This is a genomic window from Staphylococcus debuckii (assembly GCF_003718735.1).
In the GTDB taxonomy this organism is placed as follows: Bacteria; Bacillota; Bacilli; order Staphylococcales; family Staphylococcaceae; genus Staphylococcus; species Staphylococcus debuckii.
Window position 1 is genome coordinate 1,614,802 of the sequence record NZ_CP033460.1, and the last position, 115,343, is coordinate 1,730,144.

The window sequence follows — 115,343 nt, forward strand, 5'->3', positions numbered from 1 at the left end:
TTAAATAATCAGACATAATTATCACTCAATCTTATTGATTTAAATTACTAAGAACACCATTGATAAAACGATAATGGTCGTCATCACTGTATTGCTTTGCTAATTCAACTGCTTCGTTGATAATAACTTTTGGAGGTGTATCGCTATTTGCAAGTTCAAATGCCGCCATACGTAAAATAATGCGGTCTGTCTTGAGCAAACGAGAAATTTTCCAATCCTTTAAATTTTGTTGGATTTTTTCATCTAAAACAGGTTGATGGTCTTTGACTCCAGAAACTAACCAATGAATAAAATCAAACTCTAAATCGGGATGATCATCTTTTATAAAGTTAATTGCTTCATCGATAGATAAATCTGTATTTTCCATTTCAAGTTGGAATAATGCTTGAAATGCTTGGCTTCTTGATTCTTTAAGACTCATGGGAGTTACTCCTTTATTTCTTATTTCTTAGTGTTTTCAACTTCGATATGTGTAATATGAATGTTGATTTGTTTAGGAACTATTGTAGTCATTGTACTTAAAGAGTTGTAAATTGTTTCTTGAATTTTTGTAGCTGTTTTAGAAATATTAATGCCATATTTGAATTCACAGAATACATCTATATAAATACCATCATCTTTTGTTTCTAATTTAATTCCTCTTGTTAAATTTTTGCGGTTCAACTTTTCAGGAGAAGCATTTTTAAGTTCAGCAAAATGGCCATATAAGCCATCGATTTCTGAAGTTGCAATACTTGCAATTGAAATGAGAACTTCTGGGGAAATTTCAACTTTGCCTAAATCTTTATGGTTGTTATCTAAGACCTTTACCATATATATTCCTCCTTTTTAAGCTCTTATTCTAAGCTATTCTTCGTCATTCATAATGTTGTTTTGTTCTAAGAACTTAGTACTATATTCTCCGCCTCTGAAGATATCATTTTGTAAAAGACGTATATGGAAAGGAATAGTAGTATCAATACCAAGTACCAAGTATTCACTTAAAGCACGCATACCCGCCATGATTGCTTCTTCTCTGTTTGGCTCATGCACAATAAGTTTAGCCACCATAGAGTCATAATATGGTGGAATTGAGTAATTAGTATAACAAGCAGACTCTACTCTCACTCCATAGCCCCCTGGTGCAAGATATTGTGTGATTTTTCCTGGAGAAGGCATAAAGTTTTTGTATGGATTTTCTGCATTGATACGAAATTCCATAGCGTGACCGTTGATTTTAATATCCTCTTGAGTAAATGGTAATGGTTCTCCCATGGCTACTAGGAGTTGTAATTTAACTAAATCTACACCAGTGACCATTTCAGTGACTGGATGTTCTACTTGAATTCTGGTATTCATTTCCATAAAGTAAAAATCATCCGTATCTAAATCGTAGATATATTCAATTGTACCTGCATTTTCGTAATTAACGGCTTTGGCAGCTCGAATAGATGCAGCCCCCATTTCAGCTCTCTTTTCAGCTGTAAGTATAGGAGATGGTGCTTCTTCCACAAGCTTTTGCATTCTTCTTTGAATGGTACAATCACGCTCACCTAGTTGAATGACATTACCGAATTGATCTCCAATAATTTGAAATTCAATATGTCTGAAATTCTCAATGAATTTTTCCAGATATAATCCGCCATTGCCGAATGCAGTTTCAGCTTCTTGTTGTGTCATTTTATATCCGTTTTCCAATTCTTTTTCATCTCTGGCCACACGAATACCTTTACCGCCGCCTCCTGCTGTAGCTTTGATGATTACTGGATAACCAATGTCTTTTGCAGTTTTTTTAGCGGCAGCGATTGATTCGACTAATCCGTCACTACCTGGCACTACAGGCACATCAGCATTAATCATTTCTTCTTTCGCTACGTCTTTGATTCCTATTTTTTGAATAGATTCATAGCTAGGACCAATAAATTTTAATTGACAGGCTTCACATAACTCTGCGAAGTCTCCATTTTCTGATAAAAATCCGTAACCTGGATGAACCGCATCACAACCAGTTGAAGTTGCGATGGATAAGATGTTCGGAATATTTAAATAAGAGTCTTTCGATTGTGTAGGACCGACACAGTATGCTTCATCCGCCATTTGAGTATGTAAAGCGTCTTTATCCCCTTCAGAATATATAGCAACCGTGTGTAATCCTAAATCTTTACAAGCTCTTATTATTCTAACGGCAATTTCACCGCGGTTTGCAATTAATACTTTTTTCATAATTATTTCACCTTGAATAACGGTTGGCCATACTCTACCATTTGTCCGTCTTCAACTAAGATTTCAGTGATTTCCCCAGAGATTTCAGCTTGAATTTCATTAAATAATTTCATCGCTTCTAAAATACAAACCGTTGTATCATTAGATACGGTATCCCCAACTTGAACGTAAGCACCTTCTTCAGGTGATGGTGATTTGTAGAAAGTTCCTACCATTGGTGCATTAATTGTTTTACCTAAATCTTCTTCACCGGCAGAAGCAGCTGGTTCATTGTTTGCTGTACTGTCATTTTGTACTGGAGCTGGCGCAGCAGCTTGAGTAGCCATTGGTTGTTGTGAAATCTGAGGTGTAATAATTTCTCGTTCTTTTTCTTTCTTTAAGTTAATAACACTGCCTTTATTGTCTTCTATATTAATTTCGGTAAGGTTTGAGTTATCTAATATCTCAATTAATTCCTTAATTTCTTTAAAGTTCATAGTACTACTCCTTCAGATTGTTTTTACTCTTCTTGTACATTTTACTCGAGTGAAATTCCCAATTCAAGCATATCACTGCTACTATGTACAGAGTCCAGATTCAAAATAGTTATTAATTTTTGTTAAAAGAAAAACCCCTCTTCTCTTAAACATCAATAACAAGTGCGAATAAAATTATAACATAATCTCATCTGCACTTGTTTGAAATTTGATATTTAAGCAAAGAAAGGTTGGATACATTAACAAATATTAAGCTCTAGAAACATAGCTGCCATCACCAGTATTGATGACAAGTACATCGCCTTCGTTAACGAAAAGAGGTACATTTAAAGTGTAACCTGTTTCTACAGTTGCTGATTTTGTTGCTCCAGTTGCAGTATCACCTTTAATACCAGGTTCTGTTTCAGTAACTGTCAATTCAACAGTTTTAGGTAATTCGACTCCGATAGTTTCGCCTTCGTAACTTTGAATTTGAACTTCCATGTTAGCTTTTAAAAACTTCAATTCATCTTCAAGATAATCGCCAGGCAATTCTGTTTGTTCGAAAGTTTGGTTATCCATGAACACATGCATGTCGCCATCAGCATACAAATATTGCATACGGCGGTTTTCAATCATAGCTTGTTCTACTTTTTCTCCAGCACGGAAAGTTTTTTCTTGAATCGCTCCTGTACGTAAATTACGTAATTTTGAGCGGACAAAAGCTGAACCTTTACCTGGTTTTACATGTTGGAAATCAATAACTTTCCAAATGCCATTATCTACTGAAATTGTTAAACCTGTTTTAAAATCATTAACCGAAATCATTCAGTTTCCTCCTCATATACGCTTTCATTATAAAATAATAAGGTCTTTTGTGCATTTAGTAAAGACTTCATTACCATTTTCGGTAATTAATATATCATCTTCTATACGAATGCCGCCTAATCCTTCTAAATAAATACCCGGTTCTACTGTGACGCAATTATTCGGAACTAATTTTTTATCCACTGTTTTCGCAAGCATAGGTTGTTCGTGGATTTCTAAACCGATACCATGACCTGTTGAATGGCCGAAATATTCGCCATAACCATGTTCTGCAATAATATCTCTTGCAATAGCATCTGCCTCTTTCCCAGTCATGCCTGCTTTGATTTGATTTACGGCAGCTTGTTGTGCTTCTAAAACAATATTATAAACTTCTACGAGTTTAGGATCAGGCTGTCCTATTGCAAATGTGCGCGTGATATCTGAGACATATCCATTGTAGTAAGCACCGAAATCTAAAGTGATCATATCTCCTTCTTCAATTTTCTTATCACTGGCTACACCGTGAGGCAATGCACCTCTATATCCTGAAGCAACAATAGTATCGAATGAAGGACCGCTTGCCCCTAAATGTAACATTTTGCTTTCTAATTCAGCTTTTAACTCTTGCTCAGTCATTCCTACTTTTGCAATTGATAAGATATATTCGTATGTTTTGTCTACAATTTCAGCTGCTTTTTTGATAGTTTCAATTTCATTTTGATCTTTTACAGCTCGGATATCCTCAATAGCATCAGAAATACTTTCTAAAGAAATTTGTGCTTTATTGAGTTCTAAGTAAGTATCGTAGCTTACAATGTGACCTTCAAAACCGACTTTTTCGACTTTTAATTGGTTTAATAAAGCAACGACTTCAGGAATTAAGCCTTGTGAACGATTAACGATTTCAAAATCAGGTGCTTGATTAGATGCTTGATCAATGTAACGGAAATCTGTGACTAAGTATCTTTCTTGAGGGGTAATCACTAAGGCACCGCTAGTACCTGTGAATCCTGACAAGTATCTTCTATTAAAATCTGATAAAATAATTACAGCATCTAACCCTTTTTCATTCATAAATGAATTTAATTTATCAATTCTAGACATTCTGATTCCTCCTATGTAATGAAAACCAACGATTAATTATATCCTATAAAGTTTCCTCTATTATTCTATATTTAAATCTTATCATAAACACCGATTGAACTATAAAGTTATGTACTGAAGATTCAAAATTATTAGTTATGAACATTAGATCCATCCCAAAGAGTAGCAATAATAAGATTCTATAGAGAAAATATGATAAAATATGACTACAATTATTGCTTAGAGATTGGAAGATTATTATGAAAAAAGTATTAACCACTATGCTTGGAGCATCTATTCTATTATCTGGCTGCGGGAGTCAAAATCTCGGGCCTTTAGAACATAAAACAACAAAGTTAAGAGAAGAAAATCATCAACTGAAATTAGATAATCAAGAACTCAACCAACAAATCAGTGATTTAAAAGACAAAGAAAAATCATTAAAAGCAGATAAGGATAATACCAAAGCTGCAGCAGAAAATGATTTAAAAACAAAATCAGCTAATGCTTCTTCTGAGTATTACCAACAAGTAACGGAAACATTAAATAATTATCATAATCTCGAAGCAGATGTTGATAAAAATAAACGTGACGAAAAAGTAGTCAGTAAACTAGATAAGGTTGTGACCGATTTGCAAAGTGCAAATGATAAGTATAAATTAGATCGGGAACAAGGAAAAATGTCTGAGGAAGACAAAGCTGAAGATAAAAATATAGAGAAGTTGAATAAAAATTTAGTTAGTGCATTTAAAACAATTCGTGACGGATATTCAAAAAAAGATATGAAGAAAATTAAACAAGGACAAAATCAACTTTCACAAGTTAACGTTAAAAATCCTCAGTCTTAAGGCAATAGTTTTAAAGAGGTGAACAAATGATTAAAAAAATATTATTCTATGCTGTATTGTTGGTTGCATTAATTGGATTAATTACTAATTTAGATGCTATATTATTTTCATTAGTCAGAATGGTGATCAGCCTAGCAATATTAGCGGGCCTAGCATATTTAGTATACTTCTTTTTCTTCTTAACAGAAGATCAAAGAAAATATAAAAAAGCCCGTTGGAAATATAAATGACGTAATAGATAAAAAAAGAGTGGAATCGAAATAACATTTATTAAGATTATTTCGTGATTCCACTCTTTTTTATTTTATTTTCGATAAGTCCATTCGTCGGATTTATATTTTGCTTCAATCTCTTTAATTTCTTCTTTTTGTGCTTCAGTTAATTCAAGTGGTTTAAAGTTAATATTCAACCCTTTTTGGAACCCTTTTTCAAAAGCCTTTTCCATCTGTTCTAAAGTCACTTCAGTATCTGAAATATCATTAATAGCTACTGCTTTATCAGTAAAGGCATTTTTCATTTTTTCTTTTAAGCGTTCGTTTTTGAAAATAAACATATCAAATAAGTCATTTACATCGATATCTTTTAAAATTGAGCCATGCTGCAAGATTACCCCCTTTTGTCTTGTTTGTGCACTTCCTGCTATCTTACGACCTTCTACAACTAGTTCATACCAACTCGGTGCATCAAAACATACTGAACTTCTAGGTTGCTTTAATTTCTCGCGCTCTTCTTTGCTTCTAGGTACAGCAAAGTAAGTTTCAAAACCAAGTTCTTTAAAGCCTTCTAATAAACCTTGAGAAATCACTCTATATGCCTCTGTAACTGTTTTAGGCATTTCAGGATGTGATTCAGGCACAATGACGCTATATGTAAGTTCTTTATCGTGAAGCACCCCTCGTCCGCCTGTTTGTCTTCTAACAAGCCCGTAGCCCTTTTCTTTAACTTTTTCAATATCTATTTCTTTTTGCAGTCTTTGAAAATATCCAATAGATAATGTCGCTGGATTCCATGTATAAAATCGAATTACAGGGTCGATTTCTCCTCTTGAAACAAAATTAAGCAATGCTTCATCCATAGCCATATTATAATATGGATCATGGCTGCCTGAGTTTATAAAATTCCATGTCTCTGTCAATTTAAAAATCTCCAATCGCCTTTAAATTACTGTTATGTAAGTATATTAACATACTAAATTTAAATTAGTTCAACTCTTACTCATAATCATATAAAAAGACTTGAATTATTTAAGAAAAACATTTTGATAATTGCATGAAACAGTCTTATAATTGTAGTATCGGTAAATTAGGGAGGAAGCAAAATGAGTAACTTTTGGTTTATCATTTTAGCTGTTTTAATTATTATCGCTTTATATATGTTAATCCAATTTTTTGTAAATCGAAGAGCAGTTACTGAGCTTAATCAGGACGAATTCCATAAAGGATTGCGAAAAGCTCAAGTCATCGATGTGAGAGAAAAAGTTGACTATGATTACGGTCATATTATTGGTGCTAGAAATATCCCAATGACTTTATTCGGTCAACGCTATAAAGGTCTTAGAAAAGACCAACCAATCTATCTTGTTGATTCCAACGGAGTTGCCAGCTATCGTGCAGCTCGTATTCTTAAAAAGAATGGTTATAAAGATATTTACATGCTTAAAGGCGGCTACAAAAAATGGACTGGTAAAGTTAAAGCAAAAAAATAATCTACAGCATTATATTCAGCAGCAACGTCTAGAAAAGATGGTTGCTGTTTTTTTATTGAAAAACGGGTTGGGACAAATAAATGTCTCAACCCATAATTTCTCAACTGGCAATAGCTAGCTGAATAGAAAAGACATTTGTTCGTGCTTCCTCTATTCTAGTTAGCTTTGCCCACTCTTTTTTAAATTACTCTTTTTCTTCGTGAAGTTTATCAAATTTCAATACTGGATGACGTGCAGCTTGTGTTTCATCCAATCTATCGATTACTGTATTGTGTGGTGCTTCTAGCACTTTATCTGGATCTTCTTTAGCTTCATTTGCAATTTGAATCATTGCATCGCAGAAGTAATCTAAAGTTTCTTTAGATTCAGTTTCTGTCGGTTCAATCATCATCCCTTCTTCTACATTAAGTGGGAAGTAGATTGTAGGCGGATGTACACCAAAGTCTAAAAGACGTTTAGCCATATCTAAAGTACGTACACCTTCTTTTTTCTGTTTAGAACCGCTGAGTACAAATTCGTGCTTACAATATTGTGAATATGGAATTTCAAAAGCATCTTTTAAGCGTGCTTTAATATAGTTCGCATTAAGAACTGCTGCTTCAGAAACTTCTTTAAGACCAATATTACCCATTGTGCGAATATAAGTATACGCACGTAGATAAATACCGAAGTTGCCATAGAATGGTTTAACACGTCCGATTGAGTTTTCAATATCATTATCATAACGATACGTGTCCCCATCTTTGACTACCATTGGTTTTGGCAAGAAGCTTGCTAATTCTTTTTTCACACCTACAGGACCTGAACCTGGTCCACCGCCGCCATGCGGACCAGTGAATGTTTTATGCAAGTTTAAATGCACTGCATCAAATCCCATGTCTCCTGGACGTACTTTGTCCATAATGGCATTTAAGTTAGCACCGTCGTAGTATAATAAGCCGCCTGCATCATGGACAATCTTACCGATTTCCATAATATTATGTTCAAATATACCTAAAGTATTAGGATTTGTTAACATAATAGCTGCAGTATTTTCGTTCACTAGACGTTTTAAGTCTTCAACATCTACTTCACCGTTTTCGTCAGATTTAACTGTAACGGCTTTGAATCCTGCAAAAGCAGCTGAAGCAGGATTTGTACCGTGTGCTGAGTCCGGTACAATAACTTCATTACGATGTCCTTCACCATTTTTCTCATGATATGCTTTGAAAATCATAAGCGCAGTCCATTCACCGTGAGCGCCTGCTGCTGGTTGTAATGTAACTTCATCCATACCAGTGATTTCTTTTAATTCTTCTTGTAAACTGTGAATGATTTCTAAAGAACCTTGAACCTGTGATTCTTGCTGTAAAGGATGTGATTCCGCAAATCCAGGAATACGAGCAACTTTTTCGTTGATTTTAGGATTGTATTTCATTGTACAAGAGCCTAATGGGTAGAATCCTGAGTCTACACCGAAGTTTTTATTAGAAAGTTCAGTGTAATGTCTTACTAAATCTAATTCAGCTACTTCAGGGAATTCTGCTTTGTTTTTACGGATAAACTTATCATCTAGTAGTTCTTTAACAGCATTATTATCAATTTCTTTTTTTGGTAAAGAATATGCATATCTACCTGCTCTAGAACGTTCGAAAATTAATGGACTTGATTTACTTACCATTAATTTCACCCACTTTCTTCACAAAAGTATCAATTTCATCTTTTGTTCTTAGTTCAGTTACTGCAACAAGCATTGCTTGTCCCATGTCTTCATTTACTTCGCTTAAATCAAAACCGCCGATGATTCCTTCATCTAGCAATTTATCATTCACTTCTTTTACAGGTTTATCAAGTTTGATAACGAACTCATTGAAAGAAGTGCCGGGCAGTACTTCGATTCCTGCATCTTCGAATTGTTTTTTAGTGTAATTAGCATTTTCAAAGTTTTGCTCAGCAATATCTTGTAGTCCTTGTTTACCTAAAGCGGACATTGCTATAGATGAAGCAAGGGCATTTAAAGCTTGGTTTGAACAAATATTAGAAGTTGCTTTATCACGGCGAATATGTTGTTCACGTGCTTGTAAAGTTAAGACAAAACCGCGGTTGCCATGGTCATCTTCTGTTTGTCCAACTAAACGACCAGGTACTTTACGCATTAATTTTTTAGTTGTAGCAAAGAATCCGCAATGCGGGCCGCCAAATTGTGCAGGAATTCCAAATGGTTGTGTATCTCCTACAACAATATCAGCTCCGAATTCACCTGGAGGAGTCAATAAACCAAGTGAAAGTGGATTTGTATAAACAATGAACAATGTTTTTTTGCTCTTAATTAATGATTTAATTTTCTCTAAATCTTCTATAGATCCATAGAAGTTTGGATATTGAACAGCAACAGCTGCTGTATCATCGTCAATTGCAGCTTCTAATTTATCAAGATCAGTAATTGTACCATCTAAGTCTACTTCAACAATTTCATAATCATTTCTGATTTTTGCGTAAGTATGCAAGACTTGTAAAGCTTGATAATGTAGACCTTTAGAAACTACAATTTTATTCTTTTTAGTTTGGCTGAAAGCTAAAATACATGCTTCAGCGAATGCTGTGATGCCATCATACATTGATGAGTTTGCAACATCCATACCAGTCAATTCACAAATTAAAGTTTGGAATTCAAAGATTGCTTGTAATTCACCTTGAGAAATTTCAGGTTGATAAGGTGTATATGCAGTATAGAATTCTGAACGAGAAATCATAGCATCTACTACAGCTGGGGTATAATGATCATAAACTCCAGCGCCTAAGAAAGATGTATGATCTTCTTTAGTTATATTTTTATTTGCAATTCTGCTTAGTCTTTTAAATAAAGTTGTTTCATCTTCACCATTTGGAATATCCAACTCTCTGTTAAGCAGTATTTCTTTTGGTACGTCTCCAAATAATTCTTCAACGGAACTTGCTCCGATTGTTTCTAACATTTCTTGCTTGTCTTTTTCAGTTAACGGTATATATCGATGACTCACCACTGCCACCCCTTTACTAATTATTTACTAATTTGATTTTTCTTAACAATTTTAGCTTTAACTTGTCTTTTTCTGATTTGTACTAGTACTTCGCGACCCATTTCAAATTCATCGCGGTTAATGATTGCTAGTGCGATACTTTTTCCAGTTGATGGAGATTGTGTACCAGAGGTAACTCGCCCTATTTTATTACCATCTAAATCTAATACATCATATCCAGTTCTTGGAATACCTTTATCAATCATTTCTAATCCGACAGTACGTTCTTTAGAACCATTTTCTTTTTGGTCTTTTAAGACTTCTTTACCAATGAAATCTGCATCAATCAATGGTTTAGCAGCGAAAGCAATTCCACCGACATAAGGCGTGATTTCTTCTGATAAATCTTGGCCATGCAACGGAAGGCCGGCTTCTAAACGTAAAGTATCACGAGCACCTAATCCTGCAGGAACAAGGTCTTTATTTTCAAGTAAGCCGTCCCAAATATCAACGACATCATTTGAATTACAATAAATTTCAAAACCATCTTCACCAGTATAACCAGATTGAGATAAAATCACATTTTTACCGAAGATTGTTACATCTTTTTTGAAATCAAATGGTTTCATATCAGTCACATCAACATCGACTAAACTTCCCACATAGTCTCTTGCTTTTGGACCTTGAACAGCCAATTGACCATATTGATCTGATACGTTTTCAACTTTTACGTCAAACTTATCAGAATGAGATTTAATCCATTCAAAATCTTTATCAGTATTTGCTGCATTTACAACTAATAAATATTTTTGATCATCTAATTTGTAAGTAATTAAATCATCAATAATTCCGCCCTTTTCATTACAAAGTGCAGTATACTGAGATTTGCTATCAGTAAGCTGATCTGTATCATTTGAAAGTACATATTGGATAAAATCAGCAGCATCTTTACCTTCAATTAATATTTCGCCCATATGGCTTACATCAAAGATACCCATTTCTTCTCTGACAGCTTTATGTTCGTCTTTAATACTTGAAAATTGAACAGGCATAGCCCAACCGCCGAATTCCACAATTTTAGCATCGCTTTCAACGAAACGATCATATAACGGCGTCTTTTTTAAATCATTTGCCATTTTTTAACCTCCTAATATGTGATTAAATATTAAAAACAGGATAGCAAATAAAATTGCTACCCTGTAGTTACCTTCAGGAACGCGTCCCAGTATTATCCTTTTGCCTGAGAGATTCGAACAATATCTTGCCCCTTCGGCGATAAATTCTGATAATTCATTAAATAGTTTAATGATAATTAAACAAAATTTATACTCTCCAATACTGATCATCCGCATTTAAAATATCCATCAAATTTTGATACAAAATATCAATTTCAATATTTGTATCTATTCTGCTGAATGCGATTTCATTATATCGTGAAAGTCTTGATAAATACAACCTTTTTAAATCATCAAATGCTTTATTATTAGCATTTGGTCGATTGCTATCATTTTTAATTCGCTCGTATATAACTTCGATATCAGTATCTAACCAAAAAATATTATTTAATTTAGATAAAGTATTCATAGATGTTACACTTTCGACGATTCCTCCACCTGTCGATATTATATCGTATTTTTCTAGAGATTCGATTAAATATTTACTTTCAAGTTCACGAAATTTTTGTTCGCCTTCTTCTGCAAATATTTCTGGTATACTCTTTTTTGTTTCTTTCTCTATAATTTTATCTAAATCAGCAAAAGTTTTATTTTCTTTATGCGCTATATATTCTGCTAAAGTCGTTTTGCCTGTACCCATGAAGCCGATTAATATAACTGGTGCTGTTTTGCTAATTTCTTTTTTCACTTGCATCATCCTTATTATAAAGACTTGTTAACTGTTCAGTATAATACATATTTAAATTGTGTATCGTCTTTAATTTTAATCCAAATTGAATGTTATAGGAAGTAATGATTAAAATGAATAGCATAAATACGATTGCGGTGAAAGGAAGCATATATGCGTGTGCCTTAAATAATAAGTATTTTCTTATATTGCCGATTATTCTCAAATAATGTTAAGTCCACCTTAATATATTTATTATTGATTTTTGTAAGTTTAAAGTCTTTGATATTTTGGAGAAGAGTGATATTTCCTTTTCCGTCTACTGTCTTATAAATCTTTTCCTTTGTAAAAGTGTAATTAATGAGACGCCCCTTTTTCTTGGCAATCAAGTGGTTATTATCAATTTCAATATTCTTAATTGAAATTTCATTAAGCTCTCTAGTTATATCTTGAGAGAAAAATTCAAAGTTTATAAGTGCAGTATCGTTTATTTGATTATTAAGTGCATTGACAGATTGAAATAATGGAGGAATTAAACTAAGTGCCAAACAGAAAATTGAAAATGCAAAAAGAGTTTCAATTAAAGTAAAAGCCAAGAACTTATTATTTTTTGATACATTGTTTTTTATCAACTTCTGAATCAACAATACATATTTCTTTATTATCGCTTTTAATAATATAGTGTTCAATTTCAACTCCTTGAGTTAATTCTTTCGTTTTAAAACGATGTGTTGCAGTTATCAATATTCTATTCATTTCTGCAACGTGGATTTCGTTTCTAAATTGTTGATGTTGATTTATAGTAAAAGGTAAAAATAGTAATATTAATGTCAATATAAGACCAAAAGAAGTCAGTGCATCTAATAGAAAAGATGCTTTAAACTTTTTGTTTTTCAATTCTTAAACTGCCTTTCTCAATATGAAAAATAAATCTGAACAAGGTTTGGTCAAATTTAATATAAATTGAACCAAAACGATTGAGTTGGCCTTCTTTATCAATGGTAACAATATCCATATTGCTGCTGTCTTTTATTATCCCATTTTCTAGTTGAATAGTATTAATTTTATTTCTTTCTTCTACTACTTTAACTTCTTTAGCTCCTCGATTGAATATTAATGTGATACTATTTTGATCCTTAATTGCCTTTGATTTTAAATATATAATTTGTGATGCTAGATTTTTGGCTTTAGCTTCACTTTGAATTTTAGTATATTGAGCTTGATTTTGAGCTGATAAACTTAAAAATGTGAATAAGCTTATTAAAGAAAGAACTAAAAGTGTTTCTAACATAGTAAAAGCTTCAACTTTTCTAACTAATAGAAGCTTCACCATTTTTAATAGTAATGCTTTCTCCAGATTTGCATTTCTTTTGGCCTTCTTTTAAATATCCTTGAGTGACAAGATCATCAACTGAATCTGGTTTTCGATTATTTTTTAAAGTATAAGCTTCAATTTGACTATTTACCATTTTTTGTTGTGCTTCGCAGCCGGTTGCTTGTACATGTTCAGATTGCTTAGCGATATTAGGAATAATGAGTATCAAGAGAACACTGATTACTAAAAGTACAAGTAACATTTCTAAAAGCGTGAAAGCCTTAATATTTCGGCTTTTTATTTTCAAATAAATTTTTTTCATAAAAACGTTCCTTTCAGGTTATTTAATAGATTGCATCATATCAAACATAGGCAGCATAATTACAAGATATAAAGATACAATTAAAAGACCAAGAAGTAAGAAAATAACGGGTTGTATCAGTCTGATTTGTTTATTCATTTTTGTCTCGATTTGACTTAATAATATTTGTGTATAAATAGTAAGTTCTACTTCTAGTTTGCCGCTTTTCTCACCTTGCTCTATGAATTGGATTAAATCGTTTTCAAAGCAGCCTATACTCTTGAAAATTTCTGGCAAGCTCAGACCTCTTTGTATATGGTCAATTGTGTAATTGCCGATATATTTAAGAAATAAATCGACATTTTGCTCTGTGTATATTTTTGAAATTTGTTGTAACACAATACCGTTTCGGAAAAATAAAGAAAGTTCATTTGCAACTTGATAAGTTTTGAAGAGTTTAAAATATTTGCTTATAATGGGTATTTTTAAAATGAATATCAATCGTTGTTTGATCGTTAATTTCCTATAAACTAAATATGCAGATATGCTCATAATAGAAATAAGGATGAGGAGGGATAAAATAATAAGCGGGAAATGTTGAATGAGGTTATTTAAAATTTTTAATGTCGGAGATAGGTGAATGTCCATCGTAGAATATATTTGTTGGAATTCGGGGAGTATAAAATGATTAATTCCGAACAGCATCATCATAAAGACAAAGATTAATATGAGAGGATATTGGATAGTCTTAATTAATTTCTGTTTGGTCTCATTTTTTCTTTTGAGAAATTCATAAGCGTCCTTTAAATTTTCAGTAAGTTGTCCATATTTTTCAGAGAAGTAGATTTGCATAATAATAGTTCGTGGAAAATCGAGAAATTTCAGTATTGAATAGCAAGAAGCGCCATTTTCAATAAGATGGATAATGTCTTTAGCAGTCTCCTTTTGTTTATATTGAATATGCATATTTAAAAAGGTAAAACATTCAATTAATGTAAAACCATGTTCTAATAGGATATTCAAACGATACAACAAAGTTAACTGTTCTTTGGTGCTTAGTTTTTTTGAAGTAACAAAGGGATACTTAAGTATATCTTTCGAGAATCTCTTCACAGATAACGCCCTCTTCGCTCATTTGAGTTAATACTTTACTTAATTTCATAAAATGTTTCGGCATTGTATAATCATGTTTGAAAAAATACTGTATATCTGACTGATACATTGTTTCATAAGCGAGTTCGCGATTGCCGTATTGATTTGTAACTAAACGCTGATTTGAGATTAACGCGATGGATTGTTGGGCTTCCTGCGGTGTGATACCCATTTCTAATAATCTTAATAATGCGCCTTCGCAATCATTAGAATGTAAGGTGGATAAAACTAAGTGGCCGCTCAAAGCAGCATGTATTACACATTTAGCTATTTGAGCATCTCTGATTTCACCAATAAGAATGATATCGGGATCGCAACGTAAGATGGCTTTGAAAGAACTCTCATAATTAATGCCTGCCTTTTCATTAACTGATATTTGAGTGATACCAGTAATTCTTTTTTCCACAGGATCTTCGACGGTTATAATATTTAAATTCAAATGTTCTTGTGCAAAAGCAACCATTTCATACATCATAGTGCTTTTACCTGAACCAGTTGGTCCCGTAAAAAGTATGAGCCCTTGTTTCTTATTCATAAGATGATAGAAATTTTTAGGTCCTGCCATTTTTGAATCTTGGGAATAATACTGTGGTGAAAGACGTATTACACAGCTTTCCATACCTAAAGAAAGCGGTAGAGTCGATATCCGCAAATTATACAAAGTTTGATGCTTAAAAGTTGTTTGTCCACTTTGAGCTTGATGATAATTTGAAACATCGAGTCCTGCTTGAAATTTCATAAAGGTAAGCAATTTTGAATAATTTAGAATCTCAATTTTATCGTAATTAATCAAATCATCATTAACTCTGAATTTAATCGAGACTTCCTTTTCAAGCGGTATAAAATGAATATCTGATACGTTCTTAGCAATTGCATCCTTCAAAATTTGGTCTAAAAGTTTTTTCATAAAAAATCACCTCCTACAATAATAAACGTAGAAGGTGAGGGAATTTCTTTTAATTTATGAAATTTCTTTTAACCATGAAGATATGGATTTAATTGTTCATCGTTGACAGTCGTTGAAGAACCGTGCCCTGGATATAACGGTAAGTCGCCTTCAATTTCAAAAATTTTATCTTGAATTGAATCGACTAAAGTCTCATAATCACCGCGGTATAAATCAGTTCGACCTATGCCGTTGTTGAATAATGTGTCTCCTACGACTGCGAAATCGTTAAATACATAAGTTAAACTGCCAGGTGAATGTCCTGGTGTATGAAATACTTGTACCTCGAAACCGCCAATATTGTGAGCACCCTCATCTAATGATTGAGGCGTCGCTGAACTCTTAACAGGTTCTAAACCATATTGCTGAAATTTTGATGACCCATTTTTACTGCTGTCAGTTAAGAAATCAAATTCCTCTTCATGCAAATATACAGGAACATCATATTCGTTTAATACGTCGTCTAAAGCACCAATATGGTCAAAATGGGCATGTGTTAAAATAATTGCTTTTAAGGGTTTATCGATTGATTTAAGCTTGTTTATGATTTTTTCTCCATCACTAGATGGATCTACTAGTAATAAACTATTTTCATCCTCAATAAAGTAAGTATTGGTATCAGCAATACCAAGTGTCAAAGATGAAATATTCATTATTGATCACCACTCATTTTGTCTAATTGTTTTTGAACAGATACCAATTTGTCGTTCATTTTGCGAGATTTATCACGACGGTCATCTATTCTTATATTAGTACATACCCTTTCTAATCCTTTATCAAAAGGTAATTCATGAATAGCTTGAACAACTTTAAATAAATCTTCTAAATCACCTTCAATTAACGTATTCATTGGTGTTAATTGATAATCAATCAAGCCTTGTTCCTTAAATTCTTTTAGCTTAGTTTGAATCTCAGCGATATATTTACTGACGCTAGGTCCTTCTGTTCCAACAGGAATCACTACTACATCTACTATTGCCATTATTCAACTCTCTCCTCATCTATAACATAAGTTTTAATTAAACCAGCTGCACCTGCAATACCTGCATCGTTGCCTAGTTGAGCTTTAACTATTTCAGTTCCGTTTTGAGCTGGAGTAAATGTCAAATTACGATACTCTGTTTTAATATTCTCTATTAAAATATCGCCTGCTTCAGACATGCCGCCACCCAAAATAATATATTTCGGATTACTCATTACACTGATAATACTGCAAGCATATGCAATATAGTTGGCCACTCTTTCTGTTATGAACAAACAGAATAAATCTCCTTTTTTAGAAGCGTCAAAAACATCTTTTGCAGTTACACGATCTTCTTTAATAAGTTCTAAAATAGAAGATTTAATTGTTAATTTAGGATGGTAAAATTTGACCAAATTAACTACACCAGTGGCTGAAGCAACTGTTTCTAAACAACCGTATTTTCCGCAATTACAGGCAAATCTTTGATCGAAATCTACTCTGAAATGACCGATTTCTGCACCAGAACCATTATGGCCATGGACAAGTTTACCATTAGAAATAATGCCGCCGCCTACTCCTGTACCTAAAGTTATAGCTACAACATCATCCGCGTCATGACCTGCGCCTTTGTGTTTTTCACCTAAAGCTGCTGCATTAGCATCATTATCTACAAATACTGGAAAGCTGACATATTGAGAAAAAATTTCTCTAATATTCACATCGCCAGGCCAGTTTAGGTTGACTGCCCCATGAACTACTCCCGTTTCAAAATCAACAGGTCCAGGGACGCCCATGCCTAATCCTATTACATCTTCTAATTTAAGATTGAGTTCAGTCAATTTTTGTACAAAAGCACTATAGACCGATTTAAGCAAAACTACTCCTGTTGGGTCACTAATATCTGTTTGTATTGACCACTTCGCCAGTCTATCTAGATGTTTATCAAAAATACCTAACTTACATGTTGTACCGCCAACATCAGCTGCCAATATTAAATTTTTCATTACTTACTCATCCTTCTTTGATTGATAATTAGAATACACTTAATAAATGTGTCTTTGGAAATGAGTTGATATTCATGAAGCTCCCTAATCTCTTGTTCCATCATTTCTAGCATATCTTGCTTATCCTTAAAATAGATAATAAAACCGAATTGCTTTAATAATTGCTGCACATCATAAAAACTATTTATCTGTTGATTCATTGTCATTCGCCAACTCTTCTTTAAGATATTTATATTTTTCATTATGTGGATGATTGCTATAAGCGATTTTAATATACTTCAAAGCAGATTTTTTATCGCCTAATGAACGATTTGCAATTGCTAATTCATAATTCAAAATTCCAGATTCAGGATAATATTTAAGTCCGCGTTCCCATGTGGAAATGCCTTCTGCTTTAGAATCTTTAGTTGCTTTAATCAGGCCGCTTAAATAATATGTCTCATCATCTTCATAACCTTTATTTATAGTGTGTTCTACAAGTTGCGATGCTTTATTATAATTCCCTTCATTCATTTCATCTCTTATTAACTTATCATAAATATTATCTTCTTTGATAGTTAAAGTTCTTATAAGTAGGAGAATTGTCAATAACACCATTATCCCGAGTGAGATCCAAAAATATTTGCGATTCACTTTATAATAATAACCTATAAATGTAATTAAGATTCCACCGATAAAACCGCCGATATGGGCGAAGATATTCACATTAGAAATAAATAACGAAACTAGTGTCAAAAGCAAAAGCACACCAATCAGTTGAAATAATGTTTTACGATCGTATTGTTTGCCGATGAACATCATAGCAAATAGTGAACCAATCAAACCGAAGATTGCGCCGCTCGCACCAACTGAGATAGAAGCGCTATCTATAGCAAGTGAAACAAGGTTTCCAAATATTCCCGAAATCAAATAGATGCCCAGCATTCGCCAATGACCAACGATTGCTTCTACAAGCTTACCAAAAATAAATAATGAGAGCATATTCATCAGTATATGTTCAAAATTAAAGTGTAGAAACATCGAAGTAATTAATCTGTACCATTCACCGTGCACCACATTAAAATGAACTAATCCGCCTACATCAATCATCCGGTTATCCGAGAATATATTGAGGATTAGAAACATATAAAGCCAAATTATCACATTTAAAGCAATTAATCCGTATGTTACAGGAGCAAATTTCATCATGTATTTTTCTAATGGATTATTACTTTGTACTCTTTTTTTATAATAAAGTGAAGTTTTATCGTTATTTTGTGAGTAAAGACGAATAAGAAGAGGATTGGGAAATATCTTGTTTAAATCTTTCATATTTCTAATCACATTGAACTTCATTTTAATCGGATGTACTTCGTTAAGATTTTCATATGTAAAAATCTTTTCAGTCAAATAGTAAAAATCAACCTCTTTGATTTTAAAACCCGTAAATTCTGATATTTCTTTTTCGTGCTCTTGGACACGACTCTTATCAAAACGAATTTCTTGAGAACTATTGACATCTGTTTTAAAAATAACAATTTTATGTTTTCTTTTATTGCTTAACCATATTTCTGAGTCTTCCTTATTTCTGTATGCAATTTCGTAGTTCAAATATCGAATCCAATAATAAATTAATTTCCAAAATTGTTTTTCTATTCTCATGAGGCCTCCAAATAATTTACTTTGTTTTAGCGATAATTAAGCGTTCAACTTTTTCATCATGACTTTCAGTAGTGAAATCATTATTCACTTGAATATCATAAATCAAGCTAATAGTAGCTGCGCTATGTTGACTTAAAAATTTATCAAAATAGCCGCCGCCATAACCAATTCGGTAACCATAATTATTAAAAACTACACCTGGTACTATTATTAGATCTAATTGATCTGTTTTTTCAGTGGGTGCATTCACATATTTAATACCTTTTTCATCTACTGCTAATGTTGATAAATCTGTTAGACGCTGAAAAGTCATTTTCTTAGTAGAGTATTCAGTAGCAGGAACGAAAGCTTGTTTATTTTGTTTAATAATTTCTTTAATAATTGGATAAGTATTCACTTCGTGATCCATTGCTAAGACAATACCTATTTTTTGAGCATTTTTATACTCTTCTGTCGAAAAGAGTTGTTCAGCCAGCCACTGATCGGCTTTATCTTTTACACTCTTATCTATATTTTTCATGTGTTTCAAGGTTTCTTTTCGAAAATCAGACTTCTTCATAATACCCCTACTTTAATTAATAATTTGATATATATATTATAACGTTTCTCAGATTAAGTGTCATTAAAGTTAAAATAGAAAACTTCTCTAGTTATTAAAGCGTTTGATTGCTGCTCATATAAAAAACTCCCTATAAAGTTTTCACTGTTTAAGTGTTTGCTTTATAGGGAGTATCTCATTTACGCTTTCATTGTATATAGCTTATTTTTTATCTTTAAAATAATAATTGATAACATCTCTACCAAGGTCTCCACCTTGCAACCAAGGTTCTGGAACAGGTTGGTTAGTATAAACTATAGAGAATGAAAGTTGAGGGTCATCTTTAGGAGCATAACCAATATATGTTGAATTAACTCTTGGCTCTCCATTTTGAAATACCTCTGCGGTACCTGTTTTACCAGCTGAAGGAACTACGGTATTATGGAAACTTTGATATCCGGTACCTGGGACTTTATTGAATGCCATATCGAATCCGCCTTGAACTTCCTTAATTTGGTCAGGCGTGTTATTAACTCTATTTAATACATTGCCTTTTATTTTATGTTTCACAGGTCCTAAATTATCTTTATTTGTTGCTTTTCTGATTTCTAAACCGACATGCGGTTGAATACGATAACCATTGTTAGCAATTGTTGATACATATTGAGAAAGTTGGAGCGGTGAATAGGTATCGTATTGTCCTATTGCTAAATCTAAATAATTACCGCTATTTGTATCTAGTTTTTCAATTTGTCCAGCTACTTCATTTGGTAAATCAATGCCAGTTTTAACACCTAATCCGACTTGATTTAAACCTTTTCTCAATTTTTGACCTGCATCCGCAATATTATTTGGAAGTGGCATATTATAATGATATGGATCTTTCGCTAATTTTAAAGCAGTTTTAAACATGTAAACGTTTGATGAATGCATTAACGCTTCTTTATCATTGATTCTTACTTTGCCGTCTTGGTTGAAGTAAGAGCGTTTAGTAAGACCGCCTTGGAAATGTAACGGCTCATCGACCATTTCTTCTCCAACATGGATTGCCCCATTTTGATAACCTGCAAGTAAAGTTCCGCCTTTTACAGATGAACCCACTGTATATTGGGATGTGAAGTTACCAATATCATAATCAGTCATTTCACCGTTTGGCTTAATCTTTTTACCTGCCATAGCAAGTACATCGCCATTCTTCGGATCTTGAACTACAATCATAGCTGTATCCATATTTTTAGCGCCTTCGCTACGTAATTTATTAATTTGTTTTTCTAGTGCATCTTCAACTTTTTTCTGTAAATCAACATCAATTGATAATACTAAGTCATCACCACGGGAACCAGGGTTTATAACTTCTGTATTTGTAATTGCGCCTGATTTATCTGTTGTATATTTCATTTCTTTTTTCTTTCCTCGTAATATGCTCTCATATTGATATTCGAGGTAAGATTTTCCTACGCGGTCGTTTCTTGAATAGCCTTTTGATAAATAGTAATCAGTTAATTCTTTAGGAATTCCTTCTTCGGTTGTGGATACATCACCGAATAATCCTCTTAACAAATCACCATATGGATATTTTCGATCCCAATCCATAGATGTATTAATACCTGGTAATTTTGATAATTGTTGAGAAACTGCAGCATATTCTTTTTCAGTTACACCTTTGTTTTTAATAGTTTGCGGGTTTAATGTTGAACCGGCCATCATTTCTCTGTAGATTGCTAATACTTGCAAATCTTTTTTAGTTAATTGTTTAAGTTGTTTTTCTTTAATCTTGTTGTGTAGTTCTTCGTCATACTGTTCTTGAGAAATATCACCATCATTTAACATTTTTTCTTCTTTTTTCATCATATTTGCTGCTTTATTAGGATGTAATTGAATCCAAAAATCTTGTTCATCTCGCTTAGTTATATGATCAGTATCCATTTTGATAAGTTTTGATAAACGTTTTGCTGTATCTAAGATTTCTTTCTGTGAAGTTTTGCGGCCTCTTGTATATGTAATAGACTTTTTAGAAGCATTATCAACCAAAATTTTACCATTTCTATCCAGAATTCTTCCTCTTGGTACTGATTCATTGACAGTAATATTTTCATCATTTTTAATGAGTTGCTTATAATGAGAACCTTGTGCAATTTGTAAGTAACCTAACCGTAAAACAATGATTACAAATACTATGACAACTAGACCAAAGAAGAAACTGATTCTTTTATCCATCAGACTTCTAGTTTTTTCATCGTTTGATTTTTCTTTTAACCTTTTTAACAAAACAACCTACCTCAATTCAACAGTTCTCTAAACAAATGATATATGAAAACGAAACTTTTTTCTATGATTTGTATTGAATTCCTGTCATAAATTTGTAATTGTGCGTTAAACTGAACGTTATGTAAAATATTGTAAAAGAAAAACAGTAACCGGAATAACCGATTACTGTTTGTGTAGATACTAGTTTAATTGGTATAACCTAGTATTATTTTGTTGCAGCTTCATAAAGTTCGTCAACTTTATTCCAGTTAACAACATTCCAGAATGCATCAATATAATCTGGACGTTTATTTTGATATTTAAGGTAATAAGCATGTTCCCAAACATCTAAGCCTAAAATAGGAGTTTTGCCTTCTGTAATAGGATTGTCTTGGTTAGGAGTAGAAACGATTTCTAATTTACCGTTTTTATCTACAACTAGCCATGCCCAACCTGAACCAAATTGTCCAGCAGCTTTTTTAGCAAATTCATCTTTGAATTTATCTAATGAACCCCATTCTTCTTTAATTTTATCAATTACAGTACCTTTTTCTTCAGAATTAGGTGTAAGAAGTTGCCAGAATAATGAATGGTTTAAGTGTCCCCCACCATTATTACGAACTGCAGTTTGGATGTCTGATGGTACGCTGTCTAAATTAGCAACGATTTCTTCGATTGATTTGTTTTCTAAATCAGTACCTTCGATTGCTGCATTTAATTTTGTTACATAAGTGTTATGGTGTTTGTCATGATGGATTTCCATTGTTTCTTTGTCGATATATGGTTCCAATGCATCAAACTCGTATGGTAAATTTGGTAATTCAAAAGCCATAAATAATCATCCTCCTAATTTGTTTTCATCTTAACTATATCAAGTCATGAGAGAGCTTACAATTTTAATGCTTATATTATAAGTTCATCAAGACTTTATTATCTCCACCTAATATTTATCACTTTATAGAGAGTTTTAAACATAAAAAAACAAATTCCGAACTAGTGTCGTTCAGAATTTGTTGAGATGCGGCTATGAAATTATTATTGGCAGTTTTCGCAAATGCCATATACTTCTAATTTATGAGTGTGTATTAAAACTCCTGGCAATTGTGCTTGAATTGCTTCCATCGGACAATGATCAATAATTTTAGTTTCTCCACATACTTCACAAATAAAGTGGTGGTGGTGATGATGCGCACATGCAATACGGAATTTCATTTCGCCATCTAATTCTGTATTTTCAATAATTCCAAGATCTTTAAATAAATAAAGATTTCTATAAATTGTATCAAACGAAATACCTGGAAATTTTGAGTCCATACGTTGTTGAATGGCTTTCGCACTGATATATTTATCTTCATTTACAAATATATCAATAATCATTTTTCGTTTATCTGTATATTTATGACCTTCGTCTTTTAAAATTTTAATAGCGTCAGTCGTATTCATACTAATTAACTCCTTTTTTTAACTTTCACACGCAATGTTTGAATTGACATTGTGGCTACTAATATCAATACTAATAAGACTACAATAACACCGCCTGGCGATAAGTTGAGATAAAAAGCAATTATTAATCCACCGATTACTGAAAGTTCACCTAATATTATACTTAAAATAATAAGTTGCTTAAATCCTTTAGTAATTCTCATAGCAATTGCAACGGGTAGTGTCATGAGCGCGCTTACTAAGAGTATTCCTACTACTCGCATAGAAGCTGAAACTACCATAGCAACTATGACTATAAATAAGAACTGAATCCATTTTGGTATTCCGATAACTCTACTGTATTCTTCATCAAAAGAAAGAATAAATAACTCTTTATAAAAAGAAAAAATAAATACCATTACTATAATAGCTATGATAACTACAGTAATCATATCACTCAACGAAACAGCACTGATAGAACCAAATAGCAAAGCAACTAATTCTTGATTGAATCCATCAGCTAAGGATATAAATATCGCACTTAAACCTATTCCTGCACTCATAATAATCGGGATAGCGATTTCTTGATAATTTTTATATGAAGTACGCAATTTTTCAATTAATAATGCACCCACTACTGCAAAAAGTATACCACCCCACATAGGGTTGATAGAAGCAAAAATCGGTGACAGAGTGGTCAGCAGCATTCCGAATGAAATACCGCCTAAAGTTACGTGACTTAAAGCGTCTGCAATTAACGACAATCTACGCACCACAATAAAAGCACCTATAAAGGGTGCGATAAAGCCGATAAGAATACCGCTGATAAGAGAGTACCTCATAAAATCAAAGTTTAATAATGCATCAATCATTAGTTACAGCACTCCCTTTCGTGTTGATGGTCCACAAATTTAATAGGATAGCCGTAAATCTTAGAAATCTCAACTTGATCTAATGATTTAAATTCTTTTGCAGAACCGTGGAAATGCAAATGTTTATTTAAACATGCAACTTGTGTCGCTGTATCAACTACAACTCCGATATCATGTGTAACTAAAATTATGGTTACACCCTCTTGTTTCAATTGTTCTAATGTTTCATAAAACTCGCTTACATGTTTTGCATCAATGCCGTTAGTCGGTTCATCTAGTATGAGGACAGACGGATCCGAAATAAGCGCACGGGCAATTAACACACGCTGCTGCTGTCCCCCTGATAATTCAGCGATATTTTTATGAAGCAGAAATTCGATGTTTAAGCGTTTCAATATATCTTTAACCTTCTGCACATCTTTCTTATTAAACCATTGAAACAAGTGTTTTTGTTTAGTTAGACCGCTTAGAACTACTTCTTTAACGCTGGCTGGAAATCCAGCATTAAAAGCAGAAGCTTTTTGAGAAACATAACTGATTTTTAAATCAGAAGCTTTTCTTTGATATTTAATACCATCTATGTACATCTCGCCTGTTTGTAGAGGTAATAATCCCAGCATAACTTTAAGTAATGTAGATTTACCTGCGCCATTTGGCCCTACAATTGCTAAGAAGTCACCTTTATAAATTTTAATATTAATATTTTCTAATACTTTTTTTGTATCAAAATGGTAATTGATATTTTTCAATTCAAATACAGGAGTTGTCATGATTTCACCTCGCTACAAATATAACCTTGTTTTCTAATTATGTAAATTGTAATGCTTACGATTAAGACGCTAAAATAAGAGCGGGACTGAAATAATATTCATTTAATTTATTTCAACGTCCCACTCTAATAACAGCATCTTATTCAGCCATAATGATCTCTTTCATATTAGGATTAAATGTTTGGGATTCTAACATTTCGATTTCGTGTTTATACGGAGGTCGCTTATTTTTTTTATCTTCTCCTACGAATGGTGTCTCTAAGATTTTCGGAATATCTTCAAACACTTCATGATGTACGATGTAGTTTAAAGCATCAAATCCGATATGGCCAAAACCAATATTTTCATGGCGGTCTTTATGAGCGCCTATTTCATTTTTACTGTCATTCAAATGCAACACTTTGATTCTATCTAATCCTATTATTTTATCGAATTCTTCTAAAACAGAATCAAAATCATCTTTAACTTTATAACCAGCGTCATGCGTATGACATGTATCAAAACAAATAGAAAGCCGTTCGTTATGGTTTACGCCATCTATGATTTGTGCAAGTTCTTCGAAAGTTCTTCCGACTTCTGAACCTTTACCAGCCATCGTTTCTAATGCAATACGTACATCATTTTCATTTGTTAATACTTCATTAAGTCCTTCGATAATTTTTTTGATTCCTGCTTCTGAACCTGCACCAACATGCGAACCAGGATGTAAAACAATATCTTTAGCTCCGATTGCTTCAGTACGTTCAATTTCTTTTTGTAAAAAGTCTACGCCTAGCTCAAATACATGCGGCTTTTGAGTATTAGCAATATTAATGATATAAGGCGCATGGACAACTATGTTTGATAAGCCATATTCTTTCATTGCTTCATGTCCAGCTTCGATATTTAAATCTTCAATTGCTTTACGACGCGTATTTTGAGGAGCGCCTGTATATATCATAAATGTTTTTTCATTTAAACGATGTGCTTCTTCTGCAGAACCTTGCAACATTTTTTTGCCATTCATGGAAACGTGAGAACCTATTAACACTTTTATCCACCTTACCCTTATCTATTTTTACGTTGTTCTTTATTTTTGCGTTTACTATATTGTTTTCGCTCTTGGCGTTTTAAGTTTTCTAATTCTTTTTTAAACTTTTTCTTATAACCAGGTTTAACTTTTTTCTTGTTGCCGCGTTTAATTTTACGTTTAACTTGAGTTGTTAAATGATCATCTTTATTTTCACGCGTTTTTCGAGTATTATGCGCCTTAATAGGCACTATTTCTCCATTTTTAATATCTACATCTTCAAAATGATAGCCTTTTTCTTCGATGTCGTTTATCAAGTCTTCTTCATCTGGTGTGAACAACGTGAAAGCTTCACCTTTGTATTGACCTCGGCCAGTTCGTCCTACGCGGTGAGTAAAGAAATCAATATCTTTAGGTACATCAAAATTGATGACATGACTCACTCCTTCAATATCGATTCCTCTTGAAGCTAAATCACTTGCAATTACATATTGGAAATCTAAATTTCTAATGCGTTTCATTTGTTGTTTGCGCTCACGTGGGGATAATCCACCATGAATCATACCGATTTTTAATCCATCAGCTATAAGTTCTTCTGCCAGCTCATCTGCATTTTCTCTGCTATTGCAAAAAATGATACATAAATAAGGATTTAATATTTTTATTAAGGACTTAGTCTTATCAACTTTCGCCGCACCTTTTGTTGGAATTAGGTAAAAGTCAATATTTTTCTTATTTTGCGTCTTATTATCGACTTCAATTAATTCTGGTTGATTCAAATATTTATTTAAAAACGGATGTAAAGATTTAGGTATCGTTGCACTGAATACTGCGATATTCGCATCGTCTTCTAATCGAGCAGCGATATGGTCCACATCTTCAATTAAACCTAAATCGATCATTAAGTCAGCTTCATCAACAACTAAGTAGTTTGCTAAATGTGTATGCAAAGTACCGTCTTTAGATAGATCGTTGATTCTAGTCGGTGTGCCAATTACAAGTTGCGGTTGTATATTGCAACGCTGTTTATCTCTTTCAAAGTCAGTACCGCCGATGAATAAAGAAACTTTGACCTCCTTTTTAAATTCAGCTAAATGCTGCGCGGCATTATTAAGCTGTTGAGCCAATTCTCTTGTTGGTGCAACTACAATCGCTTGAGGTTCTTGGATAGATGGATCAATACTTTGCATTAGTGGTAAAAGAAATGCGTGTGATTTACCTGTACCGGTTTGAGATTGTCCAATTATACTTGTCCCTTTTAAAATTTTAGGAATAACTCTTTGTTGGATTTCAGTTGGCTGATTAAAATTTAAATCTGAGACTGCTTCTATAAGCTGATCATCTAAATCAAATTGTTCAAATGGATGTTGTTTCGCCATTAGTAAATCCCTCCTTTTTTATTTATACGTAGTTAAATGGATCTGTGTTTAAATCTGATGCAATTATCTTGAATGCTGGTTGATTCAACCATTCTTGCAATAAGTGTTTGAGTCCTTCTTTCATAACATATTCACTGTAGTGGTTAATATCAACTAAATTGATATTTTCTGTTTTTGCATCTAATGCGTCATGATGCTTAATATCTCCTGTCACAAAAACATCTGCACCTTTGTGTATAGCGTACTTTTCAAAACCAATACCAGAACCGCCGATAATAGCGACTTTGTTAATTAATGAATTGGGATTGCCTGTAAATCTAACACTTGGCAAATTTAAAGCTTCTTTAGCATTGAGCGCAAACTCTTTTAAAGTTACTTGATTTTTTAAAGAACCTATTACTCCTAACCCTCTATCTATCTGTTTAGTTAAAGGAATAAAATCGTAGACTGGGGTCTCGTAGGGATGCAATTCATTAATATAATACTCAGCTTGATGACGTTGATGATTTTGGATCATAAATTCTAATTTTAATTCTGACACTGATTCTATCTCATTGAGATTTCCAATATGAGGATTTGCTTCGCCTATTGGTTTGAATTGTCCTTCGCCTACAGTTGAAAAGAAACAATGTTCATAATTGCCTTCTGAAGCAAAGCCGGCTTGACTCATTTTTTCTTTAAAGTCGACAGCATTTTCTTTTGGAATAAAGACTTGTACCTTATAATAATTTGTAAACTGAGGTTCAAGAATAGTCGTATTATAAATATCAAGTGTTTGAGCCAACATTGCATTGACACCATGTTGATATACATCTAAATTTGTATGAAGTGCAATTAACTGGACATCGTGTTGAATAATACGTCTTATGATAGTTCCATAACCACTTTCGTTAACATTGCTGATACCTTTAAAAATCAGAGGATGGTGAGCAATTATTGTATTGACATTATTGTTGATTGCTTCGTCCACGATTTCTGCTGTACAATCTAATGTTGTTAAAATTCCCGTAACTTCTTTTTCTTTATCTCCAATAAGCAAACCTACATTATCCCATTCTTCAGCTGATGAAAAAGGGACGTGCTGATTAATAATATTTAGTAATTCTGAAGTTTTCATTTTAACACCTCTTGAATCATTTTAATTTCGTTATTAATCTCTGATAATCTGTGGCTGTGTTTATTGCTGTCTAGATTACTTTTTATATTTTCCAAAGCTTCTAATTCTCTATTCCATTTTTTAAAGAATGAATCACTCTTTTGTCTTAATAGGATAGGACCGAATTTCAAATCGTATACATCCGTATCTTCGTTACCAAATTCAGCGACGACTATTTCATAGATATGTCCTTTCTCTTCAATTAGCGCTTCATCAATAATATGATAGTCAATTTGATGTAGTACTTTTCGCAGGGTATAGGTCTGAATATTACTTTGTAAAATGAGACGCGGATGGTTTTTTAATTTTGATTTACCATTCTCAATAATCGAAGCGATAAGAGGTCCGCCCATACCGCAAATAGTGATAGAATCTATTTTATTATTTTCTTCAATAACTTCTAGCCCATTGCCAAGTTTAACATCAATACTTTGATTTAGCCCGTATTTTTCGACATTTAATCGAGCTGCTTCAAATGGTCCTCTAACAACTTCTCCTGCAATAACAGCTTGGCAAAGTTCGTTTTGAATAGCATAAATCGGCAAGTAAGCGTGGTCGGATCCAATATCGGCAAGTAACTGTCCTTTAATATATTGGCTGACTGCTTGTAACCTTTGATTAAGTGCAATCATCTTCAATTCTCCTCTGAATAATAAAAAAAGCGAAACAATATAACCGGTATGTTTGTCTGCAAGTACAATACATGCATAAGAAGAGACTCTTAACTAAGACCTTCTGAGCCAAACATATTCAGCTTATTGTCTCGCTTAAATTTACATAATTAGTCCATGAAATCTTTGAGTCGTTTACTGCGACTAGGATGTCTAAGTTTTCTTAATGCTTTGGCTTCGATTTGACGAATACGTTCTCTTGTAACGCCGAATACTTTACCGACTTCTTCAAGTGTGCGTGTTCTTCCGTCGTCTAAACCAAAACGCAATCTTAGAACATTTTCTTCTCTATCAGTGAGTGTATCCAGAACATCTTCTAATTGTTCTTTTAATAGTTCATAAGCGGCATGATCAGATGGGCTCTGAACTTCTTGGTCCTCGATAAAGTCACCTAAATGACTGTCGTCTTCTTCGCCGATAGGAGTTTCTAAAGAAACGGGTTCTTGAGCGATTTTTAAAATTTCACGTACTTTTTCTGGTGGTAAGTCCATTTCTTCCCCAATTTCTTCTGGAGCAGGATCTCTGCCTAAATCTTGAAGAAGTTGTCTTTGAACACGAATTAATTTATTAATTGTTTCCACCATGTGTACTGGAATACGAATCGTACGTGCTTGGTCAGCAATAGCACGTGTAATCGCTTGACGAATCCACCATGTAGCATATGTTGAAAATTTAAATCCTTTACTGAAATCGAACTTTTCAACAGCTTTAATCAAGCCCATGTTACCTTCTTGGATTAAATCTAAGAATAGCATTCCACGGCCGACATATCTTTTAGCGATACTGACTACTAAACGTAAGTTGGCTTCAGCTAATCTTGCTTTAGCTACTTCATCTCCTTGTTCAATACGTTTTGCTAATTCAATTTCTTCTTGAGCGTTTAATAAATTAACGCGTCCGATTTCTTTCAAATACATACGTACAGGGTCATTAATTTTTACTCCTGGAGGTGCACTCAAATCGTGAGGATTTAATTTTTCGTCTGTATCTGAGCTGTCTTTTTCATTGACAAGATTGATATCATTATCATTTAATTGGTCAAAGAATTCATCCATTTGGTCAGAATCCATTTCGAAATTCTGTAATTTTTCAGCTATTTCTTCGTGACTAAGATGACCTTCTTTTTTACCTTTTTCTAATAATTGTTTTTTTACATCTTCCAAAGTCAATGTCGGATCGATGGTTTGTTTTTTTACTACTTTCACTTGGTTTTCAGACATAAAATGGCCTCCCGAAATTAATATAAGCACATCTTTATATTTAACAAAAAGGTAGAATACTTCTTGTTAATTACTCATAACACATTATTTCATTCTATTCTTATTCATATTAACTATTTTCTCTAAATAGTATTTTTGTAGCTCCATATCACCAATGCGAGCTGCTTCTCTTAATTTTTCATTCAGGGTATCTGAAGTTTCACCATTACGATTATCAGTGATAATATTAATGTAATCTTGCAACTCATATTCATAGGGATTCCTATTTAACAAAAGATTTTCAAGTGAAATCAATGTTTCTCTATCAGCTTCTTGATTACTATATAATAAAGCGGTACTTAAATCATAATGTTCATTTTCAGAATAATAGTCGTGCAAAATATTAAATATACTCTTAAAATGACTATTTGTAAAGTCATCTGATTCAATTTCTTTATTATAATCCAAAAAAACATCTTTGCTAAACATGAAATGTTTTAGTAATTTACGCTCAGCATCTTCCTTTTTACTAAACTGTTGTTTTTCGAAAGTTGGAATTGGCATTTTCGCTTCATTATACTGTGGAGAATGTAGAGCCACTTCATTATTTAGACTATCAAAACTTACTTTAAACAATTCAGAAACGTCTTGCAATACTTTTTTTTGTAAAATGCTTGATTGCATCAGTGAAATATCATCTGTAATCTCTTTTAGATACTTTTCATATGCCATATCATTATGTTCAATTTCATCTTTATGCAAATTCACTTTATATAAAACGAAAGCTTTTCTTTCATGATCCAAATAAGTTCTAAACGCTTCATCACCATATTTAGCAATGTACTCATCTGGGTCCATTTTGGACGGCATCTGTACAACAAATACATTCAAGCCTTGCTGTAATAAATTTTGCCCAGTTTTCAAAGTAGCTTCTTGCCCTGCAAAGTCACCGTCAAACAATAAAGTTACGTTTGAAGTTAATTTCTTTATAAAAGAAATATGTTCTTGCGAAATTTGTGTGCCCATGCTCGCTACTACTTGCTTTATACCTGCTTGATCAGCTTTAATAACATCCATGAACCCTTCAAGTAAAATGAGTTCGTTTTTTTGACGAATTGTTCTTCTCGCTCTATCAACGTTATACAGTAATTTTCTTTTTTGGAAAATTGGAGTTTCTGGGCTATTTAAATATTTCGGCTCTTGATTTTTGTATGTTCGTCCAGAATAGCCTACTGTACGCCCTTGAGCATTTTTCAGAGGGAACATGATACGATCTCTAAATCGATCATAATAACTGAAGTTTTCTTCGTTTCTGGAAAGCAATCCTGCTTCATATGCGAGTTCAATATCGTAACCTTTTTTCTGCAAGAAGTCATGGCAGAAATGAGAATTATCAGGTGCGTAACCAATTTTTCTTTCGTTTAGTAATTCTTCTGTAAATCCTCTAGACTTTAAATAATCTAGTGCTTCTTCTCCTTCAACGGTTTTCATAAGAACATAATGATAATATTCTTGCATTAACTCATGCATTTTAATCATCATCAAGTCATCAGAAGCAATTTGGTTTTGAGCATCGGAATCATTGACGTCTATTTTTATATTTACCCTTTCTCCAAGCTCTTTAACAGCTTCCACGAATGAAACGCCTTTAATTTCTTGCGTAAATTGGAAAACATTGCCTCCTTTTTTACAACCGAAACAATGGCAGATTTGCTTATCTTCAGAAACAGTGAATGAAGGAGTTTTTTCATCATGAAAAGGACACAAGCCTATATAATTGCGTCCCCTTTTTTCTAATTTCACATATTCACTTACAAGATCTAATATATCCGTTTTATCTTTAATTTCATTTATTACTGATTGTTCAATTCGCAATCTAACCACCTGCATAGATTTAGTCATATTATTATATCATTTTATTTATAAATGAGAAGTAATTTGCTCGAATTAATGAAACGCTGATAGCAGTACCAGCGTTTTCATCGATTATTACGATTAATTCATTTTATTTTGCTCAATAATATACATAATATCATTTGCGGTTTCTTCAATCGCTTTATCGGAGACATCAATTACCGGACAACCGATTTTCTTAACGATATTATTAAAATAGTCGAGTTCTTCTTGAATACGCTGACCTGTTGCATATCTTGCTGAATCTCCAAGTCCTAACTGTTTCAAGCGTTCTTTTCTGATTTTATTCAACTTTTCTTCGCTTATTTTCAAAGCCACACATTTTTTTGGATCAATATCAAATAGTGCTTCAGGTGGATTTATTTCAGGAACAATAGGTATATTCATTACCTTATATCGTTTATGCGCTAAAAATTGCGACAAAGGCGTTTTTGATGTGCGAGAAATACCAAGAAGAACAATATCAGCTTTTGGTAAGCCCTTTGGATCTTTACCATCATCATATTTTACCGCAAATTCGATTGCCTCGATTTTTTTAAAATATGCTTCATCAAGTTTATGCACAATACCAGGCTCGCAATAAGGCTGCTCATCGATTTTATCTGTGAGAATACTCATTAATGGTCCCATGATATCGACATGTTTAATTTTATTTTCTGCTAATCTTTCTTCCATATATTGTTTGATTTCTGGTTTTACTAAAGTAAACACTACAATATTCAATTCGTTTTCTTTAGCAACGTCTATCACTTCATCCACGTTTTCTTTTGTTTCAATATATGGATAGCGTACGATTTCACTTTTAAAGTTTTTGGAGCTGAATTGAGAAACACACGCTTTTGCAACTTGTTCTGCAGTTTCCCCTACTGAATCAGATGCAATAATTATTTTTATCTTTTGCATTAATATATTCACCTACTCGTCAAAAATAGATACAAATAACTTGGTTATTGTTGTTTTAGATACACGGCCGATAACTTCTAGCTTGCCATTATCTTTTCCTCTTACGATAGGTATAGAATCAATTTCTTTTTCTATCATTAATTGGGCTGCTAATACGACTAAATCGTTTTCTTTAACATACGTCAAATTTGGCATGCGTGTCATTATAACACTGACTGGCATCGTATGTATATCTTTACCAATCATCGATGCTCTCAATAAATCCTTTCTCGAACAAACCCCGATAAAATCATTGTTTGGATTTACAATAAATAAAGTGCTGACATCTTCAAGAAAGATAGTACAAATCGCTTCGTACACTGTTATATCACTTTTTAGTATTATGGGGAGTGATTGATAATCCTTTACTATATATTCTCTTAATTTCTCAGTCAACAATTGGTTAGTTGACTTACCGGAATAAAAATAACCTACGCGCGGTCTGGCTTCTAAAAAACCAGACATAGTAAGTATGGCTAAATCAGGTCTAAGTGTAGCTCTAGTCAAACTTAGTTGTTCAGCAATTTTCTCTCCAGTGATTGGCCCATTATGTTTTACGATTTCAACTATTTCACTTTGCCTATTACTCAGTTCTATATGTCTTCACCCCTTCACACTTACTTTCTTATTATAACTTGATTTGTTTTGTCCTACAAATGTATGTATTTACTTGTATTTAATTATTCGATGCATTAGAATGAATATTGAAGCGAGTTAAGGACGGTGCGAGCTTAACAATTAAATTGGCCTGACAATTCAATAATCTAAGCGAGTGTCTACACTAAATTGGGTGGAACCGCGGGTTATATTTATTAATCATGAATTTAGATAACTCGTCCCAAGATTTCGAAATGTTTATTTCGTTATCTTGGGGCGTTTTTTTATTTAAAAAAGAGGAGTGTTGTGAAATGGCAAAAGATATGGACTCAGTTGTACAACTGGCGAAACACAGAGGTTTTGTGTTTCCGGGAAGTGAAATCTATGGTGGATTATCAAATACTTGGGATTATGGCCCACTAGGTGTTGAATTAAAAAATAATATTAAACAAGCATGGTGGAAAAAATTTATTTCTCAATCCCCATATAACGTTGGATTAGATGCAGCAATCTTAATGAATCCAAAGACTTGGGAAGCTTCAGGACACCTTGGCAACTTTAATGACCCGATGATTGACAATAAAGATAGTAAAATCCGTTATCGTGCGGATAAATTGATTGAAGATTATATGCAAAATGAAAAAGGTGACGAAAACTTTATTGCTGACGGTTTAAGCTTTGATGAGATGAAACGTATCATTGAAGAAGAAGGTATTAAAGATCCAGTCAGCGGTACGGCAAATTGGACAGACATCAGACAATTTAATTTAATGTTCAAAACCTTCCAAGGGGTTACTGAAGATTCTACAAACGAAATTTTCTTACGTCCTGAAACGGCACAAGGTATTTTTGTAAACTACAAAAATGTGCAACGTTCTATGCGTAAAAAATTACCATTTGGTATTGGACAAATTGGTAAATCATTCCGTAATGAAATCACACCAGGTAACTTTATTTTCAGAACTCGCGAATTCGAACAAATGGAGCTTGAATTCTTCTGTAAGCCTGGCGAAGAAATTGAATGGCAAAACTACTGGAAAACTTTTGCTGAAAAATGGTTGTTGGACTTAGGTGTTCAAAACGAAAATATCCGTCTTCGTGACCATGATGAAGATGAGCTATCTCACTATTCTAATGCAACAACTGATATTGAATACAAATTCCCATTCGGTTGGGGCGAATTATGGGGCATTGCCAGCCGTACAGACTATGATTTGAAAAAACATAGTGAATTCTCAGGTGATGACTTTAAATATCATGACCCTGAAACAAATGAAAAATATATTCCTTATTGTATCGAGCCTTCACTAGGTGCTGACCGTGTAACATTAGCTTTCCTTTGTGATGCTTATGATCGTGAAGGAGTAGAAGGAAGCAAAGACGAAAGAACTGTTTTACACTTCCACCCTGCACTCGCACCTTATAAGGCAGCAATTTTACCTTTAAGTAAAAAATTGTCTGAAGAAGCTATCAAAGTTTATGAACAGTTAAGCGAAAACTTTACTGTAGACTTTGACGAATCTCAATCCATCGGTAAACGTTATCGTCGTCAAGATGAAATTGGTACTCCTTATTGTATTACATTTGATTTTGATTCACTTGAAGACCAACAAGTTACTGTTCGTGATCGTGACTCAATGGAACAAGTGCGTATGCCGATTTCAGAACTAAACGATTTTATTGCTGAACAAGTAAGATTCTAATTAGTTCTATAAAAACGGGTTAGGACAACATAATGTCCTAACCCGTTAATTTTTTGTTTGATTGGTTTCTAAACGTTTTAATTGATTAATAAGTTTTTGACTTCTGAAGAAGATGCCAGCATATTCTCGATAAAGCATTATTAATAAATCCGACATTTCATCTAAAATTTCTTGATGAATATTGAGTTGATTCATCTTAGTGATGGAGAGTTTCTGTAAGACATCCAATAAATATAAGGTTTTATTTGAAATTGGAATAGCTTTAGGATCTCGATTTATATAATCTCTAGAAATGACACCATGGAATTTAAAACTGAATGCATTGAGTTTAGACTGATCGTTATCCGCAGAAACTGCACATTTGCCAAAATCAATTGTAAAGCCGAAATCGTTCATTTTCTTTAATAACACTATAATCGACATCAACTGTGCGCTATCTTTTTTATTAATACGTTCTAAACAAAACGCTAGAAGTTGGAAGTTAAATTGAGAGATTTCTTCATCTTCCATAGATTTATCTATAATTTCAGCGCATAAGGCAGCATAGCTACTCTCATAGATATCTAATCTGAGCTGGTAATTTTGATTAATGACATCGACTGAATTAAGAACACCAAGCCCTCTCAGTTTGGCGTATATAAATAATCCATACACAAATAACTGTGTATTTGCTTGTAATCCGGTTTTGCTCTTCTTGGCTCTCTTAGCCATTAAAGGAACTTTAGCACCATTTTCATTTAAAATTGTGATTATCTTATCGGATTCTCCATAGTCGACAGTTTTTATAATAATTCCTTTTTGTTTCATCAACATCAGGGGATTCACCGACCTTTACAATTTAATCTTTGTCCTCAATATAACCCATTTGACGGATAAAGTTAACTTTATTACGCCAATCTTTTTGTACTTTAACCCATAAGTCTAAATAAACTTTTGAGCCGAGTAAGTTCTCAATATCTAATCTAGCACGTTTGCCGATTTCTTTTAATTTTTTTCCGCCTTTACCGATAACAATACCTTTTTGTGAATCTCTCTCCACATAAATGGTAGCTTCAATTCTAACCTTATCCTCAGATTGTTTGACCATACGTTCGACGTTAACTCCGATTGAGTGAGGAATTTCTTCACTTGTTAAGTGTAACACTTTCTCTCTGATAAGTTCACTCACTACAAATTGTTCTGGGTGATCGGATATTTGTCCATCTGGATAATATTGCGGGCCTTCAGGCATATAAGATTTTAAGACATTGATAAAGTGGTCTACATTTAAACCTTCCAGTGCTGACATTGGAACTGCTTCAGTGAATTGCATATGCTTTTCATAACTTTCAATGATTGGCATTATTTGATCAGGATGCACTAAATCTATTTTATTAATAACTAAGAAAACAGGTGTTTTGATATTTTTTAACATTTCCATAATGTATTCATCGCCACGGCCGATTTCCTCATTTGCATTAACCATGAAGATTACAGCATCTACTTCAGAAAGTGTATTTTTTGCCACTTTCATCATGTAATCCCCTAATTTATGTTTAGGTTTATGAATTCCCGGTGTATCCACAAAAATGATTTGTGCGTCATCTTCAGTCATAACACCGTGTATCTTATTTCTTGTTGTTTGAGCTTTATCAGACATAATAGCAATTTTATGTCCCAAAACTCTGTTCATAAATGTAGACTTCCCTACATTAGGTCTGCCTATAATTGCGACAAACCCAGATTTGTGTTCTGTCATAAATTCAAATCCTTTCCTGAAAAACCTAATGGTAATAACTCATTTATATTTGTTTCAATTACTTCACCTTTGTGATTTGTCAGATAGATAGGCATATCATCATCACATAATTCTTTAATCACTTGACGGCATGATCCGCATGGAGAAGATGGCGAATCTGCATCCACAGTAATTGTCAATGATTCAAAGTCGCCTGGTTTATAACCCTGACTGATTGCAGCAACTAAACTTGAACGTTCTGCGCATATTGCTTCACCATAAGCTGCATTCTCTACGTTGGCTCCAAAAAATTCTGAACCATCTTTAGCACGTAAATAGGCACCGACTTTAAATTTACTGTATGGTGAATAAGAATGGCTTTGTGCTTCTCTTACTTTTTTGAAATGTTCATCAGTATATGCCATAAACTTTGTCTCCTTTATTATCTATTTAAAAATGTAAGGAATAAAAATAATAATACCTATAATGAGTGCAGCAATTGAGGTAATTAAAACACTTAAAGCTGCTATATCTTTTGCATACTTAGCATATAGTTTATATTCATCTGTTACTAAATCAACAACATATTCGACAGCTGTATTGATTGCTTCGAAAGAGAGCACTAAGCTTATGACAATAATTAATATAATCCATTCAAATTTAGTAATGTGGAAGATGAATCCTGCTGTAATTACCACTGCTGCCGCTAATAAATGCAACAGAAAATTTTGGTCTTTTTTTATGATTGTAAAAAGACCTTGTATTGGATATTTAAAACGATTCATCAAACTATTCTCTCGTTAAACCATAATTGTCTAGAATAGTTTTTTGACGCCCGAACATTTCTTTTTCATCTTCTTCATTCATATGGTCATAACCTAATAAATGTAAAAAACCGTGAAGCGCTAAAAAACCTAATTCTCTTTCAAAAGAATGACCGTATTGTTCTGCTTGTTCCTTAGCAACATCAGCACAAATTACGATATCTCCTAATACTCTAGGCATATCCAAACCTTCGATTTCAGGCTCATCCTCTTCTAAGGCAAATGAGATAACATCTGTAACTTTATCTTTATCTCTGTAATCTCTGTTGATTTGTTGAATTTCGTCTTTGTCGACAAATGTAACAGATAGCTCTGCATCTTCTTCTATTTGTTCTTCGGATTTTGCAAATGTAAGCAATTTATCAATTTGCTTATACCACTCATCTTTCACTTCATCGGTATGATCTGTAAAATCAATTGTAAACATTTAGATTATTCATCTCCTTCATACTGATCAATAATTTTACTGACCAATGGATGTCGTACTACATCGCTTTGATCTAATTTTTGGACACTAATTCCTTTTACACCAGACAGTCTCTTCACAGCTTGTTTCAAACCGCTTTTAACACCTCTAGGCAAGTCCACTTGTGTCATGTCTCCGGTTACAACCATTTGAGAACCGAATCCTAGTCTAGTTAAGAACATTTTCATTTGCGCATGAGTCGTATTTTGAGCTTCATCTAAAATAACAAATGCATCGTCTAAAGTACGTCCTCGCATATATGCTAATGGAGCTACTTCAATAATTCCACGTTCGATAAATCGTGCAGTCTGTTCTGGTCCTAAAACAGTATGCAATCCGTCATATAATGGTCTCAAATAAGGGTCTACTTTCTCTTTCAAGTCACCAGGTAGGAATCCTAGTGATTCTCCTGCTTCTACTGCTGGTCGTGTTAATACTATTCTTTTCACATTTCCTTGGCGTAATTCTTTAGCAGCATAAACTACAGCTAAGAATGTTTTGCCGGTACCAGCTGGTCCAATTCCAAAGACTAAATCATTATGCTTCATAGCATTTAAATATAATCTTTGACCCATTGTTTTAGCACGTATTGTTTTTCCATAAGCATCTTTAGTGATTGATTCATCGTACAAATCGACTAAATGATTAATTGATCCTTTTTCAGCCATTTTTATTGCTGCTTCTACATCTTTTAGGTTGATAGATATACCTTGATCTATTACTTTCAATAGATTCTTAATAACAGCCTCAGCCTTCTTAATTTCTTCTTCTTGTTGCCCTTTTACAGCTATTTCTTGCCCTCTCGCATGTATAATAACTTCGAAAGCTTCTTCAATTGCTTGTATATTTTCATCATTATTACCTATAAGCGCTTGGGCTTGATTCATATCGTCAATAACTATGATTCCTGGCATACATTAACTCCTTTTCGTTAATACAGCTATCTTGTAGTCTGTAATATTTAATTTAAGATGCAGAATATTATTCTCTACGGAAATTTACGGACTTAGTTATAATTTCCACATATTCATAACTCTATTATATCACGTTCTCTTAAATTAATAATCCGATATTGTTTACTTGAAATATGAAGAAAGGATTAGACCTTCATCAATGAGAAGATCTAATCCTATATCGATTTATTGCAGTTGTTTAGGTTTACTTAAAATTTCAGACCAGATAATTCCGTTTATAACTTCATCATCGTCAAAACGCAATTTTCCATCTGTATTCTTACCTAGCACATTAGTGTCAGCAAATAGTTGTTTAAGTCTTGCTTTTTTCGCTCTATTAGAAAGATATTTGTCATTTATAATTTTTTGAGCGCGTCTTTCAATAATTAACAGTTGTTTTTCTTTCTCGCGGTCAATATCAGATCTATATGAGTGCAACTCTTGATTTAAGGAATGATTTAATTCTTTCATTTCCTCCATATCTTTCGGACTCATATTACGTGGCTTTTGTCTTTCATCTTTAGGTTGTTCTTGCCTTGAAGTAACTCTTTTTTCAACTTTTTCTGGTTCAATTTTCCCAAGTTGCTTAGAAGACGGTCGATTTTCGCGTGACTCTTTTTCAGAAGAATTATCGAATTCTCTTTGCAACTCTTCAAAAGTTTCACCTAGCTGTTCAAAAATACCTTTTTGACTTTTTCTTTCTGCGCTAGGTTGCTGTCTCGGTTGTTGTGTTCTAGGCGGTTGATTTTGACGTTTTTTATGACTTTTATCATTGATAGCAGTTATTATTGAAACGATGATACTAATAATAAAAATTATGAGACCAATACTCATTTAATCACCTCTTTTTTACTTATCTGGTGACTCGTTATTGTCATCTGTATGAGTTCGCTTATTAATTGACTCTCTCATTCCTGTATCTGCTTCTATATTTTTCAAATTGTAATAATCTTTAACGCCGATATTACCTTTTCTTAATGCTTCTGACATAGCAAGCGGTACTTCAGATTCAGCTTCTACAACTTTGGCACGCATTTCTTGAACTCTAGCTTTCATTTCTTGTTCAGATGCTACTGCCATAGCACGACGTTCCTCAGCTTTAGCTTGGGCAATGTTTTTATCAGCAAGAGCTTGTTCAGTTTGAAGATCAGCACCGATATTTTTACCGATATCTACATCTGCAATATCAATAGATAAAATTTCGAATGCTGTTCCTGAGTCTAAGCCTTTACTTAAAACGGTTTTAGAAATATTATCTGGATTTTCTAATACGACTGTGTGGTGTTCACTTGAACCGATAGTGGAAACAATACCTTCACCTACACGGGCGATGATTGTTTCTTCACCGGCACCACCTACTAATCTCGAAATATTTGCACGCACTGTAATTCTAGCTTTAGCTTTCACTTCAATCCCGTTCATTGCTACCCCAGTAATAAATGGTGTTTCAATTACTTTCGGATTTACAGACATTTGAACGGCTTCTAACACATCACGGCCTGCTAAATCAATAGCTGCTCCTCTTTCGAATGGCAGATTAATATCTGCACGTTGAGCTGCAATATTAGCATCTACAACTCTGTCTACATTACCTCCTGCTAAGTAATGTGATTCTAGCTGGTTTGTTGTAAGATTTAGACCTGCTTTGTGAGCTTTAATTAAAGGGGCGATAACTTTTCTTGGAGATACACGTCTTAAACGCATACCGATCAATGTACCAATGCTAACTTTAACGCCTGCAGCAATTGCTGAAATCCATAGTCCAATAGGAACAAATGAAAATAGTATTAATAACGCAATGATAGCAATTATAATAATAATAATTAGAGGTATTAACATAATTGATTCTCCTTTTAAATTAATTATTTGTAGGTATTTCTCTGACTACTACTCTTGAACCCTCAACTTCAGTGACTTTGACTTTCACACCTCGCTGAATGAATGTACCATCCGATACAGCATCAATACGTTCATCATTTAATGAGATAATTCCTGCTGGTCGAAGCTCAGTGAGTGTTTCAGCAGTTTGACCTACTAAATTAGAGCGGTCGTCATGTGAAGTATAGCCAGCTTCAGATGTTGTAGAGTCCCTTAAGATTACTTTTTCGAATAAAGAAATTTTTTTATTAAATCCTTTCACCAATATCACCCATTCAACAATTGATAAAATAAAGGCAATTACTACGTTTATCAACATCCATAGTATACTATCGCCTAACATAATAATACTGATTGTAATTAGAATGATTCCTATTATCCCAATCACTGCACCCACTACGAAAAATTCAATGGTAAGAAGTATGATGCCTAGAATAAAAAGACCAATTGAAATTAAAGATACTTCACCTTGAATTAAAAAACCTAGAAAGAGTGTCATCAAAGCTAATGAGGCAATAATTCCTGCAAAGTTGATCCGCTTTGAGTAAAGTTGATAAAGGAAACCAAGAAAAATAATACAGGTTAAAATCAAGGATATAAGTGGACTGGTAATAAATTCTCCAAAACGTTGCATTAAGGGGCTTTGACTTGTCTGAAATACCGAAATATTATGTAAAATTTCGATGGAATGTGACATAAATTCACCTCGCTCTCTTTTTCATTATACATGACAAATATAAAGAATTATAGTTTTAATAGAGTGAATTTATAGAAAATGAATTTAGGAAAACTTGTAAAAGAAAAGACCGTATAAACTACTGATTAGAGTAATTTATACGGTCTTCAAAAACTGCATTTATATAATTCATATTTGTTGTTGAGGGAGTCAACAGACATATCAATTATTTAAATTTACGTTTACGTGCAGCTTCAGATTTCTTTTTACGTTTAACACTTGGTTTTTCGTAAAATTCACGTTTACGTACTTCTTGAATTGTACCGCTTTTTGAAACTGAGCGTTTGAAACGGCGTAATGCATCTTCAAGTGATTCGTTTTTACGGACTACTGTTTTAGACATCTGTATTTCCCTCCCTCCAAATATCAACGGAACTTTATTTTTCGTTTGCATAACATGCTATATGCTATGCAATCATAAGTATAATATATATGATAGTTGCGGTCAATTAGAATAATTAATTTTTTGAATCTTAGATAATAGCTGTAAATTCACTGCGGTTAGATGCATGGTCGATTACTCTGACTACATGACCTTCATTTAACGGGTAACCTGCTTTAGTGATTTTAACACGGACGAGTTCACCAATCAGTGATTCATCACCTTCAAATTCCACTTTCATATAGTTGTCAGCATAGCCTACAAGTGTACCTGGATGTTCCCCTGCTTCTTCAGGAATCACTTCTAATACTTCATCTTCGAAGTGAGAAGCATATTGTTTAGCTAATTGATTGCTTAATTCAATTAGTTTGTGAACGCGGTCATTTTTAACATTTTCATCAATTTGATCATCCATTCTTGCAGCTGGTGTACCTGTACGCGCTGAATAAGGGAAGACATGTAATTCAGAGAAATGATGTTTTAAAATAAAATCGTAAGTTTCTTGGAATTCTTCTTCAGTTTCCCCAGGGAATCCTACAATTACATCGCTCGTTACCGCTAAACCAGGTAATGCTTCATGTAACTTCATCAGACGTTCAGAAAAATGTGCCATAGAGTATTTTCTGCGCATTCTTTTTAATACAGAATCAGAACCTGATTGTAACGGAACATGCAGATGACGTACTACTTTATTTGAATTTGAAATTACATTAATAACTTCATCAGTTAGTTGACTTGCCTCGATGGAAGAAATTCTAATACGTTCAAGACCTTCAACAGTTTCTAAATCTCTTAGTAGCTGTGCTAAGTTGTAATCTTTTAGGTCCTGGCCGTAGCCGCCTGTATGAATACCTGTAAGAACAATTTCTTTGTAGCCTGAATTAACGAGTGTTGTTGCTTGTTCAACTACTTTTTCCGGGTCTCTAGATCGCATAAGACCACGTGCCCATGGAATAATACAAAAAGTACAGAAATTATTGCATCCTTCTTGGATTTTAAGAGAAGCTCTTGTTCTGTCGGTAAAATAAGGAACTTCTAGTTCTTCATATTTACGATTTTTCATTATATTACCTACACCATTGATAGGTTCTCGTTCTGCTTTGAATTCTTCAATATAATCTAATAACTTAGTTCGATCTTGTGTACCGACTACTACATCAACCCCTGGAATTTCCATGATTTCAGCAGATGACGTTTGTGCGTAACAACCTGTGACACAGACCACTGCTTCAGGATTTTTTCTGATAGCGCGACGTATGATTTGTCGGCTTTTTTTATCTCCAGTATTAGTTACAGTACATGTATTTATAACAAAGACATCTGCGTTGGTATCAAATTCAACTCGATCATAACCAGCGTCTTTAAATAATTGCCAAATTGCTTCAGTTTCATAATGGTTTACTTTACAACCTAAGGTATGAAAAGCTACAGTTGACATTTCTTCACCCCATTAATTCTTTTTCATAACTTATTGCACTTAACGCATATAGCGGCGCAGTTTCAGCTCTTAAAATACGTTTGCCTAATCCTACGATAGAACTTTTGTCTCGGAATAAATCAACTTCTTCTTCGCTCAATCCGCCTTCGGGGCCGAAAATAATGAGTATACGGTCTCCATTTTTAAAGTTTTGAAGTGCTTTTTTAAATTGGCTCACTTCGCCTTCTTTAGCAGCATCTTCATACGCGATAAGAACATAATCATATCTATCTATATTAACATATACTTGCTGTAAATTCGATATAAATTCAATTGTAGGAATGATTAATCGATAACTTTGTTCTGCCGCCTCTTTAACAATCTTATTCCAACGTACAAGCTTTTTATCAACTTTACTTTGATTTAGTTTTGCTACTGATCTTTGCATTTGGACAGGAATAAAATGAGCAGTGCCTAATTCTGTACATTTTTGTAGCAGCCATTCATATTTATCTGATTTAAGCAGACCGCTGCATATGGTAACTTCTACAGGCAATTCAGTATCAGAATTTTGTTCTTCTACTAATTCAACTTCAATTTCATTGTTCTCTATAGAAATAATTCTGCATTTAAAAACAACACTGTGATTAAAAGTAATAATAATCAAATCATCAGGTTGATTCCGCATAACATTTGAAATATGATGAACATCCTCTTTATCTGTAATAAAAAAACGCTGATTTTCATCAGCGTTTTGATTTATAAAATATCTTTGCATATTAATTGCTCGCTTTCTCGCCAACGATACAAACCCAACCGTTGTCGTGATTAATAGAAATGATATTAAAACCTGCACGCTTCATGTGTTCAGTAATTTCATCGCTTTTTTCTTCTATAATTCCTGAGGTAATAAAGCGACCCTCTTCATTTAAAGTATTATAAGCGTCTTCTATCATTTCATCAATAATATGCGCTAAGATATTTGCGATAACAACATCATATTTACCTGTTTCTTCATGTAATAAGTTACCGGTTGTTGTTTCAATTGCCTTTTCACAAGAATTTTTTTCAAAGTTTTCCTTAGCAACCCTGACTGCCATTTCATCCAAATCAACTGCTTTAATTCGTTTTACGCCAAGCAAATGACATGCAATACTTAGAATGCCTGAGCCGGTACCAACATCAATTACACTGTCCTTAGGGGAAACGTATTGCTCAATCGCATTTAAACACATGCTTGTTGTAGGATGGTCACCAGTTCCAAAAGCCATACCTGGATCTAACTCGATGCACAGCTCTGAGTCATCTTCTTTTTGATAGCTTTCCCAGCTTGGAACGATTGTAAAATGTTCAGATGCTTTAAAGGGATGGAAATAATTTTTCCATTCATTTTCCCAATCAGATTCTTTGATTGTTTCTTCTTTATAATCAAAGATATTTTGATTGAGGTCGCTCAATTCTTTTACACTCTCTATTATTTTAGATTTAAGTGTCTTAGAAAAATCAAGCTCATTAAAATAAGCCTTAATTCGAACCCCGCTTTCAGGATAATCATCAGGATTTAATTCATATATTTCGCCGAATTTATCTGCAAGTTGTCCATTTAAATCATTTGAATCTTCAATAACGACGCCATTTGAACCATTTTCTTCCAGTATATTCGTTACAAATTCCTGTACTTCATGATTTACTACAATTGAAAGTTCCACCCAGTTCATAGCTTTTATTCTCCTTTAAAGAATCTGCGAGCACGCTCTTTGAAGTTTGTTGGTTGTTCTGTAATTTCTTCTCCGCTTACGTCAGCAAATTCCCGCATTAATGATTTTTGTTTATCATTTAGTTTGGTTGGTGTTACAACACTAATATTAACAAATAAATCACCATAGCCGTAGCCATGAACATTTTTAATTCCTTTTTCTTTCATACGGAATTGTTTTCCGTCTTGAGTACCTTCAGGCACGCTTAACATGACATGGCCGTTTAATGTTGGGACTTTAATTTCATCTCCTAATGCTGCTTGAGGGAAACTGATATTTAAATTATAGAAAATATCGTCTCCTTCACGTTCAAAGGTATCCGATGGTTCGACGCGGAATACAACGTATAAATCACCTTGCGGGCCACCGTTATGACCTGGAGCGCCTTCTCCTGCTAAACGGATTTGTTGATCATTGTCGACACCTTCTGGAACTTTCACTTTAATTTTAACATTTTTAGTTTCAGTTCCTTTACCATGACAAGTTGGACAAGGCTCTTCAATTTCTTCTCCAGTACCATTACATACTGGACACACTTTTTCTGTTCTTACGCGTCCTAAAATGGTATTTTGTTCAACTGAAACGTGTCCTGATCCATTACAATAATGACAAGTTTTTTTCTTAGAACCTGGTTTTGCACCTGAACCGCCACATGTTTCACATTTTACTTGTTTACGTATTGAAATTTCCTTTTCAGTACCGAAAACAGCTTCTTCAAATGTCACTGTCATAGTGTATTGAAGATCATCACCTTTACGAGGTGCATTAGGATCACGTTGCGCGCCTCCGCCAAAGAAAGAACTGAAAATATCTTCGAAGCCGCCGCCGAAACCGCCGAAGTCCTGGCCGCCACCAAATCCTTGGCCTCCAAAGCCGCCTTGTGGACCATTATGACCGAATTGATCATAGTTAGCGCGTTTATTTTCATCGCTGAGAACTTCATAAGCCTCTGAAATTTCTTTGAACTTTTCTTCAGCGCCCTCTTCTTGGTTAATATCTGGGTGATATTTTTTGGACAATTTACGGTAAGCTTTTTTGATTTCGTCTTTTGACGCATCTTTGCTGACACCTAAGACTTCATAATAGTCTCTTTTTGCCACTGTAATCTCTCCTTATCTATAAAAACATTTCTTTTTTACCTTATAAAGTATAGTTGTTTAAATAATAAAAAGTCAAAGCCAATGTACAATTGACTTTGACTTAAATTTTAATTCAAGAAGCCGCAAACGATTATTAAATTAATGTGCAGCTTGCACTATTGATATAAAAACAATTATTTATTGTCTTTTTTATCGTCTTCATTTTTGACTTCAGTGTAATCTGCATCTTCAACATCACTTTGGTTTGAACCTGCAGCGTCTCCTTGTTGACCTTGTTGAGCTTGCTGTGCTTGTTGGTAAACTTTCATAGATAAGTCTTGAACAACTTTTTCAAGCTCTTCTTTTTTAGTTTTGATATCATCTAAGTCTTGGCCTTCAAGAGCAGATTTTAAAGCTTCTTTTTTATCTTCAGCTTGTTTTTTATCGTCTTCAGAAACGTTATCGCCTAAGTCTTTTAATGTTTTATCAACTTGGAATACTAAGCTGTCTGCTTCGTTTCTAAGGTCACTTTCTTCACGACGTTTTTTATCGTCTTCAGCATTTTGTTCTGCATCTTTAACCATACGATCAATTTCGTCGTCTGATAATGCTGAACTTGATTCAATAGTAATATTTTGTTCTTTATTAGTACCTAAATCTTTAGCAGTTACGTTAACAATACCGTTTTTATCGATATCAAATGTTACTTCGATTTGAGGTACACCACGTGGAGCTGGTGGAATATCAGTCAATGAGAATCTTCCTAAAGTTTTGTTATCAGATGCCATTGGACGTTCACCTTGTAATACGTGAATATCTACAGCTGGTTGGTTATCTGCAGCTGTTGAGTAAACTTGTGATTTAGATGTTGGGATTGTAGTATTTCTTTCGATTAATGTGTTCATACGTCCACCCATAATTTCAATACCTAATGATAATGGAGTTACGTCTAATAGAACAACATCTTTAACATCACCAGAGATTACGCCACCTTGGATAGCTGCACCCATTGCAACAACTTCGTCTGGGTTAACACTTTTATTTGGTTCTTTGCCTACTTCTTTTTTAACTGCTTCTTGAACAGCTGGAATACGAGTAGAACCACCAACAAGGATAACTTCGTCAATATCTTTACTAGTTAAACCTGCATCGCTTAATGCTTGGCGAGTTGGTCCCATTGTACGGCGAACTAAATCATCAGATAACTCTTCGAATTTAGAACGAGTTAAAGTTAACTCTAAGTGTAATGGTCCGTTTTCTCCAGCAGAGATAAATGGTAATGAAATTTGTGTTTGAGATACACCAGATAAGTCTTTTTTAGCTTTTTCAGCAGCATCTTTCAAACGTTGTAATGCCATTTTATCTTGTGATAAGTCAATGCCATTTTCTTTTTTGAATTCTTCTACTAAATAGTCAATGATAACTTGGTCAAAGTCGTCGCCGCCTAATTTATTATCACCAGCAGTTGACAATACTTCGAATACACCGTCACCTAATTCAAGAATTGAAACGTCAAAAGTACCGCCGCCTAGGTCAAATACTAATACTTTTTCATCTTGTTCAGTTTTATCTAAACCATAAGCTAATGCTGCAGCTGTAGGTTCGTTGATAATACGTTCAACTTCTAATCCAGCGATTTTACCTGCATCTTTTGTTGCTTGACGTTCTGCGTCATTAAAGTAAGCAGGGACAGTGATAACTGCTTTATCTACTTTATCACCTAAATAACTTTCAGCAGTGCTTTTTAAATTTTGTAAAATCATTGCTGAGATTTCTTGAGGTGTATATGATTTACCTTCAACATCAACTTTGTGGTCAGTACCCATTTCACGTTTGATAGATTGAATAGTATTTGGGTTAGTAATTGCTTGGCGTTTTGCAACTTCACCTACTTGAGTTTCACCATTTTTAAATGCTACAACTGATGGAGTTGTACGTGCACCTTCTGGATTTTGAATTACTTTTGGTTCGTCGCCTTCTAAAACAGCCACGCAAGAATTTGTTGTACCTAAGTCAATACCTATAATTTTACCCATAACTAAAAATTCCTCCTATTTTCATTTGTTGTATAGTTAGTCAGTAATATATTATTGATTTACTTTTACCATTGAAGGTCGTAAGACACGATCTTTCAATTTGTAACCTTTTTGCAACTCTTGAGTAACGGCATTTGATTCGAATGATTCATCGTTATCTTGCATTACAGCTTGATGGAAATTAGGATCAAATTGTTGCCCAACAGCTTCAATTTCTTCTAAACCATTTTCGTTTAGAGCTCTTAGCAAGCTTTCATATACCATTTGTACCCCTTTTTGTAGAGATTTAAATGATTCATCGTCACCTTCGATTTGTAACGCACGTTCGATATTATCAATTGTTGGTAAAATATCAGTAAGCACGCTTTGAGCTTGATAAGTTTTCAAAGTTTGATTTTCATTTTGAATACGTCTTTTATAGTTTTCAAATTCTGCATAAAGACGTAGATATTTTTCTTCTTGATTATTAACTTCTTCTTTCAATTGTTGAATTTCTTCATCTTTGCTGTCATTTTCAGAAGTTTTTTGTTCCTCAAGAACTTCTTCTTGATTTACAGTTTCATTTTGTTCATCAGTATTCAAGTCTTTAGCTGTATTCTCTTGGTTTTCAGCAACTTCTTCATTATTAACTGATTGATCTTTTTCTGTCATTTTCTGTCCTCCAATACGACTTCATTACTAAATTTTATAGAGTAATTGAATAACATTTTGATAACGCATAGCAGTTGGTCCAATAACTGCTATATGTCCGGTTAAGTGATTTTCAATGTGATAATCACTGAGAACGATAGAAATATTCTCTAAATTATTATCAATTTCCTGACCGATTTTCACATCGATACCAGAGTGGTAATCATCTTCAAATAATTTCAATATCTTATTGGACTCTAAATATTGAAGAATTTGTTGTATGGAACTAACATTCTGTTCATTCAACATGTCGATTAAATTAGATTTGCCACCTAAATAAATATCCGATGTTGAATCCTTTAAACGCTGATTCAATAAGTCTATTAATTGAAGTACAGTTACTGAATCTCTTGAATGTTCAAAAGCCATTTTTGAAAGTTTACTTCCTGATTCATCGTTAAAATTATCTTTAATATAATTAGCAATTTGAATTAAACGATGTTTAGAAATTTTTTCTGGGACTGCTAATTGCAGGTGTTCTACATCTCCTGATTCAAACACAATTACCATTATAACTAAGTTAGCAACTGTGTTAAATAAATGAACATCGGTAATCAAATCTTTAGTTTGATTCGGTTTCATAATCAACGTAGTATAATTAGTTGTTATAGACAATTCATTTGCATATGCACTTAAAGCATTGGACAAATTATAATTATTTTCAGCTAAAAGATCATTTAAACGTTGATTATTAGGTTTACGAGAGTAGTTATTCTCTAATAATTGATCAACATAATATCTGAAACCTTTAATAGATGGGAATCTACCTGAAGAAGCATGTGCTTTTTCAACTAATCCTTCATTTTCGAGATATTTCATCTCATTTCGAATAGTTGCAGGGCTCACATCTACATTATGTCTATCGATAATTGTTTTTGAACCAATCGGCAGACCATAATCAACATAATCTTCAACAATGGCATTCAAGATGCTCAGTTGTCTATCGGTAATCATGTTTCCACCTCATTAGCACTCTCTTCTTTCAAGTGCTAATTATAATTTATCAAATTGGTCAAAGTAAGTCAACGTTAAAGCCTTGATTATTTCAATACATTTTAATCAATCAAAAAGGCTTCAAAAACTTCATTTCCAATAACTTTTCCACGTTTAGTCAATTTTACGAAATCTCTTTCATTTTTGATTAAATTATTTTTACTTAATTCTAGTAATTCATTCGGATAAATATCTTCAAGCTTTTTGCCAAATCTTTGTGCAAATAAAGCTTTAGAGACACCTTGATTCATTCTAAGACCTAGAAACATTTGTTCTTCCATTTGCTCTTTAATATTTGGTTCTGTCTGTTGAAGGATAGGTGTTTCATTGTTTTGGATTTTTTTAATATAATGGTTAACCGGGTTTACATTGGTATATCTCACACCATTTGTATAGCCGCTAGCACCAGCACCAAATCCATAATAGTATTCATTTTTCCAATATACTTTATTATGCTCGGATTCATGACCTTGTTGACTGAAATTTGAAATTTCATATTGATGAAGATTAGATGCATGAATTTTATCTAATAATAATTCATACATGTCTTCTCCTAAATCTTCATTGGGTAATTTTAGCTTGCCCTTACGATATAAATTATAAAATTGTGTTTTTGGTTCGAGAATTAATCCATAACTTGAAATATGATTGATGTCCATGGAAAGTGCAATATCTAAACTTTCTTCAAATTGATTTAAAGTTTGATTCGGTAAATGATACATTAAATCAAGACTGATGGAATTAATATTAAATTTATTTGCTAAGTTGACTGCTTGGTAAATATCCTCTGTTTTATGAGTCCTGCCAAGAACCTTTAATAATGATTCATCAAAAGTTTGCACCCCCATAGATAGGCGGTTAACTCCATAATCTTTAAGTAAACGAATTTTTTCATCTGTAAGTTCATCAGGATTAGCTTCAAATGTGTATTCATTTCGAATGTCAAAATTATCTGCAATACCTTGCAATAATTTTTCTAATTGTGGAGTACTTAGAGCGGTCGGTGTGCCCCCACCTACAAACATCGTATTCAATTCTTTCTTTATCGGTTGATGAAATTCTTTAATTAAACAATCTAGATATTCATCGACAGGTTGGTTATGAATAAAGTACTTATTAAAATCGCAATATGTACATATTCTTACACAAAATGGAATATGAATATAAGCACTTCTTGTTTCCATATCGTTTCTCTCCTTCAATGAAGAGTTTTCAAAATAAAAAGCTGGGACATGTTACTCGCCCCAACCTTATTATTAATCTTCATCCATTTTTAATACGGCTAAGAAAGCATCTTGAGGAATTTCAACGTTTCCTACAGCTTTCATTTTAGCTTTACCAGCTTTTTGTTTTTCTAACAATTTACGTTTACGGCTGATATCCCCGCCGTAACATTTAGATAATACATTCTTACCCATTGATTTGATATTAGTTCTAGCTACAATTTTTTGACCTACTGCAGCTTGGACAGGTACTTCGAATTGTTGACGAGGGATAAGTGTTTTTAGACGTTCCACTAATGCTTTGCCTCTTTCATATGCAAATTCTTTATGTACAATAAAGCTTAAAGCATCAACTTTATCTCCATTTAGAAGAATATCCATTTTAACAAGATCACTTTCTTTGTAACCTGTCAATTCATAATCAAAGGAAGCATATCCTTTTGTATTCGATTTAATTTGGTCGAAAAAGTCGAAAACCACTTCAGATAAAGGAATATCATAAATAATATTCACACGTATATCATCTAGGTAATCCATATTAACGAACTGTCCACGTTTACGTTGACAAAGTTCCATTACAGCACCTACATAATCATTAGGAACCATAATTGTGGCACGAACGTACGGTTCATATATCTTTTCAATTTGATCTCTTTCTGGCATTTGTGATGGATTATCCACAACTACTTTGTTGCCATTTTTTAGTATACATTCATAGATAACTGAAGGTGCAGTGGCGATAAGTTCAATTCCGAACTCTCTTTCAATACGCTCTTGAATAATTTCCATATGGAGCATACCTAAGAAGCCAGTACGGAAACCAAAGCCTAATGCTTGAGAAGTTTCAGGTTCAAATTCTAGTGAAGCGTCGTTCAATTGTAACTTTTCTAGAGCTTCTCTTAAATCGTTGTAGTTTTTATTATCTATAGGGAATAATCCACAAAAAACCATGGGATTCATTTTTTTATAACCCTTCAGTGGTTGTTCTGCAGGTCTATCGGCATGAGTGATAGTATCGCCGACACGAGAATCATCAACATTCTTAATACTAGCAGTAATATAACCTACATCTCCAACAGTCAATTCTTCAACTGGAAGTTGTTTCGGTGTATTAATTCCTACTTCGTTAACTTCAAATTCTTTACCGCTAGCCATCATTTTAATCTTATCGCCAGCTTTCACTACCCCATCCATAATTCTGATTGAAGAAATAACACCTCTGTAAGGGTCATACTCAGAATCAAAGATAAGTGCCTTGAGTGGAGCAGCAGGGTCCCCATCAGGTGCAGGAATGGTTTCTACAATCTTTTCTAATATTTCATCTATGCCTATATTAGACTTTGCACTTGCCAGTACAACATCGTCTTGATCTAACCCGATAACATCTTCTAATTCTTGTTTAACACGCTCTGGTTCAGCAGCCGGCAAATCAATTTTATTGACTACAGGGAGTAATTCTAAGTCGTTATCCAAAGCAAGATAAACGTTTGCTAATGTTTGTGCCTCAATACCTTGGGCAGCATCGACAACGAGAATTGCACCTTCACAAGCTGCTAATGATCGAGATACTTCATATGAAAAATCGACGTGCCCTGGAGTGTCTATTAAATGAAAAATATATGACTCACCGTTTTTGGCGTCATACTTTAATTTCACTGCATTTAATTTAATAGTAATGCCTCTCTCACGTTCTAAATCCATTGAGTCTAGCAATTGGGCTTGCATATCTCTTGTTTCAACACTTTTTGTATTTTCAAGTATTCTATCTGCCAATGTCGACTTCCCATGATCGATATGTGCAATGATAGAAAAGTTTCGTATATTTTTTTGACGTTCTAAACGTTCTTCATTATTCATTCTATCTACTCACTTTCGTAATATTCAATAGACCGTTATGTATGATATCTTTGATATAATAACGTGTTTACGTATTTAATGCAACTTATCTATTTCTAGTATACTCGCTGCTATTATTCTCTATTTTACTTTAAAATAGACTATCTTGAAACCCATAGCTAAAATAAATGATTGCAGTTTAATAGTACATTTGATAAAATATTTCTTGTTGTAATCAAATATTTATTTGATGAGCATAGATCACTTTTAGGAGGTGACATTCAATGCCAAATATTAAATCTGCTATTAAACGTGTAAGAACAAATGAAACAGCTGAAGCTAGAAACATTTCACAAAAAAATGATATGCGTTCAGCCGTGAAACATGCGAAAGCAGCTATCGCTGAAAACGCTGATAACAAACAAGAATTAGTACGTGTTGCTGTTAAGAAAGTAGACAAAGCAGCTCAATCTAACTTAATCCACGATAACAAAGCTGACCGCATTAAATCACAATTAATGAGCGCAGACAAATAATGAAAAAGTTCAAGCACTTGCTTGAACTTTTTTTATGCCCAAATAGATAAAATAAAGAGCTCAAGAATCAACTGTTTATCCATATAAGAAGATTTCAATTTATAATCAGTCTCTGCGCAGGCATTTATAATTTCCATTAAGTGATTTAATTGATATTGACGTGATGTTCTGAGCGCTAATTTAACTCGGAAAGGATGCGCCCCTACTGTTTTAGCAATTTGTTGCTGGCTATATCCTTTTTTTCCTAAAATCTTACATTGATAATAAAGTCTGAAATTACTAGTTATTAAAGCAAGTAATTTGATTGGTTCCTCTTTCATAATAATCAAGTCATTGACTAAATTAACAGCTTCCTCTTTTTGCCCTTTTTGAATATAATCTGTCAGTAAAAAAACATTTTGTTCTAGACTTCTATTCACAATTGTTTCCACGTCTTGTTTAGTGATAGTGGGCCTTTCACCTATAAATAAAATGATTTTTTCTAATTCTTGCTTTATTAAATTAAAATTAATTCCTGTCAATTCAATGAATAAATTTAAAGCATCTTGCTTAATATCTTTGTATTGTTGGTTTAACTCATTTTTTATCCAATTCTTCATCTCGTCTTCGGTCATCTGTTCAATTTTGATAAGTTTCGTTTCTTTTTTTAGTGTTTTAACTAATTTTTTCCGCTCATCCAACTTAGAATGGTATACTTCAAAAATCACTAAAGTAGAGCCGTCATATTTTTGAATAAATTCAAATAACTGATCAATATTTTGATTAATATCTTTAGGACCTTTTTCTCCAGTGAATAAATATGCATTTTTTATGACTACTACCTTTTTATCTGATAAAAATGGAAGCGTCAAAATTTCTTCGATGCAAGTAGTGATTTCTGTGTCTGCTAAATTAAAATTTACGTAATTAAAATCATCTTTGGGTTCTTGTAAGTAGTTGTCAGCTATTTCCTTTGTTTTTTTCTCGATTAGTTCAGGTACTTCACCATAAATTGTTATAATGTTTTCGTTCACAAATAGCACCTCTCAGCAAATTACATATTGTAAAAGTATATCACTTACAAATGATTCCTACCATGATTGATTAATGTTCAGTTATTACTTTAATATCTTTTTCTAAATCAAAAGTAATTTCACCGTTAACTTGTGTGTTGTAAGTTTTTGAATTAATACTTCTTAAACGCTCTATTACTTCTTTATTAGGAAGTTTATAAACATTATTTTTACCACTAGATATGACGCTATAATCAGGATGCACTTTTTCAATAAAACTTTTACTTGAACTTGTTTTACTGCCGTGGTGCCCTACTTTTAAGATATCAATTTTAGGAAGAGAATAATTCTTTAAAAGCTTTGCTTCATTATTTATAGTAGCATCTCCAGTAGTAAGAATATTGTATCTAGGCGTCTTGATAATAGCCATAATTGAGTGTTCATTTAAATCGTTGTTTTCGTTATGAAAAGCATCTAAGAACTGCACTTTACTTTCATCGATAGCGACTTGATTAATTTCTAAAGCATTTAGCAATTTAATGTGATGAATATTGCAGCTTGTTTTAATTGAATTTAAAGTATCTTGAGGATAACTAGCGAAATTTATGATTAACCCTTTTACTTTTATATGTTGTAATAAATATTCCAACTCGCCAATATGATCAGCGTGAGGATGTGTAATAATAATATAATCTAATTTACTGATTCCCCGTTTTTTTAGTGTTGGCATAATATGATATTTGCTTATAGAATTTGAGTTATCTAATTTCTTTTGCCCAAATTTAAACAATCTTCCTTCTTGATCTGCTTTACCTCCTGTATCAATTAACACTCGATGGCCATAATTCGTTTCAAATAGAAATGAATCGCCTTGTCCAACATTTAACGCTGTAAATCTCGTGTGAGGTTTAGTAGTGATGCTTGTAAAAAACAAACTTCCGATAATAAACACAATTAATGAACTTTTGAATCGCCCTTTTGTTAATATTGTGACGGTTGCTATCATCCAAGCAACCACTAAAACAACATGATATTGATTGAATTCACCAATAAACCAGCGATATTGATTAAAGTGAGAGAATATCTTAATGAAATATTGGTCGTGTAATGTATAGAAAAACTTAATAAGATTATTAAGATAAATCGAAGAATTAAAGAACTGTATATAGATATAAGTGAAGATTGCTAAAGGGAAAAGTATAAATGAATAATAAGGTATAAATAAAAAGTTTGAAAAGAAACCAATCCATTGAATTTGATTAAAATAGTAAGCACTGATGATAAAAGAAGAAATTTGTGCTATAAATGTGATTGCTATTGCAGATTGAATTTTGTTTAAAGTTTTAATAAGCGGAGCAGATAAAAGAATAAATAGTGTGATTAAAAAAGAAAATTGAAAACCAATATCGAATATAATATCAGGAGAAAAGGTACATAACATTAGAAATACAAGCGAAAGAATATCAAGAAGCGAGCTATAGAATTTTTTTGGCAGAATCATAACAAATGATAAACACAATATAGCTCTTAAAGCGCTTGGAGCAAAATTTGTGTAATAAGCAAATAAAAATAAGGCGATAATAATCAAACATTGTGTAGCTGCTTTGGGAACGTTGAACCTATTTAAAGTAAAATAAAAAATACCTGCTATAACCGCAACGTGTGAACTGCTGACAGCAAGTAAATGATAGATACCAAGTTCTTTCTCAATATCCAGTGTTTCTCCATCAATATAGCTTACATCCCCTGTTACTAACGCAAAAGTATTTTGCCAGTGTGATGAAGATCGCTGTAATCTTTTTAGAGAGTATTGCTTGTGCGTAGCAATGATTTGGGAGATGTTTTTTGATTTATCAGCTTTGCAAGTTGAAAGATTAATATTTTTAAGAATGGCTGTCGGCTGATCAGAAAAAGATTCATCTATTTTCAACTTGCCATTAACAAAACACGTTGAATATCTTGGTAAACGCTCGAAATTTGTTAAATTTTGCTTTTTTCTTGGAAAATAAAAAAACTTCAGGGTATGACCCTTAAATTTGAGGTCACCTGCTACATACTTGTTATTTTTAACTCGAAAATCAGTTAACTCAACAAATTCATTCAGGTTATTAATATCCTTAAACCAATTACTTTCAATTTTTTGTTGAAAATTGTAATTTGAAAACCAATAATTACTTATTATAGATTGACATAATATAAATATTGTTAGTAAAATTGGAGGCTTTTTTCTAGTTAAAATTAATAATAATAAGCCTGCGAGCATAATAGCTAGCGGCTTATTATAAATTATTAAGATGCCATCTAAAAATGCTAATGCGATATATATCAAATAGTAATCACTTCTTTGTTAAATATTCTGCTACTTGTCTCGCATCGAATGGTATCTTTTTATATTCAATTCCGGATTGTTCCAGCAGTTGGATTGCATATTCATGATTGTGGTAGTCTTGTGCATAGTAAATTCTCTTAATGCCTGCTTGTATTATTGATTTAGTACAGTTTAGGCATGGAAAATGAGTAACGTATATTGTGGCCCCTTCGGTCGATACACCTTGCTTAGCACATTGCAATAAAGCGTTCATTTCAGCATGAATGGTTCTTATACAGTGATTATCTTCCATTAGACATCCTTCATCTATACAATGTACTTCGCCGGCTACTGAGCCATTGTAGCCTCCTGCTATAATGCGGTTATCTTTAACTATAGTTGCGCCTACAGATAACCTTGTACATGTTGATCTTAAGGATAATAGGTGACTTTGAGCCATGAAGTATTCTTCCCATTTAATTCTGTCCATTTCTGTGCCCCCTATAGTAAATTCAGAATAACTCTATCTTATTACATTTTTTCGTTATTTCATATCGAAGTCTCTAAATTGTAAAATAATCTTTTAATTTCTCAAAAGACTTTTCTCCAATCCCCTTCACTTCTTTAAGTTGTTCTACCTTATCAAAGCTTCCCTTGCTTTCTCTAAATTCAATAATAGCCTTAGCCTTAGAAGGTCCTACCCCTGTTACTGTAGTCAATTCAGTTTCTTTCGCTGTATTAAGATTTACCTTTTGCTGAGTTGTTGAACTATTGTCAGAGGTGCCGCTATTAACTGACACCAAATTATTAGAACCGTTTTTTCCTTTTTCTGGTATGTAAATCAGTTTTTGATCTACTAGCTTTTCTGAAAGGTTGATTTGATTGAGATCTGCTTTATCAGTTGGTACAGCTTTTAAGACAACATCTTTTATGCGTTGATTATTCGACATTTCATATACATTCGGATGCTTTACTGCACCTTTAACATCTACCATTACTTTCTTAGATTTAGTATTTTGAGTTTCTTGGGTATCCTTTTTAGCAGATTGTAATTTGTTATCGCCATTCTTTAAATTATCTTTATGGTTCCACTCAGTTGTATTCTTCTCTTGTACTTCATTTTCAGGTTGTTTGGGCTGTATAAAGAATAATAGGGCTATAATCAATATTACAATTCCTGCTGCTATGTAACGATACTGTTTGTAATGTTCTATATAGTACTTCAACTTTTCTAACATAAAAATTCACTCCTTTACTATATAAACGTTTAAAGGAGTGATTTTACTTTATTTTTTTACAACAAAGAACAATCTATTGCTCTCTGGATTATGATTATTTTGATCAAAGTCATAAAATGTACTTATATGCTTAAAGCCTGCAGCTTGTAACATTTCTAAGTATTCTTCTTCAGAATAAGTTTGTTGGTAGTGCTCTTCATCAAAACGATGATATTGTCCATCACTTTGTTTTTCAAAAAAAGTCATATAATGCCATACACTATTAGGTTCATCTCCTGCGACAGCATCCCAACCGAGAAAAACATGCTCTGTTTCATCAATATAACTTTGATTGTTAAAAAGTGTTTGCATTTTATAAGTAGAATGAACATCAAAAATAAAGATACCATCTTCTTCTAGGTGGTTATAAACTTGTTTGAAAGTATCGTTTACAGCTTCTAAATTATTTAAGTAATTCAATGAGTCACAAAAGATAGTAATAACATCGAATGTTTGACCTAAATCAAATTGAGACATATCTCCTTCTATCCATCTGACTTCATTGGATTTTTGAGCAGCTATCGCTAACATATCAGGGCTCAAGTCCATACCCGTCACTGGCCCTAACTGTGTTAATTGATGAGTCAAACTCCCAGTACCGCAGCCAATATCTAATATCGATACTTTATCACTTACTAGAGATTTTACGATATCTAACCAAGCATCATAGGGTTGATCTAAGGTCAGTTCGTCATAGTATTGACTGAATTCATGATATTGTTCCATCTTTAATAAGCTTCCTCATAGGTTTGCATCGGAGCATCTCTATAGAGTTTTTCAATATTATAGTAACTACGTTCGTCTTTATGGAAAATGTGGACGATTACGCCAGATAAATCGAGCAATACCCATCTTGCTTCATTCAAGCCTTCAAATACTGAAATATCAATACCCGCTTTATCAGCCGCTTCTTTAACCGCTCTCGCAATCGCCTGTACTTGACGTTCGTTATTACCATGGCATATGACAAAATAATCCGCCATATCATTGATGCCTTCTAAATCTAAAGAAATTACTTCTTCTGCTCTTTTACTTTCAACGGCTTTAACAGCCATATTTAAAATTTCTGTTTTTTGCATTTAATCATCCTCTATTCTTTCATCACTGAAATTATAGTAATTTAAACAATCAATTGTTGCTTTATATACACTAATATCATTACCTATTAAGAATAATACAGTGCGTTTAGATATTTCATATATCGTCTTATCCAAGTTGCCTGGTTTAAAAGCCATTTCTCGTATTTCTTCCACTCCAGGAATCGTTCTTTTAGGTTCAATATAATCAGCTATAAAAACAATTTTTTCGGTCTTCGTCATGTGCGCGCGACCTGTCGTATGATATTGAATAGCTAGCAGAACTTCTTCATCTTCAATTTCATACTTCTCTTTCATAATAACGGCACAAACTGGACCATGTAAAATTTCTGAACCATAACTCAATAGGTCGCTATCTAAATTATATTTACGTACAATTTGATACATCGTACCCAAATCATCATATTTCGAATAATCATGCAAGATACCTGCAAGCTCTGCTTTTTTCACATCACCGTCATGAATTTCAGCTAATTTTTTGGCTGTTTCAGCAACGCGTAATGAATGTTTATAACGCTTTTCTGGCAACTTTTCTTCAATTAGCTTTATTGCTTTTTTAGTCTTCATATAATCGCTCCCTCTTGATATAGGCTTCAACTTGTTTAGGAACTAATACTTCAATGGGTTGTTGATGCTTGATGCGCGCTCTAATCATCGAAGAACTGATATCTATCCGGGGAATTTGGACCTCCAACATTCCCGCTTCCACCTCTTGTTTTTCTTTACCTCTATTAACCACTACAAATGTCACGAGTTCTTTCAATGCGTCAATTTGATACCATTTATCCAACTGGTCGTATTGATCTGTGCCGATGACGAAGTAAATCACGGCATCTCCCCATTCTTCTTTTAAGTCCCGTATAGTGTCGTACGTATAGCTTTCACCTTTACGTTCAATTTCTGCCAAGCAGATTTCCCCAAATCCTAAATCTGATGCAGCAAGCTCTAACATATTAATACGATGTTCAGTATTCAATTGAGAATCATGAGCTTTTAAAGGCGACATATAACTTGGTAAAAATAAGAAACGATCTGGACGCAGTTTATGATATACCTCGCTGGCTACTGCAGCATGAGCTGTATGGATAGGATTAAATTGACCGCCGTATAAAACGATAGAATGTGTCATATTATGGCAATTCTATTTGTTTATTTTCATCAGATTCTTTATACAACACAATCATAGAACCGATGATTTGTACTAATTCACTATCAGTAGCTTTACTTACCGCTTCAGCCAATTCTTTTTTATCATCCATATTATTTTGCAGAATATGAATCTTTATTAATTCACGATTCTCTAATATTTCATTTAACTGCTCAATCATGTTTTCATTAATTCCTGACTTTCCAATTTGAAAAGTTGGCGTCACATGATGTGCTTTACTTCTTAAAAATCTCTTTTGTTTTCCCGTTAACATTTAATCTCTCCTTTTTAAGTGTTCCAGAACTGTTTCTTTCATCACATTGATATCCGCTGTTTGGCCTGTCCATATATTAAAACTTTCAGCACCTTGATTGACGAACATATCTAAACCATTATAAACTGGATTACCTTTAGCTTCAGCTAATTTCAAAATTGGCGTTTTAGCTGGAATATACACAATATCGCTTACTAACGTATCTGGAGCAAGTTGGTCTAAACTGATTACAACATCTTGATTATCGCTCATTCCTGCTGGCGTTGTATTAATAACGATATCAAATGCATTTAGTTGCTTTTCTGCTTCTTTCAACGATATCGTATTGACACTTAAATCCCAAGAATCAAAGCGCGACATTGTGCGATTTGCTACAGTAAGTTGCTGTTCTACCACTTGATTTAAAGCCGCAGCCAAACCTTTGCTCGCTCCTCCTGCCCCCAGCAGCAAGATTTGTGCATCTTTTAAATTTGGATAAACACGTTCTAAGCCTTTAACATAACCGAGACCGTCAGTATTATATCCAATCCATTTGCCATTTTCGATTTTAACGGTATTAATTGCATCGATTGTTTGTGCATGTGTGTCTATTTCATCTAAATAAGAAATGATACGTTCTTTATGCGGTATGGTAATATTAAATCCATCTATTTCTTTTTCAGTCATAATTTCTTTAATCAAATGAAAGTGTTTAGGCGGTATATCCAATGCTTCATATGTTGCTTCAAAATCTAATGCCTCAAAGTTAGCATTATGCATTACAGGAGATAATGAATGTTGAATTGGATGCCCGATAACTGCGTATTTCATTTTCTTCACCTACATGATTGAATTTCTTAGTATTACATCAACAGATTTAGGTACATGAACTACTACTTTAGCACCTGGACCGATAGTAATAAAACCGAGACCAGAAATCATCACATCTCGTTTTTCTTTACCCGTTTCTAAACGTACCGCTTTGACATCATTCAAATCAAAATGTTCTGGGTCATTAGGCGGTGTTAAAAGAGAACCGAGTTGCGTTTTCCATAATACATCTGCTTTTTCGGTTTTAGTACGGTGTATCATCAAATTATTGGAAAAGTAGCATACGAGAGGTCTTTTTCCTCCAGAGACATAATCAATTCGTGCTAATCCGCCAAAGAATAAAGTTTGTCCTTCGTTCAACTGATAGACACGTTGTTTAATTTCTTTATTCGGCATAATCTGTTTTAATTCTTTTTCAGTAACGTAATGTGTCATTTGATGTTCTTGAATAATACCAGGTGTATCAAACATAAACGTATCATCGTCTAGAGGGATATCTATCATATCTAATGTCGTTCCAGGGAAACGAGAAGTCGTCACTACATCTTTTTCTCCTACACTTTGTTCTATCAGTTTGTTAATTAAAGTAGATTTACCGACATTAGTTGTTCCTACGATATACACATCCTCATGATTGCGATACGTATCAATTGTTTCTAATAATTCTTCAATACCGTAACCTTTATTGGCAGAAATTAAAATAACCGCTTCTGGTTCCAAACCATATTTTTTAGCTGTCTTTTTCAACCATTCTTTAACACGGCGTTTATTAATTTGTTTTGGCAACAGATCAATCTTATTCGCCGCAAGTACTACCTTTTTATTTCCGACGATACGTTTTAAAGCATGTATAAAAGAACCTTCGAAATCAAATATATCTACTACATTGACGACAAGGCCTTTTTTATCTGCCAAGTTATTTAATAAATCTAAGAAGTCTTCACTGTCCATACCGACATCTTGTACTTCATTATAATTTTTCAATCGAAAACAACGTTGACAGATAACATCTTCTTTATGCAAGCTATGTGCGGGCACATATCCTGGTTTTTTTGGATCTTCTGACTGCAGCGGTGCACCGCAACCGATACATTTTAGGGTTTCAGTCAATCAATTTTCCTCCCATTTAATATAGCCTTTTCTTTTATATCTGTGTAACAGTCTGCGTTCTATCAAGCGATTAAATCGTGTCATAAAACCATCTGTTTTTTTAACGGGTACAACCATTACAGTATACATACCGCGTCGGTTTCCACCTATCACATCTGTCATCATTTGATCACCGATGACCACTGTTTCTTCAGGCTTTAAATTCATATGTTCACATGCCCGTTTAAACGATTTGCCCATTGGTTTTCTAGCCTCAAATATATAATCAACGTTTAACGGTGTACAAAAATTAGCAACACGTTTTTGATGATTATTTGAGACGACTGTGACCTTGATATTTAAATCATTCAATTTATTGAACCAATGAATAACAGCAGGCGTAGGATCTGCTTCATCCCAACCTACTAATGTGTTATCCAAATCTGTAATGACACCTCGAATGCCAGATTGAGCTAATGCATCAAAATCAATTTGATGAATACTTTGAACGTACGCATTCGGCATACAAAGTCTGCTTAAAATTCCCATTACTGATTTCACCTTATCCTTATAAAGATTTCAACATTTCTAAAACAATGTTACTAGAAGATTGTGCTGCCTCTCCTATAAATTCATCAAATGTAATATTTGCTTCTCCATTCGCTAAATCCGATACAGCTCTAGTAATAATGAAAGGCACTTTAAATTGATAACAAGTTTGCGCAATGGCTGTGGCTTCCATTTCAACTGCCATAGCATCAGGGAAGTTTTCTTTGATTACTTTTCTTTGACTGACTTCACCGATGAAACTATCTCCGCTGACAATTAGGCCGAGTTTACCGTTCATTTCTTGTTGTTCAACCACAGATTGTGCTAGCGTTGTTAAATCATCATCTGCTGCATAAGCAAGCGGCATATTCGGAATTTGACCTAATTCATATCCGAATGCTGTTGCATCAGCATCATGATACGTAGCTTCAGTACTAATTAACACATCACCGATTTCTAGCGAATGATCTAAGGCACCTGCTGAACCTGTGTTTAAAATCACATCCGGAGAAAACGTATTAATTAATAATGTTGTCGACATCGCAGCATTCACTTTACCGATTCCACTTAAAGTCAACACGACTTCTTTATTATCAATTTGGCCTCTATAAAATTTAACATGTGCAATTGAGATTTCTTCAAGGCCCGTTATTTTTTCTTTTAATATTTGTATTTCTTCTTCCATAGCGCCAATAATACCTATCATTACTCTTTCCCCTTTCTGATTACTATCACGCTTATTTTATCATAATTTTGAACTTGCAACGACTGAAGTCAATTTTGTTGATTTACCTTTAATTTTCTTTCGCACAAAAAAAGTTGACGCTTTATTTTGAGTGGAAACAGCCGAAAATCTCATACAGCCTTCATCTCAAATAAAGTAACGTCAACTTTATAATGCACATTCAATTTTAGTCCTTCGTTACATTTCAGAAAGATTTGTACCTTATTGTGATTGAATATTTGTGATTTTGACTTTCATTTCAGCACCATTTGGAAGCGGTACACGTACTTCATCATCTAAATGTTTGCCGATTAAACTTTGTGCAATAGGTGATTCGTTTGAAATTTTTCCGTTGAAAGCATCCGCTTCCGCAGAACCCACGATTTGATAAACTTCTTCTTCACCATCAGGGATTTCAATAAACGTTACAGTTTTACCAATTTGCACAACATTGTTATCACCTGTATCTTCGATAATCAACGCATTTCTGATCATATGTTCAATACGTTGGATGTCTTGTTCGATAAATCCTTGTTCATCTTTCGCAGCATCGTACTCTGAGTTCTCAGACAAGTCACCAAAAGAACGTGCAACTTTAATTTTTTCTACGACTTCTGGACGTTTGACAGTCTTTAATTCTTCTAATTCTTGTTCTAGCTTCTCAAAGCCTTCTTGTGTCATTGGATATTGTTTTTGGTTTTCCATATTAGCATCTTCCTTTACTCAAAAGTTACAGTTGATTGTTAATCAATGATTGGATTTTAGTTGTCATTATGTCGATAGCCACTTTATTACTGCCGCCTTCAGGAATAATAATATCCGCATACCGCTTTGTCGGCTCGATAAATTGATTATGCATCGGACGTACAACAGTAAGGTATTGTTCGATTACCGACTCCATAGAACGTCCGCGCTCTTTCGTATCACGCATCAAACGTCTTAAGATACGTAAATCTGCATCTGTGTCGACATAAATCTTTACATCCATTAAATCTCTTAAAGTTTTGTTTTCTAGTGCAAATATTCCTTCTACGATAATAACATCTTTAGGTTGAAATGCAATGGTTTCAGAACTTCTTGTATGATTAACATAATCATATGTCGGTACTTCCACAGAATTCCCATTGCGTAAATCCATTAAATTTTGAATTAATAAATCATTATCGAAAGCAAACGGATGATCATAGTTTGTTTTCAAACGTTCTTCAAAAGTTAAATGGGATTGGTCCTTATAATAGTAGTCTTGAGCAATTAATGCAACACTATGGCCTTCTAAATTGTGCAATATTTCATTGGTAACAGATGTTTTACCTGAACCTGATCCGCCTGCGATACCGATAATCGTTGTTGGATTCATGATTATACTTCCTTTCGCATCATGTTGTTAGGATAAATAGGATGGTCTACTTTGAATTGAACAATTTGAAGCGGATGACGAGCAGCGTCTAATTCGTTACCTTCTTCATCATAAATTGTTTCAACGATTTGTTTGAATCCATCTATCTCAGGTCCAAAGAATTCTACTTCTTGTCCTGGTTTAAAATGATTACGTTGTTGGATAGTCGCAATGTGTGTGGTTTCGTCATAGTCTAATACTAAGCCGCAAAAATCATAAGGCGATTTCTTATTAGATTCATTGCCGAACATCTGTTGTTGGTATCCTGGTGTACCTTCAAAGAATGAAGAAGCTGTATCTCTATTGGCACACTTATCGAGCTCAATCAACCACTCAGGTTTTATTTTGAAATTTTCAGGGTCTGCAGCGTAAGCATCGATAACTTTACGATATACGGAAACAACTGTTGCAATGTAGTGAATAGATTTCATACGTCCTTCGATTTTTAAAGAATCAATCCCTAAATCCATCATATCGGGAATCGATTCAATTAATTTTAAATCTTTAGGACTCATTGCAAAAGGAGTAACATCTCCATCTTTATATAATAAATCCAATTCGCCGTCTTCATCTACTTCCAACAAATCGTAATCCCAACGGCAACTTTGGCAACATCCGCCTCTGTTGGAATCACGTGCCGTCATATGATTACTTAGAGTACAACGACCAGAATAAGCAATACACATTGCGCCATGTATAAAGGCTTCAATTTCAATATCTACCTTTTCCTTCATTTCCTTCATTTCCATTGCACCCGTTTCACGAGCAAGCACTACACGATCTAATCCCTCTTCTTTCCAATACTCTATTGCTTTATAATTGCTGAGTGATTGTTGTGTTGAGAGATGTATTTCTAACTTTGGTGCTACTGTTTTACATGTTTCAATAATTAACGGATCTGCAACGATAATACCTGTAGCACCTGTAGCTTCAAGGTTCTTCAAGTAATTTTCCAAACCGTCCATATTTTCATCATGTGCAATAATATTAGTAGTAACGTAAATTTTCGCCCCATATTTATCGGCGAATTCAACGCCTTCTTTGATTTCTTCCATTGTAAAGTTATCAGCATTAGAACGTAATCCGTATTCTTGTCCGCCTAAGAACACCGCATCCGCTCCATAATGTACTGCAATTTTTAATTTTTCTAAGTTGCCGGCAGGTGCCAGCAATTCAGGTTTCTTCATTTGGCTTTTTGATTTTGATTCATCTTTTTTAGCTTGAGTAATCAAGATATAGCCTCCTTAATAAACTGTGTGTTTGAATAAGAATCCTTCATCAAACGGTCGATGTTCAGGTTGGATAGCCTCAATCGGGTCCACGAGCATGAATTTTTCATCTTCATAGGCTTCAGGGTCTTCTTGGTATAAGTCGATAGCTTCTCTGTATTGTTCAGTACATACATTAATGTATTCTTCACTGTGCAATACACCATCTATCTTCAGGCTATCGATCCCCGCTTCCAACAACGGATCTAATTCTTCAATCAAACATATATCGTTTGGCGACATAATATGTGTCCCATTATAATCTTCAAATACTGGATATTGATTTTCACGTTCTTCATCATATAACAATAAATCTTTGCCTGAATCTTGACGTTGAATTTTCATTTGACGATCTTGGAAAGTATAGTAATTACCGAGCAGCATACGTTTTGATTGGAACATACAAGTCATCCCGTGGACTTGTACTTCTATTTCTACCTCAGCATGTGCTTTAATATTCAAAATTTCTTCCAAACTCAGCTCACGCGCAAGTACCGCACGTTTAGCCCCGCGTTTGCCCCAATAATTACATTGGAAATAATTCGTAACAATCGTCTCTGCATCCCAATTCAAAGGAATAGGCTGTTCTTGTGCTTTAACATACATGACAACTGCAGGATCACCGAAAATAATACGATCAACTTTGATTTCATGCAGAAATTGAATATAATCTTCTAAAGCATTCAAATGATAATTATGAAAAATACCATTTACAGCTGCATAGGCTTTTTTCCCATGCTCGTGAATCAGTTGTACCGCTTCACGCATAGCTTCTCGATCAAATTCTCCCGCTAAACGCAAACCGAATTTTTGTTCTCCGATTACAAAAGCATCTGCACCTTTTTCAATCAACACTTCAATATGTTCAACTGATTTAGGTGTCACAAGTAGTTCTGTCATTTTGACTCTCCTTTTACCGCGATGGCTAAACCATCTTCTATATCTAAAAAGTTTGTTTCATAGTCTGGATGATCATTTAACCAGGTGTTAAACTTTTGAATTTTCTTCACCATCTGCTTCACATTACGACTGCGTACCACTTCTATGTCTGCTACAAAATCATGGTAGAGAATATTATCTACAATCACCAAACCGCCTTCTCTCAATAATGGTGTATAGAGTTCAAAGAATTTCTGCGATTGAGCTTTAGCCGCATCAATAAAGATCATATCAAAAGTTAAATCCTCAACTGCATCGAAAGTTTCCCTTGCATCACCTTCAATGAGATGAATTTGCGAACCATAAGTATAATGCTCCAGATTTTCTTTAGCGGTTTTCTGCATTGTTTCATCACGTTCAATTGTCCATACTTTAATGTCTTCATTAACCGAAGCAAAATGCATAGCACTATAACCGATAGCAGTTCCAATCTCTAAAATATGTCGTGATTGATGAATTCTAATCAATTGTTTAATCATATCCAACGACAAAGGATGGATAATCGGAACATTATTTTCTTCAGCGTAAGGTCTTAAAACCTCTAACTCATGTGCGTGTTTTTGCGATAAATTAATCAAGTAATTTTCATTTTTATCCATAATACGCTTCCTTCATCGAAAAATTAACAAAAATAAATCAGTCACGCTGACTGATTTAAAGATGTAACCAACTTCATAAACTTTTCTTATAATTTAACTTTACATATTTTACCACAAAAAAGATACAAAATTAAGTACCGACTTTAAATTATTGTAAAATTATCTTTTCAGAGGAATAACATCCTAGAATTCCCTTTTAAATAGTTAAAAATGCCGAATTTACGAGATCAGGAACAAATGTTCGTACTTATAAACAAAGAAAAGACGGAGCATTCAGCCCCGCCTCGTTCAACCTTAATTATTCCATTTCAGTGTTGACTACTTCTTCAATCATATCCCATTCTTCTTCAGAATCGACAGGTAAGAATTTTCCACCGTCGCCTTCTTCGTCAGGAACATTAATCATCGGAATCAATTCGATCATATCGTCATCATCAGATGTTTCGCCTTCTTCAGCTAAAATAACATATTCTTTGTCAAATTCAGGATGATAGAACTCTAGCACTTTACGGTATAAAACTTCGTTACCATCTTCATCGTATAAAGTTAAAAGTTCCTCCTCGTTGTTCACTTTTAATTCTGCATCTTGATTTTTATTATTTTCAGACATAAATAATGCTCCTTTTCATGGTTTATTGTAATGAGTCTAAATAACCTTGCAATATAAACACAGCAGCCATTTTATCAATTACTTTCTTACGTTTATTTCTAGAAACATCCGCTTCTAGTAAAGATCTTTCTGCTGCCATCGTACTTAAGCGCTCATCCCACATTACAATTTTGATATCTGGTAATGCATTTTGGAGTGCTTCCTTGTATTTTAACGAAGCTTCGCCTCTAAATCCAATAGAATTATTCATATTCTTCGGTAATCCTATTACAACAGTATCCGCGTCTTCTTTTTTTATGATTTCTGTTAACTTTGAAATACCTAATTCATTTTCTTCTTCATTGATTCGGAGTGTATCTAAGCCTTGAGCAGTCCAACCCATTAAATCACTGACAGCAACGCCGACTGTTTTACTGCCAACATCTAAACCGATAATTTTATGTGTGAGCATATACTATTTATCTTTAGACGCATTCAAGTAATTTGAAACAAGTTCTTCCATAATTTCATCACGGTCGATTCTTCTGATTTGGTTTCTTGCTTCATTATGACGCGGAATATAGGCAGGGTCACCTGATAAGAGATAACCGACAATTTGGTTGACTGGATCGTAACCACGTTCATTCAAGGTATTATACACATTAGTCAACACTGATTTAACATTTTCTTTAGGAACATCTTCAAGATTAAAGCGCATTGTTTTATCGTAATTGTTCATTTTCTTGCACACTCCTTCTACTTTAGTAGGCTGATACATCTACCATTCTACATGAGAGTGTCGATAAGTTATAGCGATTTAATGTAGTTTTTAATGAATTGTAATGACTCTGTTATCTTGCTTGGTTCACTTCCGCCGCCTTGAGCCATATCAGGACGACCGCCGCCTTTACCGCCGACTACAGGTGCCATGTTTTTAATAATATCTCCAGCTTTAATTTTATCTGTATCAGCTTTAGGTACTGTGGCAACGAGCGCTACTTTACCACCGACGTCACTTGCTAAAATAATCACTGTATCTTGCAACTTAGATTTAAAATCATCCATTGTTTGACGCAATGCTTTTGCATTTTCAGCTTCTACTTGCAGAGCTAAAACTTTCAAGCCGTTCATTTCTTCTACTTGATCATCAATATTGCCCATTTTCAATGCAGTAATTTCTTGATTACGTTGCTCTAATTGTTTATGCAATTGTTTTTCATTGTCGATGAGTTGCGTTACTTTTTCAGCTACTTGGTCATCTTCTTTAGCTTTTACTTGATGTTTAACTGCTTTAAATTTATTTTGGATAGCTTCAAGATATAAGAAAGCAGCTTTACCAGTTAATGCTTCAATACGGCGTACGCCTGCACCAGTTCCTGATTCACTGACAATCTTGAATAAACCAATCTCAGATGTGTTGTTAACGTGAATACCACCGCATAATTCAATAGAGAATGGTGACATATCTACTACACGCACGATATCGCCATATTTTTCTCCGAATAATGCCATTGCCCCAGATGCTTTCGCTTCTTCTATCGGCATTTCTTTAATAGTCACATCGAGACCCTTCCAAATTTCTTCATTAACACGGCGTTCAACTTGTTCTAATTCATCTTCTGTTACTGGACCAAAGTGTGAGAAGTCAAAACGTAAACGGTCACCTTCAACTAGAGAACCCGCCTGATTCACATGATCGCCTAAAACTTCTTTTAAAGCGGCATGCAATAAGTGAGTCGCACTATGGTTTTTCTTAATGTCGCGACGATCTGCATGGTTCACTGAAGCTTCAACTTTTGCTCCTTCAGACACTTGTCCAAATTGAACCACACCTTTATGCAAATTTTGACCATTTGGAGCTTTCGTCACTTCTGTCACTTCAATTTCAAAGTTTTCATTGCTGACTGTACCTTGGTCTGCTACTTGGCCCCCGCTGACTGCATAAAATGGCGTTTTATCAAGTACAAAAAATACCGTATCGCCAGCATCTGCTTTCTCTACGCGCTCGCCGTTCACAATAATATCTGTTATTTTAGTGTCTTGGTCCATTACATCATAGCCTGTAAACGTACTTGCTGTAGTGATATTTTTTAAAACTTCACTTTGAATTTGCATAGATTCTGATTTTTGACGCGCTTGACGTGCACGATCTCTTTGTTTTTGCATTTCCGCTTCGAAGGTTTTCATATCTACAGTTAAGCCTTCGTTATCCGCAATTTCTTCTGTCAGTTCAATTGGGAAGCCGTATGTGTCATACAATTTGAAAGCATCTTTACCATTAATCACATTACCGCCAGCTTTAGCCTCTTTAATCATATCGTTTAAGATAGCTAAACCTTCTTCTAATGTTTCATGGAAGCGTTCTTCTTCTGATTTAATAACACGTTTGATGAAATCTGCTTTTTGTTTTACTTCTGGATAATAAGGTTCCATGATATCTGCGACTGTGTCGACTAAGCGATACATGAATGGCTCATTGATATCTAGAGATTGGCTGAAACGCACTGCACGACGCAACAAGCGACGTAACACATAACCGCGTCCTTCGTTTGCAGGTAAAGCACCATCGCCGATAGCAAACGCAATTGTACGAATATGATCTGCAATGACTTTAAAAGCAACATCTTGTTCCGCGTTTTCTTGATATTTTTTACCTGAAATTTGTTCTACATCTTCAATAATCGGCATAAACAAATCTGTTTCGTAGTTAGTACGTACATTTTGTGCGATAGAAGCCATACGTTCCAGACCCATGCCGGTATCAATATTTTTATTAGGAAGCGGAGTATAGGTATGATCTTTATTATGATTAAATTCACTGAATACTAAGTTCCACACTTCAAGGTAGCGTTCATTTTCACCGCCAGGATACATTTCTTCAGCTGGATCATCTTCTCCATATTCTGGTCCGCGATCGTAGAAGATTTCTGTATTCGGACCAGATGGACCTTCACCGATATCCCAGAAGTTGCCTTCAATACGAATAATACGACTTTCTTCTAAACCGATAACATCATGCCATAAATCGTACGCTTCTGTATCTTCAGGATGAATCGTTACATATAATTTCTCAGGTTCCATTCCCATCCAACGATCACTTGTTAAAAATTCCCAAGCAAATTCAATCGCTTCACGTTTGAAATAATCACCGATAGAAAAGTTGCCAAGCATTTCGAAAAATGTATGGTGACGAGCAGTAAATCCTACATTTTCGATATCGTTAGTTCTGATTGCTTTTTGAGAGTTGACAATTCTCGGTTTTTTCGGAATTTCACGGCCGTCAAAGTATTTTTTCAACGTCGCAACACCTGAGTTAATCCATAATAAAGAATCATCATCAATCGGTACAAGCGGTGCAGAAGGTTCTACCATATGTCCCTGTTCTTTAAAATAATCAATAAAATTTTGTCTGATTTCACTAGCTTTCAATTGCTTCATATATCCTCACTCCTAATTTACGATGATAAGCTCCGTATACTTGAGCATAAAAAAATACATTCATCCAAAAAGGGACGAATGTATCGCGGTACCACCCTAGTTATGTGTACAATCCACACTACACATCACTCATTATTTATACGGACTGACATAAAGTAGCGTTCATCAATGTTTGCGATACCTTTCACCAACCGGCACCTCTCTCAACCATAGTACATTGACTACTCATCTTTATGCGAATTTAATTTTATTTTAGATGGATGGTGCTTAAATGTCAATTATATGTTGTTTCGAAGGTGACTTTATTTTTCAGTCGCAAAACTATAAGGTGTAACATCGCCCATTCCAATCATCGGATCGATTTGGAAAATAGTAGCTTCTGACAGTTCGATGACTTTAGTATTTTGTTCTGCAGTTGAAGTTGAATGGGTCTCTTCAGTTTCACTTGACGATGTTTCCATACCGAAATAATCACGCAGTAGTTGTGCCATGCGGGTCATACGCACCTGTCCGTACGTTTGCATGCCAATATCAAAGGCTTGGCTGTCTCCTAAAAAGACTAATGATTGTTTTGCGCGAGTCAATCCTGTATAGATAATCGGTCGTTGCAGCATTCGATAATACTGTTTAACAACCGGCATAATCACGATTGGAAACTCTGAACCTTGTGCTTTATGAATTGAAGTACAGTAGGCATGCGTCAATTCCATCATGTCTTGTTTCGTAAAAGTAATCTCATTGCCTTCAAAATCCACTACTAATACGTCTTTATTTAATTCATTTTCTTTTGCCCAGAAAATACCTTGAATAACTCCGATATCACCATTGAAGATATTATCATTCGGACGGTTCACTAGTTGTAGTACTTTATCGCCTTTTCGAAAAACAACATCGCCAAATTCTATTTCTCGGGTATCTTCTTCTTTAGGATTCAAGATATCTTGAAGTACTTTATTTAAGCGTTTAATACCTGCGCTTCCTCTATACATAGGCGCTAGCACCTGTATATCGCTCATATCATATCCTTTTTTAACAGCGGAAGTCACTACTTTATTAACGACATCAGGGATCTGATCGGCACTGCATGGGATGAAACTGCGATCATGGAAGCGTTGAGTAATATCAATTGGTTGTCCTAATTTCATTTTATGCGCTAATTCAATAATGCTTGAACCATCTTGTTGCCGATAAACTTCGGTCAAATTCACACGTGATATCACTTTAGAATCAATCAAATCCTTAAATACTTGTCCTGGGCCTACAGAAGGTAATTGGTCTTCATCACCCACGAGGATAACTTGCGCATCAATCGGTACGGCATTTAGAAATTGATGGAATAACCAAGTATCTACCATCGACATTTCATCAATAATAATCAGCTTAGCATTAATTTCATTTTCTAAAACATCTTCTGGTTTCGTTTCTTGACTCCACCCAATCAAACGATGAATCGTCATGGCTTCTAAACCGGTAGATTCTTGCAATCTTTTAGCAGCACGTCCTGTAGGCGCTGCTAAAGCGATAGGATAATCGTCCTCATTGTAGTCGTCATAATCAAGCGATAAACCGTGAATTTCAGCATAAAGTTCTACAATTCCTTTAATAACCGTAGTTTTCCCTGTTCCTGGGCCGCCAGTCAGCAACATCACTTTTGAATTGATTGCAGTCTCTAAGGCTTCCTTTTGCGAAGCGGCATAATTCACTTTATTCATATCTTCAATTTCACCGATATGCATCTGCAAGTCTGATTGCTCGATAGTTTCTAATTTGGTTTGATGTGCTTCTATACGATATAAATTCTGTACACTTTTCACTTCGGAATAATATAAACTTGGAACAGAAAGGGTTTCATCCGCTTCCACCAGCTTCTCTTCCTCTGTCAGTTGCAAAATCATCTCTTCCAACAATTTAGTATCAATGGATTCGCTATGTACTTGAGATAACGTGTCTTGAGAAGCTTCTATAACATAATCTTTCGGCAAATAAGTGTGGCCTTGTTTAATGCATTCTTCCTCAATGGTATATAACAAACCAGCTTTCAAACGCTCGGGGTCATTGTATTCTATTCCAAGATTTTTAGCCAAAGTGTCAGCTTTATTAAAACCGACACCTTTCACATCATAGACCAGCTGATATGGATTCTTTTCAATTTCCGATAATGTCTCTACTTGATAGACCTGATAAATATTCATAGATAATTTAGGACCGAAACCTAAATCATGCAGTCGAATCATAATCTTTTCTACTTCTTGGTTACTATAGATTTGTTCGGCAATTTGTTTTTGCTTTTTCTTAGATAAATGTGGGACTTCAGCCAAAGCTTCTTCGTTATCCAAAATTTTATTAATCGTGTTTTCGCCAAGTGTAGCGACAATATTTTCTGCTGTTTTCTTTCCGATACCTTTAAATAAATCACTAGACAAATAACTGACAATGGCATCTTTTGTTTGCGGTAATTCTTTTTCAAAGGTTTCTGCTTTCAACTGTTTGCCATACTTCGGGTGTGTAACCGCTTGTCCTTTGAAGGTATACACATCACCTTCTGCAATTTCAGGAAAGAACCCTACAATTGTCGGCATACTATCAAATTCTTCATTCGTTTCAATAGGATCTACTTTCAGCACAGTATAGAAGTTTTCTTTATTTTGAAAAAGAATGGCTTCGACCGTACCTTTGACCATAGAGTAATCAAATAATGTAGGGTTGCTCAAGTGTTATTCCTCCTCTTGCTCAAGTTGTTTAAACGTTTTAATTGCGTGCTGACTTAACAAATGCTGAGGATCAATTTTGACTGCGCGTTCAAAATATGGCAAAGCATCGTTAGTATTTTCAGATTGCATATAACCTGCAAGGCCACGATTATAAAGCGCATCTGTATTTTCAGAATTGATAGTTAGCACTTTATCTAACTGCTGTATTGCAGCGTCGAACATTTCTAAATGGCACAATACTAAACCATATTGAAATTGAATTTCTTCATCATTCTTCTCATCAAGTTCAGCTGCCCGCATTAAAAATGGCAACGCTTCTTTGAATGCGCCTAATTGATTGAATGACATACCAATCATATAATTGGTATCCGCTTCATCTACTCCTTTTTGCAAGGCTTGCTGATATAATTTAATTGCATCATTATAGCTTTCAGCATTATAGTAAACATTTGCTAGATTATAATAAATTGCACCATTATCAGAATTAATAGTTAAAGCTTTTTGGAAAAATTTCTCTGCTTTTTCTACTTCTCCAGCTTCAGCAAGCAAGATTCCTGAATTAATATAGTTTTCAATAGCTTCAGGATTTTGTTCTATATTTTCAAATAAAGCTTTTAAAGCTTCTTCAAATTTGCCTTCTTTTATGAGTTGATAGATTGCTTCTTGTTCCATTTTTCAGTCCTCATTTCTATCTCGATTCAAATATATATTTTAACAGAAATAAAGCATTTTATGTAAAAAAAGAGACGAGGTATTGTCTCGTCTCTCTACTATTCCTCTATACAATATATGTTAATTGACCTGCTTCTTTATAGACATCATCAATCGTTGCACCGCCGAGACATACTTCTCCATCGTATAATACTACTGCTTGTCCAGGCGTAATCGCGCGTACAGGTTCATCAAAGTCTACACGAATTTGGTTTTCTCCGATACTTGTAACTGTAACTTTTGTATCTTTTTGGCGATATCTGAATTTTGCTGTACATTCTAAGCCGTTTGCTAAATCGATATCATTCACAAGTGAAACATCTGAAGCAATTAAGTAATCACTGTAAAGTGCATCATGATGGAAACCTTGTTCTACATATAAAACGTTGTCTTCCAAGTTTTTACCGACTACAAACCACGGATCTCCATCTCCGCCGATACCTAAACCATGGCGTTGGCCGATTGTATAGTACATTAAGCCACTGTGTGTACCCATTTTCTTACCATTCAACGTACGCATGTCGCCTGATTGTGCCGGTAAGTAATTGGATAAGAATTCTTTGAAATTACGTTCTCCAATAAAACAGATACCTGTGGAGTCTTTTTTCTTAGCTGTTGCTAAATCTTGTTCAGCTGCAATACGACGTACTTCAGATTTTTCCATACCACCTAACGGGAACATGACTTTTGATAATTGTTCATGTGTCAATTGATTCAAGAAATAGGTTTGGTCTTTATTGTTGTCTACACCACGCAACATTTCAACATTTCCATTTTCATCACGTCTCACTTGTGCATAATGTCCTGTTGCAACATAATCTGCACCTAATTTCATTGCATGGTCTAAAAAGGCTTTGAATTTAATTTCTTTATTGCACATTACGTCTGGATTAGGAGTACGGCCTTTTTTATATTCATCTAGGAAATAAGTAAATACTTTGTCCCAGTATTCTTGTTCAAAATTAACAGCATAATAAGGGATGCCGATTTGGTTACAGACAGCAATCACATCATTATAATCTTCAGTTGCTGTACAAACACCATTTTCATCAGTGTCATCCCAGTTTTTCATGAAGATGCCGATGACATCATAGCCTTGTTCTTTCAGCAAATATGCTGTAACTGAACTATCGACGCCGCCTGACATACCGACAACAACTCTTGTATCTTGGTTGCTCAAGTTTATTCCTCCTTAAATCTATGATAAATCTTTTGGATTTCTGCTACGATATATTTTATTTCCAACTCAGTTGTCAGTTCATTGAAACTGAAGCGGATAGATTGTTTAGTTCTTGGGTCTTCACCATACATAGCTTCTAACACATGCGACGGCATAGTAGAGCCTGCAGTACAAGCTGATCCAGATGATACACTGATATTAGCTAAGTCTAATAGAGTCAACATTGTTTCTACATCAATAAAAGGAAAATAGATATTTAACACATGCCCTGTGGTATCCGTCATGGAGCCATTGACTTCAAAAGGAATACTGCGTTCTTGCAATTGTACTAAAAATAATTCTTTTAGATTCATTAAATGAATATTGTTTTCATCACGATGATCTGCAGCAATTTTCAGCGCTTCTGCCATTCCAGCAATTTGAGGCACATTTTCAGTTCCTGCACGGCGTTTGGTTTCTTGACTGCCGCCAAGCTGAGAAAATTTTATTGGTGTTTTTTCTTTTACTAATAAAGCACCTGCGCCCTTTGGACCGCCGAATTTATGTGCAGTCAAACTCATACTGTCAAATTGAAATTCGTCAAACTTGATAGGTAAATGTTCTATAGCTTGCACAGCATCAACATGCAACATTGCATCATACTGCTTTACAATATCTTCTATTTCATACATCGGTTGGACAGTGCCGACTTCGTTATTTACAAACATAATAGATACTAAAATGGTATCTTCTCGCATCGCTTCTTTAAGTTGCGCTAAATCCACAATGCCTTCTCGATCAACATCCAAATAAGTGACTTCGAATCCTTCGCGTTCTAATTGTTCAAAGACATGCAAAACAGAATGATGTTCAATCTTAGAAGTAATAATGTGCTTGCCCTTATGCTGGTTTGCATAAGCTAGGCCCTTAATTGCAGTATTATTAGATTCAGTTGCACCGCTGGTAAAAATAACTTCGTTAGGCTTTGCCCCTAAAAGAGAAGCCATTTCTCTACGTGCTGCATCTAAATATTGACGCGCATCTCTGCCGACACTATGAATAGATGACGGATTACCATAATGATGCGAATATAACTCCATCATTTTCTCTATAACTTCTGGTTTCACAGGAGTAGTTGCTGCATAATCTGCATATACTTCCATTAGTCAGACACTTCCTCACAATTTTATCAATGTTCCAATTCTAGCACCTACATGTCAAATTTTCTAGTGCTCTGCTTGATTTAATTATAACATCATGCGCTATTTTGATAAGCAATTAAATATTTTCTTTTGTAAACCACTGTTATAATGAGGGCATAATTTATATAAGGAGGCTAAATTTGTGAGTGATATTAAACTTTCAGCTTTAAACTTAGTACCTATTCGTGAAGGCGGCAATGAAAAAGAAGCAATTGATGATATGGTTAAACTTGCTCAGGATTTAGATGAATTGGATTATGAACGTTACTGGATTGCAGAACACCACAATGCACCTAATTTAGTAAGTTCAGCAACTGTATTGCTTATCCAACATACTTTAGAGCAAACTTCAAAAATACGAGTGGGATCGGGAGGTATCATGCTTCCAAACCACGCGCCATTAATCGTTGCTGAACAGTTCGGTACGTTAGAAACGATTTATCCAAATCGTGTTGATTTAGGTCTTGGTCGTGCTCCGGGTACAGATATGATGACTGCTAGCGCTTTAAGACGTGATCAACACAACGGCGTGTATGCATTCCCCGAAGAAGTCGCTCAACTCCAGAAATTTTTCGGTCCTGAAAAACAACAGGGTTATGTACGTGCTTATCCTGCTGTTGATAAAAAAGTTCCTTTATATATCCTAGGTTCTTCTACAGACTCAGCACATTTAGCAGCTAGACAAGGATTGCCGTATGTATTTGCTGGACACTTTGCACCGCAACAAATGAAAGATGCTATTGAAATTTACAAAGAGTTATTTGAGCCTTCTGACGTACTCGATAAACCATACGTTATTGTATGTTTAAATGCTATCGTAGCTGAGACAGATGAGAAAGCAAAAAAATTATCAACTTCATTAGCACAAGTGATGATCAGTATTGCACGAGGCAGAATGCAGCCCTTACAACCGCCAACTGATGACTTAGCTTCACTTTTAACACCTGCTGAATTGCAAATGGCAGAAAAACGTGCTCAAGATTCTTTAATTGGTTCTGAAGAAACTGTGAAGGCGCAACTCGAAGACTTTATCGATTTCTATGGAGAAATTGATGAACTGATGGCTGTCAGCTACATCTATGATCAAGATAAACAAGCAGATTCCTATAAACGTTTGAAAAATGTTATCGAAACTTTATAGCATAAAAAAACGCCCAATAATGGGCGTTTTTTACTTATTTATCATTATTGAATTTATCTTTGACTTTGTCTGTAAAGTCTTTGACTTTATCAGCAGCTTCATCTACTTTTTCATTAACTTTACCAGAAGTTTTATCTGCTTTACCTTCATTTTCTAAATCTTTGTTATCAGTAGCATTACCTACTGTTTCTTTTACATTACCTTTTGCTTGTTCAAATTTACTTTCATCTTTGTTAGCCATTATGAATCCCTCCAAAAGTTATTACATAAATTTATTTACCTTTAAATTAGTACTTTAAACATTACTTATTCGGTTTGTCTGGACCACCGTGTTTTACTAATTCATCATGCATTTCATTCATAACATGTTGGCCTTTCCCTTTCTTTGACTCATGTTCTTTCATTTTTTTCGGATCAGCATGTTTTTTTGCATATTCTTCATAATCTTTAATTTTATTTTTTTCGTCTTTCATCATTATCTTCCTCCTCGAGATAACATCTCATGTTATTTCCTCTTGATGTAATATATATTTATATACCCCAGAAAAATATTTTATAAACAAAATGATTAATTTAATTATACAATCATAAAAAAGTTCGCCAACCTAACGTCAGTTGGCAAACCTTTCTCAATTAAATATAGAACATATAGTTATCGAGTTTATCGGAATCATTGAACTCTGCTAAATATTTTAACGTCGTGCCGTCAAGTACTTCTCTTACTGCATCACGCATTCTTAACCACAATTCTTTTTGTGCGGGCGGCTCAGAATCAATACTTTCAACAAATGATATCGGACCTTCTAATAGGCGGATAATATCGCCGGCTTTAATTTCTTCAGCTGGTACGCGAAGTTGGTAACCGCCCTTTGCTCCGCGGACACTTCGTATAAGACCGGCATTTCTTAACGGCCCCACCAATTGTTCTAAGTATAGATCACTAAGATTGTTCTCTTCTGCTATTGTTTTTAAGGATACGCAACCTTGTCCCTCTCGCTTAGCTAGGGAAATCATCAAAGTTAATCCGTATCTCCCTTTAGTTGAAATTTTCATGTTATTACCTCGCTTAATCCGATTTTGTTTTATTCAATTTTAGCATTTTTTACGTTAATATAGTAACAGAAAGGTGTGAATCGATATTGAATAATGAACCATTAGCTTCCAGAATGCGACCGCAAAACCTGGATGAAATCATTTCGCAACAGCACCTGGTCGGACCAAAAGGAGTTATCAGAAGAATGGTGGAGGCTAAGCGACTCACATCTATGATTTTCTATGGGCCACCAGGAATAGGCAAAACTAGTATTGCTAAAGCTATTGCAGGCTCTACACAATTTAAATTCAGACAGTTGAATGCTGTAACTAATACAAAGAAAGATATGCAAATGGTAGTTGAAGAAGCCAAAATGTCTGGCCAAGTTATTTTATTATTAGATGAAATTCATAGATTAGATAAAGCAAAACAAGATTTCTTATTACCCCATTTAGAAAATGGAAAAATCGTCTTAATCGGTGCTACGACATCTAATCCTTATCATGCAATTAATCCGGCAATCCGGTCAAGAGCACAAATTTTCGAATTATATCCTTTAGATGAAAATGATATCCAAACAGCTTTAGAACGAGCTCTTTCCGAAGAAGAACGCGGTTTAGCTGATTATAACGTCAAAATTGATGATGATGCACTTCAATATTTTTCCACGCAAAGTCAAGGAGATGTGCGTGCAGCTTTAAATGCTCTAGAACTCGCTGTCTTAAGTGCTCATCCTGATGAAGAAGGCAAAGTTCACATTACACTCGAAGATGCTCAAGATTGTTTGCAAAAAGGAAGTTTCATGAGCGATAAAGACGGCGATATGCATTATGATGTGATGAGTGCGTTCCAAAAATCTATTCGCGGCAGTGATACAGATGCAGCATTACATTATTTAGCGAGATTGATAGAAGCGGGCGATTTACCAACTATAGCTAGACGTTTACTGGTAATCAGTTATGAAGATGTAGGTCTAGCGTCTCCGGGTGCTGGCCAACGCACACTGGCCGCTATAGAATCTGCAGAACGTTTAGGCTTTCCAGAAGCTCGCATTCCGCTCAGTCAAGCCGTCATAGAGTTATGTCTGTCGCCTAAATCTAATTCAGGTATCAAAGCTATCGATGCAGCTTTATCTGATATACGAAAAGGTCAAGCCGGACAAGTACCTAATCATCTTAAAGATGGTCACTATGCTAGCGCTAAGAAATTAGGCAGAGCTATCGGTTATCAGTATCCGCATAACTCTGAAAGTGGATTTATTCCGCAACAATACTTGCCGGATAAATTAAAAAATCGTCAATATTATCATCCTAAATCTACTTCAAAAGCAGAACAGCAATTCAAACAAATTTATGATAATATTACCAAACAACAAAAAAATCTTTAATAAAGTGGTTATATATAAAAAGCTGAGGAATTCATTCTTTCTCAGCTTTTTAATATGCAATCTTTATTTATCTTGCTTTCTGTCTTTAATGCGAGTAACTGGAATATCTTTTAAAATATCGTTAATTACATAGCCTGCACAAATCAACCCTACGACACTAGGAACAAATGCATTTGATGAAGGTGGAATTTGTCCTTTTCTTGTGGCTGCATTTTTATCACCGACTGTTTCTTTAACATCTTCGCGAATCACAATCGGGCTTTCATCAGAAAATACCACAGGCACACCTTTACGAATGCCTTCTTTCTTTAATTTTTGACGAATAATTTTAGCGATGGGATCTGTATTAGTTTCAGAGATATCAGCCACTTGGAAGCGTGTCGGATCTGTTTTGTTAGCGGCTCCCATGCTCGAAATGAGTTTCACATTACGTTTTAAACATTCTTTCATTAAATGAACTTTATACATAATTGTATCGCTCGCATCGATAAAGTAATCAATATCATAATCATTAAACAATGCCTCATATGTATCTTCGTTATAAAACATATGGAGCGAGGTAACCTTACAATCAGGGTTGATTAATTTAATACGTTCTTCCATCAATGTTACTTTGCTTTGACCGATTGTCGTCGTCAAAGCATGGATTTGGCGATTAACGTTAGTAATATCTACATCGTCTTTATCAATTAAAATAATATGGCCGATATTAGTTCTTGCTAAAGCTTCTGCCGCAAATGAACCTACTCCGCCTACTCCTAAAACGGCAACCGTTTGATTTTTAAGTAAATCTAAACCTTCTTTTCCGTAAGCTAATTCATTACGTGAAAACTGATGTTTCATTTTTTGAAATCTCCTTTAATCCTTACTTTTACATTTATATATTATAGCAAATTTAAATTTTTAATAAACTAGGGATGAGTAAGCTTTATAAATAAAAAATACGCAAGGCAAAAGCCCTGCGTACGATAGAATCCGTTGTACCGTAGTTATTATAGCTTGATCATTTTGGCCTGCTATATACAGGTGGGTGCCCTGTTTCTTGTTTTGCACGTCCTCCTAGAGAGGCGTGTGCGCTGCAAGAAAACCTATTGGGCTCCCTGATCAAAGAGTGTTAGGTCAAAATACATACAGCAAACTACGAATATTTCAGACGACTATCTTATGAGTTAATAGTACCACATTTTAACCGAATTGCAAATTTAAACTATCGAATTTTTAAATTTTGTATTAATGACGAATACGAAGTGATAGTTCTTCTAATTGTTTGTCGGATACTTCACTTGGTGCTTGAGTCATAAGAGATACTGCAGACGCAGTTTTAGGGAATGCGATGGTATCACGTAAGTTATTACGACCCGCAAGCAACATAACGAAGCGGTCTAAGCCAAGCGCGATTCCGCCATGTGGTGGTGCTCCGAATTTGAAAGCATCTAATAAGAAACCGAATTGTTCTTGTGCTTGTTCTTTTGTGAATCCTAATACTTCAAACATTTTTGATTGGATATCTGCATTATGAATTCTGATTGAACCGCCGCCAAGTTCATAGCCATTCAATACAATATCATATGCTTTTGCTTGTGCTTTTTCAGGTGCTGAATCTAATTTGTCTAAATCTTCATCTTTAGGTGAAGTAAATGGATGGTGGGCTGCTACATAACGTTTTTCATCTTCATCATATTCAAGTAACGGCCAATCAGTTACCCATAAGAAGTTCAATTTGTCTTTGTCGATTAAACCTAATTCATGTGCTAATTTCACACGTAATGCACCTAAACTTTGTGCTACAACACTAGGTTTGTCAGCTACAAACATTACTAAGTCGCCTGTTTCTGCGCCAGTCAACTCTTTCACTTTTTCAACATCTTTATCTTCAAAGAATCTGGCAATCGGACCACTGAAGCCGTCTTCTACAACTTTGACCCAAGCTAAACCTTTGGCACCATAGATATTTACAAATTCTGTTAAAGCATCCATGTCTTTACGTGTATATTTGTCTGCAGCGCCTTTAGCAGCTATAGCTTTCACTTCTCCGCCTTTTTCAACTGTATCTTTGAACACTTTGAAGTCCATAGTACGACCAAGTTCAGATACATCTTTTAATTCCATATCAAAACGCGTATCTGGTTTATCAGAACCATAACGTGCCATTGCTTCTGCGTATGTCATACGTGGGAATTGATCAGTCAATTCTACACCTTTAACATCTTTTACTACTTTTTTAAGCAAAGCTTCGCCCATTTCCATAACGTCTTCTTGATCTACGAAACTCATTTCAACATCGACTTGAGTAAATTCAGGTTGTCTGTCTGCACGTAAATCTTCATCACGGAAACATTTAACAATTTGGTAGTATTTATCAAAACCACTAATCATCAACAATTGTTTAAATAATTGTGGTGATTGCGGCAACGCATAGAATTGTCCTTCGTGAACACGAGAAGGTACTAAATAGTCACGTGCACCTTCTGGCGTAGATTTAGTTAAAACTGGAGTTTCAATATCTAAGAAACCGTCTCCATCTAAGAATTCACGTACTGAACGTGTAATTTGATGACGCATTTTAATAGTTTGCGCAAGTTCTTGTCTTCTTAAGTCTAAATAACGATATTTTAAGCGGATATTTTCATCTACTTGTTGGTTCTCATCATTAATTGAAAATGGAGGTGTTTGTGCTTTATTAATAATGTTAATATGATCAACTTGTACTTCTACATTACCAGTTTTGATTTTAGGGTTAACTGTTTCAGGATCACGTTTGGTAACTGTACCTTCTATTTCAATTACATATTCACTGCGGATAGATTCTGCAGTTTCTAAGGCTTCTTTTGAAAAGTCAGGGTTAAATACGATTTGTACATATCCTTCACGGTCGCGTAAATCCACGAAAATCAAACCGCCTAAGTCTCTGCGGTTATGCACCCAACCTTTTAATGTAACACGTTGTCCTAAAAAATCTTCAGTTACTAGACCACAATAAGTTGTTCTTTTACTCATATATTACTTCTCTCCTTGTTTTTCTTTCTTACTTTCAAAATAAGAAACTAAGTCAGCTAAATGAATAGAATCAGATTCTCCACTATCCATATGTTTAATATCAATATTACCATCTTCAAGTTCTTGCTCGCCGATCACAATTGTATATTCTGCCCCTACACGGTTGGCTTGTTTCATTTGACCTTTGATTTTGCGTTTCAAATAATCCTTATCGGCTTTAATACCGTGGTGACGTAAATCATTTAATAAATTCACTGCATATCTATCAGCTTTTTCACCCATTGTGACAATGAATAAATCTAAATGTTCATCTTCTTCGATTTCAATGCCTTCTTCTTCCAAAGCTAATAATAGACGCTCGATACTCAAAGCGAAACCAATACCAGTTTGTTTCGGACCTTCAAGCAATTCAAGCAAACCATTATAACGGCCACCGCCACATAATGTAGTAATAGCGCCATCATAATCAGGGCTGTCTATCATCAACTCGAAGGCAGTGTGTGTATAATAATCAAGGCCACGCACAAGATTTGGATCCTCAACATACGGAATGTTTAAATCGTCTAAATATTGTTTAACTTGGTTAAAATATTCTTTAGATTCTTCATTGAGATAATCAGTAATACGCGGTGCAGTTTTTACCGCTTCTTTATCTCTATCTACTTTACAATCTAAAATACGCATCGGATTAGTATGCAAACGTGCTTGACAGTCACTGCAGAATGTATCGATAACGGGTTCAAAATGCTCAATCAATGCTTCATTGTATTGTTTACGAGAATCAAAATCACCGACACTATTGATCACCAATTTAAGGTGTTTTAAACCAAATGATTGATATATGTGCATCACCATTGCTAAAATTTCCGCATCGATACTTGGATCTTCAGCACCGATAGCTTCTACACCAAATTGGTTAAACTGACGATAACGTCCCTTTTGCTTACGTTCATAGCGGAACATCGGTCCATTATAGTAAAGTTTAATCGGTTGATTAGGATCTCCTTGCATTTTATTTTCAATATATGAACGCACTACCGCAGCAGTACCTTCAGGTCGAAGTGTAATACTTCTGTCACCTTTGTCTTTGAAGGTATACATTTCTTTTTGTACCACGTCTGTAGAATCACCGACACCTCGAGCGAATAAATCAGTACTTTCAAAAATTGGCGTACGAATTTCTTTATAATTATATAATTCCATTAATTCATCTAATTTAGTTTCGATATATCTCCATTTTCTGCTTTGATCAGGAAGAATATCTTGTGTCCCACGTGGGATTTTAATCATAATGTCACATCCTTTAGTAAATAAAAAAAGCCCTTGCATGATATCACTATCACACAAGGGACGAAAATTCCGTGTTGCCACCCTAATTGAGCCGAAATGTATTCTATGGCTCCTCTTTCAACAATTAACGCTTGTAAAACGAGAGTTGATTTCGTTAAATCAAACTCCACCTCTTCTTGTGTTCAATCATGACAAAAATACTCTGAATAATCTTTCAGCCACGGATTATTTCTCTAATTGCATTTCTTAATGTCTATTCAAGAATAATAACAGTTTTCATATTTTCTTTACTATTCAGATACTATCATAACGATTTTATGCTATGTTTGCAACTGTTTAATTTGAAAAATAGGTTCTAAGCCCATCAACGATTGCTTGTTCTACAATATGACGATGCAGTTCATCTCGAATCATCATCTCATCTGTGGGATTACTAATATAACCTAATTCAATCAATACTGCTGGTATTTTAGATTGGCGCAGTACTTGATAATTTTCTTGTCTCGCGCCTTTTGGAGAAAGTACCGCTTTCTTTTGAATACTCATGCTTAAAGCTTCAGCCAAGCCTTCTTGTTGTTTTTTAAACCAATAGACTGTTACTCCATTTGCATCAGGTGATTTCAGCGCATCATTATGTAAGCTGATAAATGCGTCACCGCTTAAGTTACGGTCTTTAAGTTTGACGTATTCATCTTTATCACGCGTCATTTTGACTTTTGCACCTTCTTGTTCAAGCAACTTCTTTAGTTCTTGACCTGTTTTAAGCGTGTAATTTTTTTCTAAAGATTTAAAATGAGTTGAACTGGAAGCACCTTGGTCACCGCCGCCGTGACCAGGATCCAGCACAATCACTTTATTCTTTAAAGGTTTAGCATTAGGATTACTGTCTGGTTCAATATTCAAATCCGTATGCCATCCAGCAATCCATCCCTTTTCTTTGCCATCTTTGGTCGATACGTAAATCCACTTACCTTTTTTGTCCAGTTGTTTAAAGGTTTCACCCTTTTCAGCTGGGTAAATTTCTGGATAGACAGCATTGGGACCTGTACGCAGTTCTGCGTCTTCTTTCATAGTAACTTTATCGTCATGATCTGTCTGATAATTTGCTACTAAGATAATGATAAATAATAAAATAATTAAAGCAATTAAGGCAATAAATATAGGAATCGGTTTGAGTTTACGTTTCTTAAACCAATTTTCAATACGGTTCATATAATCTTGCCATCCTGACTTTCATAAATAATCGTTACAGGACCATCATTTTCTATATCAACCAACATATCTGTTCCAAATTCTCCTGTTTTCACTTCCACACCATATTGTTTGAGTGCCTCATTAAAAGCTTCATATAAACGATTGGCTTCCTCAGGAGGTTTAGAATTAGAAAATCCTGGACGATTCCCTTTTTTTACATCTGCATACAAAGTAAATTGAGATATCGATAAGATTGCTCCATTTACTTGTTGTACATTTAAATTTAATTTGCCATTTTCATCTTCAAAAATACGCGCATTAACAATTTTCTTAGCTATTGCTTCTACATCCTGTTCAGTCGAATCTTGACCGACACCGACTAACAGACAAAGTCCTTTGCCGATTTCTTCATGTATTGATTCATTTGTGACGGATGCTTGTTTCACTCGTTGTACGACTATTTTCATTATTTAACACCTCTATTAATTCCAAACTCTTGTAACTGTATAGACATCACCAAGTTGTTTGATACGTTCTACAACTTTAAACACTTCATTGACATTTTTAACCATGACGCTTAAGTTGATGATTGCATTTTTTTCAACATCTGACTTACCAGCAACTTTGACTAAGTTACTATCAGTTGCATTGACAGCTTGCAATACTTCATTGAGCAATCCATTGCGGTCATATGCTGTAACTTCTAAATCAACTTGATAGCGTTGAGTGGAGTCTTTAGATTTTACCCATTCAACATCTATTAAACGTTCTGTTTCATTCTTAATATTCGGGCAATCTGTACGATGTACTTTAATGCCGTGTCCTTTGGTGATATATCCCACAATATCATCACCTGGAATCGGATTACAGCATTTTGACAACTTGATCAGTACGTTTTCAATACCTTCCACATATACACCACTGTCCGTAGTAATATGATCTTTAATAGGTACCGACTTCGTTACTTCTTGTGCTGCATTCAATGCTTTTTGTTTATCTAAAATACGTTGCTTTTCTGTTAATTTATTTACAATTTGAGAAGACGTCACGCCGCCGAATCCAACTGCTGCAAATAAATCATCTTCGTTAGAAAAATTATATTTATCATTGACTATTTCAATATTATCTTCGGTTAAAACATCTTCAACTTTAAAGCCTTGATCTTTAATTTCAGCCTCAACCATAAATTTACCTTTTTCAATATTTGAAGAACGGTCTTGTTTTTTGAAAAAGCTTTTAATTTTACTTTTAGCACTAGATGATTTGACAATTTTCAACCAATCTCTGCTTGGTCCGTAAGAATGCTTACTTGTACGTATCTCAACAATATCTCCAGTTTGCAATACATAATCGATAGGTTCAATCTTACCATTGACTTTTGCACCGATCATTTTATTTCCGACTTCACTGTGAACAGCATAAGCAAAATCAATCGGCACAGCGCCGTATGGCAATTCAATAACATCACTTTGAGGTGTAAAGGCATATACTTTATCACTTTGTAAATCGAATTTTAGAGATTCCATAAATTCTTGTGCATCATTTGCTGTTTTGTCCGCTTCTGCCAAATCTTTAAGCCAAGATAACTTTTTAGCGTAACCTGAATTATCTTCTGTGACTTTCTTGCCCTCTTTATATGCCCAGTGTGCTGCCACACCATGTTCAGCAATTTCATGCATTTCTTGTGTACGAATTTGAATTTCTAAAGGATCACCATTCGGCCCCACTACTGTGGTATGCAAAGATTGATACATATTTTGTTTCGGCATGGCAATATAATCTTTAAAACGACCAGGCATAGGTTTCCACAGTGTATGAACTAAACCAAGTACTGCGTAACAATCTTTAATCGAGTCTACTATAATACGTACTGCTAATAAATCGAATATTTGATCAAATTGTTTCTTTTGTTTCATCATTTTGCGATAAATACTATAGATATGCTTAGGTCTGCCATTTATTTCACCATTTATTTGCATTTTATCCATTTCAGCTTGTATCCGATCGATTGCATTAGTGATATATGCTTCTCTTTCGCTGCGTTTCTTTTTCATTAAATTGACAATTCTAAAATATTGAACGCCATCAATATAACGTAAAGCAATATCTTCAAGTTCCCATTTAATCGTATTGATACCTAAACGGTGCGCAAGCGGTGCATATATTTCTAATGTTTCTTTAGAAATACGGATTTGCTTTTCTCTCGGCATCGCTTTAAGTGTGCGCATATTATGCAATCTATCTGCTAATTTAACTAAAATTACCCGTACATCTTTAGCGATTGCTATAAACAATTTACGATGATTTTCAGCTTGTTGCTCTTCTTTGGAGCGATATTTAACTTTCTTAAGTTTAGTTACGCCTTCCACTATCATTGCAACTTCATCGTTAAACATTGCTTTAACATCATCAAATGTGTATGGAGTATCCTCAATCACATCATGTAAAAACCCTGCTACGATAGTAGGTCCATCCAAATGCATTTCGGTTAAAATTCCTGCTACCTGAATTGGATGCATGATATAAGGCAGACCATTCTTTCTGAATTGTCCTTGATGTGCTTCATAAGCAATATGATAGCTTTTCAGTACATGTTCGTATTCTTCCTCGCTTAGATAGGATTTAGCTTTATATAATACTTCGTCTGCGCTATATGGATATTCATTATTCACATTAGACACCCCCACATATTCGTTAACCTTCTAAATGTTCGTATGAGGTATGTAAAATAGAATCCAATTTGAATTTATTTTAGTATTGCGAAAATAATGCAGAAAGCTACCAACTTTCGCTCGCATACTTTACCTCGAACCTCTTTTACCTATAGTCCACATTTATTAAATAATACTTCTATATTACTATAAATTGAAAGATAAATGAACCTTTTCAATTTACAGTAGTTTTACATCCTACTTCTACATTCAACTTTTTAGCTTAAGAAGTTTACTTACAATTTTAATTAGATACTTAGAGGAATGCAAATCAATATAAATAAACCGTTTACTGCAGAATCAGCAAACGATTTATTTTCTCTCATCTATTATTTAATTACTCATCATAAGAAATTAAGCTTAAGACATCATAACCATTTAGTTTATCAATACCGTGCAAGTATTTTAATTCAATAATAAATGCGATACCTACTACAATCCCGCCTAATTCTTCAACAAGTTTAATTGTAGCTTCAATTGTTCCGCCAGTCGCTAACAAATCATCAGTAATCAATACGCGTTGACCTGGTTTAATAGCATCTCTGTGCATAGTAAGTACATTTGTACCATACTCTAAATCATATTCGTAACGAATGACTTCACGAGGCAATTTACCTTCTTTTCTGACTGGAGCAAAACCGATTCCCATAGAGTAAGCCACTGGACAGCCGATAATAAAACCGCGCGCTTCAGGTCCCACAACAATATCCACTTCTTTTTCTCGCGCGAATTCTACAATTTGATCTGTTGCATATCCATATGCTTTGCCATTATCCATTATTGTTGTGATATCTTTAAAATCGACGCCCTCTTTCGGCCAATCTTGTACTTCTGAAACATACTGTTTTAAATCCATTTTATCTATTTCCTCCTAAATCACTTTGCTAGCTGATCTTTTATCCATAATTTCACTTTTGAAAAATCATCATAAAGCAAAAACTTCTCTACGTCTATTCGATTCATTCTTGCTTGATAGAGCCGACTAGAAGTAATTTCTTTCTTTTCTACATCCTTGTTCACTGTTATTATACCATTATTATCCTCAATGAAATCCAATTCATTAAAGACTTTAAGCATAAAAATAAGCACATTTGGCTTTACATTCAAGTATTCGCATAGTTGCATTCCATCTTGTTTTAAATTCACATTATTTTTAGAAAGCAGCGCTTTATAGCACTTCTTGAATTTATTTAAATCCGGCATGCCATCAAAATAAATGGAATTTCGATGGTTGAGTTCTAGTATAATCTGACTTTGCGGTATAGAAGCCAATGTATTTTCCATCGCTGTAATGGTTAAAGGTAACTCTTTAAAAATATAGCGTTCATATTCATTTTCAATAATATCACCATAAAAATATTGATGTTCATGCTCTTTTTCAGTCTTTTTATTCACAATTTCAGCAACAGGAATATTGTCATGGGGCTTTAACTGCTGTCTGGCTTTCCCTCTGAAATCTAATATTTGCAACGTTTCAGATGCCATATCTTGAACCATAAACTGAGGAGATTGATTACCATTCCATTCATTAATTTGCAATGTTCCAATCATATTAATAGGTTGATTAGGTTCAATTTGGCTTGCATAATCGCCGTGCTGCCAATATAGACTCTGTAGTTTGGAATTACCAAGCGTCATTTTTAAATGCTTGCCTTCTTGGCCGATTCCTTTCGCTTGCAAGATTTTAATATCGTTAAGCTGGAAAAGCGGACTTGTGAAATCTGTACCAAAGGGTCTCAACTTTTGAATGTCGCGAATATTTTTTACTGTAATATCATTTTCATCTAATACTAAATCCACAGTCTTATGCGGAGAAATATCTTCAGTACGTGATATTTCAAACATATGACGATTTAAAGCCTCACTTAACTGCTCAATATTTTCGATAGGCAACGTCATACCGGCCGCCATGTGATGACCCCCGAATTTGCTAATAAGCTCACGCTCTTTATCTAAAATATCATACATAGAGACTTGTTCGATACTTCTTGCTGAACCTTTAGCAAAATTTTGAGCGGTATCAATGTTTAATATAATTGTAGGCAGGCCATAAGTTTCTACCACTTTAGAAGCTGCAATACCCAAGACACCTTCGTGCCAATTTTCTTGTGCTAATACTAAGAATTGATTACCTTTCTCAACTTGTTTTGCTGCCATTAATAAAGCTTCGTCTGAAATTTCTTTCACAATATCTTTACGTTCTTGATTAAAATGTTCAACTTGCTCAGCTAGAAATTCTGCATCTTCTGGATTCTCAGACATCAACAATTCAGCGGCTAAACTTGCATCATCCAATCTTCCAACTGCATTTAATCGTGGACCAATCACAAATCCTATTGTTTCTTCAGTGATAGTGTCTTTATATCCAGCATTATTAAGCAATGCTTGAATAGAAGGAAATTCTGTCTGATTTAATATATCTAATCCGCTTTGTACAATAGCACGGTTCTCATCTGTTAAAGAAACTAAATCAGCGACTGTTCCGATAGCTGCTAAAACCGTATAGTAGGATGAAGGATGATCCAATAATGCTTGCGCTATTTTTAATGCTACACCCGCTCCGCTTAAATATTTAAAAGGATAATCAAATTCAGGATGCATCGGGTGGACGATTGCAAAAGCTTCTGGTAGTGTTTCACCAATTTCATGATGATCTGTCAGAATGACATCCATGCCTAATTCTTGGGCCGCTTTAATTTCTTTATGACCTTGTATTCCGTTATCTACGGTAATAATTAAATTAACGCCTTCATCATATGCATTTTTAAATGCGGCTTCATTAGGGCCGTATCCTTCTGTAAATCGATTAGGAATATACCAACCGACTTCAGCACCTAACTCTTGAAGAGTTGAAACTAAAATTGAAGTTGAGGTCACGCCATCAGCATCATAATCTCCATATACTAATATACGTTCTTGATTATCAATAGCTGTGTTAATCCGATCTATAGCTTTTTTCATATCACTCATTTCATAAGGATCATGATGGATTGTAGATTTTTGCAGTACCGCTTCAATATCTTCTTTTTCAATTATATTTTTGCTTTCTAAAATCTTCTGTACAATTGATGTTATTTTCATTTCTGAGACGACTTGTTCAGAAATTTCTTTTGAATTCTGTTTTAAATCCCATTTGAATTTTGCTTTAATCATAAACCGGCTTCCCTCTTTTCCACATGTCATTATACAAAAGAACTATTTAAATAAAAAGTAACTTCTCTATCTTAACATTTTTTAAACAGAAAAGGGGCTAGAACAAATGAATGTCCTAGTCCCTCTTCAAATTAATTATACGAGTATTTTTTCATCATTACTGCGTTTTTCACGATGAACAACTAATCTATGATCAGGCGTTTTTTTCAATTGATGTTTCTTCATCATGCCCCATAAAGGAACAGCGATAAAGATAGATGAGAACACCCCTGAAATTAAGCCGATTAATAGCGCGAGTGCAAAGTTAAAGATACTTGATGCACCAAAGATTAATAATGCTACTACTACGATTACTACTGTTAATACTGTGTTAATCGATCTTGTCAGTGTTTGTCTAATAGAATGGTTGACAATATTATCGATTTGTTCCGGTTTCGTAATGACTTTAATTTTACTTAAGTTTTCACGAACCCTATCGAAGGTAACAATCGTATCGTTAATGGAATAACCGATAATTGTCAGAACTGCTGCAATAAATGTTACATCTACTTCGATTCTGAATAAGCTGAAGACAGCTACAATCATAAAGGCATCATGTAACAATGAAATGATTGAAGATAGTCCCATACGCCATTCAAATCGTAATGAGATGTAAATAATCATACCGATTGAAGCATAGATGAGTGATAACAGCGCATTTTTCGCAATTTCTTGTCCAATGACCGGCGAAACAGTATTTACTGTTGGATCACTACCGAATTTATCATTGATAGTTGATTTTACTTTAGCAACTTCATTTTTGCTTAAGTCATGTTTAAACTGTACTGAAGCACTGTCATTGTTTCCAGATAATGCTACTTGGTCTGGCTTCATACCCGCTTTATCTAAAGTATTCGTTACACTTTGTTGTGTGATTTTATGATCTGCCTTCATATCGACACGCGTACCACTTGTAAAGTCGATACCTAAATTCAATTTAAAGATAAAGAGAATCACTACACCGGCTAAAATCACGATACCACTGAACCAGAATAAAGGTTTAGCAAGTTTCATAAAGTTCCAATGATCATAAGGCGTTTTCAATTGATAAACGTCAATACCCTCGTTGATATTATGTCTATCTTTCTTGTTAACACCAAATAACCAGAAGCTGTTTTTGAAGTAATTAGATTGTACGAGTAATGATAATAAGATTCGTGTTAAGAATACTGCTGTCACGAAACTCATTAATATTGCTAGTAGTAACATCGTCGCAAACCCTTTTACAGCACTTTCACCAAAGAAGAATAGCACTGCAGCGGCTAGTACTGTAGTCAAGTTGGCATCCAAAATAGTGATAAAGGAACTTTTATTCGCCTTATGGAATGCTTGTTTGAGGGTTCGACCAATCCTCAATTCATCTTTAATCCGTTCATACATAATAATGTTGGCATCCACAGCCATACCTACACCTAACACTAATGCGGCCAAACCAGGCAACGTTAACACACCATGGATAAAGTTGAAGGCTACAAGTGTGATATAAATATATGTTGTTAATGTAATCACTGCGATAATACCAGGTAATCTATAGAAGCCGACCATGAATAAGTAAATAACGCCGACACCTAATAAAGAACCAAAGATTGTTTTATCAAGCGCATCTTGACCAAATTGAGCTCCGACAGAGTTAGAATACATTTCTTTTAGGTGAACTGGAAGTGAACCTGAGTTCAATAAATCTGCTATTTGTTTAGCTTTTTGAACGCCTTTTTCACCATTGAATCCACCTGAAATTTCTACACTATCTGAGTTGATTGGTTGGTCAACAGAAGCTGCTGAAACATATTTCGGATCTTTTTTGTCTTTTTCTTTTTGATAACTGTCGCCTTTTTCATAGTCTAACCAAACTACCATAACATTATCTTTGCGTTTGGAAATTTCTTCTGTTACTTTTTTGAATTTTTTGCTGTCTTTTAATTTAAAAGTAACGGCAGGTTGGTTCGTATTTTGCTTGAACTCTTGTTTTGCAGAACCTTGTACTAAATCTTTACCTGTCAATTTAACATGATCATCAGAATCACGAATTGTTAAATTGGCTTGAGAAGATAGGATGTCTCGTGCTTCATTTTGATTTTTAACACCGGCTAATTGAACACGAATCCGGTTATTATTCTCAACTTGAATTTTAGGTTCGGAAACCCCAAGCACATTGACCCTGTTTTCTAATGTTTTTGCTGTTGCTTGAACAGCTTTATCGTCAATTTTCTCACCTTTCTCCAGTGGATTGACTTGGTATAATACCTCAAAGCCACCTTGAAGGTCCAACCCTAAACGGACGTCTTTAACTACACTCTTGTAGGTTGCTGCCATACCTGCAAAAAGCAAAACAACCAACAGTAAGAATGCAATTATTCTACTGTTTTTCTTCACATGAACACCTCATTATTTACTTATGTAAATAGCATACTCGATAATTCAAACTTACTGCAAGTCAAAACAAGTTGAAAGGCTTGTTTCTCTTTGGATTGCAGTATTTAAATGAACCACACAAGTTTACTATATCTGCATACGTCTTTCAAAAACCATGATTAAATTAAAATAAGTCCCAAACAATCGAGATTTCAAAATAACAATACCTTACGAAAAGTTTATAATATTTAAATCACAGTTAAATCGTGTACCAATGCTACATTATACACGCAATTATTTTAATTTAAAACAATGTTTCAAAATCGCAACGAAATAGTAATATTTCTTACAAAAGAAACACCTTCTAATCATCTTGATTTAAGTGATAATTAGAAGGTGTTATTTCAATATTATGTATAGAGCTACCCTTAACATTGGAACCTATACGCTTGAATATTGTTTAATTATTTAGTCTGGATTAACTTGTTTGATTGCAGGTTTCTCAAAAGTTAATTGAGTTCCTTTATCATTGACTGAAATTACGACTGAAGTTTCATCTAAAGAACGTACAACACCTTTGATACCACCAATTGTAGTGACGTGTTGACCCGCTTCTAAACGATTAATCATTTCACGGTGTTCTTTTTGACGTTTTTGTTGTGGTCGGATCATAAAGAACCACATAAGTGCTAATAATGCTATAGGTAAAATAAGACCAGTTAAATTCACAAAAATTACTCCTTTAAAAGTTTTTAGGATTTTCCACATTCAATCCATATTGCTCAAAGAATTCCTCTTTAAAATCTAAAAGACGATCTTCCCTAATGGCCTGTCTGATATCCTCCATTAATTTTAACAGAAAATACAAATTATGGTAAGTAGTAAGACGTATACCGAAAGTTTCTTCGGCTTTAATCAGATGTCTCAAATAGGCACGTGAATAATTACGACAAGTATAGCAATCGCAATTAGGGTCAAGTGGACCTAAATCGTCAGCATACTTCGCATTCTTAATAACGACACGTCCTTCTGAAGTCATACATGTACCATTACGTGCAATACGAGTCGGCAAAACACAGTCGAACATATCCATACCACGGATACTACATTCAATTAATGCATCTGGTGAACCGACGCCCATTAAATAACGCGGCTTATCTTTCGGCATAAATTGCTCTGTATGTTTAACCATATCATACATAACAGGCTTCGGCTCGCCTACGGATAAGCCGCCGATAGCGTAACCAGGAAAATCTAATTTGACCAATTCTTCAGCACTTTGCTGACGTAAATCTTTATATTCTCCGCCTTGAATAATGCCGAATAAAGCTTGGTCTTCAGGACGAGCGTGTGCTTTTAAACAACGTTCTGCCCATCTTGTTGTTCTTTCAATCGAATCTTTAACATATTTATACTCAGCTGGCATAGGCGGGCACTCATCAAATGCCATCATAATATCTGAACCTAAATCATTTTGTATTTCCATTGATTTCTCTGGACTTAAAAATAATTTCGAACCATTTTTATGATGTCTGAAATAAACGCCCTCTTCTGTAATTTTTCTTAAATTACTTAAACTAAAGACTTGGAAGCCGCCGGAATCCGTTAAAATCGGTCCATCCCAATTCATAAAACGATGCAGACCGCCTGCACGTTTGATTAATTCGTTCCCAGGTTGCAACCATAAGTGATAAGTGTTCCCTAAAATAATTTTTGCATTAATATCATGCAATTCTTCTGGACTCATAGTCTTTACAGTTGCTTTCGTACCAACTGGCATAAACATAGGTGTTTCGAAAGAACCATGAGGTGTGTGTACAATACCTAATCTTGCTCCCGATTGCTTACACGTTTTAATATGTTCATATGTTACTGCAGGCATAACCTGTTTTCAACTCCCTTAAATAATTAACATTGCATCACCGAAACTGAAGAAACGATATTTCATTTCTACTGCTGTTCGGTAAGCATTTAAGATATACTGTCTTGAACTGAAAGCAGAGACCAACATCACTAAAGTTGACTTCGGCAAATGGAAATTAGTAATCAACCCGTCAATTGCTTTAAATTCAAAGCCGGGATAAATAAAAATATCAGTCCATCCGCTAGCTGCTTCAAATTTATCATAATCACGACGAATCGTTTCCAATGTTCGAGTAGAAGTAGTACCCACAGAAATAATTCGCTTTCCATTTTCTTTAGTTTGATTCAACAAATCAGCTGTCTCTTGAGTCATTTGATAGTATTCGCTATGCATTTCATGATCATCAATATTATCGACACTCACGGGTCTGAAGGTACCTAAACCTACATGTAAAGTGATGAAAGCAAGTTGCACGCCTTTAGCTTTGAGTTCATCTAGTAATTCATCTGTGAAATGTAACCCTGCTGTAGGAGCTGCAGCTGAACCAGTTGCTTTCGCGTAAACAGTTTGATATCTGTCTTGGTCTTCTAACCGTTCTTTAATATATGGCGGTAATGGCATTTCGCCAAGTTCGTCCAAGCGTTCTTGCAAAATACCATCATATGAAAGACGCATAATTCTTCCACCTTGGTCTAATTCTTTGATACACAAAGCTTCGATTTTACCTTCACCGAAAGATAACTTTTGACCGACTTTTATGCGTTTCGCAGGCTTTAACAATACTTCCCAGTCATCACCTTCGATTTGAGTCAACATCAGCATTTCTACTTTCGCTTTTGTTTCTTGTTTCACTCCAAATAATCGAGCAGGCATGACTTTTGTATCATTTAAGACTAAAGTATCGCCTGCATTAATATATTCAATGATATCTTTAAAGTGACGATGTTCTAATTCACCGTTTTCTTTATTCAACACAAGTAAACGACTTGTATCTCTATCTTTTAAAGGCGTTTGTGCAATCAGTTCTTCTGGCAAATCATAATCAAATTCTTCAATGTTCAAAATTGTCCCTCTTTCCATACTCTGCACTGAAATGGTCATATGCTAGTGGTGTAGCTTTACGGCCTCTAGGTGTACGCTCTAAGAAACCTTTTTGTATTAAAAAAGGTTCATAGACATCTTCAATCGTAATACGTTCTTCTCCTATAGAAACGGCAATGGTATCCAAACCGACGGGGCCGCCATTATATTGATTGATAATACAACTCATCATTTTATGGTCAATATAATCTAATCCGTAATCATCCACTTGCAGTAACTGCAGCGCGCGTTTGGTTGTTTCTATATAAATCTTGTCATCTTCGTTAACTTGTTGAAAATCTCTCACTCGTTTCAACAGTCGATTTGCAATACGTGGTGTTCCGCGACTTCTTTTAGCTAATTCTATAGCACTTTCCTCATCAATTTCTGTATTGAGTACTTCAGCTGTACGAATAATAATATCTTTCAACTCAGATTCTTTATAGTATTCTAAGCGCAAGTGTACACCGAAACGATCTCGAAGCGGCCCAGTCAGACTACCAGCTCTCGTAGTTGCGCCTACTAAAGTAAATGGCGGCAAGTCAATGCGGATGCTTCTCGCTTCTTCACCTTTGCCGATGACAATATCTAAATAGAAATCTTCCATAGCTGGGTAAAGTACTTCTTCAACTACGCTGCTGAGACGATGTATTTCATCGATAAATAATACATCCCCCGGTTGCAATCCAGACAAAATTGCAGCTAAATCTCCTGGACGTTCAATAGCTGGGCCCGTAACCGTCCGAATGTTTACGCCCATTTCATTAGCGATAATATTCGATAAAGTGGTCTTACCTAAACCTGGAGGTCCAAATAACAGCACATGATCGAGAGGTTCTTCTCTCAATTTGGCAGCTTTAATAAACACTTCTAAATTAGATTTAATTGAAGCTTGGCCAATATATTGTCTAAGAAGATGGGGTCTTAATGATAATTCAAACGATGATTCATCTTCATGCAACGATTGATCTACCATTCTATCATCCATTGTGTCCCCTCCATTTCATCATATTATGATACAAGTATTTTTAAACCTGCTTTTACCGCTTCATCCACTGAATGATATGTTTCAGCTTGCAACTTTTTCTCTACTTTATTCAACTCTCGTTTAGAGTAACCTAGAGCTTCTAATGCAAGCAGTGCTTCTTCAAGAACTGGTGATGCATTATTACTTTGCGTGTTATCAAAGTTCAGTAAAGTGTCAGGACTTTCTTCGGTGATTTGCACTTTACCTTTTAAATCCAAAATAATTTGACGTGCAGTTTTCTTGCCGATTCCTGGAAACTTTGTCAGATAAGCTTCATTTTCATTTTCAATCCCGATTTTTACTTCATTAGGTGTACTAGCAGCAAGAATTGCTAAAGCAGATTTAGGACCAATACCTGTTACTTTATTTAAACTTAAAAACATTTCTTTCTCTTCTTCACTCATAAAGCCGTATAACAGTTGTGCGTCTTCTCTCACTATTAAAGAAGTGAAAATAGTTACTTCCTGTTGGTAATACTGCTGGAAACGATATGAATTAGGTGTTTGTATTTCATAACCTATGCCATTAGTTTCAACAACAACATGCGTTGGGAACAACTGTGATAGTTTACCTTTTATATATGCGTACACGTGGTCACTTCCTTACATCGACATACTTATTATTTCTACTTTATATACATTGTCTATATTACGCAGCGCAAAAATCACATCTTCAATTGAAGTAGGACTCCCTGCAGTATTAATTGATAATGTAATAGTAGCTTTATCTTCCATGGGAATACTTTGATGAATCGTAAGTACTGACATATGAATTTGCGATATCGTATTTAAAACTTGAGCTAACATGCCTACTTTATCATGAACATAAAGTATAATCGTAAACTCTTTAGTTTCTTCTACTTTTTCATCTAAGGGAAAAATAGTATCTTTATATTTATAAAAAGCACTACGAGACAGTCCGTATTCTCTGACAGCTTCATAAATTGAGAGTTCAGGATTTTCTTTTAAGGCATCCTTAATTTGCAAAGTCTTGATTACTGACTCTGGCAAAACATCCTCTCGTATCAAATAGAACTTTTTAACATTTTTCTCGTTCACTTAGACACCTCTATTCCACAAATTCAAACTCTCCGCCAAGTATTCTTACAATATCACCATTTTTAGCGCCACGTTCTCTAAGCGCATCATCAATGCCCATTGAACGCATTTGACGTGCAAATCTTCTAACAGCCGGATCGCTATTGAAGTCAGTCATCTTGAACATACGTTCAATCGCTTTACCGCTTACAACATAAGCTGCATCATCATCACGCGTGATTGTGAAAGTATCTTGTGAAGGTGTGTGTTTGTATAATACTCTGTTAACACCAAGTGCCTCATCATCTTCTTTAGTGAAGTCGACATCTTTGTATTCATCTAATTTATCAGCAATTGCATAAAGCAACTGATCTATATTTTCTTTAGTGTATGCAGAAATAGGAATGATTTCGACATCTTCACCCACTTCTTCTTTAAATAATTCTAAATTATCTTCAGCATCTGGTAAATCCATCTTATTCGCAACAACAATTTGCGGACGTTCTTCTAATCGTTGACCATAAGATGATAATTCTTTATTAATTGTTTTATAATCCTCTAATGGATCTCTGCCTTCAGAACCGCTCATATCAATAACATGCACAATTACTTTCGTTCTTTCGACGTGTCGCAAGAACTGATGTCCTAATCCGACACCTTCAGAAGCACCTTCAATTAACCCTGGCAAATCTGCTAATACGAAACTTCTACCATCAGGTGTGGAAACAACACCTAAATTAGGTTTGATTGTTGTAAAATGATAAGCGCCGATTTTAGGTTTTGCTTTTGACACTACAGAAAGCAATGTGGATTTACCCACACTTGGGAAACCAACTAAACCTACATCAGCTAATAATTTCAATTCTAAAGTTACTTCTATTTCTTCACCTGGTTCACCATTTTCACTGAAATCAGGTGCAGGATTTCGTGGAGTAGCAAAACGAGAATTACCACGTCCGCCACGTCCGCCTTTAGCCACTACTGCTTGCTGGCCATCTTCTACTAAATCTGCCAAAACCTCTTCTGTTTCAGCATCTTTAATCAATGTGCCTGGTGGTACTTTAAGTATTAAATCTTCAGCATTTCTGCCATGCATATTACTGCCTTGGCCACCTTCGCCGCGTTTCGCTTTGAATTGACGTTGATATCTGAAGTCTAGTAATGTACGTAGTCCTTCATCCACTTCAAATATTACAGAAGCGCCGCGACCGCCATCTCCACCTGCTGGTCCTCCAAATGGAACATATTTTTCTCTTCTGTAAGCTGTAATTCCATTTCCACCGTCTCCAGCTTTTAATAATATTTTGACTTGATCGACAAACATGTTTCTCACCTCTTTTTTATTAATTTACGTTTGAAATATCTTGATTATTATATCATTTTTCGAGTCTTGAGAGAAATAAAGACAAAAATAAAACACCAGAAGTATGACTTCTGGTGTTACGTTAACAAAAATTACTCAGCTACAGCGTAAACTGAAACTTGTTTTTTGTCACGGCCTTTGCGTTCGAATTTAACAACGCCGTCGATTTTAGCGAATAATGTATCGTCACCGCCGCGACCTACATTTTCACCAGCGTAAATTTTAGTTCCGCGTTGACGGAATAAAATTGAACCGCCTGTTACGAATTGACCGTCAGCACGTTTAGCGCCAAGACGTTTAGATTCAGAGTCACGTCCGTTTTTTGTAGAACTTACCCCTTTTTTAGATGCGAAGAATTGCAAGTTTAATTTTAACATCTGAGTACACCTCACTTATAATTTAATTTTATATTATCGTGATACTCTTCTTCAATAGTTTGAAGTGATACGAGCATTGCTTGTAAGATTAATTGTGCTTTGTCATCGTTAACATGAACACTTCTATAATGGAAATATCCTCCATCATCATCGTAGTCAATATCAGGTCTTTCAGATGTTAATCCCATGATAGCATTAACACTTCCAAACAGAACTGCTGAGGCTCCAGCACAGACAATATCATGACCATACTCGCCATGTTCAGCATGGCCATCCATGATGACATCTGTAACCTGACCATCATTATTTAACGATATATCAATATTAATCATTATTAAGCGTTGATTTTGTCAATTGTTAATTTAGTGTATGGTTGACGATGGCCTTTTTTACGTTTAGAGTCTTTACGACGTCTGTAAGTAAATACAGTAATTTTTTTACCGTGACCTTGTTTATTAACTGTAGCAGATACAGTAGCACCTTCTACTGTAGGAGCACCAACTTTTACAGAGTCTCCACCTACAAATAATACTTTGTCAAAAGTAAAAGCGTCGCCTTCATTTACGTCTAATTTCTCAACGAAGATTTCTTGACCTTCTTCTACTTTAATTTGTTTACCGCCTGTTTCGATAATAGCAAACATACTTTGCACCTCCTATATAATAAGTCACGCCATATATAGGTGATATTCTTCAATATACTTAAACCTATATTTGAGCGGTTGTATGTAGCTATAAACTACTCAACTGCTAAAGCTTACCATCCTTATGCCTTCGTGTCAATTAGTGAAGTTAATTTTTTGATAAGTTTTCTCGTTACTGCAAATAAAATTACTAACAATATCAGATTAAGTAATGCAGTCGGTACTAATCTGAATAAAATAAATTCCATGAAACTAAACTGGATAAGTCCTAATAATCCGTATATCAATGCTGTATAAATTTCAAAAATGATGGTAAATATCCATACTCCTAAGAAGACCATAGCATGATCTCTGTAATATACTTTGAAAAAATAATTCATTAGAACTACAAACAGTACATATCCAAATGTATTTAAACCATAAATAGTTCCATAGTATAAATCAGTTGTAAGCCCAAAGATAATAGCGAGAGTAATCGCGATACTTGGTTTCTTATATATAGTTAAAATCAAAAGATACATCAATAAAAGATGAGGAACGAAAATGATTTCTTTATTACCTATATGCATAGGAATAATCAAAGCAATAAGTGAGTCAATGTAGAATAGAACTGCACCAAATAAAAAATAGCTGAATGCGCGCATTATTGCTCACCGCTTTCATCCGTCAAAGTTTTAGGATCTCTCTTCGCTACATATACATGGTCTAAATCACTCAAATCTGCAGCAGTTTTCACACGCACTTCTTTAGCAAGTCCGTATTCATCATTATTTACTTTGGTAACCTCCCCGATGTATAAATCACTTGGCAGTTGATTAGCCAATCCGCTAGTAACTACTTTATCCCCTTTACTGATTTTATCTTTATTATCAATATCGCTAATAACTAATTCATTTGTTTTACGATCATAATGATTAATTAAACCGAAAACTTTGTTTGATTTATGTTGGATATTAACAGAAATTTTTCCTGATCTAGAATTAGTTGATAATAAATCCACTTGTGAAGAGAACTGATTAACCTTAGCAATACGGCCTACTAATCCTTCAGAAGTGATAACTGCCATATTATTTTTTATATCGTCTTTTTTCCCTTTATCGATAATGACTTTATTCATCCATTGATCAGGGTTTCTTGCAATGACAGTAGAACTGATTGGATTATATTTTGAAATATCTTTAACTTTTAATTCTTTTCTAAAATCACTGTTCTCCGATTTTAAACGTTGATTTTCCGCTTCTAGTTGTTTGATTTTATTTGCATCTTTTTTAGAACTTCCCCCATCGAATAAGCCGTTAATTGAACCTGTAACGATATGTATTGGATAGGCTATTGCACGTTGTGGAACAGATATAGAATCTCCTACAAATTGTTCCACTGAAGATTGATGATGTGATCTGATCGATAACCCTATTAATGCTATAAATAGAATCAGGGAACAGAAAATAACAATCAACTTGTTATTTTTAAAAAAATTGGACAACCCGAACACCTCTATTACCTCGAAATTTCGTATCACAATTTATTTTATATTACTACACCTAGTAATTAAAGTACTTACCCCTCATATTTATATTTACTTAACAAAAAAGTGTATCGACAAAAGAAATTCACTAAAATTTGCCGATACACTTTCAATAATATGCTATTAAATAAAATTTCAAAAGCCGCATTTAATGGATTCAATATCGACTCTATTTGCTTGCTTTCTCATTATTGTTATCGTTATCGTTTTCTTTTTCATCTTCTTTATAAAGTGTTTCTTCTTTTCTCCATTGCTCGAATAATTTTTGAGCTTTTGATTGTTCGTCAGCATTCTTTCCATTATTTTGCTTACTCATAATTAATCAACCCTCTCTATAATTAATTCAACCATAGGTTAACGTAATCATTTTTCTTTTTCAAGATTATCACTTTATTATTAGAAGAAAGATTAATAGGAGTTAATAGGTTTCATTTCGATATTTTGCTGCATGGCATTTAAGTCTTGAAACAATTCTATTTCAGTGGCATATACTCTGATTTTATCTGAACCGAAGCGGTACATAATAAATTGATTGCCACGTTGACCAATTAAATATTTATCATTATAGCCCATACGACTCAAGTCACTTACATGCATGAATTCTTTTTTATTAATCATATTAAAAATATTTTTAGTTTGACTGGCAGGCATGTTATTTAACAAGTCATTTTCTTCGATTGCATAATGTTGGCCAGGTTTAAATTCATCTACAGGAACACTCTCGGTATTATATGATGAATGGACTCCTTTATTGCCGACAGGATTCCAGTCTTGTTCTTTAAGAAACGGCGCATATTTCAAAGCAAAAAACACAATAACAATAATACCTGCTACAGCGATGATATTTTTTATTAAATTAAGTATAAATCGCATCTTCTACACCGCCCACTGTTATTATATGTATATATTAGAGTATATCCTTCATTTATACATCGGCCTACAGAATGATAATATAGTTATGACTTAGGACTGATGTATATAAAAATAAAATACGCTACTATAATATAAAAGGAGTGGCCACGATGACAATTTTATCATTAATTTTATTAGTATTACTGGTAGGCTTATTATTCAGAGTCGGATTATCTATCTTAAGATTTCTAATTAAAGCTGGCATACTTGTATTAATTATATATTTAGCTTATCAGGGTGTCCTTTGGATTATGCAATATCTACAAAGCCACCCGCTTTAATGAAAATAAAATATATCCAACTATTAAACCTGATTACAAATATAAAAGTGATTAGGTTTTTTTAATTTTCCAAATATCCTCCCTCTACCATACTTAAATATTTAGCATCGCCGATAATAATGTGATCTAGCAGTTCAATACCTAATACTCTGCCGCATTCTTGCAATCTCTTGGTAGTTGCTATATCTTCCTTAGACGGTGTAACATCTCCTGAAGGGTGATTATGCACCACGATAATAGCATTGCTTGACCATTTGATCGCCGCCTTGAATACTTCTCGAAGATGCACAATAGAAGAATTCAAAGTGCCTACAAATATAACTTCATGCCGAATTACTATATTTTTCGAATTTAAAAATAGAACTTCAAATTGCTCGTGCGTCAGATGCATCATTCTTGCTAGAAAATAATCTGCAGCATCTTGTGGAGATGATATCTTAATTTTTTCCTCTATGTCCGGAACGTGCATGCGTTCCCCTAATTCAAAAGCAGCTTTCAGAATCACAGCCTTATTTAAACCAATCCCCTTTACCTTGGTTAAATCATTCAACGAAAAAGACTTTAATTCACGCAAGCTATGTGCTAATTTAATTAAATCTTGCGCCACTTCTAAACTAGAATGACCTTTTCTGCCGGTGTTGATGAGTATCGCAAGTAATTCTGAGTCTGCTAAATTTATTGCACCTTTCGCAATGAGCTTTTCTCGTGGTTTATCATTATCTGGTAATTGTTTAATCATCATTTAAATTTATCTCCTAAACGTAAAAATATTGAATTAAGTAAGTGTGGAAAATTGAGGTGAATAAAAAAGCTAGAAAAATAAATGGAATAAGCGGAATTTTAGCGATTTTCATTTTTGTTATAGATATTAAAATGATTGCTAAAAAACCTGCAAAAATAAATGTGCAGCAAAATATATAGAGGAATAATGGAAATGGTATTACTAAAGCAAGAAGAGAAAATATTGCAATATCACCATAACCTATGGAACTGCGAGAGATTAAATATAATAAATGCAATAAGAAGATAATTGGAATTTGATTATAAAAAATGTGATTGGATAAAGCTAAAACAATTATTACAAAAACAATTAGAAAGTGAATCGGTATTGAAAAAGTTTGATAATCGTACAGTGTAGCCGCTAACAAAAAAAGATAAATGGCTATAAATAAGCTTGCTTTTAAGTGGATAAATTGAAAGGATATCAGAGGTATTGGAATCCAAGCTAGAAGTTCACCTGTAAAATGAATGAGCGGAATTTTACGATTACAATATCGACATCTGCCACGCAACCACAAAAAACTAATGATAGGTACTAAATCGTAAAAATTAAGAACATGTTTACAACTATCACATTTTGAACGACGTACTAAATAAGTAAAGTTTAACTGTTTAACGTGACAAAATTGCAAAAGAAAGCTTTCTAAAATAATACAATAGCAACTTAAAATAGTGATGGACAAATACTATCTGCCCCCTTCTGTTAGTGTCATGCAAATATTATAGCGCCATCCAAGCAAACAATCAATTATTTTTATTACTTTATCATATTTTTAAAATATGAATTAAACATCTCTAAAATTCGCATTTTCTACGTGCATTTAGCATTAAAATTCAAAGTAATTATACATAAAAAAGTTGGAGCACAAAACATATTTATACTCCAACTCTTATTTTATTTATTGAAATCTATTTTAGCTTTTACTTCACTGATAAAGTAAAGACTGCCTGTAATTATCAAAGCATTGCCTTGATAATTTTCTACAAAGTCAACATAATCGTCGATAAGTTCTGGTGTGAATGTTTCCGCTTCTGCAGCAATTTCTTCTTTAGGCTTAGCTCTATGGAAATCAAAATCAGTAATATAGACATGATTAGAAATCGTTTTTAATTTCTCCAGCATATGTGCTATCGGTTTACCGCTAACTGCTGAAAATAAAATATCTACATTGTCTTTGTCATAATAATTTTTTATTGTATGCACCAATGCTGCTACACTCTCATTATTATGCGCTCCATCTATTACCATCAAAGGTTCTTCTTTGACTCTCTCAATTCTGCCTGTCCAACTTACCTTTTCCATTGCATTAATCATTTTATTGAAATCTAGTTCTATTTGCCCTTGCTCAAACAAAATGATAAGTGCAGTAATAGCAAGTGCCGCATTTTCTTTTTGATGTTCACCCAACATCTCTAATGCGATATTTTCAAGTTCATAATCTTTAAATCTATAGATAAATTCATCATCTTCAGAAACGATAGAAATATCTCGATCTAGTTCAAATGCTGGTGCATCTTGTTTTTCTGCATATTCACGGAAATACTTTAAGGCATCTTCATTTTTCACAGCATAAACAAAAGGTACATGATGTTTAATGATATCGCCCTTGTTTTTTGCAATATCGGCATAAGTTGATCCTAATAAATCCGTATGGTCTAAACCAATGCTAGTAATAATAGACATAATCGGTGAAAATACATTTGTAGAATCATTTTTAATTCCTAAACCTGCTTCTATTACAACGAAATCCACTGGTCTGATTTCTCCAAAGTATAAAAACATCATAGTGGTAATGATTTCAAATTCAGTAGCAGTACCATATTCTGTTTCTGCTTCTAATTCCTCACTTATTGGCTTGACACGCGATACTAATTCTACAATAACGTCATTGCTGACGGGTTCACCATTTAAACTAATACGTTCATTAAAGGTTTCGATATATGGTGAAGTGAAAGTACCGACATCATAACCATTCTCAACTAAGGCTGAGCGCAAATAAGCAACTGTTGAACCTTTGCCATTTGTTCCCCCTACATGGATACCATTGATATTATTTTCAGGGTGTCCTAAACGATGCAACATCCATTCCATACGTTTAGTACCTGGTTTAATACCGAATTTATCTCTCTCATGTATCCAATATAAGCTGTCTAGGTAATTCATAATCAGGACTCCTATGCTTTTAATTGTTCAATTCTAGCTTTTACGCTATCGTATTTTTCTTGATAATCTAGCTTTTTAGCTTTTTCTTCATTGATGATTTTTTCTGGAGCTTTATTAACAAAGTTTTCATTAGACAACTTTTTGTCTACACGGTCTAATTCACTTTGCCATTTATCAAGTTCTTTTTCCAAACGTGCAATTTCTTTATCCATATCAATTAAACCTTCTAGAGGTAAAATAACTTCTCCTGCACCCACTACAGAAGTCATAGCTTTATCAGGTGTTTCGATATCAGTTGAAATTACAAGCTCACTTGGATGACCGAATCTTTCAAGGTAATGTTGATTTTCATTTAACATTTTTGTAATCTCAGCATCTTTTGTTTTGATATAGATAGGAATTGCTTTAGATAGTGGTGTATTCACTTCTGAACGTGCTTGTCTAACAGCTTTAATGATTTCAACCACATATTGCATCGCTTGTTTACTTTCTTCAAACATGAATTCCTCTTCTACTTCTGGCCATGCACTTGTCACAATTGTTTCTCCCACATGTGGAAGATTTTGCCAAATCTCTTCAGTAACAAATGGCATATATGGATGAAGCATACGCATTGTGCGATCTAGCACATAGCTTAAGACTGAGCGTGTAACTTGTTTTTGTGCTTCATCTTCGCCATTCATTGGTATTTTACTCATTTCAATATACCAATCACAGAATTCATCCCAGATAAAGTTGTATAATGCACGTCCTACTTCACCAAACTCATAGCGATCACTTAAATCAGTAACTGTTTTAACTGTTTCATTTAAGCGTGTCAAAATCCATTTATCTGCTAAAGATAAATTATGAGTTAAATCGATATCTTCAAATTTGAATTCTTCGCCAATATTCATAATACTGAATCTTGCAGCATTCCAAATTTTATTGATAAAGTTCCATACTGATTCCACTTTTTCAGTTGAATAACGCAAATCATGACCTGGTGACGATCCTGTTGCTAAGAAATATCTTAAGCTATCTGCGCCATACTCATTGATAACATCCATTGGATCCACACCATTGCCCAATGACTTACTCATCTTACGACCATCTTCAGCACGAACTAAACCATGCAATAACACATCATCAAATGGACGTTCACCTGTAAATTCAAGTCCTTGGAAAATCATACGCGCTACCCAGAAGAAAATAATATCGTATCCAGTTACGAGCGCGTTAGTTGGGTAATAGCGTTGATAATCTTCAGATTCAACGTCAGGCCAGCCTAATGTTGAGAACGGCCATAATCCGCTAGAGAACCAAGTATCTAAGACATCTTCATCTTGCACCCAGTTTTCTGCATCTTCTGGTTCTGTTTCTCCTACATAAATTTCTCCAGTTTCTTTATGATACCAAGCTGGAATTTGGTGACCCCACCACAATTGACGTGAAATTGTCCAGTCTCGGATATTTTCCATCCATTGATTGAAGGTATGTTCAAAACGTTCTGGAACAAAATTAATACGATTATCTGTTTTTTGATTATCTAAAGCTTGTTTAGCTAAAGGTTCCATATTAACAAACCATTGTGTAGATAAATAAGGTTCAACTACTGCGCCAGTTCTTTCAGAATGACCAACTGCATGCACATGATCTTCTATTTTAATGACTAAATCTTGCGCTTTTAAGTCTTCGACAAGTTGAGTACGGCATTCGAAGCGGTCCATACCTTCATATTTACCTGCTTTATCGTTCATTTTACCTTCTTCATCCATAACAATAATTGATTCTAAATCGTGTCTTTGACCGATTTCAAAGTCATTAGGATCATGAGCAGGTGTTACTTTCATCGCACCACTACCGAATTCAACATCTACGTATTCGTCTGCAAGAATTGGTAATTCGCGATTTACAATCGGTAAGATAACTTTTTTGCCGATAACGTCTTTGTATCGTTCGTCATTAGGATTAACTACGATAGCTGTATCGCCAAGCATTGTTTCAGGACGTGTAGTCGCAATTTCAATATAACCTTCTCCATCCGCATACGGATATTTGAAGTGATAGAATTTACCTTCTACGTCTTCATGCACCACTTCAATATCAGATAAAGCAGTACGCGCTTCCGGATCCCAGTTGATGATACGTTCACCGCGGTAAATCAGTCCTTTGTTATACATATCTACAAAGACTTTTCTAACCGCTTTACTCAATCCATCATCCAAAGTAAAACGTTCTCGGTCATAATCTAAACCTAAACCTAATTTCGCCCATTGTTGACGAATGAAAGATGCATACTCATCTTTCCAACTCCACACTTCTTCAAGGAATTTCTCACGGCCGATATCGTGACGTGAGATACCTTGTTCATTTAATTTTGCTTCTACTTTTGCTTGAGTCGCAATACCAGCATGGTCCATACCTGGTAAATATAATGTATCGTATCCTTGCATACGTTTCATTCTAGTCAGAATATCTTGTAAAGTTGTATCCCAAGCATGTCCTAAATGCAATTTACCAGTTACATTCGGAGGCGGAATAACAATTGTATAAGTTTCTTTTGATTTATCACCGCTGGGTCTGAAATAGCCTTTTTCAACCCATTCTTGATAACGTCCGGCTTCTACTTCAGTCGGATTGTATTTTGGTTTCATTTCCATTGAATTTCCTCCTTAAAAATAAAAACACCCGTTCCTAAACATAGGACGGATGTTCCGTGGTACCACCTAAATTCAACATAGCATCTACTATGAAGCACTTATATTGATTAACGCTCAATTACGCTTTATCCTACTTAGGTTCAAATAAAGATCCAAGCGGGCTACCTTCAACAGTTTCATTATACATTCTCACCAACCATGTACTCTCTTCAAAAATGAAAGACTGTGTACTCTTCCCGATTTGTATTATTCACTTACTTATTTATAGTATAATAGAACTACAAAATAAGTCAATGAGGTGGTATAAAAATATGTCAGATTGCGCCTTTGGAACAACTGATCCAATTTATCTAGAGTATCATAATAACGAGTGGGGACAACCGCTTCACGACAGCAGAAAACTTTTTGAATTAATGGCTTTAGAATCTCAGCATGCAGGACTTTCTTGGCTGACTATTTTAAAAAAGAGAGAAGCATACAGAGAAGCTTTCTACCATTTTGAGCCGGAAAAAATCGCCTCAATGACGGAAGAAGATATCGATCTACTGATGGAATTTCCAGGGATTGTCCATTATCGCAAAAAAATAGAAGCTATTGTGAGTCAAGCTCAAGGATATCTAGAGATAGAAAAAATACACGGCAGTTTTAGCAAGTTCTTATGGTCATATGTAGATTTTCAACCTATTGATTTACATTATAAAACGCCTGCCGACCGTATTACGGTAGACGAGCGTGCGAAACAAATGTCTAAGGATTTGAAAAAATACGGCTTTAAGTTTATGGGTCCTGTAACGATGTTTTCCTTTTTAGAAGCCGCTGGGTTATATGATGCTCATTTAGAAGATTGCCCTTATAAGCCCAAACGCTGAAGTCACTCATTGAATAAACAATCTACTGAATGGAGATGAAATCACTATGAAAATTTTAGTTACAGCTTTTGATCCTTTTGGTGGAGAAGCCACAAATCCAGCTTTAGAAGCGGTCAAATTATTACCTGAAAAAATCGCTCATCACGAAATTACTAAATTAGAAATCCCTACTGTTTTCCATAAATCTTCAGATAAGATTGCTGAAATATTAAAAGAAAATACGTACGATGCAGTGCTAGCAATCGGCCAAGCCGGCGGACGTTATCATTTAACGCCTGAACGCGTAGGTATTAATATCGATGATGCACGTATTCCTGATAATGAAAATAATCAACCTATCGATATCCCTATTCAATCAGATGGTGCACCTGCTTACTTTTCAAATTTACCTGTCAAAAAAATGACGCAGTCAATTAAAGATGCAGGTGTCCCAGCTTCACTATCCAACACTGCAGGTACATTTGTATGTAATCATATTCTTTATCAACTCGGATACCTGCAAGCTACACAATATCCTGAAATGCTATTCGGCTTTATACATGTTCCGTTCATACCAGAGCAAGTTGTAGATAAGCCTGATAAACCTTCTATGGCCTTAAGTAGTATTGTAACAGGACTAGAAGCTGCAATTGGAGCGATTTCCAAAGATGGTCCTGATATCAAAAAACCTCTAGGGGAAATCCAATAATAAAGTACAAGAGTTGGAACAAAATATATGTTCCAACTCTTGTTATTGCTTAGACAATTTCACACTAAGTTTTTATTCTTATTTTTTAGCAGCACGTTCTGTGTAATTTAAGAAGTACTTAATTGCCGGTGCAATCAAGAATAAGATAAAGAAGATTCTAAAGATGTGGAAACTAGAGATAATTGCTACATCCGCATGAGTTTCTAGAGCTACCAAGACGATTTGACTCATACCGCCAGGAGCTGCTCCCAAGAATAAATCATTGAGTGACATATGGTTGAATAAATGCACAAAGAACACCATAATCCCTGCACATAAAATCAACATTACATTTTGAAAGGCAATCGCAACTGCGACTCTGCCCTTTAAATCACTTAATAATTTGGAAATTTGTATACCAATACGTATCATATAAGCAACTTGCGCTCCAGCTATAAGATAATTATCTAAAGTAAAAGTAGCGTTTGTAATCATATTCCATGCAATTAAAACGACAATAGGAGCTAATAATTGTTTTGTAGGAAAATTGATTTTATCCATTAAAATATAAACTATTGCTACCGCTATAATTAAAAAGATAATCTGCCAAATTGAAAGTGCCTCACTGAGTGGTTTTAATTTTACTGCTTTTGCTGCGCCGCCTTCTGAATTTCCACTAGACATAAAATAAGAAAGCATCGGAATTAAAATCACCACAAAGATAATCCGTGAAGTTTGAGTCAAACTTACAACTAAAATATTTGCTCTTTTATCTTCTTCAGCCATAATCAACATTTGGCTCAAAGCGCCTGGAATTACACTTAATAGCGCTGTTTCAGTGTTGACTCGTGCTATCTTTTTAAAGAAATAAGCAATTAAAATAGCTAATACTAATAATAAAACTGTGACCAATACAATTGAGAACCAGTTTTGAGCGATATCATTCACAACGGTCTTTGTAAAAGTTGAACCGATTTGTACCCCAAGTAAAATCAACCCAAGCTGGCTGATCCAAAATGGCCATTGAATATCCATTTTAAAGAGTCTGATACAAATGATACTCGCAACGATTGGTCCGAACATAAACGGCAGCATGATATGCAAAGCCGAAAAAATCAAACTGATTATTACTGCTAATAATAATACAATTATATTATTAAGCCATTTTTTATTCACTTTTATCACTACCCTTTGGCCCTGACTTCGCTTTTGCTACGTTAATAATAACATTTTTCTGTACTCATCGTTACTAAATTGTATCATAATAAAAGTACATACCTATCGGCATATACTTTTATAAGTTAAATATTTATTTTAAATGATTATTTATTCGCTACTTTTTCAAATGCTTTATCAAATGCTTCAATTGTACGTTCAATATCTTCTTTAGTGTGTGCAGTTGATAAGAATGTACCTTCAAATTGAGATGGTGGTAAGAATACACCCTCATTTGCCATTTCACGATACATTTCACTGAATAACTCTAAGTCACTTTGGTTTGCTTGTTCAAAGTTTGTGACAGGACCATCATTTAAGAAATAACCAATCATAGAGCCTGCTCTGTTTACTGTCATCGGTACATTATGTTTAGCAGCTACTTTTTTCAAGCCTTCTTCTAACATATCTCCTAATTCATTAAAGTATTCATAACTTTCAGGAGTTAATTGGCTTAATGTTTCATAACCGCTTGTCATTGCAAGTGGGTTACCTGATAAAGTACCTGCTTGGTAAATCGTACCTACAGGAGCAATTTTATCCATGATTTCTTTTTTACCGCCGAAAGCACCTACAGGAAGTCCGCCTCCAATAACTTTACCAAGACAAGTTAAATCAGGCATAACGTCAAAGTAGCCTTGTGCACAATTATAGCCAACTCTGAATCCAGTCATGACTTCATCGAAAATCAATAAAGAACCATATTCGTTAGTAATATCACGTAAACCTTGCAAGAAGCCTTCAATCGGAGGTACTACTCCCATATTGCCTGCAACTGGTTCTACAATCACTCCTGCAATATCGTCACCATATAATTCAAATGCTTTACGAATAGCGTCTAGGTCATTGTAAGGAACTGTGATTGTACTTTTAGCTGTACCTTCAGGAACACCTGGAGAGTCTGGTAAACCTAAAGTTGCTACACCAGAACCAGCTTTAATCAACAATGAGTCGCTATGACCATGATAACAACCTTCAAACTTAACGATTTTATCTCGACCTGTGTATCCGCGTGCAAGACGAATCGTATCTTGTGTAGCTTCAGTACCAGAAGATACCATTCTTACTTTTTCAATAGAAGGAACACGGTCAATCACTAATTCAGCAAGTTTAATTTCTTCTAAAGTTGAAGC

General features: G+C 34.4%; 124 protein-coding genes, 1 other RNA gene, 1 pseudogene, 1 riboswitch and 2 other annotated features (2 of these 129 only partly in view). Of the genes and pseudogenes, 11 read left to right on the plus strand and 115 right to left on the minus strand.

The window, feature by feature from the left end; translation table 11 throughout:
* From xseA to CNQ82_RS07600, 7 genes are all read right to left on the minus strand, one after another.
* Positions 1-16, minus strand: the 5' end (the start) of a protein-coding gene (gene xseA, locus CNQ82_RS07570; protein WP_123144776.1) for an exodeoxyribonuclease VII large subunit. The gene continues 1,325 nt to the left of window position 1, outside the view; 16 of the gene's 1,341 nt are visible here — the first part of the coding sequence; its start codon is at positions 14-16; its stop codon lies beyond the left edge, outside the window.
* A 15-nt stretch (positions 17-31) separates the two neighbouring features.
* Positions 32-421 carry a transcription antitermination factor NusB gene (gene nusB, locus CNQ82_RS07575; protein ID WP_123144777.1) on the minus strand — a complete coding sequence of 130 codons (390 nt, stop codon included), beginning with the start codon at positions 419-421 and terminating at the stop codon, positions 32-34.
* Positions 422-441: 20 nt separating this feature from the next.
* Positions 442-813, minus strand: a complete 372-nt coding sequence (locus tag CNQ82_RS07580; RefSeq protein WP_095105077.1) for an Asp23/Gls24 family envelope stress response protein — start codon at positions 811-813, stop codon at positions 442-444.
* Positions 814-846: 33 nt separating this feature from the next.
* Complete coding sequence (gene accC / locus CNQ82_RS07585) at positions 847-2,202, minus strand: acetyl-CoA carboxylase biotin carboxylase subunit (protein WP_123144778.1); 1,356 nt, start codon at positions 2,200-2,202, stop codon at positions 847-849.
* Positions 2,203-2,204: 2 nt separating this feature from the next.
* Positions 2,205-2,678 carry an acetyl-CoA carboxylase biotin carboxyl carrier protein gene (accB, locus tag CNQ82_RS07590; RefSeq protein WP_123144779.1) on the minus strand — a complete coding sequence of 158 codons (474 nt, stop codon included), beginning with the start codon at positions 2,676-2,678 and terminating at the stop codon, positions 2,205-2,207.
* A gap of 249 nt (positions 2,679-2,927) precedes the next feature.
* Positions 2,928-3,485, minus strand: coding sequence for an elongation factor P (gene efp, locus CNQ82_RS07595; protein ID WP_123144780.1), 558 nt, complete (start codon positions 3,483-3,485; stop codon positions 2,928-2,930).
* A 27-nt stretch (positions 3,486-3,512) separates the two neighbouring features.
* Positions 3,513-4,571, minus strand: coding sequence for a M24 family metallopeptidase (locus tag CNQ82_RS07600; protein WP_123144781.1), 1,059 nt, complete (start codon positions 4,569-4,571; stop codon positions 3,513-3,515).
* Positions 4,572-4,810: 239 nt separating this feature from the next.
* Here CNQ82_RS07600 and CNQ82_RS07605 point away from each other — a divergent pair, with 239 nt between their 5' ends.
* Positions 4,811-5,398: a putative periplasmic lipoprotein gene (locus CNQ82_RS07605; RefSeq protein ID WP_123144782.1), complete on the plus strand. Its 588-nt coding sequence runs from the start codon at positions 4,811-4,813 to the stop codon at positions 5,396-5,398.
* A 29-nt stretch (positions 5,399-5,427) separates the two neighbouring features.
* Positions 5,428-5,628 (plus strand): SA1362 family protein, encoded by a 201-nt coding sequence (locus tag CNQ82_RS07610; RefSeq protein ID WP_164711993.1) that lies wholly within the window; start codon positions 5,428-5,430, stop codon positions 5,626-5,628.
* 74 nt (positions 5,629-5,702) lie between these two features.
* On the opposite strand, the gene CNQ82_RS07615 is transcribed toward CNQ82_RS07610, so the two are convergent.
* Entirely contained in the window at positions 5,703-6,533 is an 831-nt protein-coding gene (locus CNQ82_RS07615) for a lipoate--protein ligase family protein (protein WP_123144784.1), read from the minus strand.
* A 183-nt stretch (positions 6,534-6,716) separates the two neighbouring features.
* Here CNQ82_RS07615 and CNQ82_RS07620 point away from each other — a divergent pair, with 183 nt between their 5' ends.
* Positions 6,717-7,103, plus strand: a complete 387-nt coding sequence (locus tag CNQ82_RS07620; RefSeq protein ID WP_123144785.1) for a rhodanese-like domain-containing protein — start codon at positions 6,717-6,719, stop codon at positions 7,101-7,103.
* A 184-nt stretch (positions 7,104-7,287) separates the two neighbouring features.
* On the opposite strand, the gene gcvPB is transcribed toward CNQ82_RS07620, so the two are convergent.
* From gcvPB to ccpN, 29 genes are all read right to left on the minus strand, one after another.
* Positions 7,288-8,763 carry an aminomethyl-transferring glycine dehydrogenase subunit GcvPB gene (gene gcvPB, locus CNQ82_RS07625; protein ID WP_095105060.1) on the minus strand — a complete coding sequence of 492 codons (1,476 nt, stop codon included), beginning with the start codon at positions 8,761-8,763 and terminating at the stop codon, positions 7,288-7,290.
* Positions 8,753-10,102 (minus strand): aminomethyl-transferring glycine dehydrogenase subunit GcvPA, encoded by a 1,350-nt coding sequence (gcvPA, locus tag CNQ82_RS07630; RefSeq protein WP_123144786.1) that lies wholly within the window; start codon positions 10,100-10,102, stop codon positions 8,753-8,755. Before gcvPA ends, gcvPB begins: the two co-directional genes overlap by 11 nt.
* Before the next feature lie 20 nt (positions 10,103-10,122).
* Positions 10,123-11,217 (minus strand): glycine cleavage system aminomethyltransferase GcvT, encoded by a 1,095-nt coding sequence (gene gcvT, locus CNQ82_RS07635; RefSeq protein ID WP_123144787.1) that lies wholly within the window; start codon positions 11,215-11,217, stop codon positions 10,123-10,125.
* An 82-nt stretch (positions 11,218-11,299) separates the two neighbouring features.
* A riboswitch (glycine riboswitch) is annotated at positions 11,300-11,427 on the minus strand.
* On the minus strand, positions 11,405-11,944 hold the full coding sequence (locus tag CNQ82_RS07640) for a shikimate kinase (protein WP_420876454.1): 540 nt from the start codon (positions 11,942-11,944) through the stop codon (positions 11,405-11,407). Its footprint overlaps the riboswitch before it by 23 nt.
* Positions 11,945-12,108: 164 nt before the next feature.
* Positions 12,109-12,519, minus strand: a complete 411-nt coding sequence (gene comGF, locus CNQ82_RS07650) for a competence type IV pilus minor pilin ComGF (RefSeq protein WP_164711954.1) — start codon at positions 12,517-12,519, stop codon at positions 12,109-12,111.
* Between the two features lie 7 nt (positions 12,520-12,526).
* Entirely contained in the window at positions 12,527-12,820 is a 294-nt protein-coding gene (locus CNQ82_RS13135) for a hypothetical protein (protein WP_164711955.1), read from the minus strand.
* Complete coding sequence (comGD, locus tag CNQ82_RS07655) at positions 12,801-13,214, minus strand: competence type IV pilus minor pilin ComGD (protein WP_240624876.1); 414 nt, start codon at positions 13,212-13,214, stop codon at positions 12,801-12,803. Before comGD ends, CNQ82_RS13135 begins: the two co-directional genes overlap by 20 nt.
* Positions 13,215-13,233: 19 nt before the next feature.
* Positions 13,234-13,560, minus strand: a complete 327-nt coding sequence (comGC, locus tag CNQ82_RS07660) for a competence type IV pilus major pilin ComGC (protein ID WP_123144791.1) — start codon at positions 13,558-13,560, stop codon at positions 13,234-13,236.
* Positions 13,561-13,578: 18 nt separating this feature from the next.
* Positions 13,579-14,652 (minus strand): competence type IV pilus assembly protein ComGB, encoded by a 1,074-nt coding sequence (comGB, locus tag CNQ82_RS07665; RefSeq protein ID WP_123144792.1) that lies wholly within the window; start codon positions 14,650-14,652, stop codon positions 13,579-13,581.
* Positions 14,624-15,598 (minus strand): competence type IV pilus ATPase ComGA, encoded by a 975-nt coding sequence (comGA, locus tag CNQ82_RS07670; RefSeq protein ID WP_123144793.1) that lies wholly within the window; start codon positions 15,596-15,598, stop codon positions 14,624-14,626. The genes comGB and comGA overlap by 29 nt, the downstream gene beginning before the upstream one ends.
* A 68-nt stretch (positions 15,599-15,666) precedes the next feature.
* Complete coding sequence (locus CNQ82_RS07675) at positions 15,667-16,290, minus strand: MBL fold metallo-hydrolase (RefSeq protein ID WP_123144794.1); 624 nt, start codon at positions 16,288-16,290, stop codon at positions 15,667-15,669.
* The gene (locus CNQ82_RS07680) at positions 16,290-16,619 is read right to left on the minus strand and encodes an MTH1187 family thiamine-binding protein (RefSeq protein WP_095105029.1); all 330 of its coding nucleotides are present in this window, start codon (positions 16,617-16,619) and stop codon (positions 16,290-16,292) included. Before CNQ82_RS07680 ends, CNQ82_RS07675 begins: the two co-directional genes overlap by 1 nt.
* Complete coding sequence (locus tag CNQ82_RS07685) at positions 16,619-17,605, minus strand: ROK family glucokinase (RefSeq protein ID WP_123144795.1); 987 nt, start codon at positions 17,603-17,605, stop codon at positions 16,619-16,621. The genes CNQ82_RS07680 and CNQ82_RS07685 overlap by 1 nt, the downstream gene beginning before the upstream one ends.
* Complete coding sequence (locus tag CNQ82_RS07690; protein WP_095107267.1) at positions 17,605-17,805, minus strand: YqgQ family protein; 201 nt, start codon at positions 17,803-17,805, stop codon at positions 17,605-17,607. The genes CNQ82_RS07685 and CNQ82_RS07690 overlap by 1 nt, the downstream gene beginning before the upstream one ends.
* On the minus strand, positions 17,786-19,246 hold the full coding sequence (locus tag CNQ82_RS07695; protein WP_123144796.1) for a rhomboid family protein: 1,461 nt from the start codon (positions 19,244-19,246) through the stop codon (positions 17,786-17,788). Before CNQ82_RS07695 ends, CNQ82_RS07690 begins: the two co-directional genes overlap by 20 nt.
* A gap of 16 nt (positions 19,247-19,262) precedes the next feature.
* Positions 19,263-19,805, minus strand: a complete 543-nt coding sequence (locus CNQ82_RS07700; protein WP_123144797.1) for a 5-formyltetrahydrofolate cyclo-ligase — start codon at positions 19,803-19,805, stop codon at positions 19,263-19,265.
* A 201-nt stretch (positions 19,806-20,006) separates the two neighbouring features.
* A complete protein-coding gene (locus CNQ82_RS07705) occupies positions 20,007-22,052 on the minus strand; it encodes a peptidoglycan D,D-transpeptidase FtsI family protein (protein ID WP_123144798.1) in 2,046 nt (681 codons plus the stop codon).
* 205 nt (positions 22,053-22,257) lie between these two features.
* The gene (locus tag CNQ82_RS07710) at positions 22,258-22,863 is read right to left on the minus strand and encodes a superoxide dismutase (RefSeq protein ID WP_095105014.1); all 606 of its coding nucleotides are present in this window, start codon (positions 22,861-22,863) and stop codon (positions 22,258-22,260) included.
* Positions 22,864-23,066: 203 nt separating this feature from the next.
* Positions 23,067-23,474 (minus strand): Fur family transcriptional regulator, encoded by a 408-nt coding sequence (locus tag CNQ82_RS07715; RefSeq protein ID WP_123144799.1) that lies wholly within the window; start codon positions 23,472-23,474, stop codon positions 23,067-23,069.
* A 5-nt stretch (positions 23,475-23,479) separates the two neighbouring features.
* Entirely contained in the window at positions 23,480-24,325 is an 846-nt protein-coding gene (locus tag CNQ82_RS07720) for a metal ABC transporter permease (RefSeq protein ID WP_123144800.1), read from the minus strand.
* Positions 24,325-25,095: a metal ABC transporter ATP-binding protein gene (locus CNQ82_RS07725; RefSeq protein WP_123144801.1), complete on the minus strand. Its 771-nt coding sequence runs from the start codon at positions 25,093-25,095 to the stop codon at positions 24,325-24,327. Before CNQ82_RS07725 ends, CNQ82_RS07720 begins: the two co-directional genes overlap by 1 nt.
* A 139-nt stretch (positions 25,096-25,234) precedes the next feature.
* A complete protein-coding gene (locus CNQ82_RS07730) occupies positions 25,235-26,125 on the minus strand; it encodes a deoxyribonuclease IV (RefSeq protein ID WP_123144802.1) in 891 nt (296 codons plus the stop codon).
* Positions 26,126-26,142: 17 nt separating this feature from the next.
* A complete protein-coding gene (locus CNQ82_RS07735; RefSeq protein ID WP_123144803.1) occupies positions 26,143-27,483 on the minus strand; it encodes a DEAD/DEAH box helicase in 1,341 nt (446 codons plus the stop codon).
* A 22-nt stretch (positions 27,484-27,505) separates the two neighbouring features.
* Positions 27,506-28,600: a Nif3-like dinuclear metal center hexameric protein gene (locus tag CNQ82_RS07740; RefSeq protein WP_123144804.1), complete on the minus strand. Its 1,095-nt coding sequence runs from the start codon at positions 28,598-28,600 to the stop codon at positions 27,506-27,508.
* Positions 28,597-29,271: a tRNA (adenine(22)-N(1))-methyltransferase gene (locus CNQ82_RS07745; protein WP_123144805.1), complete on the minus strand. Its 675-nt coding sequence runs from the start codon at positions 29,269-29,271 to the stop codon at positions 28,597-28,599. The genes CNQ82_RS07740 and CNQ82_RS07745 overlap by 4 nt, the downstream gene beginning before the upstream one ends.
* A gap of 149 nt (positions 29,272-29,420) precedes the next feature.
* Positions 29,421-30,530, minus strand: coding sequence for an RNA polymerase sigma factor RpoD (gene rpoD / locus CNQ82_RS07750; RefSeq protein WP_095104996.1), 1,110 nt, complete (start codon positions 30,528-30,530; stop codon positions 29,421-29,423).
* 84 nt (positions 30,531-30,614) lie between these two features.
* On the minus strand, positions 30,615-32,384 hold the full coding sequence (gene dnaG, locus CNQ82_RS07755; RefSeq protein ID WP_123144806.1) for a DNA primase: 1,770 nt from the start codon (positions 32,382-32,384) through the stop codon (positions 30,615-30,617).
* A 120-nt stretch (positions 32,385-32,504) separates the two neighbouring features.
* The gene (locus tag CNQ82_RS07760) at positions 32,505-33,326 is read right to left on the minus strand and encodes a pyruvate, water dikinase regulatory protein (protein WP_123144807.1); all 822 of its coding nucleotides are present in this window, start codon (positions 33,324-33,326) and stop codon (positions 32,505-32,507) included.
* Positions 33,327-33,338: 12 nt separating this feature from the next.
* Complete coding sequence (gene ccpN, locus CNQ82_RS07765; RefSeq protein WP_123144808.1) at positions 33,339-33,962, minus strand: transcriptional regulator CcpN; 624 nt, start codon at positions 33,960-33,962, stop codon at positions 33,339-33,341.
* A 311-nt stretch (positions 33,963-34,273) separates the two neighbouring features.
* Between ccpN and CNQ82_RS07770 the strand changes: the two genes are divergently transcribed.
* Positions 34,274-35,665, plus strand: coding sequence for a glycine--tRNA ligase (locus tag CNQ82_RS07770; RefSeq protein WP_095104988.1), 1,392 nt, complete (start codon positions 34,274-34,276; stop codon positions 35,663-35,665).
* A 45-nt stretch (positions 35,666-35,710) separates the two neighbouring features.
* Here the strand turns inward: CNQ82_RS07770 and recO are convergent, their stop codons facing one another.
* The 19 genes from recO to lepA all read right to left on the minus strand — a co-directional run bounded on the left by recO (position 35,711) and on the right by lepA (position 53,673).
* Positions 35,711-36,478, minus strand: a complete 768-nt coding sequence (gene recO, locus CNQ82_RS07775) for a DNA repair protein RecO (RefSeq protein ID WP_123144809.1) — start codon at positions 36,476-36,478, stop codon at positions 35,711-35,713.
* 25 nt (positions 36,479-36,503) lie between these two features.
* Positions 36,504-37,403 carry a GTPase Era gene (gene era, locus CNQ82_RS07780; RefSeq protein ID WP_123144810.1) on the minus strand — a complete coding sequence of 300 codons (900 nt, stop codon included), beginning with the start codon at positions 37,401-37,403 and terminating at the stop codon, positions 36,504-36,506.
* Positions 37,400-37,807, minus strand: coding sequence for a cytidine deaminase (cdd, locus tag CNQ82_RS07785; RefSeq protein ID WP_123144811.1), 408 nt, complete (start codon positions 37,805-37,807; stop codon positions 37,400-37,402). Before cdd ends, era begins: the two co-directional genes overlap by 4 nt.
* Positions 37,808-37,828: 21 nt before the next feature.
* Positions 37,829-38,167 (minus strand): diacylglycerol kinase family protein, encoded by a 339-nt coding sequence (locus tag CNQ82_RS07790; protein WP_123144812.1) that lies wholly within the window; start codon positions 38,165-38,167, stop codon positions 37,829-37,831.
* Positions 38,168-38,171: 4 nt separating this feature from the next.
* On the minus strand, positions 38,172-38,633 hold the full coding sequence (gene ybeY, locus CNQ82_RS07795) for an rRNA maturation RNase YbeY (protein WP_123144813.1): 462 nt from the start codon (positions 38,631-38,633) through the stop codon (positions 38,172-38,174).
* Between the two features lie 5 nt (positions 38,634-38,638).
* Positions 38,639-39,586 carry a PhoH family protein gene (locus tag CNQ82_RS07800; RefSeq protein ID WP_095104976.1) on the minus strand — a complete coding sequence of 316 codons (948 nt, stop codon included), beginning with the start codon at positions 39,584-39,586 and terminating at the stop codon, positions 38,639-38,641.
* Positions 39,587-39,811: 225 nt separating this feature from the next.
* The gene (locus CNQ82_RS07805; protein WP_123144814.1) at positions 39,812-40,459 is read right to left on the minus strand and encodes a hypothetical protein; all 648 of its coding nucleotides are present in this window, start codon (positions 40,457-40,459) and stop codon (positions 39,812-39,814) included.
* A 15-nt stretch (positions 40,460-40,474) separates the two neighbouring features.
* Positions 40,475-41,464 carry a flotillin-like protein FloA gene (gene floA / locus CNQ82_RS07810; RefSeq protein ID WP_123144815.1) on the minus strand — a complete coding sequence of 330 codons (990 nt, stop codon included), beginning with the start codon at positions 41,462-41,464 and terminating at the stop codon, positions 40,475-40,477.
* A 19-nt stretch (positions 41,465-41,483) separates the two neighbouring features.
* Positions 41,484-42,137 carry an NfeD family protein gene (locus CNQ82_RS07815; RefSeq protein ID WP_240624877.1) on the minus strand — a complete coding sequence of 218 codons (654 nt, stop codon included), beginning with the start codon at positions 42,135-42,137 and terminating at the stop codon, positions 41,484-41,486.
* A gap of 268 nt (positions 42,138-42,405) precedes the next feature.
* Positions 42,406-42,582, minus strand: a complete 177-nt coding sequence (rpsU, locus tag CNQ82_RS07820) for a 30S ribosomal protein S21 (protein WP_000048060.1) — start codon at positions 42,580-42,582, stop codon at positions 42,406-42,408.
* Between the two features lie 130 nt (positions 42,583-42,712).
* A complete protein-coding gene (gene mtaB / locus CNQ82_RS07825; RefSeq protein WP_123144817.1) occupies positions 42,713-44,059 on the minus strand; it encodes a tRNA (N(6)-L-threonylcarbamoyladenosine(37)-C(2))-methylthiotransferase MtaB in 1,347 nt (448 codons plus the stop codon).
* Positions 44,060-44,063: 4 nt separating this feature from the next.
* Positions 44,064-44,816 carry a 16S rRNA (uracil(1498)-N(3))-methyltransferase gene (locus tag CNQ82_RS07830; RefSeq protein WP_123144818.1) on the minus strand — a complete coding sequence of 251 codons (753 nt, stop codon included), beginning with the start codon at positions 44,814-44,816 and terminating at the stop codon, positions 44,064-44,066.
* Between the two features lies 1 nt (position 44,817).
* Positions 44,818-45,756 (minus strand): 50S ribosomal protein L11 methyltransferase, encoded by a 939-nt coding sequence (prmA, locus tag CNQ82_RS07835; protein ID WP_123144819.1) that lies wholly within the window; start codon positions 45,754-45,756, stop codon positions 44,818-44,820.
* A gap of 5 nt (positions 45,757-45,761) precedes the next feature.
* The gene (gene dnaJ / locus CNQ82_RS07840) at positions 45,762-46,895 is read right to left on the minus strand and encodes a molecular chaperone DnaJ (RefSeq protein ID WP_123144820.1); all 1,134 of its coding nucleotides are present in this window, start codon (positions 46,893-46,895) and stop codon (positions 45,762-45,764) included.
* Positions 46,896-47,068: 173 nt separating this feature from the next.
* The gene (gene dnaK, locus CNQ82_RS07845; RefSeq protein WP_123144821.1) at positions 47,069-48,910 is read right to left on the minus strand and encodes a molecular chaperone DnaK; all 1,842 of its coding nucleotides are present in this window, start codon (positions 48,908-48,910) and stop codon (positions 47,069-47,071) included.
* Positions 48,911-48,961: 51 nt separating this feature from the next.
* A complete protein-coding gene (grpE, locus tag CNQ82_RS07850; protein ID WP_123144822.1) occupies positions 48,962-49,561 on the minus strand; it encodes a nucleotide exchange factor GrpE in 600 nt (199 codons plus the stop codon).
* 27 nt (positions 49,562-49,588) lie between these two features.
* A complete protein-coding gene (hrcA, locus tag CNQ82_RS07855; protein WP_123144823.1) occupies positions 49,589-50,554 on the minus strand; it encodes a heat-inducible transcriptional repressor HrcA in 966 nt (321 codons plus the stop codon).
* A 101-nt stretch (positions 50,555-50,655) separates the two neighbouring features.
* Entirely contained in the window at positions 50,656-51,777 is a 1,122-nt protein-coding gene (gene hemW, locus CNQ82_RS07860; RefSeq protein WP_123144824.1) for a radical SAM family heme chaperone HemW, read from the minus strand.
* Positions 51,778-51,849: 72 nt separating this feature from the next.
* A complete protein-coding gene (lepA, locus tag CNQ82_RS07865; RefSeq protein WP_123144825.1) occupies positions 51,850-53,673 on the minus strand; it encodes a translation elongation factor 4 in 1,824 nt (607 codons plus the stop codon).
* A gap of 263 nt (positions 53,674-53,936) precedes the next feature.
* Between lepA and rpsT the strand changes: the two genes are divergently transcribed.
* A complete protein-coding gene (rpsT, locus tag CNQ82_RS07870) occupies positions 53,937-54,188 on the plus strand; it encodes a 30S ribosomal protein S20 (RefSeq protein ID WP_123144826.1) in 252 nt (83 codons plus the stop codon).
* Positions 54,189-54,220: 32 nt separating this feature from the next.
* On the opposite strand, the gene holA is transcribed toward rpsT, so the two are convergent.
* The 26 genes from holA to CNQ82_RS08000 all read right to left on the minus strand — a co-directional run bounded on the left by holA (position 54,221) and on the right by CNQ82_RS08000 (position 78,428).
* Positions 54,221-55,201: a DNA polymerase III subunit delta gene (holA, locus tag CNQ82_RS07875; protein ID WP_123144827.1), complete on the minus strand. Its 981-nt coding sequence runs from the start codon at positions 55,199-55,201 to the stop codon at positions 54,221-54,223.
* Between the two features lie 70 nt (positions 55,202-55,271).
* Positions 55,272-57,509, minus strand: coding sequence for a DNA internalization-related competence protein ComEC/Rec2 (locus tag CNQ82_RS07880; protein WP_123144828.1), 2,238 nt, complete (start codon positions 57,507-57,509; stop codon positions 55,272-55,274).
* A 7-nt stretch (positions 57,510-57,516) separates the two neighbouring features.
* The gene (locus CNQ82_RS07885) at positions 57,517-57,978 is read right to left on the minus strand and encodes a ComE operon protein 2 (RefSeq protein WP_047131805.1); all 462 of its coding nucleotides are present in this window, start codon (positions 57,976-57,978) and stop codon (positions 57,517-57,519) included.
* A 73-nt stretch (positions 57,979-58,051) separates the two neighbouring features.
* Positions 58,052-58,726, minus strand: a complete 675-nt coding sequence (locus CNQ82_RS07890; RefSeq protein ID WP_123144829.1) for a helix-hairpin-helix domain-containing protein — start codon at positions 58,724-58,726, stop codon at positions 58,052-58,054.
* A 48-nt stretch (positions 58,727-58,774) separates the two neighbouring features.
* Positions 58,775-59,491 (minus strand): class I SAM-dependent DNA methyltransferase, encoded by a 717-nt coding sequence (locus CNQ82_RS07895; RefSeq protein WP_123144830.1) that lies wholly within the window; start codon positions 59,489-59,491, stop codon positions 58,775-58,777.
* Positions 59,492-59,493: 2 nt separating this feature from the next.
* Positions 59,494-59,844: a ribosome silencing factor gene (gene rsfS / locus CNQ82_RS07900; protein WP_123144831.1), complete on the minus strand. Its 351-nt coding sequence runs from the start codon at positions 59,842-59,844 to the stop codon at positions 59,494-59,496.
* Positions 59,845-60,429, minus strand: a complete 585-nt coding sequence (yqeK, locus tag CNQ82_RS07905) for a bis(5'-nucleosyl)-tetraphosphatase (symmetrical) YqeK (RefSeq protein ID WP_123144832.1) — start codon at positions 60,427-60,429, stop codon at positions 59,845-59,847.
* Positions 60,419-60,991, minus strand: coding sequence for a nicotinate-nucleotide adenylyltransferase (locus CNQ82_RS07910; RefSeq protein WP_123144833.1), 573 nt, complete (start codon positions 60,989-60,991; stop codon positions 60,419-60,421). The genes yqeK and CNQ82_RS07910 overlap by 11 nt, the downstream gene beginning before the upstream one ends.
* Position 60,992: 1 nt before the next feature.
* Positions 60,993-61,283 (minus strand): ribosome assembly RNA-binding protein YhbY, encoded by a 291-nt coding sequence (yhbY, locus tag CNQ82_RS07915; protein WP_095104934.1) that lies wholly within the window; start codon positions 61,281-61,283, stop codon positions 60,993-60,995.
* Entirely contained in the window at positions 61,284-62,093 is an 810-nt protein-coding gene (gene aroE, locus CNQ82_RS07920) for a shikimate dehydrogenase (protein WP_123144834.1), read from the minus strand.
* A gap of 9 nt (positions 62,094-62,102) precedes the next feature.
* Entirely contained in the window at positions 62,103-63,203 is a 1,101-nt protein-coding gene (gene yqeH / locus CNQ82_RS07925; protein ID WP_123144835.1) for a ribosome biogenesis GTPase YqeH, read from the minus strand.
* Positions 63,204-63,731, minus strand: coding sequence for a YqeG family HAD IIIA-type phosphatase (locus tag CNQ82_RS07930; protein WP_123144836.1), 528 nt, complete (start codon positions 63,729-63,731; stop codon positions 63,204-63,206).
* Between the two features lie 19 nt (positions 63,732-63,750).
* A complete protein-coding gene (locus CNQ82_RS07935; RefSeq protein WP_123144837.1) occupies positions 63,751-64,437 on the minus strand; it encodes a 5'-methylthioadenosine/adenosylhomocysteine nucleosidase in 687 nt (228 codons plus the stop codon).
* Between the two features lie 240 nt (positions 64,438-64,677).
* Positions 64,678-65,160, minus strand: a complete 483-nt coding sequence (gene greA, locus CNQ82_RS07940) for a transcription elongation factor GreA (protein ID WP_123144838.1) — start codon at positions 65,158-65,160, stop codon at positions 64,678-64,680.
* A gap of 25 nt (positions 65,161-65,185) precedes the next feature.
* Positions 65,186-65,812, minus strand: a complete 627-nt coding sequence (gene udk / locus CNQ82_RS07945) for a uridine kinase (RefSeq protein WP_123144839.1) — start codon at positions 65,810-65,812, stop codon at positions 65,186-65,188.
* Positions 65,813-65,814: 2 nt separating this feature from the next.
* Complete coding sequence (locus CNQ82_RS07950; RefSeq protein WP_123145658.1) at positions 65,815-67,038, minus strand: peptidase U32 family protein; 1,224 nt, start codon at positions 67,036-67,038, stop codon at positions 65,815-65,817.
* A 57-nt stretch (positions 67,039-67,095) separates the two neighbouring features.
* Complete coding sequence (locus CNQ82_RS07955) at positions 67,096-68,019, minus strand: peptidase U32 family protein (RefSeq protein WP_123144840.1); 924 nt, start codon at positions 68,017-68,019, stop codon at positions 67,096-67,098.
* Entirely contained in the window at positions 68,016-68,657 is a 642-nt protein-coding gene (locus CNQ82_RS07960) for an O-methyltransferase (protein ID WP_123144841.1), read from the minus strand. The genes CNQ82_RS07955 and CNQ82_RS07960 overlap by 4 nt, the downstream gene beginning before the upstream one ends.
* A gap of 298 nt (positions 68,658-68,955) precedes the next feature.
* A complete protein-coding gene (locus CNQ82_RS07965; protein ID WP_123144842.1) occupies positions 68,956-69,267 on the minus strand; it encodes a DUF1292 domain-containing protein in 312 nt (103 codons plus the stop codon).
* Positions 69,268-69,289: 22 nt separating this feature from the next.
* Positions 69,290-69,718 carry a Holliday junction resolvase RuvX gene (ruvX, locus tag CNQ82_RS07970; RefSeq protein ID WP_095104917.1) on the minus strand — a complete coding sequence of 143 codons (429 nt, stop codon included), beginning with the start codon at positions 69,716-69,718 and terminating at the stop codon, positions 69,290-69,292.
* Between the two features lie 3 nt (positions 69,719-69,721).
* A complete protein-coding gene (locus tag CNQ82_RS07975) occupies positions 69,722-69,985 on the minus strand; it encodes an IreB family regulatory phosphoprotein (protein ID WP_095104915.1) in 264 nt (87 codons plus the stop codon).
* Between the two features lie 68 nt (positions 69,986-70,053).
* Positions 70,054-72,684: an alanine--tRNA ligase gene (gene alaS / locus CNQ82_RS07980; protein WP_123144843.1), complete on the minus strand. Its 2,631-nt coding sequence runs from the start codon at positions 72,682-72,684 to the stop codon at positions 70,054-70,056.
* A gap of 302 nt (positions 72,685-72,986) precedes the next feature.
* Entirely contained in the window at positions 72,987-75,395 is a 2,409-nt protein-coding gene (recD2, locus tag CNQ82_RS07985; protein WP_123144844.1) for an SF1B family DNA helicase RecD2, read from the minus strand.
* Between the two features lie 3 nt (positions 75,396-75,398).
* The gene (locus tag CNQ82_RS07990; protein ID WP_123144845.1) at positions 75,399-76,067 is read right to left on the minus strand and encodes a tetratricopeptide repeat protein; all 669 of its coding nucleotides are present in this window, start codon (positions 76,065-76,067) and stop codon (positions 75,399-75,401) included.
* A 106-nt stretch (positions 76,068-76,173) separates the two neighbouring features.
* On the minus strand, positions 76,174-77,286 hold the full coding sequence (gene mnmA, locus CNQ82_RS07995; protein WP_123144846.1) for a tRNA 2-thiouridine(34) synthase MnmA: 1,113 nt from the start codon (positions 77,284-77,286) through the stop codon (positions 76,174-76,176).
* Positions 77,287-77,288: 2 nt separating this feature from the next.
* A complete protein-coding gene (locus CNQ82_RS08000) occupies positions 77,289-78,428 on the minus strand; it encodes a cysteine desulfurase family protein (protein ID WP_123144847.1) in 1,140 nt (379 codons plus the stop codon).
* 181 nt (positions 78,429-78,609) lie between these two features.
* On the opposite strand from CNQ82_RS08000, the gene CNQ82_RS08005 reads away from it, so the two are divergent.
* Entirely contained in the window at positions 78,610-79,608 is a 999-nt protein-coding gene (locus CNQ82_RS08005) for an LLM class flavin-dependent oxidoreductase (protein ID WP_123144848.1), read from the plus strand.
* A gap of 34 nt (positions 79,609-79,642) precedes the next feature.
* Here the strand turns inward: CNQ82_RS08005 and CNQ82_RS08010 are convergent, their stop codons facing one another.
* The 3 genes from CNQ82_RS08010 to cymR all read right to left on the minus strand — a co-directional run bounded on the left by CNQ82_RS08010 (position 79,643) and on the right by cymR (position 80,661).
* Positions 79,643-79,849: a CsbD family protein gene (locus CNQ82_RS08010; protein ID WP_123144849.1), complete on the minus strand. Its 207-nt coding sequence runs from the start codon at positions 79,847-79,849 to the stop codon at positions 79,643-79,645.
* Between the two features lie 61 nt (positions 79,850-79,910).
* Complete coding sequence (locus tag CNQ82_RS13140; RefSeq protein WP_164711956.1) at positions 79,911-80,084, minus strand: hypothetical protein; 174 nt, start codon at positions 80,082-80,084, stop codon at positions 79,911-79,913.
* 157 nt (positions 80,085-80,241) lie between these two features.
* A complete protein-coding gene (cymR, locus tag CNQ82_RS08015; RefSeq protein ID WP_095104899.1) occupies positions 80,242-80,661 on the minus strand; it encodes a cysteine metabolism transcriptional regulator CymR in 420 nt (139 codons plus the stop codon).
* Positions 80,662-80,747: 86 nt separating this feature from the next.
* Between cymR and CNQ82_RS08020 the strand changes: the two genes are divergently transcribed.
* Positions 80,748-82,028: a replication-associated recombination protein A gene (locus CNQ82_RS08020; RefSeq protein ID WP_123144850.1), complete on the plus strand. Its 1,281-nt coding sequence runs from the start codon at positions 80,748-80,750 to the stop codon at positions 82,026-82,028.
* A 63-nt stretch (positions 82,029-82,091) separates the two neighbouring features.
* On the opposite strand, the gene CNQ82_RS08025 is transcribed toward CNQ82_RS08020, so the two are convergent.
* From CNQ82_RS08025 to CNQ82_RS08135, 24 genes are all read right to left on the minus strand, one after another.
* Complete coding sequence (locus tag CNQ82_RS08025) at positions 82,092-82,871, minus strand: tRNA threonylcarbamoyladenosine dehydratase (RefSeq protein ID WP_123144851.1); 780 nt, start codon at positions 82,869-82,871, stop codon at positions 82,092-82,094.
* Between the two features lie 125 nt (positions 82,872-82,996).
* Positions 82,997-83,187: non-coding RNA, 6S RNA (gene ssrS, locus CNQ82_RS08030), on the minus strand.
* 71 nt (positions 83,188-83,258) lie between these two features.
* Entirely contained in the window at positions 83,259-85,025 is a 1,767-nt protein-coding gene (aspS, locus tag CNQ82_RS08035; protein WP_123144852.1) for an aspartate--tRNA ligase, read from the minus strand.
* A gap of 3 nt (positions 85,026-85,028) precedes the next feature.
* Positions 85,029-86,315: a histidine--tRNA ligase gene (hisS, locus tag CNQ82_RS08040; RefSeq protein ID WP_095104891.1), complete on the minus strand. Its 1,287-nt coding sequence runs from the start codon at positions 86,313-86,315 to the stop codon at positions 85,029-85,031.
* 336 nt (positions 86,316-86,651) lie between these two features.
* Positions 86,652-87,527 (minus strand): N-acetylmuramoyl-L-alanine amidase, encoded by an 876-nt coding sequence (locus CNQ82_RS08045; protein WP_123144853.1) that lies wholly within the window; start codon positions 87,525-87,527, stop codon positions 86,652-86,654.
* Positions 87,524-87,976: a D-aminoacyl-tRNA deacylase gene (gene dtd / locus CNQ82_RS08050; RefSeq protein ID WP_123144854.1), complete on the minus strand. Its 453-nt coding sequence runs from the start codon at positions 87,974-87,976 to the stop codon at positions 87,524-87,526. The genes CNQ82_RS08045 and dtd overlap by 4 nt, the downstream gene beginning before the upstream one ends.
* Positions 87,977-87,991: 15 nt before the next feature.
* The gene (locus CNQ82_RS08055) at positions 87,992-90,181 is read right to left on the minus strand and encodes a RelA/SpoT family protein (protein ID WP_123144855.1); all 2,190 of its coding nucleotides are present in this window, start codon (positions 90,179-90,181) and stop codon (positions 87,992-87,994) included.
* Positions 90,182-90,557: 376 nt separating this feature from the next.
* A complete protein-coding gene (locus CNQ82_RS08060) occupies positions 90,558-91,076 on the minus strand; it encodes an adenine phosphoribosyltransferase (protein ID WP_123144856.1) in 519 nt (172 codons plus the stop codon).
* Between the two features lie 20 nt (positions 91,077-91,096).
* Positions 91,097-93,373 (minus strand): single-stranded-DNA-specific exonuclease RecJ, encoded by a 2,277-nt coding sequence (gene recJ / locus CNQ82_RS08065; protein ID WP_123144857.1) that lies wholly within the window; start codon positions 93,371-93,373, stop codon positions 91,097-91,099.
* Positions 93,374-93,508: 135 nt separating this feature from the next.
* Positions 93,509-95,785, minus strand: coding sequence for a protein translocase subunit SecDF (gene secDF, locus CNQ82_RS08070; RefSeq protein ID WP_123144858.1), 2,277 nt, complete (start codon positions 95,783-95,785; stop codon positions 93,509-93,511).
* A 447-nt stretch (positions 95,786-96,232) separates the two neighbouring features.
* Entirely contained in the window at positions 96,233-96,493 is a 261-nt protein-coding gene (gene yajC / locus CNQ82_RS08075; protein WP_082080543.1) for a preprotein translocase subunit YajC, read from the minus strand.
* Positions 96,494-96,506: 13 nt separating this feature from the next.
* Entirely contained in the window at positions 96,507-97,646 is a 1,140-nt protein-coding gene (tgt, locus tag CNQ82_RS08080) for a tRNA guanosine(34) transglycosylase Tgt (protein WP_095104881.1), read from the minus strand.
* An 18-nt stretch (positions 97,647-97,664) separates the two neighbouring features.
* Complete coding sequence (queA, locus tag CNQ82_RS08085; RefSeq protein ID WP_123144859.1) at positions 97,665-98,690, minus strand: tRNA preQ1(34) S-adenosylmethionine ribosyltransferase-isomerase QueA; 1,026 nt, start codon at positions 98,688-98,690, stop codon at positions 97,665-97,667.
* Complete coding sequence (ruvB, locus tag CNQ82_RS08090) at positions 98,680-99,696, minus strand: Holliday junction branch migration DNA helicase RuvB (RefSeq protein ID WP_095104877.1); 1,017 nt, start codon at positions 99,694-99,696, stop codon at positions 98,680-98,682. The genes queA and ruvB overlap by 11 nt, the downstream gene beginning before the upstream one ends.
* 23 nt (positions 99,697-99,719) lie before the next feature.
* Complete coding sequence (gene ruvA, locus CNQ82_RS08095) at positions 99,720-100,325, minus strand: Holliday junction branch migration protein RuvA (RefSeq protein WP_123144860.1); 606 nt, start codon at positions 100,323-100,325, stop codon at positions 99,720-99,722.
* Positions 100,326-100,337: 12 nt separating this feature from the next.
* On the minus strand, positions 100,338-100,793 hold the full coding sequence (locus CNQ82_RS08100; protein WP_123144861.1) for an ACT domain-containing protein: 456 nt from the start codon (positions 100,791-100,793) through the stop codon (positions 100,338-100,340).
* 10 nt (positions 100,794-100,803) lie between these two features.
* Positions 100,804-102,096: a GTPase ObgE gene (gene obgE / locus CNQ82_RS08105; protein ID WP_123144862.1), complete on the minus strand. Its 1,293-nt coding sequence runs from the start codon at positions 102,094-102,096 to the stop codon at positions 100,804-100,806.
* Between the two features lie 131 nt (positions 102,097-102,227).
* Positions 102,228-102,512, minus strand: coding sequence for a 50S ribosomal protein L27 (gene rpmA / locus CNQ82_RS08110; RefSeq protein ID WP_015900503.1), 285 nt, complete (start codon positions 102,510-102,512; stop codon positions 102,228-102,230).
* An 11-nt stretch (positions 102,513-102,523) separates the two neighbouring features.
* The gene (locus tag CNQ82_RS08115) at positions 102,524-102,844 is read right to left on the minus strand and encodes a ribosomal-processing cysteine protease Prp (RefSeq protein WP_123144863.1); all 321 of its coding nucleotides are present in this window, start codon (positions 102,842-102,844) and stop codon (positions 102,524-102,526) included.
* A gap of 2 nt (positions 102,845-102,846) precedes the next feature.
* Positions 102,847-103,155: a 50S ribosomal protein L21 gene (rplU, locus tag CNQ82_RS08120; RefSeq protein ID WP_123144864.1), complete on the minus strand. Its 309-nt coding sequence runs from the start codon at positions 103,153-103,155 to the stop codon at positions 102,847-102,849.
* 12 nt (positions 103,156-103,167) lie between these two features.
* Positions 103,168-103,245, minus strand: a sequence feature (ribosomal protein L21 leader region).
* Positions 103,246-103,277: 32 nt separating this feature from the next.
* Complete coding sequence (gene mreD / locus CNQ82_RS08125) at positions 103,278-103,799, minus strand: rod shape-determining protein MreD (RefSeq protein ID WP_123144865.1); 522 nt, start codon at positions 103,797-103,799, stop codon at positions 103,278-103,280.
* Complete coding sequence (gene mreC, locus CNQ82_RS08130) at positions 103,799-104,638, minus strand: rod shape-determining protein MreC (RefSeq protein ID WP_123144866.1); 840 nt, start codon at positions 104,636-104,638, stop codon at positions 103,799-103,801. The genes mreD and mreC overlap by 1 nt, the downstream gene beginning before the upstream one ends.
* A gap of 211 nt (positions 104,639-104,849) precedes the next feature.
* Entirely contained in the window at positions 104,850-104,996 is a 147-nt protein-coding gene (locus CNQ82_RS13145; RefSeq protein WP_164711957.1) for a hypothetical protein, read from the minus strand.
* Between the two features lie 92 nt (positions 104,997-105,088).
* Positions 105,089-105,553: a DUF4930 family protein gene (locus CNQ82_RS08135; RefSeq protein ID WP_123144867.1), complete on the minus strand. Its 465-nt coding sequence runs from the start codon at positions 105,551-105,553 to the stop codon at positions 105,089-105,091.
* A 149-nt stretch (positions 105,554-105,702) separates the two neighbouring features.
* On the opposite strand from CNQ82_RS08135, the gene CNQ82_RS13300 reads away from it, so the two are divergent.
* Positions 105,703-105,873: a hypothetical protein gene (locus tag CNQ82_RS13300; RefSeq protein ID WP_095104859.1), complete on the plus strand. Its 171-nt coding sequence runs from the start codon at positions 105,703-105,705 to the stop codon at positions 105,871-105,873.
* 61 nt (positions 105,874-105,934) lie between these two features.
* Here CNQ82_RS13300 and radC read toward each other — a convergent pair whose 3' ends face one another.
* Positions 105,935-106,615 carry a RadC family protein gene (radC, locus tag CNQ82_RS08140; protein ID WP_123144868.1) on the minus strand — a complete coding sequence of 227 codons (681 nt, stop codon included), beginning with the start codon at positions 106,613-106,615 and terminating at the stop codon, positions 105,935-105,937.
* Between the two features lie 56 nt (positions 106,616-106,671).
* Between radC and CNQ82_RS13405 the strand changes: the two genes are divergently transcribed.
* The gene (locus tag CNQ82_RS13405) at positions 106,672-106,794 is read left to right on the plus strand and encodes a hypothetical protein (RefSeq protein WP_276308789.1); all 123 of its coding nucleotides are present in this window, start codon (positions 106,672-106,674) and stop codon (positions 106,792-106,794) included.
* 290 nt (positions 106,795-107,084) lie between these two features.
* Here the strand turns inward: CNQ82_RS13405 and CNQ82_RS13465 are convergent.
* The 3 genes and pseudogenes from CNQ82_RS13465 to CNQ82_RS08155 all read right to left on the minus strand — a co-directional run.
* Positions 107,085-107,336, minus strand: a pseudogene (locus CNQ82_RS13465) (prepilin peptidase); the annotation flags it as partial.
* A gap of 212 nt (positions 107,337-107,548) precedes the next feature.
* The gene (locus tag CNQ82_RS08150) at positions 107,549-108,817 is read right to left on the minus strand and encodes a bifunctional folylpolyglutamate synthase/dihydrofolate synthase (protein WP_123144870.1); all 1,269 of its coding nucleotides are present in this window, start codon (positions 108,815-108,817) and stop codon (positions 107,549-107,551) included.
* 11 nt (positions 108,818-108,828) lie between these two features.
* On the minus strand, positions 108,829-111,459 hold the full coding sequence (locus CNQ82_RS08155) for a valine--tRNA ligase (protein WP_123144871.1): 2,631 nt from the start codon (positions 111,457-111,459) through the stop codon (positions 108,829-108,831).
* A gap of 38 nt (positions 111,460-111,497) precedes the next feature.
* Positions 111,498-111,712, minus strand: a binding site (T-box leader).
* 58 nt (positions 111,713-111,770) lie between these two features.
* Here CNQ82_RS08155 and CNQ82_RS08160 point away from each other — a divergent pair.
* Together CNQ82_RS08160 and pcp are read left to right on the plus strand one after the other, a co-directional pair.
* Entirely contained in the window at positions 111,771-112,328 is a 558-nt protein-coding gene (locus CNQ82_RS08160; protein WP_123144872.1) for a DNA-3-methyladenine glycosylase I, read from the plus strand.
* 46 nt (positions 112,329-112,374) lie between these two features.
* A complete protein-coding gene (pcp, locus tag CNQ82_RS08165; protein WP_123144873.1) occupies positions 112,375-113,016 on the plus strand; it encodes a pyroglutamyl-peptidase I in 642 nt (213 codons plus the stop codon).
* A 78-nt stretch (positions 113,017-113,094) separates the two neighbouring features.
* On the opposite strand, the gene CNQ82_RS08170 is transcribed toward pcp, so the two are convergent.
* Together CNQ82_RS08170 and hemL are read right to left on the minus strand one after the other, a co-directional pair.
* A complete protein-coding gene (locus CNQ82_RS08170; RefSeq protein WP_206125358.1) occupies positions 113,095-114,171 on the minus strand; it encodes an AbrB family transcriptional regulator in 1,077 nt (358 codons plus the stop codon).
* 146 nt (positions 114,172-114,317) lie between these two features.
* On the minus strand, positions 114,318-115,343 hold the 3' portion of the coding sequence (gene hemL, locus CNQ82_RS08175; RefSeq protein WP_123144874.1) for a glutamate-1-semialdehyde 2,1-aminomutase. It continues 264 nt past the right edge of the window; only the last 1,026 of its 1,290 coding nucleotides appear in the window; its start codon lies beyond the right edge, outside the window; its stop codon occupies positions 114,318-114,320.

Bases quoted from the DNA above. Each gene is read 5' to 3' on its own strand.
- comGD (WP_240624876.1), bottom strand. From the start codon at position 13,214: ATGTTAGAAACACTTTTAGTTCTTTCTTTAATAAGCTTATTCACATTT.
- greA (WP_123144838.1), bottom strand. From the start codon at position 65,160: ATGGAAAACCAAAAACAATATCCAATGACACAAGAAGGCTTTGAGAAG.
- ybeY (WP_123144813.1), bottom strand. From the start codon at position 38,633: ATGTTTACAATTGATTTTACAGATCATACCGATGAAGTGAAAGATGAG.
- dtd (WP_123144854.1), bottom strand. From the start codon at position 87,976: ATGAAAATAGTCGTACAACGAGTGAAACAAGCATCCGTCACAAATGAA.
- CNQ82_RS07885 (WP_047131805.1), bottom strand. From the start codon at position 57,978: ATGGACAGAATTAAATGGGAAGAATACTTCATGGCTCAAAGTCACCTA.
- udk (WP_123144839.1), bottom strand. From the start codon at position 65,812: ATGAATCCAACAACGATTATCGGTATCGCAGGCGGATCAGGTTCAGGT.
- CNQ82_RS07740 (WP_123144804.1), bottom strand. From the start codon at position 28,600: ATGAAAACTTCAGAATTACTAAATATTATTAATCAGCACGTCCCTTTT.
- CNQ82_RS08025 (WP_123144851.1), bottom strand. From the start codon at position 82,871: ATGAAACATCAGTTTTCACGTAATGAATTAGCTTACGGAAAAGAAGGT.
- CNQ82_RS07975 (WP_095104915.1), bottom strand. From the start codon at position 69,985: ATGAACAATTACGATAAAACAATGCGCTTTAATCTTGAAGATGTTCCT.
- gcvT (WP_123144787.1), bottom strand. From the start codon at position 11,217: ATGGCAAATGATTTAAAAAAGACGCCGTTATATGATCGTTTCGTTGAA.
- CNQ82_RS07720 (WP_123144800.1), bottom strand. From the start codon at position 24,325: ATGATTGATGCATTATTAAACTTTGATTTTATGAGGTACTCTCTTATC.
- CNQ82_RS07895 (WP_123144830.1), bottom strand. From the start codon at position 59,491: ATGGAACAATATCATGAATTCAGTCAATACTATGACGAACTGACCTTA.
- CNQ82_RS07950 (WP_123145658.1), bottom strand. From the start codon at position 67,038: ATGAAGAAACCTGAATTGCTGGCACCTGCCGGCAACTTAGAAAAATTA.
- mreD (WP_123144865.1), bottom strand. From the start codon at position 103,799: ATGCGCGCATTCAGCTATTTTTTATTTGGTGCAGTTCTATTCTACATT.
- CNQ82_RS07680 (WP_095105029.1), bottom strand. From the start codon at position 16,619: ATGGCAATAGTAGATGTAGTAGTGATTCCTGTTGGAACAGAAGGACCT.
- CNQ82_RS13140 (WP_164711956.1), bottom strand. From the start codon at position 80,084: ATGATGAAAGACGAAAAAAATAAAATTAAAGATTATGAAGAATATGCA.
- CNQ82_RS13300 (WP_095104859.1), top strand. From the start codon at position 105,703: ATGACAATTTTATCATTAATTTTATTAGTATTACTGGTAGGCTTATTA.
- CNQ82_RS07685 (WP_123144795.1), bottom strand. From the start codon at position 17,605: ATGAAAAATTTAATATTGGCAGCTGATGTTGGCGGTACAACATGTAAG.
- prmA (WP_123144819.1), bottom strand. From the start codon at position 45,756: ATGAACTGGGTGGAACTTTCAATTGTAGTAAATCATGAAGTACAGGAA.
- comGC (WP_123144791.1), bottom strand. From the start codon at position 13,560: ATGAAAAAAATTTATTTGAAAATAAAAAGCCGAAATATTAAGGCTTTC.
- comGA (WP_123144793.1), bottom strand. From the start codon at position 15,598: ATGAAAAAACTTTTAGACCAAATTTTGAAGGATGCAATTGCTAAGAAC.
- rplU (WP_123144864.1), bottom strand. From the start codon at position 103,155: ATGTTTGCTATTATCGAAACAGGCGGTAAACAAATTAAAGTAGAAGAA.
- CNQ82_RS07930 (WP_123144836.1), bottom strand. From the start codon at position 63,731: ATGGGAATTTTAAGCAGACTTTGTATGCCGAATGCGTACGTTCAAAGT.
- CNQ82_RS07990 (WP_123144845.1), bottom strand. From the start codon at position 76,067: ATGGAACAAGAAGCAATCTATCAACTCATAAAAGAAGGCAAATTTGAA.
- obgE (WP_123144862.1), bottom strand. From the start codon at position 102,096: ATGTTTGTCGATCAAGTCAAAATATTATTAAAAGCTGGAGACGGTGGA.
- era (WP_123144810.1), bottom strand. From the start codon at position 37,403: ATGACAGAACACAAATCTGGGTTTGTCGCAATTATAGGCAGACCTAAT.
- aroE (WP_123144834.1), bottom strand. From the start codon at position 62,093: ATGAAATACGCAGTTATCGGGCATCCAATTCAACATTCATTATCTCCT.
- aspS (WP_123144852.1), bottom strand. From the start codon at position 85,025: ATGAGTAAAAGAACAACTTATTGTGGTCTAGTAACTGAAGATTTTTTA.
- CNQ82_RS07580 (WP_095105077.1), bottom strand. From the start codon at position 813: ATGGTAAAGGTCTTAGATAACAACCATAAAGATTTAGGCAAAGTTGAA.
- rpoD (WP_095104996.1), bottom strand. From the start codon at position 30,530: ATGTCTGAAAACCAAGTGAAAGTAGTAAAAAAACAAACCATCGATCCG.
- CNQ82_RS08160 (WP_123144872.1), top strand. From the start codon at position 111,771: ATGTCAGATTGCGCCTTTGGAACAACTGATCCAATTTATCTAGAGTAT.
- cymR (WP_095104899.1), bottom strand. From the start codon at position 80,661: ATGAAAATTTCAACTAAAGGGAGATACGGATTAACTTTGATGATTTCC.
- CNQ82_RS07710 (WP_095105014.1), bottom strand. From the start codon at position 22,863: ATGGCTTTTGAATTACCAAATTTACCATACGAGTTTGATGCATTGGAA.
- CNQ82_RS07695 (WP_123144796.1), bottom strand. From the start codon at position 19,246: ATGAGAATAGAAAAACAATTTTGGAAATTAATTTATTATTGGATTCGA.
- dnaK (WP_123144821.1), bottom strand. From the start codon at position 48,910: ATGGGTAAAATTATAGGTATTGACTTAGGTACAACAAATTCTTGCGTG.
- pcp (WP_123144873.1), top strand. From the start codon at position 112,375: ATGAAAATTTTAGTTACAGCTTTTGATCCTTTTGGTGGAGAAGCCACA.
- accB (WP_123144779.1), bottom strand. From the start codon at position 2,678: ATGAACTTTAAAGAAATTAAGGAATTAATTGAGATATTAGATAACTCA.
- CNQ82_RS07760 (WP_123144807.1), bottom strand. From the start codon at position 33,326: ATGCAAAAGATAAAAATAATTATTGCATCTGATTCAGTAGGGGAAACT.
- ruvX (WP_095104917.1), bottom strand. From the start codon at position 69,718: ATGCTCACACATAAAATTATCGGTTTAGATGTTGGCAGTAAAACAGTC.
- hemW (WP_123144824.1), bottom strand. From the start codon at position 51,777: ATGGAAACAAGAAGTGCTTATATTCATATTCCATTTTGTGTAAGAATA.
- CNQ82_RS07600 (WP_123144781.1), bottom strand. From the start codon at position 4,571: ATGTCTAGAATTGATAAATTAAATTCATTTATGAATGAAAAAGGGTTA.
- CNQ82_RS07960 (WP_123144841.1), bottom strand. From the start codon at position 68,657: ATGGATAAAAATGAAAATTACTTGATTAATTTATCGCAAAAACACGCA.
- CNQ82_RS07890 (WP_123144829.1), bottom strand. From the start codon at position 58,726: ATGTTAGAAAAGTTGAAGTACTATATAGAACATTACAAACAGTATCGT.
- tgt (WP_095104881.1), bottom strand. From the start codon at position 97,646: ATGCCTGCAGTAACATATGAACATATTAAAACGTGTAAGCAATCGGGA.
- CNQ82_RS07690 (WP_095107267.1), bottom strand. From the start codon at position 17,805: ATGAATCAACAGATAAATAGTTTTTATGATGTGCAGCAATTATTAAAG.
- rpsU (WP_000048060.1), bottom strand. From the start codon at position 42,582: ATGTCTAAAACAGTAGTCCGTAAAAACGAATCACTTGAAGATGCATTA.
- CNQ82_RS13145 (WP_164711957.1), bottom strand. From the start codon at position 104,996: ATGAGTAAGCAAAATAATGGAAAGAATGCTGACGAACAATCAAAAGCT.
- mtaB (WP_123144817.1), bottom strand. From the start codon at position 44,059: ATGTCAACTGTAGCTTTTCATACCTTAGGTTGTAAAGTAAACCATTAT.
- rsfS (WP_123144831.1), bottom strand. From the start codon at position 59,844: ATGCAAAAAACAGAAATTTTAAATATGGCTGTTAAAGCCGTTGAAAGT.
- CNQ82_RS07935 (WP_123144837.1), bottom strand. From the start codon at position 64,437: ATGATAGGTATTATTGGCGCTATGGAAGAAGAAATACAAATATTAAAA.
- CNQ82_RS08060 (WP_123144856.1), bottom strand. From the start codon at position 91,076: ATGGATTTAAAACAGTATGTTTCAGAAGTACAAGATTGGCCGAAAGAG.
- gcvPB (WP_095105060.1), bottom strand. From the start codon at position 8,763: ATGGTAAGTAAATCAAGTCCATTAATTTTCGAACGTTCTAGAGCAGGT.
- floA (WP_123144815.1), bottom strand. From the start codon at position 41,464: ATGTTAATACCTCTAATTATTATTATTATAATTGCTATCATTGCGTTA.
- CNQ82_RS08000 (WP_123144847.1), bottom strand. From the start codon at position 78,428: ATGGAAGTATATGCAGATTATGCAGCAACTACTCCTGTGAAACCAGAA.
- CNQ82_RS08115 (WP_123144863.1), bottom strand. From the start codon at position 102,844: ATGATTAATATTGATATATCGTTAAATAATGATGGTCAGGTTACAGAT.
- ruvB (WP_095104877.1), bottom strand. From the start codon at position 99,696: ATGGATGATAGAATGGTAGATCAATCGTTGCATGAAGATGAATCATCG.
- hisS (WP_095104891.1), bottom strand. From the start codon at position 86,315: ATGATTAAAATCCCACGTGGGACACAAGATATTCTTCCTGATCAAAGC.
- alaS (WP_123144843.1), bottom strand. From the start codon at position 72,684: ATGAAGCAATTGAAAGCTAGTGAAATCAGACAAAATTTTATTGATTAT.
- efp (WP_123144780.1), bottom strand. From the start codon at position 3,485: ATGATTTCGGTTAATGATTTTAAAACAGGTTTAACAATTTCAGTAGAT.
- CNQ82_RS07735 (WP_123144803.1), bottom strand. From the start codon at position 27,483: ATGGCGAAACAACATCCATTTGAACAATTTGATTTAGATGATCAGCTT.
- recO (WP_123144809.1), bottom strand. From the start codon at position 36,478: ATGTTGATGAAACAAAAAGGAATTATTATAAAAACTGTCGACTATGGA.
- accC (WP_123144778.1), bottom strand. From the start codon at position 2,202: ATGAAAAAAGTATTAATTGCAAACCGCGGTGAAATTGCCGTTAGAATA.
- cdd (WP_123144811.1), bottom strand. From the start codon at position 37,807: ATGGCATATACTGATGAACATTTCAAAAAAGTAAGAGAAGCACAAAGC.
- CNQ82_RS07790 (WP_123144812.1), bottom strand. From the start codon at position 38,167: ATGAATCGTTTTAAATATCCAATACAAGGTCTTTTTACAATCATAAAA.
- hrcA (WP_123144823.1), bottom strand. From the start codon at position 50,554: ATGATTACCGATAGACAACTGAGCATCTTGAATGCCATTGTTGAAGAT.
- CNQ82_RS07965 (WP_123144842.1), bottom strand. From the start codon at position 69,267: ATGTCTGAAAATAATAAAAATCAAGATGCAGAATTAAAAGTGAACAAC.
- CNQ82_RS08045 (WP_123144853.1), bottom strand. From the start codon at position 87,527: ATGAACCGTATTGAAAATTGGTTTAAGAAACGTAAACTCAAACCGATT.
- recJ (WP_123144857.1), bottom strand. From the start codon at position 93,373: ATGATTAAAGCAAAATTCAAATGGGATTTAAAACAGAATTCAAAAGAA.
- CNQ82_RS07745 (WP_123144805.1), bottom strand. From the start codon at position 29,271: ATGATTGCACTTAATCAAAGGTTACAAGCAGTCAGCCAATATATTAAA.
- CNQ82_RS07830 (WP_123144818.1), bottom strand. From the start codon at position 44,816: ATGCAAAGATATTTTATAAATCAAAACGCTGATGAAAATCAGCGTTTT.
- rpmA (WP_015900503.1), bottom strand. From the start codon at position 102,512: ATGTTAAAATTAAACTTGCAATTCTTCGCATCTAAAAAAGGGGTAAGT.
- CNQ82_RS07815 (WP_240624877.1), bottom strand. From the start codon at position 42,137: ATGCAACGTTTTGGAGAATTTATTACCAGTCCACTTATATCCTTGATT.
- CNQ82_RS07700 (WP_123144797.1), bottom strand. From the start codon at position 19,805: ATGAAGAAGTCTGATTTTCGAAAAGAAACCTTGAAACACATGAAAAAT.
- CNQ82_RS08150 (WP_123144870.1), bottom strand. From the start codon at position 108,817: ATGAATTACCTAGACAGCTTATATTGGATACATGAGAGAGATAAATTC.
- CNQ82_RS08155 (WP_123144871.1), bottom strand. From the start codon at position 111,459: ATGGAAATGAAACCAAAATACAATCCGACTGAAGTAGAAGCCGGACGT.
- CNQ82_RS07805 (WP_123144814.1), bottom strand. From the start codon at position 40,459: ATGAGTATTGGTCTCATAATTTTTATTATTAGTATCATCGTTTCAATA.
- yhbY (WP_095104934.1), bottom strand. From the start codon at position 61,283: ATGTTAACGGGAAAACAAAAGAGATTTTTAAGAAGTAAAGCACATCAT.
- rpsT (WP_123144826.1), top strand. From the start codon at position 53,937: ATGCCAAATATTAAATCTGCTATTAAACGTGTAAGAACAAATGAAACA.
- CNQ82_RS08010 (WP_123144849.1), bottom strand. From the start codon at position 79,849: ATGGCTAACAAAGATGAAAGTAAATTTGAACAAGCAAAAGGTAATGTA.
- yqeK (WP_123144832.1), bottom strand. From the start codon at position 60,429: ATGAAGACTAAAAAAGCAATAAAGCTAATTGAAGAAAAGTTGCCAGAA.
- CNQ82_RS07715 (WP_123144799.1), bottom strand. From the start codon at position 23,474: ATGAATACGACTGACGCTATTAAAATTTTAAAAGACGAAGGTCATAAA.
- nusB (WP_123144777.1), bottom strand. From the start codon at position 421: ATGAGTCTTAAAGAATCAAGAAGCCAAGCATTTCAAGCATTATTCCAA.
- lepA (WP_123144825.1), bottom strand. From the start codon at position 53,673: ATGAATAATGAAGAACGTTTAGAACGTCAAAAAAATATACGAAACTTT.
- grpE (WP_123144822.1), bottom strand. From the start codon at position 49,561: ATGACAGAAAAAGATCAATCAGTTAATAATGAAGAAGTTGCTGAAAAC.
- CNQ82_RS07770 (WP_095104988.1), top strand. From the start codon at position 34,274: ATGGCAAAAGATATGGACTCAGTTGTACAACTGGCGAAACACAGAGGT.
- CNQ82_RS07955 (WP_123144840.1), bottom strand. From the start codon at position 68,019: ATGACAGAACTACTTGTGACACCTAAATCAGTTGAACATATTGAAGTG.
- CNQ82_RS07800 (WP_095104976.1), bottom strand. From the start codon at position 39,586: ATGCCAGGAATCATAGTTATTGACGATATGAATCAAGCCCAAGCGCTT.
- CNQ82_RS07675 (WP_123144794.1), bottom strand. From the start codon at position 16,290: ATGAATATTTCATCTTTGACACTTGGTATTGCTGATACCAATACTTAC.
- CNQ82_RS08135 (WP_123144867.1), bottom strand. From the start codon at position 105,553: ATGCGATTTATACTTAATTTAATAAAAAATATCATCGCTGTAGCAGGT.
- CNQ82_RS07910 (WP_123144833.1), bottom strand. From the start codon at position 60,991: ATGACACATTCTATCGTTTTATACGGCGGTCAATTTAATCCTATCCAT.
- radC (WP_123144868.1), bottom strand. From the start codon at position 106,615: ATGATGATTAAACAATTACCAGATAATGATAAACCACGAGAAAAGCTC.
- CNQ82_RS07620 (WP_123144785.1), top strand. From the start codon at position 6,717: ATGAGTAACTTTTGGTTTATCATTTTAGCTGTTTTAATTATTATCGCT.
- CNQ82_RS07605 (WP_123144782.1), top strand. From the start codon at position 4,811: ATGAAAAAAGTATTAACCACTATGCTTGGAGCATCTATTCTATTATCT.
- CNQ82_RS07725 (WP_123144801.1), bottom strand. From the start codon at position 25,095: ATGACAACTCCTGTATTTGAATTGAAAAATATCAATTACCATTTTGAT.